The sequence below is a fragment of the Olivibacter sp. 47 genome, assembly GCF_030372825.1.
In the GTDB taxonomy this organism is placed as follows: Bacteria; Bacteroidota; Bacteroidia; order Sphingobacteriales; family Sphingobacteriaceae; genus Olivibacter; species Olivibacter oleidegradans.
The window spans coordinates 5,763,341-5,878,683 of sequence record NZ_JAUCNR010000001.1; the positions used below are offsets into that span (position 1 = coordinate 5,763,341).

General features: G+C 41.2%; 95 protein-coding genes, 2 tRNA genes and 1 pseudogene (2 of these 98 running past the window's edge). 49 read left to right on the plus strand and 49 right to left on the minus strand.

Annotated features, from left to right (window positions below):
- The 6 genes from QT327_RS24970 to QT327_RS24995 form a co-directional block, all read left to right on the plus strand.
- Positions 1 to 643: the final stretch of a SusC/RagA family TonB-linked outer membrane protein gene (locus tag QT327_RS24970; RefSeq protein ID WP_289554225.1), read on the plus strand. It extends 2,348 nt beyond the left edge of the window; 643 of the gene's 2,991 nt are visible here — the last part of the coding sequence; its start codon lies off the left edge, out of view; the stop codon is at positions 641 to 643.
- Positions 644 to 647: 4 nt separating this feature from the next.
- The gene (locus QT327_RS24975; RefSeq protein WP_130854567.1) at positions 648 to 2,174 is read left to right on the plus strand and encodes a RagB/SusD family nutrient uptake outer membrane protein; all 1,527 of its coding nucleotides are present in this window, start codon (positions 648 to 650) and stop codon (positions 2,172 to 2,174) included.
- Positions 2,175 to 2,315: 141 nt separating this feature from the next.
- Positions 2,316 to 3,683 (plus strand): glucoamylase family protein, encoded by a 1,368-nt coding sequence (locus QT327_RS24980; protein WP_130854566.1) that lies wholly within the window; start codon positions 2,316 to 2,318, stop codon positions 3,681 to 3,683.
- A 2-nt stretch (positions 3,684 to 3,685) separates the two neighbouring features.
- Positions 3,686 to 5,446 carry a family 43 glycosylhydrolase gene (locus QT327_RS24985; protein WP_130854565.1) on the plus strand — a complete coding sequence of 587 codons (1,761 nt, stop codon included), beginning with the start codon at positions 3,686 to 3,688 and terminating at the stop codon, positions 5,444 to 5,446.
- 61 nt (positions 5,447 to 5,507) lie between these two features.
- On the plus strand, positions 5,508 to 7,835 hold the full coding sequence (gene bglX / locus QT327_RS24990) for a beta-glucosidase BglX (RefSeq protein WP_278045495.1): 2,328 nt from the start codon (positions 5,508 to 5,510) through the stop codon (positions 7,833 to 7,835).
- 318 nt (positions 7,836 to 8,153) lie between these two features.
- Positions 8,154 to 8,870: a DUF4397 domain-containing protein gene (locus QT327_RS24995; RefSeq protein ID WP_130854564.1), complete on the plus strand. Its 717-nt coding sequence runs from the start codon at positions 8,154 to 8,156 to the stop codon at positions 8,868 to 8,870.
- Positions 8,871 to 9,044: 174 nt separating this feature from the next.
- Here QT327_RS24995 and QT327_RS25000 read toward each other — a convergent pair whose 3' ends face one another.
- Positions 9,045 to 9,449 (minus strand): DoxX family protein, encoded by a 405-nt coding sequence (locus QT327_RS25000; RefSeq protein WP_130854563.1) that lies wholly within the window; start codon positions 9,447 to 9,449, stop codon positions 9,045 to 9,047.
- Between the two features lie 123 nt (positions 9,450 to 9,572).
- The gene (locus QT327_RS25005) at positions 9,573 to 10,481 is read right to left on the minus strand and encodes a S66 peptidase family protein (RefSeq protein ID WP_130854562.1); all 909 of its coding nucleotides are present in this window, start codon (positions 10,479 to 10,481) and stop codon (positions 9,573 to 9,575) included.
- Between the two features lie 156 nt (positions 10,482 to 10,637).
- Between QT327_RS25005 and metG the strand changes: the two genes are divergently transcribed.
- On the plus strand, positions 10,638 to 12,704 hold the full coding sequence (gene metG / locus QT327_RS25010; protein WP_130854561.1) for a methionine--tRNA ligase: 2,067 nt from the start codon (positions 10,638 to 10,640) through the stop codon (positions 12,702 to 12,704).
- Positions 12,705 to 12,766: 62 nt separating this feature from the next.
- Here the strand turns inward: metG and thrC are convergent, their stop codons facing one another.
- The 3 genes from thrC to thrA form a co-directional block, all read right to left on the minus strand.
- Positions 12,767 to 14,080, minus strand: coding sequence for a threonine synthase (gene thrC / locus QT327_RS25015; RefSeq protein WP_130854560.1), 1,314 nt, complete (start codon positions 14,078 to 14,080; stop codon positions 12,767 to 12,769).
- A 109-nt stretch (positions 14,081 to 14,189) separates the two neighbouring features.
- Positions 14,190 to 15,167 carry a homoserine kinase gene (locus QT327_RS25020; protein WP_130854559.1) on the minus strand — a complete coding sequence of 326 codons (978 nt, stop codon included), beginning with the start codon at positions 15,165 to 15,167 and terminating at the stop codon, positions 14,190 to 14,192.
- A 181-nt stretch (positions 15,168 to 15,348) separates the two neighbouring features.
- Positions 15,349 to 17,796, minus strand: a complete 2,448-nt coding sequence (thrA, locus tag QT327_RS25025) for a bifunctional aspartate kinase/homoserine dehydrogenase I (protein WP_130854558.1) — start codon at positions 17,794 to 17,796, stop codon at positions 15,349 to 15,351.
- 894 nt (positions 17,797 to 18,690) lie between these two features.
- On the opposite strand from thrA, the gene frr reads away from it, so the two are divergent.
- The 4 genes from frr to QT327_RS25045 all read left to right on the plus strand — a co-directional run bounded on the left by frr (position 18,691) and on the right by QT327_RS25045 (position 25,225).
- Positions 18,691 to 19,254 (plus strand): ribosome recycling factor, encoded by a 564-nt coding sequence (frr, locus tag QT327_RS25030; protein WP_013664722.1) that lies wholly within the window; start codon positions 18,691 to 18,693, stop codon positions 19,252 to 19,254.
- Between the two features lie 171 nt (positions 19,255 to 19,425).
- Positions 19,426 to 21,798 (plus strand): S9 family peptidase, encoded by a 2,373-nt coding sequence (locus QT327_RS25035; RefSeq protein ID WP_130854557.1) that lies wholly within the window; start codon positions 19,426 to 19,428, stop codon positions 21,796 to 21,798.
- A 15-nt stretch (positions 21,799 to 21,813) separates the two neighbouring features.
- On the plus strand, positions 21,814 to 22,830 hold the full coding sequence (locus tag QT327_RS25040) for a hypothetical protein (protein WP_130854556.1): 1,017 nt from the start codon (positions 21,814 to 21,816) through the stop codon (positions 22,828 to 22,830).
- Entirely contained in the window at positions 22,796 to 25,225 is a 2,430-nt protein-coding gene (locus tag QT327_RS25045) for a hypothetical protein (protein WP_130854555.1), read from the plus strand. The genes QT327_RS25040 and QT327_RS25045 overlap by 35 nt, the downstream gene beginning before the upstream one ends.
- A 17-nt stretch (positions 25,226 to 25,242) precedes the next feature.
- On the opposite strand, the gene rsgA is transcribed toward QT327_RS25045, so the two are convergent.
- Together rsgA and gltX are read right to left on the minus strand one after the other, a co-directional pair.
- Entirely contained in the window at positions 25,243 to 26,160 is a 918-nt protein-coding gene (gene rsgA, locus QT327_RS25050; protein WP_130854554.1) for a ribosome small subunit-dependent GTPase A, read from the minus strand.
- The gene (gene gltX, locus QT327_RS25055; protein WP_130854553.1) at positions 26,161 to 27,684 is read right to left on the minus strand and encodes a glutamate--tRNA ligase; all 1,524 of its coding nucleotides are present in this window, start codon (positions 27,682 to 27,684) and stop codon (positions 26,161 to 26,163) included.
- A 213-nt stretch (positions 27,685 to 27,897) separates the two neighbouring features.
- Here gltX and QT327_RS25060 point away from each other — a divergent pair.
- The 7 genes and pseudogenes from QT327_RS25060 to QT327_RS25090 all read left to right on the plus strand — a co-directional run bounded on the left by QT327_RS25060 (position 27,898) and on the right by QT327_RS25090 (position 37,144).
- A pseudogene (locus QT327_RS25060) lies at positions 27,898 to 29,126 on the plus strand (sensor histidine kinase).
- A complete protein-coding gene (locus QT327_RS25065; protein WP_013664728.1) occupies positions 29,107 to 29,625 on the plus strand; it encodes a DinB family protein in 519 nt (172 codons plus the stop codon). Before QT327_RS25060 ends, QT327_RS25065 begins: the two are co-directional and overlap by 20 nt.
- 323 nt (positions 29,626 to 29,948) lie before the next feature.
- Complete coding sequence (locus tag QT327_RS25070) at positions 29,949 to 31,220, plus strand: sugar MFS transporter (RefSeq protein WP_013664729.1); 1,272 nt, start codon at positions 29,949 to 29,951, stop codon at positions 31,218 to 31,220.
- A 63-nt stretch (positions 31,221 to 31,283) separates the two neighbouring features.
- Positions 31,284 to 33,026 (plus strand): glycoside hydrolase domain-containing protein, encoded by a 1,743-nt coding sequence (locus QT327_RS25075; protein WP_130854552.1) that lies wholly within the window; start codon positions 31,284 to 31,286, stop codon positions 33,024 to 33,026.
- 152 nt (positions 33,027 to 33,178) lie between these two features.
- Complete coding sequence (locus tag QT327_RS25080) at positions 33,179 to 34,030, plus strand: DUF2911 domain-containing protein (RefSeq protein WP_198140322.1); 852 nt, start codon at positions 33,179 to 33,181, stop codon at positions 34,028 to 34,030.
- A gap of 136 nt (positions 34,031 to 34,166) precedes the next feature.
- The gene (gene ffh / locus QT327_RS25085) at positions 34,167 to 35,507 is read left to right on the plus strand and encodes a signal recognition particle protein (RefSeq protein WP_130854551.1); all 1,341 of its coding nucleotides are present in this window, start codon (positions 34,167 to 34,169) and stop codon (positions 35,505 to 35,507) included.
- A gap of 98 nt (positions 35,508 to 35,605) precedes the next feature.
- A complete protein-coding gene (locus tag QT327_RS25090; RefSeq protein ID WP_130854550.1) occupies positions 35,606 to 37,144 on the plus strand; it encodes a YifB family Mg chelatase-like AAA ATPase in 1,539 nt (512 codons plus the stop codon).
- 174 nt (positions 37,145 to 37,318) lie between these two features.
- Here the strand turns inward: QT327_RS25090 and tsf are convergent, their stop codons facing one another.
- The 7 genes from tsf to prfA all read right to left on the minus strand — a co-directional run bounded on the left by tsf (position 37,319) and on the right by prfA (position 42,827).
- On the minus strand, positions 37,319 to 38,158 hold the full coding sequence (gene tsf / locus QT327_RS25095; protein WP_013664734.1) for a translation elongation factor Ts: 840 nt from the start codon (positions 38,156 to 38,158) through the stop codon (positions 37,319 to 37,321).
- Positions 38,159 to 38,274: 116 nt separating this feature from the next.
- Positions 38,275 to 39,099 carry a 30S ribosomal protein S2 gene (gene rpsB, locus QT327_RS25100; protein ID WP_013664735.1) on the minus strand — a complete coding sequence of 275 codons (825 nt, stop codon included), beginning with the start codon at positions 39,097 to 39,099 and terminating at the stop codon, positions 38,275 to 38,277.
- Between the two features lie 18 nt (positions 39,100 to 39,117).
- On the minus strand, positions 39,118 to 39,504 hold the full coding sequence (gene rpsI / locus QT327_RS25105) for a 30S ribosomal protein S9 (protein WP_013664736.1): 387 nt from the start codon (positions 39,502 to 39,504) through the stop codon (positions 39,118 to 39,120).
- A gap of 11 nt (positions 39,505 to 39,515) precedes the next feature.
- Positions 39,516 to 39,959 carry a 50S ribosomal protein L13 gene (rplM, locus tag QT327_RS25110; RefSeq protein WP_013664737.1) on the minus strand — a complete coding sequence of 148 codons (444 nt, stop codon included), beginning with the start codon at positions 39,957 to 39,959 and terminating at the stop codon, positions 39,516 to 39,518.
- A 94-nt stretch (positions 39,960 to 40,053) separates the two neighbouring features.
- Positions 40,054 to 41,454 (minus strand): MATE family efflux transporter, encoded by a 1,401-nt coding sequence (locus tag QT327_RS25115; RefSeq protein ID WP_289554226.1) that lies wholly within the window; start codon positions 41,452 to 41,454, stop codon positions 40,054 to 40,056.
- Positions 41,455 to 41,609: 155 nt separating this feature from the next.
- Positions 41,610 to 41,683, minus strand: a tRNA-Asp gene (locus tag QT327_RS25120).
- Between the two features lie 70 nt (positions 41,684 to 41,753).
- Positions 41,754 to 42,827, minus strand: coding sequence for a peptide chain release factor 1 (prfA, locus tag QT327_RS25125; RefSeq protein WP_013664739.1), 1,074 nt, complete (start codon positions 42,825 to 42,827; stop codon positions 41,754 to 41,756).
- A 133-nt stretch (positions 42,828 to 42,960) separates the two neighbouring features.
- Between prfA and QT327_RS25130 the strand changes: the two genes are divergently transcribed.
- Positions 42,961 to 44,247 (plus strand): MFS transporter, encoded by a 1,287-nt coding sequence (locus QT327_RS25130; RefSeq protein ID WP_130854548.1) that lies wholly within the window; start codon positions 42,961 to 42,963, stop codon positions 44,245 to 44,247.
- Between the two features lie 117 nt (positions 44,248 to 44,364).
- Here QT327_RS25130 and QT327_RS25135 read toward each other — a convergent pair whose 3' ends face one another.
- Positions 44,365 to 45,114, minus strand: a complete 750-nt coding sequence (locus QT327_RS25135) for a UDP-2,3-diacylglucosamine diphosphatase (protein ID WP_130854547.1) — start codon at positions 45,112 to 45,114, stop codon at positions 44,365 to 44,367.
- A gap of 190 nt (positions 45,115 to 45,304) precedes the next feature.
- Positions 45,305 to 47,980: a glycoside hydrolase family 2 protein gene (locus QT327_RS25140; RefSeq protein ID WP_130854546.1), complete on the minus strand. Its 2,676-nt coding sequence runs from the start codon at positions 47,978 to 47,980 to the stop codon at positions 45,305 to 45,307.
- A 160-nt stretch (positions 47,981 to 48,140) separates the two neighbouring features.
- Here QT327_RS25140 and QT327_RS25145 point away from each other — a divergent pair, with 160 nt between their 5' ends.
- A complete protein-coding gene (locus QT327_RS25145) occupies positions 48,141 to 50,285 on the plus strand; it encodes a prolyl oligopeptidase family serine peptidase (protein WP_130854545.1) in 2,145 nt (714 codons plus the stop codon).
- A 67-nt stretch (positions 50,286 to 50,352) separates the two neighbouring features.
- Here QT327_RS25145 and QT327_RS25150 read toward each other — a convergent pair whose 3' ends face one another.
- The 5 genes from QT327_RS25150 to QT327_RS25170 form a co-directional block, all read right to left on the minus strand.
- Entirely contained in the window at positions 50,353 to 51,213 is an 861-nt protein-coding gene (locus tag QT327_RS25150) for a TraB/GumN family protein (protein WP_130854544.1), read from the minus strand.
- A 93-nt stretch (positions 51,214 to 51,306) separates the two neighbouring features.
- A complete protein-coding gene (xseB, locus tag QT327_RS25155; protein WP_289554227.1) occupies positions 51,307 to 51,453 on the minus strand; it encodes an exodeoxyribonuclease VII small subunit in 147 nt (48 codons plus the stop codon).
- A 1-nt stretch (position 51,454) separates the two neighbouring features.
- Positions 51,455 to 52,987, minus strand: coding sequence for an exodeoxyribonuclease VII large subunit (gene xseA, locus QT327_RS25160; protein WP_130854543.1), 1,533 nt, complete (start codon positions 52,985 to 52,987; stop codon positions 51,455 to 51,457).
- A 147-nt stretch (positions 52,988 to 53,134) separates the two neighbouring features.
- On the minus strand, positions 53,135 to 55,594 hold the full coding sequence (locus tag QT327_RS25165) for a DUF5686 and carboxypeptidase regulatory-like domain-containing protein (protein ID WP_165446900.1): 2,460 nt from the start codon (positions 55,592 to 55,594) through the stop codon (positions 53,135 to 53,137).
- 128 nt (positions 55,595 to 55,722) lie between these two features.
- The gene (locus tag QT327_RS25170; RefSeq protein ID WP_130854541.1) at positions 55,723 to 56,208 is read right to left on the minus strand and encodes a DinB family protein; all 486 of its coding nucleotides are present in this window, start codon (positions 56,206 to 56,208) and stop codon (positions 55,723 to 55,725) included.
- A 181-nt stretch (positions 56,209 to 56,389) separates the two neighbouring features.
- On the opposite strand from QT327_RS25170, the gene kbl reads away from it, so the two are divergent.
- From kbl to QT327_RS25190, 4 genes are all read left to right on the plus strand, one after another.
- Positions 56,390 to 57,580 carry a glycine C-acetyltransferase gene (gene kbl, locus QT327_RS25175; protein WP_130854540.1) on the plus strand — a complete coding sequence of 397 codons (1,191 nt, stop codon included), beginning with the start codon at positions 56,390 to 56,392 and terminating at the stop codon, positions 57,578 to 57,580.
- Positions 57,581 to 57,732: 152 nt separating this feature from the next.
- The gene (pheS, locus tag QT327_RS25180; protein WP_041387171.1) at positions 57,733 to 58,776 is read left to right on the plus strand and encodes a phenylalanine--tRNA ligase subunit alpha; all 1,044 of its coding nucleotides are present in this window, start codon (positions 57,733 to 57,735) and stop codon (positions 58,774 to 58,776) included.
- Positions 58,757 to 59,188 carry a Rieske (2Fe-2S) protein gene (locus QT327_RS25185; protein ID WP_013664751.1) on the plus strand — a complete coding sequence of 144 codons (432 nt, stop codon included), beginning with the start codon at positions 58,757 to 58,759 and terminating at the stop codon, positions 59,186 to 59,188. The genes pheS and QT327_RS25185 overlap by 20 nt, the downstream gene beginning before the upstream one ends.
- Complete coding sequence (locus QT327_RS25190; RefSeq protein WP_013664752.1) at positions 59,189 to 59,764, plus strand: TetR/AcrR family transcriptional regulator; 576 nt, start codon at positions 59,189 to 59,191, stop codon at positions 59,762 to 59,764.
- 45 nt (positions 59,765 to 59,809) lie between these two features.
- Here QT327_RS25190 and QT327_RS25195 read toward each other — a convergent pair whose 3' ends face one another.
- From QT327_RS25195 to QT327_RS25220, 6 genes are all read right to left on the minus strand, one after another.
- Positions 59,810 to 61,504: a sodium:solute symporter family protein gene (locus tag QT327_RS25195; protein ID WP_130854539.1), complete on the minus strand. Its 1,695-nt coding sequence runs from the start codon at positions 61,502 to 61,504 to the stop codon at positions 59,810 to 59,812.
- 111 nt (positions 61,505 to 61,615) lie between these two features.
- The gene (locus tag QT327_RS25200; RefSeq protein WP_013664754.1) at positions 61,616 to 61,810 is read right to left on the minus strand and encodes a hypothetical protein; all 195 of its coding nucleotides are present in this window, start codon (positions 61,808 to 61,810) and stop codon (positions 61,616 to 61,618) included.
- A 2-nt stretch (positions 61,811 to 61,812) separates the two neighbouring features.
- Complete coding sequence (locus QT327_RS25205) at positions 61,813 to 64,305, minus strand: PIG-L family deacetylase (protein ID WP_130854538.1); 2,493 nt, start codon at positions 64,303 to 64,305, stop codon at positions 61,813 to 61,815.
- A 10-nt stretch (positions 64,306 to 64,315) separates the two neighbouring features.
- Positions 64,316 to 64,891: a non-canonical purine NTP diphosphatase gene (locus QT327_RS25210; protein WP_013664756.1), complete on the minus strand. Its 576-nt coding sequence runs from the start codon at positions 64,889 to 64,891 to the stop codon at positions 64,316 to 64,318.
- Positions 64,892 to 64,919: 28 nt separating this feature from the next.
- On the minus strand, positions 64,920 to 65,420 hold the full coding sequence (locus QT327_RS25215) for a hypothetical protein (RefSeq protein WP_130854537.1): 501 nt from the start codon (positions 65,418 to 65,420) through the stop codon (positions 64,920 to 64,922).
- A 74-nt stretch (positions 65,421 to 65,494) separates the two neighbouring features.
- Entirely contained in the window at positions 65,495 to 66,193 is a 699-nt protein-coding gene (locus QT327_RS25220) for a phosphatase PAP2 family protein (protein WP_013664758.1), read from the minus strand.
- Positions 66,194 to 66,846: 653 nt separating this feature from the next.
- Between QT327_RS25220 and QT327_RS25225 the strand changes: the two genes are divergently transcribed.
- Positions 66,847 to 68,241, plus strand: coding sequence for a peptidylprolyl isomerase (locus tag QT327_RS25225; RefSeq protein WP_013664759.1), 1,395 nt, complete (start codon positions 66,847 to 66,849; stop codon positions 68,239 to 68,241).
- A 70-nt stretch (positions 68,242 to 68,311) separates the two neighbouring features.
- Here the strand turns inward: QT327_RS25225 and QT327_RS25230 are convergent, their stop codons facing one another.
- The 10 genes from QT327_RS25230 to QT327_RS25275 form a co-directional block, all read right to left on the minus strand.
- On the minus strand, positions 68,312 to 69,178 hold the full coding sequence (locus tag QT327_RS25230) for a hypothetical protein (RefSeq protein WP_130854536.1): 867 nt from the start codon (positions 69,176 to 69,178) through the stop codon (positions 68,312 to 68,314).
- A gap of 64 nt (positions 69,179 to 69,242) precedes the next feature.
- Complete coding sequence (gene cysS, locus QT327_RS25235; RefSeq protein WP_013664761.1) at positions 69,243 to 70,706, minus strand: cysteine--tRNA ligase; 1,464 nt, start codon at positions 70,704 to 70,706, stop codon at positions 69,243 to 69,245.
- A 147-nt stretch (positions 70,707 to 70,853) separates the two neighbouring features.
- Positions 70,854 to 71,990 (minus strand): endonuclease/exonuclease/phosphatase family protein, encoded by a 1,137-nt coding sequence (locus QT327_RS25240; RefSeq protein WP_130854535.1) that lies wholly within the window; start codon positions 71,988 to 71,990, stop codon positions 70,854 to 70,856.
- 9 nt (positions 71,991 to 71,999) lie between these two features.
- Positions 72,000 to 72,851: a rhomboid family intramembrane serine protease gene (locus tag QT327_RS25245; RefSeq protein ID WP_013664763.1), complete on the minus strand. Its 852-nt coding sequence runs from the start codon at positions 72,849 to 72,851 to the stop codon at positions 72,000 to 72,002.
- Positions 72,852 to 72,883: 32 nt separating this feature from the next.
- Positions 72,884 to 73,639: a rhomboid family intramembrane serine protease gene (locus tag QT327_RS25250; protein ID WP_130854534.1), complete on the minus strand. Its 756-nt coding sequence runs from the start codon at positions 73,637 to 73,639 to the stop codon at positions 72,884 to 72,886.
- 8 nt (positions 73,640 to 73,647) lie between these two features.
- Positions 73,648 to 75,510: a DNA mismatch repair endonuclease MutL gene (mutL, locus tag QT327_RS25255; RefSeq protein WP_130854533.1), complete on the minus strand. Its 1,863-nt coding sequence runs from the start codon at positions 75,508 to 75,510 to the stop codon at positions 73,648 to 73,650.
- Between the two features lie 30 nt (positions 75,511 to 75,540).
- The gene (locus QT327_RS25260) at positions 75,541 to 76,563 is read right to left on the minus strand and encodes a threonine aldolase family protein (protein ID WP_013664766.1); all 1,023 of its coding nucleotides are present in this window, start codon (positions 76,561 to 76,563) and stop codon (positions 75,541 to 75,543) included.
- Between the two features lie 406 nt (positions 76,564 to 76,969).
- A complete protein-coding gene (locus QT327_RS25265; protein WP_013664768.1) occupies positions 76,970 to 77,230 on the minus strand; it encodes a DUF6952 family protein in 261 nt (86 codons plus the stop codon).
- Positions 77,211 to 77,525: a thioredoxin family protein gene (locus QT327_RS25270; RefSeq protein WP_013664769.1), complete on the minus strand. Its 315-nt coding sequence runs from the start codon at positions 77,523 to 77,525 to the stop codon at positions 77,211 to 77,213. The genes QT327_RS25265 and QT327_RS25270 overlap by 20 nt, the downstream gene beginning before the upstream one ends.
- Before the next feature lie 6 nt (positions 77,526 to 77,531).
- Positions 77,532 to 78,170, minus strand: coding sequence for a peroxiredoxin (locus QT327_RS25275; protein WP_013664770.1), 639 nt, complete (start codon positions 78,168 to 78,170; stop codon positions 77,532 to 77,534).
- A 268-nt stretch (positions 78,171 to 78,438) separates the two neighbouring features.
- Here QT327_RS25275 and QT327_RS25280 point away from each other — a divergent pair.
- The 3 genes from QT327_RS25280 to QT327_RS25290 all read left to right on the plus strand — a co-directional run bounded on the left by QT327_RS25280 (position 78,439) and on the right by QT327_RS25290 (position 80,461).
- Positions 78,439 to 78,510, plus strand: a tRNA-Arg gene (locus QT327_RS25280).
- A 168-nt stretch (positions 78,511 to 78,678) separates the two neighbouring features.
- Positions 78,679 to 79,569, plus strand: a complete 891-nt coding sequence (locus tag QT327_RS25285; protein WP_130854532.1) for an oxidoreductase — start codon at positions 78,679 to 78,681, stop codon at positions 79,567 to 79,569.
- Positions 79,570 to 79,645: 76 nt separating this feature from the next.
- Positions 79,646 to 80,461: a helix-turn-helix domain-containing protein gene (locus tag QT327_RS25290; RefSeq protein ID WP_165446899.1), complete on the plus strand. Its 816-nt coding sequence runs from the start codon at positions 79,646 to 79,648 to the stop codon at positions 80,459 to 80,461.
- A gap of 22 nt (positions 80,462 to 80,483) precedes the next feature.
- Here the strand turns inward: QT327_RS25290 and QT327_RS25295 are convergent, their stop codons facing one another.
- A complete protein-coding gene (locus QT327_RS25295; RefSeq protein ID WP_130854530.1) occupies positions 80,484 to 81,215 on the minus strand; it encodes an AAA family ATPase in 732 nt (243 codons plus the stop codon).
- 715 nt (positions 81,216 to 81,930) lie between these two features.
- On the opposite strand from QT327_RS25295, the gene QT327_RS25300 reads away from it, so the two are divergent.
- The 5 genes from QT327_RS25300 to QT327_RS25320 all read left to right on the plus strand — a co-directional run bounded on the left by QT327_RS25300 (position 81,931) and on the right by QT327_RS25320 (position 89,019).
- The gene (locus QT327_RS25300) at positions 81,931 to 82,293 is read left to right on the plus strand and encodes a hypothetical protein (protein WP_289554228.1); all 363 of its coding nucleotides are present in this window, start codon (positions 81,931 to 81,933) and stop codon (positions 82,291 to 82,293) included.
- A gap of 164 nt (positions 82,294 to 82,457) precedes the next feature.
- On the plus strand, positions 82,458 to 83,540 hold the full coding sequence (locus QT327_RS25305) for an efflux RND transporter periplasmic adaptor subunit (protein ID WP_013664775.1): 1,083 nt from the start codon (positions 82,458 to 82,460) through the stop codon (positions 83,538 to 83,540).
- 23 nt (positions 83,541 to 83,563) lie between these two features.
- Positions 83,564 to 86,758, plus strand: coding sequence for an efflux RND transporter permease subunit (locus tag QT327_RS25310; RefSeq protein WP_013664776.1), 3,195 nt, complete (start codon positions 83,564 to 83,566; stop codon positions 86,756 to 86,758).
- A 1-nt stretch (position 86,759) separates the two neighbouring features.
- On the plus strand, positions 86,760 to 88,196 hold the full coding sequence (locus tag QT327_RS25315) for a TolC family protein (RefSeq protein WP_242627110.1): 1,437 nt from the start codon (positions 86,760 to 86,762) through the stop codon (positions 88,194 to 88,196).
- A gap of 133 nt (positions 88,197 to 88,329) precedes the next feature.
- Positions 88,330 to 89,019, plus strand: a complete 690-nt coding sequence (locus QT327_RS25320) for a protein-L-isoaspartate(D-aspartate) O-methyltransferase (protein ID WP_130854528.1) — start codon at positions 88,330 to 88,332, stop codon at positions 89,017 to 89,019.
- 10 nt (positions 89,020 to 89,029) lie between these two features.
- Here the strand turns inward: QT327_RS25320 and QT327_RS25325 are convergent, their stop codons facing one another.
- Entirely contained in the window at positions 89,030 to 90,448 is a 1,419-nt protein-coding gene (locus QT327_RS25325) for an aminotransferase-like domain-containing protein (protein WP_013664779.1), read from the minus strand.
- An 88-nt stretch (positions 90,449 to 90,536) separates the two neighbouring features.
- On the opposite strand from QT327_RS25325, the gene QT327_RS25330 reads away from it, so the two are divergent.
- Genes QT327_RS25330 through QT327_RS25345 form a run of 4 tightly spaced genes read left to right on the plus strand, consistent with a single transcriptional unit; the run spans position 90,537 to position 92,380 of the window.
- Positions 90,537 to 90,995: a GNAT family N-acetyltransferase gene (locus tag QT327_RS25330; protein WP_013664780.1), complete on the plus strand. Its 459-nt coding sequence runs from the start codon at positions 90,537 to 90,539 to the stop codon at positions 90,993 to 90,995.
- A 12-nt stretch (positions 90,996 to 91,007) separates the two neighbouring features.
- The gene (locus QT327_RS25335; RefSeq protein ID WP_130854527.1) at positions 91,008 to 91,436 is read left to right on the plus strand and encodes a GNAT family N-acetyltransferase; all 429 of its coding nucleotides are present in this window, start codon (positions 91,008 to 91,010) and stop codon (positions 91,434 to 91,436) included.
- Positions 91,433 to 91,792: a nuclear transport factor 2 family protein gene (locus tag QT327_RS25340; protein ID WP_130854526.1), complete on the plus strand. Its 360-nt coding sequence runs from the start codon at positions 91,433 to 91,435 to the stop codon at positions 91,790 to 91,792. Before QT327_RS25335 ends, QT327_RS25340 begins: the two co-directional genes overlap by 4 nt.
- A gap of 18 nt (positions 91,793 to 91,810) precedes the next feature.
- Complete coding sequence (locus QT327_RS25345; RefSeq protein WP_013664783.1) at positions 91,811 to 92,380, plus strand: DUF1572 family protein; 570 nt, start codon at positions 91,811 to 91,813, stop codon at positions 92,378 to 92,380.
- A 6-nt stretch (positions 92,381 to 92,386) separates the two neighbouring features.
- Here the strand turns inward: QT327_RS25345 and QT327_RS25350 are convergent, their stop codons facing one another.
- Positions 92,387 to 92,941, minus strand: a complete 555-nt coding sequence (locus tag QT327_RS25350) for a DNA-3-methyladenine glycosylase I (protein ID WP_013664784.1) — start codon at positions 92,939 to 92,941, stop codon at positions 92,387 to 92,389.
- Positions 92,942 to 92,960: 19 nt separating this feature from the next.
- Positions 92,961 to 93,290, minus strand: coding sequence for an MGMT family protein (locus QT327_RS25355; RefSeq protein WP_013664785.1), 330 nt, complete (start codon positions 93,288 to 93,290; stop codon positions 92,961 to 92,963).
- Positions 93,291 to 93,353: 63 nt separating this feature from the next.
- On the opposite strand from QT327_RS25355, the gene QT327_RS25360 reads away from it, so the two are divergent.
- Complete coding sequence (locus QT327_RS25360; RefSeq protein ID WP_013664786.1) at positions 93,354 to 94,061, plus strand: SAM-dependent methyltransferase; 708 nt, start codon at positions 93,354 to 93,356, stop codon at positions 94,059 to 94,061.
- 93 nt (positions 94,062 to 94,154) lie between these two features.
- Here the strand turns inward: QT327_RS25360 and QT327_RS25365 are convergent, their stop codons facing one another.
- Positions 94,155 to 95,684 (minus strand): hypothetical protein, encoded by a 1,530-nt coding sequence (locus tag QT327_RS25365; RefSeq protein WP_289554229.1) that lies wholly within the window; start codon positions 95,682 to 95,684, stop codon positions 94,155 to 94,157.
- A 238-nt stretch (positions 95,685 to 95,922) separates the two neighbouring features.
- On the minus strand, positions 95,923 to 97,203 hold the full coding sequence (gene purD, locus QT327_RS25370; protein WP_130854523.1) for a phosphoribosylamine--glycine ligase: 1,281 nt from the start codon (positions 97,201 to 97,203) through the stop codon (positions 95,923 to 95,925).
- Between the two features lie 444 nt (positions 97,204 to 97,647).
- On the opposite strand from purD, the gene QT327_RS25375 reads away from it, so the two are divergent.
- The 3 genes from QT327_RS25375 to QT327_RS25385 all read left to right on the plus strand — a co-directional run bounded on the left by QT327_RS25375 (position 97,648) and on the right by QT327_RS25385 (position 99,794).
- Positions 97,648 to 98,409: an enoyl-CoA hydratase/isomerase family protein gene (locus tag QT327_RS25375; RefSeq protein WP_013664789.1), complete on the plus strand. Its 762-nt coding sequence runs from the start codon at positions 97,648 to 97,650 to the stop codon at positions 98,407 to 98,409.
- A gap of 60 nt (positions 98,410 to 98,469) precedes the next feature.
- The gene (locus QT327_RS25380; protein ID WP_013664790.1) at positions 98,470 to 99,348 is read left to right on the plus strand and encodes an SDR family oxidoreductase; all 879 of its coding nucleotides are present in this window, start codon (positions 98,470 to 98,472) and stop codon (positions 99,346 to 99,348) included.
- A gap of 155 nt (positions 99,349 to 99,503) precedes the next feature.
- Positions 99,504 to 99,794: an ATP-dependent Clp protease adaptor ClpS gene (locus QT327_RS25385; RefSeq protein WP_013664791.1), complete on the plus strand. Its 291-nt coding sequence runs from the start codon at positions 99,504 to 99,506 to the stop codon at positions 99,792 to 99,794.
- Between the two features lie 8 nt (positions 99,795 to 99,802).
- On the opposite strand, the gene QT327_RS25390 is transcribed toward QT327_RS25385, so the two are convergent.
- Positions 99,803 to 100,399, minus strand: a complete 597-nt coding sequence (locus QT327_RS25390) for a thioredoxin family protein (RefSeq protein ID WP_130854521.1) — start codon at positions 100,397 to 100,399, stop codon at positions 99,803 to 99,805.
- Between the two features lie 125 nt (positions 100,400 to 100,524).
- On the opposite strand from QT327_RS25390, the gene QT327_RS25395 reads away from it, so the two are divergent.
- The 6 genes from QT327_RS25395 to nagB all read left to right on the plus strand — a co-directional run bounded on the left by QT327_RS25395 (position 100,525) and on the right by nagB (position 108,783).
- A complete protein-coding gene (locus tag QT327_RS25395) occupies positions 100,525 to 103,005 on the plus strand; it encodes a TonB-dependent receptor (RefSeq protein WP_013664793.1) in 2,481 nt (826 codons plus the stop codon).
- Positions 103,006 to 103,112: 107 nt separating this feature from the next.
- The gene (locus QT327_RS25400) at positions 103,113 to 103,565 is read left to right on the plus strand and encodes a cytochrome B (protein ID WP_130854520.1); all 453 of its coding nucleotides are present in this window, start codon (positions 103,113 to 103,115) and stop codon (positions 103,563 to 103,565) included.
- 244 nt (positions 103,566 to 103,809) lie between these two features.
- On the plus strand, positions 103,810 to 105,219 hold the full coding sequence (locus QT327_RS25405; protein WP_130854519.1) for an anthranilate synthase component I family protein: 1,410 nt from the start codon (positions 103,810 to 103,812) through the stop codon (positions 105,217 to 105,219).
- A 134-nt stretch (positions 105,220 to 105,353) separates the two neighbouring features.
- The gene (locus QT327_RS25410; RefSeq protein ID WP_013664796.1) at positions 105,354 to 105,947 is read left to right on the plus strand and encodes an anthranilate synthase component II; all 594 of its coding nucleotides are present in this window, start codon (positions 105,354 to 105,356) and stop codon (positions 105,945 to 105,947) included.
- Positions 105,948 to 105,957: 10 nt separating this feature from the next.
- Positions 105,958 to 106,740 carry an indole-3-glycerol phosphate synthase TrpC gene (gene trpC / locus QT327_RS25415; protein WP_130854518.1) on the plus strand — a complete coding sequence of 261 codons (783 nt, stop codon included), beginning with the start codon at positions 105,958 to 105,960 and terminating at the stop codon, positions 106,738 to 106,740.
- Positions 106,741 to 106,863: 123 nt separating this feature from the next.
- Complete coding sequence (gene nagB / locus QT327_RS25420) at positions 106,864 to 108,783, plus strand: glucosamine-6-phosphate deaminase (RefSeq protein WP_130854517.1); 1,920 nt, start codon at positions 106,864 to 106,866, stop codon at positions 108,781 to 108,783.
- A 56-nt stretch (positions 108,784 to 108,839) separates the two neighbouring features.
- Here the strand turns inward: nagB and QT327_RS25425 are convergent, their stop codons facing one another.
- A complete protein-coding gene (locus QT327_RS25425) occupies positions 108,840 to 110,150 on the minus strand; it encodes an FAD-dependent oxidoreductase (RefSeq protein ID WP_130854516.1) in 1,311 nt (436 codons plus the stop codon).
- A gap of 800 nt (positions 110,151 to 110,950) precedes the next feature.
- Between QT327_RS25425 and QT327_RS25430 the strand changes: the two genes are divergently transcribed.
- Positions 110,951 to 111,301, plus strand: a complete 351-nt coding sequence (locus QT327_RS25430) for a hypothetical protein (RefSeq protein WP_130854514.1) — start codon at positions 110,951 to 110,953, stop codon at positions 111,299 to 111,301.
- Between the two features lie 59 nt (positions 111,302 to 111,360).
- On the opposite strand, the gene nadD is transcribed toward QT327_RS25430, so the two are convergent.
- Genes nadD through QT327_RS25445 form a run of 3 tightly spaced genes read right to left on the minus strand, consistent with a single transcriptional unit; the run spans position 111,361 to position 113,412 of the window.
- The gene (nadD, locus tag QT327_RS25435; RefSeq protein WP_130854513.1) at positions 111,361 to 111,936 is read right to left on the minus strand and encodes a nicotinate (nicotinamide) nucleotide adenylyltransferase; all 576 of its coding nucleotides are present in this window, start codon (positions 111,934 to 111,936) and stop codon (positions 111,361 to 111,363) included.
- Positions 111,937 to 111,949: 13 nt separating this feature from the next.
- Complete coding sequence (gene gmk, locus QT327_RS25440) at positions 111,950 to 112,516, minus strand: guanylate kinase (protein WP_013664802.1); 567 nt, start codon at positions 112,514 to 112,516, stop codon at positions 111,950 to 111,952.
- Positions 112,517 to 112,536: 20 nt separating this feature from the next.
- Positions 112,537 to 113,412, minus strand: a complete 876-nt coding sequence (locus QT327_RS25445; protein WP_289554230.1) for a YicC/YloC family endoribonuclease — start codon at positions 113,410 to 113,412, stop codon at positions 112,537 to 112,539.
- A 186-nt stretch (positions 113,413 to 113,598) separates the two neighbouring features.
- On the opposite strand from QT327_RS25445, the gene QT327_RS25450 reads away from it, so the two are divergent.
- On the plus strand, positions 113,599 to 114,375 hold the full coding sequence (locus QT327_RS25450) for a hypothetical protein (protein WP_013664804.1): 777 nt from the start codon (positions 113,599 to 113,601) through the stop codon (positions 114,373 to 114,375).
- Between the two features lie 54 nt (positions 114,376 to 114,429).
- On the opposite strand, the gene QT327_RS25455 is transcribed toward QT327_RS25450, so the two are convergent.
- Positions 114,430 to 115,343, minus strand: partial view of a M16 family metallopeptidase gene (locus QT327_RS25455; RefSeq protein WP_289554231.1) — the end only. It continues 1,114 nt past the right edge of the window; the window shows 914 of its 2,028 coding nt (coding positions 1,115-2,028); its start codon lies beyond the right edge, outside the window — the gene reads right to left on this strand; its stop codon occupies positions 114,430 to 114,432.

Below are 115,343 nucleotides of genomic sequence, written 5' to 3' on the forward strand. Positions count from 1 at the left end.
CGTGGGCAGCTTTTGGGTTTATGAAGTGACTGGCCATGATGATCAGGGGAACTTTACTTACCGAGACGTAAATGGAGACGGTACGATCGACGACAACGATCGTGTGTTTGTCGGGTCTTATCAACCAAAAGCTTATTTCGGATTCAATGCGGGTGTGAATTATAAACAGTTTGATCTGTCGTTTGATCTCTACGGAAACTTAGGAAACAAAATTTTCAATGGTAAACGCGCTGTACGATTTGGCAATGATGCGGTAGAACAAGAAGTCTTTGCTAATCGCTGGACACCGGAAAATCAGAACGCTTCTGGGCCTGCTGCATCCAATACTATTCCTCGGCCCTCTACATATTATGTCGAATCCGGTAATTTCTTGCGAGTAAACAACATTACATTAGGCTATACGTTTGACAATCAAAAATGGACATTCTTAAAAGATAGTAAGTTACGTGTGTTTGCAACTGCACAAAACCCGTTTGTATTCAAATCTTATAGCGGATTTACTCCCGAAATTGGAGGTGCAACCTCAGGAAATATTTCCGATGCTGATCGGCGTAATGCGGGCTCGGCAATTAATTCAGGTATCGAATTGGATGTATATCCAATTTATTCAACCTATATGTTTGGTTTAAATTTGACATTTTAAGATCATGAAGAAATTCATCCATCATATCAGTATACTAACTGTCCTTATTTTAGGTATAGTTGTATCCTCATGCAGTAAAGACTGGTTAAATCCCGCTCCCGAAAATCAGGTTTCAGGCGACGATTCAACATTTACTAATCCCCAGAATGCTCAACGCTTCGTCAATTCAGCTTATACCAACCTCCTTACTTGGGATCAAAGTTCCTTTGCTTGGATCGGCGTGACAAGTATTACTTCTGATGATGCAGACAAAGGAAGCTCGCCGGGTGATACCGGATCCGATAAAGACCAATTGGATAACTTCACTTTTAGCGCGTCAACTCCATCCTTTTATAGTATGTGGAGCAGCAACTATTTAGGTGTAAATTATTGTAACCGGGCTCTGGAAAATGTTCCACAATTTTCTATAGAGGAGGCTTTGAAAACTCGATATGCTGCAGAAGTACGTTTTCTGAGAGCATACTATTATTTTAACTTGGTTAGAATGTTTGGAAACGTCCCAAAAATAGACCGTGTTATAGATTACGAAAATGTCGAAGAACGTGAAACAGCATATACACAGTTACCAGCTGATTCAATTTATGCATTTATTAAGAGCGATTTAGAATTTGCGTTAAACAACTTGCCGAAGAACACCGAATATGCTGCGCAGGATTTGGGACGAGCTACCATGGGTGCGGCTGCAGGTCTGTTGGCAAAGGTGTCTATGTACAGAAAGGAATGGAATCGTGCTTATTCCTTGACGGATAGTATTATCAATGGGGCCGTGGGAGCTTATGGATTAGTAAACGATTATACTACTATTTGGAGAGAGTCGGGAGAAAACTCTTCCGAATCCTTATTCGAAATCCAAAGCAGTGGATTGAGAAATAGCAGTGTTCAACAATTTAGTCAAGTGCAAGGCATCAAAGAGGGAGCCTTTAATGTGCCTTCTTCACAAGTATTTCAAGGATGGGGGTTCAATACGCCTAGCGCTGATCTGTATAACGCTTATAGTGAAGGTGATGTGAGACGGGATGCGACAATCATCAGTGTAGGGAATACACTTTTTGACGGAGTGCGCGTAATATCGGCATTTAATCCAAGATATAACTACAAAGCTTATCAAAGCATTTTAAAGGAAACGTATGGAGGGAGTACCGACTACTCGAATGTGAACATTCGGATTCTCCGTATGGGCGAAATATACCTTATCCGGGCCGAAGCGGCTAATGAGTTAGGCAATACTTCTGTAGCGTTATCTTCGGTAAACGCGATTAGAGCGAGAGCAAGAGGAAACAACCCAAATGCAGTACCTGATATCCAAGCCGCAGGTCAAGATGAACTTCGTCGGTTAATCTGGAATGAAAGACGGCTCGAAATGGCGATGGAATTTGACCGTTTTTTCGACTTGGTTCGCACCGGTCAAGCAGGAGCTATTTTGAGGGCGCAAGGTAAGCAGTTTGTGGATGGCAAGCATGAGCTATTTCCAATTCCTCAAAACGAGATCATTGCTAGTGAAAATAGATTGCGGCAAAATCCAGGCTATTAATTCGACAACTTGCAAATCTGGAAGTCTTACCTTCCAGATTTGTTGATACCTTCCTTCAGATACAAACGAACCTGTCTGAGTTACTACACCAAAAAAATGTGTAATAGCTTGGGCGGGCTTCATCACCAAAAACAAACATCAATGAAAGTTTCTTCTTACGTATTATTATTAGCAATTCTGTCTCTTTCCTTTTCCTGTTCTCAGTCGCCCTCTAATAAAGAAGCGCAACAATCAGAAGAAAAGACGGATACGCTTTCCAACGATTCCTTACTGACGCTTGTACAACAGCAAACCTTTCAATATTTCTGGGAAGGAGCTGAAAAGACGTCTGGCTTAGCACGTGAACGAATTCATCTAGACGGTGTGTATCCGGAGAATGATCAAGATGTGGTAACCATTGGTGGGGGTGGTTTCGGTGTTATGAATATTTTGGTCGGAATGGAACGTGGTTTTATTACGCGTCAAGCCGGAGTACAAAGACTAGAGCAAATTGTTAATTATCTGGAGAAGGCAGATCGTTTTCATGGTGCATGGCCTCATTGGTTGCATGGCCCTACCGGTAAAGTAAAGCCCTTTGGCCAAAAAGATAATGGCGGCGATTTGGTAGAGACAGCCTTTATGGCGCAAAGCCTCCTATGCGTACGACAGTATTTGGCGGGGGGCAATGAGCAGGAGAAAGCGGTTGCGGACAAAGCGGATCAATTGTGGAAGGAAATCGATTGGAGTTGGTATCGTAAAGGTGGGCAGAATGTATTATACTGGCATTGGAGCCCTGAATATGGCTGGGAAATGAATTTTCCGGTAACGGGCTATAACGAATGCCTGATTATGTATGTGTTAGCGGCTGCGTCTCCTACGCATGGCGTACCTGCCGCGGTATACCACGAAGGTTGGGCAAAGAGTGGAAAAATTAAAACCGATGCGGAACAGTACGGACATAAAATCGTTTTGGACTTTAATGGACATAAAGGAACTGTTGGACCTATGTTCTGGGCTCATTATTCCTATCTAGGGTTAGATCCGAGAGGCTTGAAAGACCAATACGCCGATTATTGGGAACTCAATAAGAATCAAACCCTCATTCAACGCCAATACTGCATCGAGAACCCCAAACATTTTAAAGGCTACGGTGCCAATGCTTGGGGTTTAACTGCAAGTTATTCAGTGAAAGGATATGCGGGGCATAGCCCCAAAGAGGATTTAGGTGTAATCAGTCCGACAGCAGCCTTGTCTTCTTATCCTTATACGCCTGAATATAGTATGGAAGTCATCCGTTATCTTTATGATCAACTAGGCAATAAAGTATGGGGAAAATATGGATTTTATGATGCTTATAGTGAAACGGACAATTGGTTTCCTCAACGTTATTTAGCGATTGATCAAGGACCGATACCTGTCATGATCGAAAATGAACGGAGTGGGTTGCTTTGGAATTTATTTATGAGTGCTCCGGAAGTAAAGGAGGGATTAAAGAAATTAGGTTTTTCAAGTAGTCAACATACTTTATAGTTATGAATTATCAGTTGTTAGCCACCAGAGGTGTTACCCATTGGCCGATTATTAGAAGGGCAGTTTTCGTTTTTTTAGTATTCGGATTACACCTCCAGGTACATGCGCAACATCAGCAGACTTATTGTAATCCGCTCAATCTGGATTATACTTATATGATCTACAATGCCCATAACGATATTTCTTACCGTTCGGGCGCTGATCCCGCTGTTGTAAAATTCCGGGGAGAATATTATATGTTCGTTACACGGTCAATGGGTTATTGGCATTCTACCGACTTAACAAACTGGAATTTTATTACACCGGAAAAATGGTACTTCCAAGGCTCTAACGCTCCGGCAGCACACAATTATAAAGATTCTGTACTTTACGTGACCGGGGATCCTTCGGGCTCTATGAGCATTCTTTATACAGATAATCCAAAAAAAGGAGATTGGAAAGCGGTTCCTGCTATTCTAAATGATTTGCAAGATCCGGATCTTTTTATAGATGATGACGGCCAGGCTTACATGTTTTGGGGATCTTCTAATAAATTTCCGATCAGAGCGAAAACGCTGGATCGGTATAAGCGGTTCAGGCCTTCAGAGAAAACTTATGAGCTATTTAATTTAGATCCGGACAGACACGGATGGGAGCGCTTTGGCGAAAATCATCAAGATACGGTTCTCGGAGGCTATATCGAAGGGCCATGGCTAACCAAATATGGTAACAGGTATTATATGCAGTATGCTGCACCGGGTACGGAGTTTAATGTCTATGGTGATGGCGTTTATGTCAGTGATCACCCGCTCGGCCCCTATCGTTACGCGCCAAATAACCCCATCGCCTATAAACCGGGAGGCTTTGCCAATGGCGCCGGGCATGGTAGTACGGTATTAGGATCAGAAAATCAATATTGGCATTTCGGATCGATGGCCGTTTCAGTCAATGTGGGATGGGAAAGGCGCATCTGTATGTTTCCGACCTATTTTGATGATGATGGCTTAATGTATACTAACACCCGTTTCGGCGATTATCCGCACTATGCTTCGGGAAGCCCGAAGCAAGGTGAATTCACGGAATGGATGTTATTATCCTATCATAAACCTGTTTCCGTTTCATCAACTGCGGGGGAGTTCAATGCCCAACATATCGTAGATGAAAGTATAAAAACTTTCTGGCTGGCGGCAGCGAATGATGATAAACAATGGGTGCAGATCGACCTCTTGAAGCCGGCAGCGGTACATGCTATACAAATCAACTATCATGATTATAAATCGGATATGTATGGACGGATTCCGGGCCTTAAGCATCAATATATCCTAGAAGGGTCATTGGATGGAAAGAATTGGAAAGTGATTGTTGACAAACGGAATAGCCTACAGGATGTGCCGAATGAATATGTTTCTTTAGCTTCTCCGGAACGTATTCGATATGTCCGTTATAAAAATATACACGTGCCGACTCCTCACCTCGCTATTTCCGGAATACGTGTTTTTGGCAGAGGTGAAGGGAAAAAACCTGCTAGGGTCAACAACTTCCAAGTAAAGAGGCATCAAGATAAAAGGGATGTTACCATAACATGGAATCAACAGAAAACCGCGCAAGGCTATAATGTCTTATGGGGTATTGCACCAGATAAACTATATAGCGCATGGATGGTATATGATAACAATAAACTGGATATGAAGAGCTTGACGACTGATCAAACTTATTATTTTGCCATCGAAGCTTTTAATGAAAACGGTGTATCTGAAAGAACGAAGGTACAGGAAGTGAAATAAAGCGATTAGCTTTTAGGTATTAGCTATTAGTTAACGCCTAAGACCTAACAACTAGTAAAACATGAACAAACTAATCATACCAAGCATGGCAATTGCGCTGATGATGGCAGTACCATGTACGACACAAGCACAGCGAAAGGTAGATAAGAAACCCACATTGGCGATCAAGCCGACAGATAAAAGCAAGATGAAGGCTTTTATTGATGAATTGATGGCCAAGATGACCGTTGACGAAAAGATCGGCCAGTTAAATTTGCCCACCGGAGGAGAAGCAACTACGGGATCAGCTGTAAGTACTGATCTGGAAAGCAAAATCAAAGCTGGTCAAGTGGGAGGTGTATTTAGCTTAACTACGCCTGATCGCGTAAGGAAAACACAGGAATTGGCTGTCAATCACAGTAGACTGAAGATCCCCTTAATATTCGGACAGGATGTGATACATGGTTATAAAACACTTTTTCCAATCCCCTTGGGGCTTTCGGCGACTTGGGATTTGGCCTTAATTGAAAAGACAGCACGCATTGCCGCAACGGAAGCGAGCGCCGATGGCTTAAATTGGGCTTATTCCCCGATGGTTGATATTTCACGTGATCCGCGGTGGGGGCGTATTTCCGAAGGAAGCGGCGAGGACACGTATCTAGGTTCGCAAATCGCTGCCGCCATGGTGCGTGGCTTACAGGGCAACGATCTGGCAGCGAATAATACCCTGATGGCCTGTGTAAAACACTTTGCCCTATACGGTGCCGCTGAAGCTGGGCGCGACTATAATACAACGGATATGAGTTTGCATCGTATGTATAACGATTATCTTCCACCCTATAAGGCTGCAGTGGACGCAGGGGCGGGCAGCATTATGACGTCTTTTAATGATATCAACGGCGTACCTGCTACCGCTAACCACTGGTTATTAACCGATGTGCTACGGAAACAATGGGGATTTAAAGGGATGGTCGCTACCGACTACACTGCGATCAATGAATTGATTGATCATGGTTTGGGCGATCTGCAACAGGTTTCCGCTTTATCCCTTAAGGCCGGTGTTGATATGGATATGGTAGGAGAAGGCTTCCTAACAACCTTGAAGAAGTCGTTACAAGAAGGAAAAGTCAGCGAGGCCGATATTGATCGTGCTTGTAGAAATGTATTGGAAGCCAAGTATAAACTAGGGCTTTTTGATGATCCGTATAAATATTGCAGTGAGGAACGTGCAAAGAAAGAGATCCTAGCAAAGGAACATTTAGATTTTGCACGTGAAGTAGCGGCACAATCTTTTGTGTTGTTAAAAAACGAAAATAATGTCTTGCCATTGAAAAAATCCGGGACTGTAGCTTTAATCGGTCCACTGGCCAATACCGGAAGCAATATGCCCGGAACGTGGAGCGTCAATGCGGATTTAAAGAATACACAGTCATTACTGGAAGGTATGCAGGAAGTGCTAGGGTCGAACGTGAAAATACTGCATAGCTTGGGATCAAACTTATTGGAAGATGCCGCTTATCAAGAACGGGCTACGATGTTCGGTCGGGAAATTCCCCGAGATAATCGCTCGGAAGAAGCTTTGATACAAGAGGCGGTAAAGACAGCGCAACAGGCGGATGTGGTGGTGGCCGCATTGGGAGAAAGTTCGGAAATGAGCGGAGAAAGTTCGAGTCGTACGGACCTGAATATCCCTGCCGTGCAACAGCGCTTACTCGCCGCTTTATTGAAAACAGGAAAGCCGGTGGTATTGGTGGTTTTTGCCGGTCGACCGCTTACACTCACTTGGGAGCAGGCCCATGTACCCGCTATTTTGAATGTATGGTTCGGTGGTACGCAAGCTGCTAAAGCCATTACCGACGTGTTGTTTGGTGATGTCAACCCTTCCGGTAAGATCACAGCCACTTTTCCTAAAAATGTAGGACAAATACCAATTTATTATAGCCATAAAAACACCGGTAGACCGCTAGCGGAGGGAAAATGGTTCCAAAAGTTCCGCTCCAATTACTTAGACGTGGATAATGAACCGCTCTACCCCTTTGGTTACGGTTTAAGTTATACCTCATTTGCTTATAGCGATATCAAATTAAGCAAGAACGCGTTCAGTGCGGGAGATTCTTTAGCGGTATCGGTTACGGTGACCAATACAGGGAAGATGGCCGGTAAAGAAGTGGTGCAATTATATACGCAGGACTTGGTTGGCAGTATAACCCGTCCGGTTAAAGAACTTAAAGCGTTTCAAAAAATTGAACTAAAGGCAGGCGAGAGCAAACAGGTGGTTTTCCATCTTTCTGCAGAAGATCTGAAGTTTTATAATGCCGACTTGCAGTATGTAGCAGAACCGGGTGATTTCAAAGCTTTTGTGGGAGGCAATTCGCGCGATGTGAAAGAGGCTCAGTTTAAGTTGCAGTAAAGTCAGTTTATTATTAGCTAATTAGCCAATGTGATCATTAGCCGATTAGCTAATACTATCGATTAGGTATGCTGGCGAGCGAATTGATCGCACGAACTTAGCATTACCTGGCTCATGCAAAGTTACTGCTACTTGCAATCGTCGTATATATAGCATTGATAATTCATCCTTCATAATTCCTGCCTACCGGCAGGTAGGCATCACTACAAAACACCGTTCATCACCAACAAACTACAACTTATAAGACCTGTAGCTTTTTCAAATCCTATTCCGTTATGTAGGTTGTGTAATGAAAGATAAACTAAACAAAAAAGGAATATGAAAACGAAAAATTACTTTGTCCTCTTGATGATGTTGTTTGTGGGAGGATTAACTTTTAGCGCATGTAATGACGATGATGATTATGTTTACATCCCAACCGCCTACGTGAATTATGTGAATGCCTATGCTGGAGTAGATCGTTTGGATATTGTCTTGGATAACAATTTGGTAAACAATAGCTTTGTTCCTTATGGGAAGTACATTCCATATGGATTAGGGAGAACGATTCCAGGAACGAGAAAGTTTAGAGCAATAGTAACAGGGACAAATGATGTACTGGTAGATTCTACTATAAACGTAAGAGACAGTGCTACTTACACGTCTGTTATTTACGGCTATCAAGATACCGTATCAAGTATCTTTGTAGAAGACAGAGATGCAACTAATTTCGATGCGAGTAAAGCATATATCCGATTCTTCAATTTATCAGAAAACACACCATCCGTAAAGGTTAATTTGATTCAAAACGGCACCCCTACTAATGTATTTAATGACCGTCCGGTTGATAATCAGACCTCCGCTACAGCCAATGCCGGATTCATTGCAACCAATCAGGGTTCATATACAATTCAAGTAACGGATATGAATGGCACGCAATTAGCCCTACGAGATGAAGCTGCAACATTAAGCGCTGGTCGATATTATACAATATTAACAAGAGGAATCAACGGAAATGCACAAAAGCCAATGGTAGTTGGGATATTCCAACATTAATGGTTAATGAAACAAAGCATACAACCATTCGCCGAGCAAATAACCAAAGCGAAGCGATAGGGCAATGATTAATAAAATAAAAGCCAATCCAAATGCATATTTGTAGATTGGCTTTTTTAGTTCTTCTTTTAATCTGTCTGTGAATTGATTGGCCATCGCCGCTCTCCCATAATCTTAACGTTTATCCACACTATATTTTCCGGGTCCTACTAAGGCCAAACCTATAAAGACAAATAAGAGCTCTATTGGATGCCCGGCCGACATAAAGCCTTCGGTCTTGTAATGATGCAGCGCAGCCACCAGCATGACGAAAGCCAGTAACAAAGCAGCTGGTCTAAAAGCTAGACCTATGATTAATAGAAAACCGCCTAAGGTTTCCGTAACCGCTGCAAGAAAACCCCAAAACATATAACCAAAAGTAATGCCAACATGGTTCATCGAAGTGCCTACACCCCTCCACATTTCGGGGCCACCCATAATTTTTGGATATCCATAGGTAATAAACATGGCGCCTAGCGCCAAGCGGATAATCAATAATCCCGTGTTTTTGTAATTTCCAAGAGTCGAAAGTATTGCCATTTTTTTAAGTAAAAATTTAAAATTCAAAATTCAAAAAGCTGGCAACTCGCAACTAGCAACTATACCTCCAAGCCTTACACCTTATCCCCTTACACCTATTGCCTATTGCCTACTGCCTATAGCCTACTGCTCATCTATATAAGCCAAACATACATGGTGCTCATTGACACTTAAACTAGCTTGCGCACCAAAAATTAAGGTGTAGTTATTATCAATGTGTCCTGCCGGAAAGTCAAAGGCAACCGGATAACCGTATTCGCCTACGATTTCCAAAATCAGCTCTTCTAGCGTGATTCCAAAGGGTACTTTATTATCTTTTAAGTTGGTGAAGCCACCTACCAAAAGACCTTTCAAATTTTTTAGTTTTCCTGCTCGTTTCAAAGTCCACAACATTCGGTCGATGGAATAATAGAACTCTCCCACATCTTCAATAAACAAAATTTTTCCATCATAGTCCATGTCGGAAACCGAGCCCAGTACGTTAACCAGTAGAGCCAAGTTACCTCCAATCACGACGCCTTCACCTTCACCCGGGATATTCGTATGTTCACTTTGATATTCGTATGACGGCATTTCACCAAAAAGCGTATCCTTTAAGCTGAGCAATGATTCCTTGGTAGCATCAGGAATGGTAATAGGCATTTGCCCATGTATGGTTGGGATTCCAAAATTTCTGTGAATATGGCTATGAATAACAGTCACATCACTGAATCCGATAATCCATTTGGGCTTTGCAACAAAATGTGAGAAATTCACTAAATCAATCATCCGCACACAGCCATAGCCACCTCTCGCTGCAAAGACAGCTTTTATTTCGTCGTTATCGAGCATGGATTGGAAGTCCTGTGCCCGCAGTTCATCGCTGCCCGCATACTGCCGGTAGCTGCTGTGAACGGTTTTACCGACCACAACGTCAAGATCCCACGATTTTAAGAGCGCTATAGCGTCTTCCAAATCATTATCTACCTTCCATGCCGGGCATACAATACCCACCTTGTCACCTTTTTTTAAATAAGGAGGTGTTTTCTTCATATCTGTTTATTATGAAGTGCAAATTGATGTATCTTTGCCGAATTAACAAATCATTTTTGAAAAAAGCGCTCGCGTTATAAGTGATAAGTTGTAAGTAATAAGTACTATCTACTGCTTAAAACGTACAACTTAACACGTACAACTTGTTACAACAAAATGAAAGATTTTAAACGTTATACCATCACTTCTGCCCTGCCGTATGCCAATGGGCCTTTACATATCGGTCACCTCGCCGGAGCCTATATTCCTGCCGATATCTTCGTGCGCTTTTTGCGGATGAACAACAAAGAGGTGGCTTTTGTCTGTGGTTCGGATGAGCATGGGGCTGCAATTACTATAAAAGCCAAAAAAGAAGGGATTACGCCTCAAGAAATAATCGACAAGTATAATGCACAGATAAAAGAGAGTTTTGAACAGTTCGGCATTTCTTTCGATATCTATCATCGTACCTCTTCCAAAATTCATCACGAGCTTTCGCAAGAATTCTTCCTCAACCTCTATGATAAAGGGGAGTTTGTGGAGAAATACTCAGAGCAGTATTACGACGAAGAATATCATCAATTTTTGGCCGATCGCTACATTGTAGGGACCTGTCCGAATTGCCATAACGAAGGAGCTTATGGTGACCAATGCGAAAAATGCGGAACCTCCTTGAGCCCAACGGATTTAATCAATCCAAAATCGACCTTAAGTGGTAAAACACCTGTACTTCGTGAAACCAAACACTGGTATTTGCCTTTAGATAAATATCAAGCTTGGCTGGAAAAATGGTTATTGGAAGGTAAAAAGGATATTTTAAAATCAAATGTATATGGTCAATGCAGCTCTTGGTTAAAATCCGGTCTGCAAGCACGATCCATGACCCGTGATTTGGATTGGGGAGTGGATGTTCCTTTAGAAGAAGCAAAGGGAAAAAAGTTATACGTTTGGTTAGATGCGCCTATAGGCTATATATCAGCTACGAAGCAATGGGCCTTAGATACCGGGAAAGACTGGGAAAAATACTGGAAGAAGCAGGAAAATCCAGCGGATGACGCCTGCTTGATACATTTTATTGGGAAGGATAATATTGTCTTCCACTGCATTATATTTCCTTCTATTTTGCATGCACATGGTGAATATGTTTTGCCGGAAAATATTCCTGCAAACGAATTTTTGAATTTAGAAGGAGATAAGTTGTCAACTTCTAGAAACCATGCGGTATGGTTGCACGAGTACTTGGCTGATTTTCCGGGTAAGCAAGACGAGCTACGTTATGTTTTGACCTCTATTTTGCCGGAAACATCGGATAGTGAGTTTACCTGGAAGGATTTTCAAGCACGTGTGAATAATGAATTAGTAGCCATATTCGGTAATTTTATCAACCGTGTACTGGTCTTATCTCATAAATACTTTGATGGTAAAGTGAAGGCTGGGGGCGAGCTTAGCGATAAAGATAAATTAGTGCTCTCCGAGTTGGAGCGTTATCCTAAAACCATTAGTTCTTCGCTAAGTCAATATCGGTTTCGAGAAGCCCTGGCGCATTTTATGAATGTGGCGCGTTTAGGGAATAAATATTTAGCCGATGAGGAGCCTTGGAAATTAATCAAGACGGATGAAGACCGCGTGAAAACAGTGCTTAATATCGGTTTGCAGATTGCCGCTAATTTGGCGGTATTGGCGCAGCCTTTTTTACCGCATACGGCAGAAAAGCTATTCCAGATGTTAAATTTTCAGGATCGGGATTGGACGGCTGCCGGTAATCCTAATTTGTTGGAAAACGATCATCAATTGGGCGAGGTACAATTGCTTTTTGAAAAAATAGCGGACGAACAAATCGATGCGCAGCTAGCCAAATTAGCACAGGCTAAGGTCGACAACGCAAAAACGCAAACAAGCACCGCGGAGCCGGCGAAGGCGAACATTGCCTTTGATCAATTTACACTCCTCGACATTCGCGTCGGCAAAATCTTAACAGCCGAAAAGGTGGCGAAGACAAAGAAGTTGCTGAAGTTGACAATTGATACAGGAATTGATCAACGCACGGTAGTATCAGGCATTGCGGAATTCTTTAATCCTGAAGATATTATTGGAAGACAAGTTTCTATATTAGTCAATTTAGAACCGCGGGAAATCAAAGGCATTCTCTCACAAGGGATGATCTTGATGGCCGAGGATGCCGATGGACGCCTTGATTTCGTGGCGCCGCAATCAAATATCCAACCAGGAAGCGTTGTTAGGTAGTTTTATGTTATAAGTTATACGTTATAAGGCTAACCCTAAACTTACAACGTATAACTTATCACTTATAACTCTTCCTGCAGCCACTGCTTAAAAGCTTCGTAATCAGCTCCAAGTTCCTCTTTTTGGCTGGGTTTACTTTCCAATTCTTTTACTTGTTCAGGTATGAAGATGGCTTTCTGTTTTTCTTCAGAAAATACATCGGGAAACTTGCATGGGTGTGCAGTTGATAAAAATATAGTTGTATAGTTTCCACCTTGCTCTTTTTTATAAGCTTGCCCTGCTAAGTAAGCGATGGCGGTGTGTGGGCAGGCAAGATATTGATAGCTGCTATAAAGCTCGTCAATAGCACTGCGGGTCTCCTCGTCGCTATACGCGTAAGCCGTTACCGTTTCTTTCAATAACGCGCGATCGTCTTCAAAAAGATCCATAATGCGAACCCAGTTGCTTGGATTGCCTACATCCATTGCGTTAGATAGGGTGGCTATTGAGGGGCGCGGTTCATAGTAGCCGTCTGATAGGAAACGTGGAACCGTATCATTCACGTTAGTAGCAGCTAAAAACTGCCTAACAGGTAAACCCATTTTATAGGCTAATAAGCCAGCGCCAATATTACCGAAGTTTCCGCTGGGAACAGAAAAAACGATATCAGTTATTCCTTTTCTCTTCATTTGCGCATAGGCATTGAAGTAATAAAAGGTCTGTGGAATCAAACGGGCTATATTAATCGAGTTGGCAGATGTTAATCGGAACCGTTGATTAAGTTCAGCATCATTGAACGCCTCTTTTACCAAAGCCTGGCAGTCGTCAAAGGAGCCATCGACCTCAATGGCTCGAATATTCTGGCCGTTACGGGTCAGCTGTTGCTCTTGAATAGGGCTTACTTTACCCTTAGGATATAAAATGGTTACCCGAGTGCCTTCTACACCTAGAAAACCTAAAGCCACGGCTCCTCCCGTGTCTCCCGAAGTGGCTACCAATACATCTAAAAGCTTGCTGTTTTCCTCGGTTTTAGAAAAATAACCCATAACGCGACTCATAAATCGGGCACCGAAATCTTTAAAGGCAAGGGATGGTCCGTGAAAAAGCTCTAGTACTGCCGTACGGTCGTCAAGTGATACTACAGGTGCTTCAAAATTGATAGCATCATCCACTAATAATCGGAGATCATTGGCCGGAATGCTGTCGCCAATTAAGTGGTGAGCCACTTCAAAAGCGATATCGGGTAAAGTAAACTGCTCAAGATTATTAATAAAATCCGCAGAAAGCGAAGGGATCTCGGTAGGCATATAAAGCCCCTTATCTGAAGGCAAACTGTTAAATACGGCTTCTTTAAAAGAAACTCTTAGCTTTTTATTATTAGTACTGTATAGTTTCATGATGGTTGTTTGTTGTTAGTTATTGGTTGTTTGTTGTTAATTATCTGGTTGTTAGTTATTGGTAGTATAGTTAAATCCAATAACTATTAACGAGTAACTAATAACGAAACTATAACTCCCTCGGCCCCTGTTGATTTACTGCCGAAACGTAGCCGTTGCTATCAATACCTTTCGATTGCAGATGCTGTACAATTTGCCGGGTGATGTCCGATGCGGTTGGATGGTTATCGGCAAAGGCAAAGACAGAGGGTCCAGAGCCGGAGATGCCAAACCCAAGTGCTCCTGCTGCCATGGCAGTTTGTCGCATTTCATAAAATTCAGGAATCAGAATAGCACGAACAGGTTCAATCAGGACATCCTGCATACTGCGACCGATTAAGCCATAATCGCTCATAAACAGACCACTTACCAAGCCCGCAATATTGCCCCATTGAACCACCGCATCTTTCAGCTCGATTTTAGAACGAATCATCTGCCGAGCAGCACGCGTTGGCACATCTACGTGGGGAAACACTACGGAGCAGTATAAGCTTTTTGGAACAGGTATTGACACGACTTCCAGTGGCTCGTAACTTTTAATCAAGGTAATACCACCAAATAAAGAAGGGGCTACATTATCCGCGTGCCCGTGCCCACAGGCCAATTCTTCGCCTTTCATCGCAAAAGGAAGCAATTCTTGTTTCGTTAAAGGTTGTCCAAGCAGCTGATTAATAGCGAATAAACCAGCTACCGTACTCGCAGCACTGGATCCTAATCCACTTCCGATAGGCATGTGTTTATGCAACTCTATTTCCACTCCCACATCTTCACGGTTTAAATGCTTTAGTAACATCTGAACACAAGCGCTAACCGTATTCTTTGCCGGATCGAGCGGTAATCGGCCGTCATCGCCCGTAATCTTTAACAGTTTAACGCCAGGCCGGTCCGAGCGTTCCATAATCACCTCATCTCCCGGTTCGTCCAGGGCTAGTCCCAAGATATCAAAGCCGCATACCAGGTTAGCCACGGTAGCCGGTGCAAACACATGCACGCGGTCTTTTTCTTTTCGGGCCTTACCAGCGGGTTCTTTTTCTGTTGTTAATTCCATTTATTAGATAAGTAAAAATTCAAAAGTAAACCTGCCTACCGCAGGCAGGAAGTAAAAAGACCTACCGTCGTTAGACGCAAATCTTGTCTCAGTGGTCGATTTCGCATTACGTACATTGAGTGTAATTTGGCTATAACCTTTCATAGGCTCATTTTCACATTAGCTAATTATCACATGTAATTTATGCTCCCGCGTTCATCAAATCAGCAAATACACCGCCCGCCGTGACTTCACTACCGGCACCCGGTCCTTTTACTACTAACGGTCGTTCTTTATAACGTTCAGTAGTGAATGAAATGACGTTATCGCTACCCGAGAGGTTGAAGAAGGGATGCTTTTCATCCACCAGCTCCAAGGCAATGGATACCTTTCCATCCTCCAATTTTCCGATATAACGAATCGCTCGGTTCTCCCGTTGAGCTTTTTCTTTAAGCGTATCGAAGTAAGCCGCTTCCTTTTGCAGTTCTAAGTAAAAGTCCTCAACACTCGCTGCATCTAAACAGGTTTTGGGTAGAATCGCTCCTAGATCGACGTCCTTGGCTTCGATGGCTAAACCGCTATCCCGTGCCAAAATGAGCATCTTACGCATAAAATCAGTACCTCGTAAATCATCCCTAGGATCGGGTTCCGTATAGCCTAAGGCCTGGGCTTTCTTCACTACATCGTGAAATGAAGCATCGCCAATGAAATTATTAAAAATATAAGAGATAGTACCCGAAAGTATAGCCTCAATACGGATAATACGATCACCACTGGTCATCAGGTCTTTCAGCGTGCGGACAATCGGAAGACCTGCGCCCACATTCGTCTCATAGAAAAAGTCGACGCCGTGCCTTCTGGCCGTATCGCGTAATTGTTTATACTGTGCGTAGCTCGAGGAATTAGCAATTTTGTTGCAGGTCACTACCGATATATTCGATTCAAAGATTTTAAGATAGTGCTTGGTAGGTTCCTCGCTTGCGGTATTGTCCACAAATATACAATTAGGTAGATTTAATTGTTGCATTCTGCTAATAAAGGTCTCCAAGCAAGCAGTTTCTCCTTTGCTGTCCAATTCCGTCTGCCAGGAGGTCAATGAGATGCCTTCCACATCAAATAACATTTTGCGGGAATTACTCATGCCGACAACCTTTACCTGGATATCATTGTTGTCGCGCAGAAAAGCTTCCTGTTCTAATAATTGCCTAAACAAAGTAGATCCGATATTGCCGGTTCCAAGATTAAAAACATGTAAGGTTTTCTTTAATGCTGTAAAGAAAGCATCATGTACCGCATTCAGCGCTTTGGACAGATCTGCTTGGCTAATAATAACCGAAATGTTGTATTCCGATGAGCCTTGCGCAATAGCCCGTACATTAATACCATTGCGTCCCAAAGCATGGAATAACCTGCCTGACATGCCGGGGGTTTGTTTCATGTTTTCACCCACGATAGCAAGTACCGATAATTCATTTTCTATGACGGGGGGCTCTAATTTTTTTGCAAGCAGCTCCAGTTCAAATTCAGTTTCAATAAGATGTTTGGCTCTTAAGGCATCTGCGGGATGAACAGCAAACGTGATGCTATGTTCGGACGATGACTGGGTGATCAGCACAATGTTTATTTGTTCATGCGCTAGCAAGGAGAATAAGCGACCGCTAAAGCCGGCCTTGCCGATCATGCCACTGCCGCTTACATTGATAACGCTAATGGCATTAATCGAGGAGATACCTTTAATAGGATAAGATGTTCTGCCGCTATCATATTGGATAATAGTACCTGGAAAGCTTGGATTAAATGTATTGCGGATCACAATAGGCACCTTTTTCATGAAGGCGGGGATCATGGTTGGTGGGTAGATCACCTTCGCTCCAAAATAAGATAGCTCCATTGCCTCGGTATACGATAAAATCGGTAAAGGAAACGCTTTTTTTACCATGCGTGGATCTGCCGTTAACATACCATCCACATCGGTCCATATTTCGATAGCTTCCGCCTGTAATGCGGCACCGAAAATAGCAGCTGTATAGTCACTACCTCCTCTTCCCAGGGTAGTAATCCGACCATTGACATTAGAAGCGATAAAGCCGGTTACAAATAAAAATTTGCCTGGATTTTCTTGCACGAACTGACGGATGAGTAATTCGCTTTGTTGTAAATCTACCCGTGCGTTACCAAAATTGCTATCGGTTTTTATAAGGGAGCTGGCTTCGACGAATAAACTCTCCGGGAAGTACTGAGCCGCAATCTTAGAGACCAAAAATGCGGAACAACGCTCACCGTAACTCACAATGAGATCCTTGCTTTGTGAACTCAGCTCCCGCAGATTTAATACACCTTGTAAAAGATCCTCAAGTTCATTTAAGTAAATTTTAAGTTGCGTAAAAACAGGATTCTGATTCTTAATTTGAATGAGTTGCTTAACAACTGTGAAGTGTCTCGATTCCAATTCCTTTAAAGCAGGGCCGAAGCTGATTCCTTGTTCTGCTTCTTCAGCCATTTTGGTAAGGAGGTTTGTAATTCCGCTCATGGCCGATAAGACAACAATTGGCTTTTCGCCCTGTTCATACCCTTGTTTTAGGATGTCCAATAATGCATTAATGCTTTCGGCCGATCCGACTGAGGTACCTCCAAACTTAAGTATCTTCATTTTTTCTATTTATCCTTAAAGTCATTAAATAAGAAAGGCGCTTTCTCATCGAGAGAAGCGCCTTTTATGTTTTATCGCTGTTATTACAACATAAAGATTACTTCCCTCGGTGTTTTGCTATCCCGGTGGTAATCGTTGTGGATGTTGTAATAGATATAATTGCTTTCATTTTTGTAATTGGCAGTAAAGTAAATGGTTTATTTTTAATTTATCAAGAGAATTTTAATATTTTTTAGATTTTAGCAATTCGCATACGAATGCGTATTATTAGTTGGACGTTTTAAGTAACTTTTAATGATGAATTAGGCCTGCCTACCAGTAGGCTGAAGCGCCGAATGATTAATAACGGTGGCGGTAGCACAGGCTCATCTCAAAGCTTCAAGCTTATTGCTAACAACTTATCCGATTGTTTCTCGTGGAACAAAACAAGTAAAACCTTATGAGGCAGCCGTATTTAACCGGCCGTATGTATTGACTGCTGCCTGCTTGGCTTGCAAGAGGGCACTTAACATGCAGTAAGGTAGTTGTTGCCGCTATATTCGCACTATATCCGCTCTATAGAAAAGCAGGAAAACATAAATAGGTAGCGAATGTATACAGAAGAATAGGTGGATCTGACGTGGAATAAAGGTGGACTTCACGTGGACTTGACGTAGATTCAAAAATTGAAAAAATCTGAAAGGGAAGGATTAGTGTATTGAAATGAGGTCGTGATACCTTTCAAAGGTAAAAAAAGTTATTTTAAAATGGATCAGGTACTTCAGCCCCTTTTCTGTGGTGTTTTGCCATTGAATAAAAAATCTTATTTTTGGGCAAATCTTTGCAATAGCATGAAATATTCATCGTTATAAGCATTTAATTATTTCTTATAGCCTTAGAAAATATTGTATTCATATGAATGACCTAATAAAGTTACAGTTAGAAGACGCTAATGATTCCATGCAGAAAGCTATTTCGCATACCGAATCAGAATTGACAAAAATTCGCGCAGGTAAAGCAATGCCTTCCATGTTGGACGGGATCAATGTAGATTACTACGGAACACCTACTCCATTATCTCAAGTGGGAAACATTAATACGCCCGACCCTCGTAGCTTGGTTATTCAACCATGGGAAAAGAATTTATTAAGTGCAATTGAAAGGGCTATTATTGATTCCAATATCGGATTAAACCCACAAAATGACGGTAATATTATCCGTTTAGCGGTTCCTCCTTTGACCGAAGAGCGCCGTAGGGAATTGGTTAGAAAAGTAAAGGAGGAGGCAGAAAAAGGAAAGGTCGCTATTCGCAACATCAGAAAGGACGCTAATGACGGAATTAAAAAGCTTAAAAATGATGGTGTCTCGGAAGATGAAATAAAGGTGGGAGAAGGTGAAGTTCAAAAATTAACCGATAACTTTATCGCGAAAGTTGACAAATTAGCCGAAGCCAAAGAAAAAGATATTATGACCGTTTAAGGAAATTGAAATTATTAGTGAAAAAACCACGGATCGCACCGTGGTTTTTTTGTTCGTAGCTGCCGTTAACCACTCGACGATTCGACAACTTTACTAACCCACTAAATTGTTGCGCAAATAGCGCATTTCCATCACAAATTGCTTGTATTTTTAGACCAAAGTTTACATCGTATGAAGAGAATATTACTTTTTATCATCTTAACCTATTTCAATCCCGTATGGGCACAACAAAAGACTAACTTAACAGTTGAAAAAATAATGCGCGACCCTAAGTGGATGGGCGTGTCGCCCGAAAATATTAGGTGGGGAGAATTTGATGGGCACATCTATTTTAGATGGAATCCGGAAAATCTGGATTATTCACCCTTATACAGTATAACGGTGCGTGATCAAGAGCCTAAAAGACAAGAGGAGGATGTGACGCGAAGTTTTACACAACAAACGCAATACAATCGAAGTGGAAATCGAGCGGTATATGTAAAGGGTGGTGATATTTTTATATATGATTTAAAAACACGCAGCGAAAAACAATTGACGGCGACGATCGAGGAAGAGTCTAAGCCTCAATTTAATGTGCGTGAAGACGTTGTTTTCTTTAAACGTGAAAATAATTTATACAGCCTCTCCTTGATAAATGGCGAATTAAAACAGCTTACCAATTTTGTTAAGGGAAGCAAAAAGAAGGGTGACGCCCCTAAACTCTCCGATCAAAATCAATGGCTTAAAGAAAATCAATTGACTTTATTCGACGTGCTCAACGATCGTAAACAGAAAAAACACCGAGCTGATTCGTTAGAAGAACTGCAAAGGATAAAACTGCTGAGAGAGCTGCCTATAGCAGAAAATGAAATTGTTAGAACAATTGCTGCTAGCCCTAATTTGCAATATATTGCCTATATAAAATATAGTCCTGCGAAAGATAATCGGAATACGATCGTACCAAACTATGTAACTGAATCCGGTTATACGGAAGACATACAGACTAGAAACAAGGTTGGAGAAGAACAGGGTGCTACAGCTGCCTACCTTTATAAGGTGAAGGAGGATACGGTTGTGCGTATTACAACCGCTAATTTAGAAGGGATAAAAGATATACCTGCATTCTATAACGATTATCCTGAGAAGAAAGATTCACTAATTAAGTTAGATAAAGATCGGGCGGTTAATATAGCCGGCATTTATTGGAATCCTGTCGGAAACAAGGCTCTTATCACGGTTTATGCACAGGATCATAAAGATCGTTGGTTAACGCTTTTAGATCTGTCCACGGGAGCCTTACAAATGATCGATAGACAGCATGATGATGCATGGATTGCAGGTCCTGGCATTGGTGGAAGCTGGGGAGGAGAAAATGTCGGATGGATTGACGACCATCAGATTTATTTTCAAAGCGAGCAAACGGGATATTCGCATCTTTACAGCATGTCAGTAGACTCCCGTGTGAAAAAGCAATTAACAAAAGGGCGATTTGAAGTGCAAGACCTCGTTCTTTCAAAGGATAAAAAAACGTTTTATTTGACAGCTAATAAAGAGCATCCCGGAATAACACATTTTTACAGCATGCCGGTTAGTGGAGGAACGTTGCAGCAAATAACCTCTATGAAGGGAGGTAACGAAGTGAGCCTTTCGCCTGACGAAAAATGGCTAGCGATACGCTATTCAAGTAGTAACAGGCCCTGGGAGCTTTATCTGCAAGAAAACAGGCCGGGTGCAAAAGCGAAGCAGATCACCGAATCGCGAAGCGCCGAGTTTAAAGCCTACCCTTGGCGCTCGCCTGAAGTCATTAGTTTCACCAACCGTCATCAAGATAGTGTTTACGCTCGCTTGTACCGACCGGAAACGCCTAAGAAAAATAGTCCGGCAGTCATTTTTGTTCATGGTGCCGGCTACTTGCAGAATGTTCACTACTGGTGGAGTTCTTATTTTAGAGAATATATGTTTCATAATCTGTTAACAGATCTTGGCTATACCGTCCTTGACATCGACTACACAGCAAGTGCCGGTTATGGACGAAACCATCGCACCGGAATATACCGACACATGGGAGGAAAAGATTTATCCGACCAAGTAGATGGGGCTAAGCTGCTAGTGGAAAAATATCAAGTTAATCCTAAAAACATCGGTATATATGGCGGCTCCTACGGCGGTTTTATTACCTTGATGGCGCTCTTTACGCAACCGGAGGTGTTTACAGCAGGTGGAGCCTTACGTTCGGTAACCGATTGGGCGCATTATAACCACGGCTATACTTCCAATATTTTAAATGAACCGATTAATGACCCCAAAGCCTACCAACAATCTTCTCCTATTAATTTCGCCGAGGGCTTGAGGGGACATTTATTGATGTGTCATGGTATGGTGGATGTTAATGTTCATTTTCAGGATATTGTACGCCTTAGCCAGCGCTTGATTGAACTTGGAAAGAATAATTGGGAACTGGCTGTATATCCCGTGGAAGATCATGGTTTTGTAGAACCTAGCAGCTGGACCGACGAATACAAACGTATTTTAAAGCTTTTTGAGGAAAAACTTATAAACGAATAGCTCCTTCAATGCGTTATGTGGAAATATCGGATCTTTTGTTTGCTGCTGCTCACTTCTTGCCGGTATGAGAGAAGAGCACAGCCTGCATTTTACTTCTGGAAAACACAATACCAACAGCGGGAACAAGAGCACACGGCCCTTCGTAAGTTAGGCGTTAATCAGCTGTTTGTACGGATAATGGACGTCGATTTGGACGAAACCGGAAAGGCTGTTCCTGTTTCGCCGATTACTTTCAGAAACAACCTACCTGACTCCATCGATATTGTGCCTGTTGTTTACATCGTGAACAATGTCTTACGACAACAATCGGAACAGACATTAACCATACTCGCCAATCGAATTTTAGCATTTACCGAGGCGAAAGTAAAACAAAGCGGTAAAGATAAATTTACAGAACTGCAAATTGACTGTGATTGGACGCAAACGACACGTGAAACCTATTTTTTGCTGTTAAGAAAAATGAAAGCCCTGCTGGTAGATAAGGCTGTTACCTTGAGTGCAACGCTACGCTTACACCAAATAAAAAATAGACACGCGAGCGGTATACCACCGGTGGATAAAGTACTGCTAATGTGCTATAATATGGGAAACTTGCGTAAATATGGTATGCAAAACTCCATTCTGGACATGAAAGAGATGACCACCTATTTAAAAGATTTCCTGGGAAGTTACCCTTTGCCGATCGACGTTGCTTTACCTTTGTTCAGCTGGTCGGTGGTTTTTAGAGATAAACAATATGTGGGTATCTCTAAGCATCTCGACAGTTGGTCTTTGGCTGATACGAGCCTGTTTTATCGGCAAGAGGGCACACCCTTGTACCACTTAAAGCGAAATCTTCCAAAAGCTGGATTGCGGGTAAACGATGTGATTAGAAAAGAAGAAGTGAGTGTGCAGGATTTATTTGCTGCTTCTGATTTTTTATCTCGATATTTGCCTCGAAAGGATCTGAAGGTGCTTTTTTACCACCTAGATGCCGACCTATTAAATCGCTTTTCGGATGAACAACTACAAGAAATTATCGATCGCTTTTAGTTTTTTTATACTTCTGTTTTATGGCGAAATTGCAATCAATATTGCTTGCGGTCCGGAACCCGATCCTTATGATTATTACGTTTCCTATTTTCACAATGACATACAGGGAGATACCTATGCCGCATTTTCTTTTACCGATTTAAGTTTTTTGTACAGTGAGGATGAGCCGCAAAAGGAGAGCCAGATAAATTGTGATGAGTGGGCTCAATATTTGGGCGGAGATGTAAAGGCAACGGATGTATTTTCCGTAATGTATCGAGCAGATAACAAGACAGACTCGTTGATCAGTGCTTGGAGGACGAAAAAAAGCATAACCCTGCCAGATACGTTGAAAGATAATACTTTTTTACAAGCTATTGCGAAGCATAAGAGCGCATTCGATTATTATTTATTTGCCAAAGACTGTGAGGAGGCTTCTGCCTATGCATATGATATGTGGGATCCGGCACCTCGAGATACAACATCGATGGATTCGTTGGCTGAAAAGGCCATAAAGCGATTGAAGAAGGTTAAGCGCGACGAATTTTTACGTTTACGATATGCTTACCAAGCGGCAAGAATGTACCATTATTCAGCACGCTATGAAAAATGTTTGGCGGTCTATGAAGACTATATCGAACCGCTGTCTTATCGGAGCGCGGTACGGGGGTGGGCCTTGGCCTTAAAAGCCGGAGCCCTAAGGTGGTTGGGCGACAAAGAACAAGCGGCTTTTCTTTTTTCGAAGGTTTTTGAAAGTAATCCGGAAAGAAGAATCCAGGCTTATAAGAATTATCACTACATTGACGTGAGCACGCCATCGGTTCTTGCCTTGGCAAAATCAAAAGAAGAACAGGCAGTAATTTGGAGCATAGAGGGTTTTAACAATCCGAGTTTGAATCTCCATACGCTTGATACGGTATATAAGCTGGCTCCCACCAGTGTTTTAAACGGGGTGTTATTAATAAGGGAAATGAATAAGCTGGAAGGGTACCTAAATGAGTCACCCCTCAGCAATGATGTTTATGGATATCGGAATTATTATTACGGAAGCGATTCGTTGCAGCTGAAAGCTAAAAGTTATGCCGATAGTTTATTTCGCTTCTCGCTTCACTTAGCAAGTGACAAAAAATACCGAGAACCAGCCTTCGCGACGATTGCGGCAGCGTACATCAGTTGGATGCAAGGAGAAAATAAGAGAGCTTTTGATCTTTTACAACAATTAAATCCGGAACATCTATCACCCAAGTTACAGGATCAATACCGCATTACAGAATTATTGGTACAAGCCAGTAATATAAAAAAGGGAGATAATTTTAACCCAAATGCGCTGGTACCGGCTTTAAAATGGCTGGATGAGAAATGCATAGTTGAGCGGAAGGATAAGGTTGATAGCTTTTATGGGCAAAAAGATTTACGCTTTAGTCGAACAACGAGGCATTTTTATCAAAGTTTATTAGCTCCAAAATATCTAGCACTGCAGGATACGGCTATGGCCGCTATTTTGATGGTAAAAGGCGATTTAGAATGGAATCATAGCCATACGCGTGATTCGCTTTTTAAATACAGCTCTAGTGAAACGATTAATTTTTGGCGGCAACAATTAACGCCTACATCATTGTTGCGTATAAAGACATTAAAAGAAAATACCCCGAAAGATGGGTTGACGGAGTATTTAGTGAAAGTACTGCCTGCTCTTCCAAATGATGATTATTATGAGCTTTTGGGAACCGGTTATCTCCGAACACATGAATACGATAAGGCAGTCGCTGCTTTCGACAAGCTAAGTCCAAACTATAAATTCTGGGTGGCATCTGATTGGTATGGCTCGAGTGAGGACGCTGCATTACACGCTGACCCATTTTTAACCACGATTAACGATTACCCGAAGGCCTATGCAGACAGGGGATTAAATAAGAAGGAATTTGCTGAGCAGATGGCTATGTGGCAACGGAAAATAAAATCAAATCCGAAAAATGCAGCTAAATACTACTTTGCGATGGCTAATGGTGTTTATCAAACGGGAATCTTTGGTAATTCTTGGTATCTTATCAGCTATAGCTGGAGCCATTTGGATGCTTATGTATCAGGTACGAATTACTATGATGACGACTATAAGCATGCAAAACAAGCGATCATTTGGTATGAAAAGGCACGATCCTTAAGTAAGGATGTAAATTTTAAAGCAACATGTACCTTTATGCTGGCTAAATGCGAGCAAAAGAAATATGGTTATCGTTCAGTGAATGATTACTATTCGAGCCATAATTATGGCGAACCTGATCCCTTGTGGTTATTTAGCATGAAAAATAAATATTTTGTTGAGTTAGAAAAATACTATAAAGGGACTGTGTTTTATAATCAAGCACTGGGTGAATGCAGCTATTTGAGCGACTTTATAAGCGCTAGATCCAAATAGCTATTCTTTATCGGCTATTAGGCTCTGCTATCATTCCCATGGTATATACTTAGGTAACTCTCGTAGCGGCTTGTTTCGATTTCTCCTTCTTCCAGTGCTCCTAATACGGCGCAGCCGGGTTCGTTGATATGCCTGCAATTATTAAATCTACACTGGTTCATCAGTGCACGCATTTCAGGAAAAAAATGACTGAGCTCTTGTTGCTCGATATCGATTACGCCAAATTCCTGAATACCGGGAGTGTCAATGATATAACCGCCTTGTATTAAAGGCAGCATTTCGGCAAAGGTTGTTGTATGTTTTCCCTTATCTGACCAATCGGATATTTTTCCGGTACGGAGAGAAGCTTCCGGTATGAGTCGATTAATGAGTGTTGACTTTCCAACGCCGCTATGTCCCGAAATCAGCGTTACTTTATGCGTCAAAGACGCCTCTATAGCATCTATATTAATGCCTTTTAAAGCCGAAATTTCAAAGCAAGGATAACCGAGATGTTCATAAATTGATCGATAGTCGGCTAGTATTTCCAAACCTTCTTCGCTAAAAAGGTCAAGCTTATTAAACAATATACCGGCTGGGATATCATAGGCTTCCGCTGTCACTAAAAATCGATCAATAAAACCCAGCGAAGTTGGCGGTGAAGCTAAAGTAACTACTAAGTAAGCTTGGTCTAAATTGGCTGCAATAATTTGCGCCTGTTTCGATAAATTGACCGATTTACGAATCATATAATTCTTTCGGTCGTATAATTGGATAATAACAGCAGTTTCTTGCTCGGGTTCAGGTTCAATTTCAACCCAATCACCTACAGCGATCGGGTTGGTCGTTTTAATGTCCTTTGTGCGGAATTTGCCCTTTATGCGACATTCATAGCTTGTTCCTCCCGCTGAAACGGTATACCAACTGCCGGTAGATTTTGTAACAAGCCCTTTCATTTATCCTAAAATAGCGGCGAATCCCTTTTTCATCCGTTCGATCGTCTCATCTCGGCCGAGCAATTTTGCTATATCGAATACATGAGGTCCGAATTTACCGCCAACCAGCATAATGCGTAGTGGGAGCATTAGCTCTCCCAATTTTAACCCACTGGATAGGATCGCATCTTTATAATATTGTTCCAGCGCTTCTGTTTTCCATGGTTCAAAGGTAGTGAGTGCAGGAATAATGGTGTTAAAAAAGTTTGTCTTTTCATCACTCCATTTTTTTTGTATAGCTTCTATATCGTAGGTGGTAGGTGGTATAAAGAAGAAAGAAGCTTGTTCCCAAAAATCCTCAATAAAAGTGAGGCGGTCTTTTACTAATGCTAATACCTCTATCAGATAATCATCTGCCACATCCCTTATGCCGTGTGTCTCCAAGACAGCTTTAACCATCGGAAGAAGCTTTTCATTTCCGCTACGCTTGATCCATTCATGATTGAACCATTTCGCTTTCTCGAAATCAAACTTCGCTCCTGCTTTACTGATTCGCTCAATTGAAAACTTGTCGATGAGTTCGTCAAGCGTAAAAATCTCCTGATCGGTGCCATCATTCCAACCGAGTAACGCCAGCATATTAATAAAAGCTTCCGGAAGAAAACCAAGCTCGCGAAAGCCTTTGGTGAGATCGCCCGTTTTTGGATCGGTCCAATTCATGGCATAAACGGGGAATCCCAACCGATCTCCGTCGCGCTTGCTAAGCTTTCCATTTCCATCCGGTTTTAAAATTAATGGAAAATGAGCCCATTGCGGCATTTGTTGCTTCCAGCCAAGATATTCCCATAGTAATAAATGAACCGGGGCTGAAGGTAACCATTCTTCGCCTCTGAAAGCATGTGTGATTTTCATTTGATAGTCGTCTACTACCACAGCTAAGTGATAAGTAGGCATGCCATCTGCTTTCAAGAGTACTTTGTCGTCTACTAAAGAAGTATCAAAATTGACCGCCCCTCTAATCATATCATGGAAGCCGATCGTTTCTCCTACAGGCATCTTTATACGAATGACATGCGGCGTGCCGGTGGCCAAAAGTTCTTCTACTTCCTTTGCATCCAAACTGAGTGAGTTACGTAACTGCAGTCGATTCTCATGGCTATATTTAAAATTCGGAATAAGTTGGCGTTGGGCATCCAGCTCCTCCGGTGTATCGAACGCATAATAAGCATGACCGCTTGCTACCAATTGTTCTGCAAAGGTGCGGTATCGATCTTTCCGTTCACTTTGCCTATAGGGAGCATAGGGCCCGCCATGTACAGGACTTTCATCGGGTGTCAAGCCGCACCAAGCTAAGCAAGACAGAATATATTCTTCAGCGCCAGGTACATATCGCGTTTGATCGGTATCCTCGATTCTTAATACAAACTCACCGCCCTGGCTTTTAGCAAAAAGATAGTTAAACAAAACAGTGCGTACACCGCCAAGATGTAGGCCACCCGTCGGACTGGGTGCAAACCGTACCCTAACTTTATTCTCTATAGACATAAGCGCAAACTTAGATAAAAGGCTTTGGATATGCAATCTTCACAGTGTCATATCCATTTTTTAATCATTTTGCATAAAATTTGTACTTTGCACCTTTCTAGTTATTAGTTGGTCGTTGTTGTTTATTGATTTTAGGTTTATAGGGTTAACCTTGTATTAAATCACTTAAACCGAGGGCGGACAACCAATAACAAAGAACTAATAACGAATTAAATGAATCCATATCAGCATAGTCAACGGTGGAAATTTTTATTACTCATATTCGCTGCAATTATTGCAACGGCATCCCTTTGGTATACAAATTTTCTGGTCCAAAACCTTTCGGAAGCAGAACGCACGAAGGCATCTGTTTGGGCAATTAGTACGCGAAATATGTACGCCATGCCGGATGTGAACGATGAGTACATAACCTATATCTATAGCGTTCGGGATAGCTTAAAGGTACCGGCGATCATTACCGATTCAAAAGACAGCATTATCTACTACCGCGGTCTCGACTCAACAAAGACCTTGTACAACGTGACCGGAGAAAATCAAGGAACAAACCTCCCGAAGTATGATCCTGAATATTTCGATTATCAACTGGCCATTATGAAAGAAAGGCACCCACCGATAGAAATTGAATTGTCCGGTGGAGAAAAATGGTATGTTTACTATAAAGACTCCCTGTTGCTCACCCAATTGCGTGTATTTCCCTATGTTCAATTAACGCTCATTGCTATATTTCTCGGTATCGCTTATACGGTATTTAACAGCATGCGAAAATCGGAGCAGAATCAAGTATGGGTGGGGTTGGCCAAAGAAACCGCACACCAACTGGGAACACCGATTTCGTCACTTATGGCATGGCTCGAGTTGATGAAGGCGAAATTTGATGCGGAAGAAGATCCTTGCTGATAGAGATGGAAAATGATGTGAAACGTCTGGAAATTGTAGCAGACCGATTTTCTAAAATCGGCTCTAAACCGGTGCTTGAGAATCATGCTGTCTACCCGGTAGTCAGTAATTTTGTGCGTTATTTTAAAGTTCGCACGAGTGATAAAATCAAATTTTCCGTATCAGGCGATAAAACTGTCGAGGCGCAATTGAGCGTTCCTTTATTTGACTGGGTGATCGAAAATATCTTAAAGAATGCAGCCAATGCCATCGAATCGGCAGGTGAAATTAATATAATTATCAGTGAAAATATTGCTAAAGAGCAGATATTTATTGATATTAGCGACACAGGAAAAGGTATCCCAAGAAATAAATTCGATGCAGTCTTTCAACCGGGATATACAACTCGAAAGCGGGGATGGGGCCTTGGTCTCTCCTTAACTAAGCGAATAATTGAAAATTACCATAAAGGACAAATTTTTGTTAAGGATTCGGAAGTAGGAAAAGGAACTACCTTTAGAATCGTATTAAAAAGCAGTTTAACCTATGAGCCAGCTAAAATCTGATGAATTCCCGGCCTTTTATGCTACTTACATTGATACCGTTTTTGGCGACGTCATGCACGTACTAAATGAGCAAATTACTAGTTTTCCTGCATTTTTAGAGGCCATTCCTGCGGGGCGGTCCGAATATGCCTATGCCGAAGGGAAGTGGACCATAAAGGAAGTGGTTGGGCATGTATTGGATACGGAGCGGATCATGGCCTATCGAGCGCTTCGTTTTGCTCGGAACGACACCAAAGCGCTCCCCGGCTTTGAGCAAGAAGACTTTGTTTTAAATGCTCGCTTTAATGAACGAAGTTTGGCTTCCTTAGCGGAGGAGTTTGTTTTATTACGGAAATCGAACATGGCCTTGTTCAATACCTTTAACGAAACCGAACTGAATCGAAGGGGTTTGGCCTCTGATCGTTTAATCAGCGTTCGGGCTTTTCTCTATATCGTTGCCGGACATCTCAATCACCATAAAAATATTATCAAAGAAAGGTATTTGGATACTATGGTGTAATGCCTGTTGGTGATTTTGCTATATATTCGACAACTTTTAAAGCTAATTTTAAAACTATTTAACACCTAAAGTGTTTTTATCATATCAATAAGGCCAGGTAATGGTTTTGTGATAAGGTTTAGGTTTTTGGAAACGCCCCGATGTGAAATTGAGGCGTTTCTTTTTTTGCCACTAATTTCATCGAAACTTCCAACTTAAGCAACCGTTTGCATGAATGTTTTTGTTTAAAATATGGAATTATTTTATTAGCCTTGTAAATACAATGTTAAATTTTTTCATATTCAATCTATATATTGAAACAAGATACTTAAACTCACTTTCACATGAACCAACATCCCAGCGCTAATGTCACGAAAAGCGGTGTAAACCCGATTGTTATTATCGGAGCATTATTCTTCATCTTTGGATTTGTTACCTGGCTTAACTCCGTTCTTATTCCATATCTCAAAATTGCTTGCGAACTCAATCATTTTCAATCCTACCTCGTAGCCTTTGCTTTTTATATAGCATATTTTGTAATGGCTCCTTTATCCACCAAAACATTGAAAATTTTTGGGTTTAAGAACGGTATGTCAGTGGGATTGATAATCGTAGCAATCGGTGCACTTATTTTTATTCCCGCTGCCATGACAAGGACGTATGCCCTGTTTTTATTGGGCTTATTTGTTCAGGGGAGTGGTCTTGCCATCTTACAAACAGCGTCAAATCCTTATATAACTATCCTTGGTCCTGCTGAAAGTGCGGCAAAAAGGATTAGTATTATGGGGATATGTAATAAGTTAGCCGGGGGGTTGGCTCCGGTTATTTTAGGTACGGTTATGCTCAAAGATGCAGATAAGCTGACCGCTAGAATAGAAACGATGCCGGAAGCGCAGAAGATAGCTGAACTTAATGAGTTGGCCTCACGCGTAATTTTTCCTTATATCGCTATAATAGCGGTCCTTGCGCTGCTTGCCCTTTTAATTTATCGTTCCGGTCTTCCAGAAATAGATACAGATGCGGAGGACGAAACGGTTGCAACTACGAATGAAGGTAAAAATAGTTTATTTGATTTTCCTCATTTGATCTTGGGTGTTTTTACTTTATTTCTTTATGTAGGGGTAGAAGTAATGGCAGGCGACACGATCATTAGCTATGGTTCATCTCAAGGAATCGCCTTGGAAACAGCTAAATATTTTACGTTGGGAACCATGATCAGTATGGTCATCGGATACATTATAGGTATCGTATGTATACCGAAGTATCTTAAGCAAGAAACCGCAATGAAATTATGCTCTTTGTTGGGATTATTCCTATCACTCGGCGCTATTTTTACCAGCGGATATGTATCAGTAGCTTGTGTGGCTTTACTGGGCTTGGCCAACTCCCTGGTTTGGCCCGCAATTTGGCCGTTGGCCTTGGCCGGTTTAGGACGTTTTACCAAGGCGGCTTCTTCTGTATTGGTGATGGGGATATGCGGTGGGGCCTTAATTCCACTTGGCTATGGTGCCTTAGCCGATGCATGGAATCCCCAACAAGCCTATTGGATTATGGTTCCTTGCTATCTGGTAATTTGGTATTACGCGATTGCCGGCCATAAGCTGGGTAAAAAATAACGAATACATACATACCAAGCCTTCAATGATACCCTCATTGAAGGCTTTTCATTAAACTAAATTATGAAGAAAATTTGCCTGTTTATTGCTATACTAAGTATAGCTTATGCGCAAGCACAAGAAGTAAATCGAGCTATTATTCAGGAACTTAAGGATCCCTATCCTACTCCGGCTAGTGACTGGCTTCAGGTTGAAAACGGATTAAACGCAAGTTTTGTTTCTGTAGACGATGCTTTTAAACATACAGCGCCACCCAAAAAAAGCCAATTGAAAGACCAATGGAAGGAAAGGGCTTGGCGAGGCGAAAAGGTGCATGCACAAGCTTTGGTATGGTCAAAAACGCCCATAGAGCAAATCTCCCTAACGGTTTCTGAATTAAAAGATGATCAGGGGAGCCGCATTGCCCCTGATAAAATAAAGATAGGATATGTTCGCTATGTACTAACGGATCATTTGGGAGATCTTAAGTCGGGATGCGGTATCCCCAAGGGTTTAGATACCTCCCTTGTAGCCGATTTAATAGATACGAGTACGGTCCTTCCGCTAGCGGAAAATACGACGCGGCCTATATGGCTTAGTATACAAGTTCCACAAGAGGCCAAATCTGGCAGTTATCGAGGACAGCTGATCATCAAGTCTGCGCAAGAAACGAAAATATTACCCTTTGAAATCAACGTATTGAATCGGATTCTTCCCGAAGCCAAAGATTGGTCATACCATTTAGATTTATGGCAAAATCCGTATTCCGTTGCCCGGGTTTATGGCGTGAAGCCCTGGACGAAAGCACATTTCGATGCGATGAGACCGTATATGGAAATGTTGGCGCAGGCAGGGCAAAAATCTATTACAGCAAGTATTATCTATGATCCATGGAACGGACAAACATACGATATATATGAGAGTATGATTAAATGGACGAAAAAGAAAAATGGGCAGTGGGAATACGATTATAGCATTTTTGATAAATGGGTCGAGTTTATGATGAGTTTGGGAATCAAGAAATTTATAAATTGTTATAGTATGATTCCCTGGAACCTGAAATTCTATTACTTTGATGAAGCGAGCGGAAAGAAGCAAGTGTTGGAAGCCAAGCCTGGAGAGACAGCGTATAAAAATCATTGGAAAGATATGCTCGTAGATTTTGCAAAGCATCTCAAGTCCAAGGGCTGGTTTGATAAGACAACCATTGCAATGGATGAGCGCGCGATGAAGGATATGTTAGAAGCAATTGCAGTCATCAAAGAAGCAGATCCAAACTTTAATATCTCACTTGCGGGAGCCGACCATCCGGAGTTGTACGATCAGTTGCTGGACTACTGTGTTGCTTTACGACATGAATTAAGTCCCGATTTAATTAATAAACGGCGGCGCAGCGGTTTTACAACCACGTTTTATACTTGTTGTACCGAACCTTTCCCTAATACGTTTACATCATCCTCTTATGCTGAATCCACCTGGCTGGCATGGTATGCGCTCAACAAGGATTTTGACGGCTACTTGCGCTGGGCCTTTAACTGCTGGGGGCCCCGTCCTTTGCAAGATACACGTTATGGTACATGGTTGGCGGGCGATGCCTGGCTGGTTTATCCGGGAGTTAGGAGTTCCATTCGGTTTGAAAGACTGGTGGAAGGAATACAAGATTACGAAAAGGCAAAGATAATACGGGCACAGTTGAAAAAGGAGGGGCGAAACGAAGAGCTTCAAAAGTTGGAAATGAAAATCAAAGCGTTTGAAACGGATGCGCTATCTGAAACACCGGCCTCTACTTTCGTCAACGAGGCGAAAGCTATATTGAATAGTTTTTAAATGAATTTATTGCTCGATCTTTTTTGGCCATTATTTACCAATGCTAAATGATGCATTACTGATAAATTTTCATGGCAGGAAGTAGGCAGAAATACTTATCTTCGGGACAAAATAGCATTATTGGTAACCATACTTTTTATCCTACACATTTTATGAAACGAAATTTTTTGAATATTGTCATGCTTATGCTGGCCTTGTCTACACTGACTATAGACAACGCTTTTTCTCAAGGATTAAAAATGCCTGCGGCAAGTAGCAAACAAACCATTACACAAGACTTAGGTATCAGTCAGATTACCATCAGCTATGCAAGGCCAAATGTAAAGGGGCGTAAGATTTTTGGTGGCTTAGAACCTTATGGTGCTGTTTGGCGTACAGGTGCAAACGGTGCTACCACGCTTACATTTAGCGGGGATGTAATAATTAACGGAAAAACGATACCTGCCGGCACCTATGGCTTGTTTACGATCCCTAATAAAAACGAGTGGACCATCATCTTGAATAAGGATAGCAAACAATGGGGTGCTTATGAATATAAGCAGGCGGACGATGTGTTGCGTTTTAATGTGAAGCCGGAGCAAACAAAAAGTAAAGTTGAAACTTTTACTATTAGTTTTCCGGAAGTTACAGCCACCGAAGCGACGTTAGCTATCGCATGGGAGAACACAAAAGTTACCTTTCCTATACAGGTAAATCAAGATGCCGAAATTATGGCTTCCATTGATGAGGCGATGAAGGGCGATAAAAAACCCTATTTAGCAGCTGCACAATACTATTTAAATAACAATAAGGATTTGGATAAAGCGCTTACTTGGGCGGACGAAGCGGTAAAAGCGAATCCGGCCTTGCCTTATCCGTACTATTGGAAGGCACAAATACAACTGAAAAAAGGAGATAAAGCCGGTGCTAAGGCGACTGCAGAATTGGGTAAGCAGGTTGCCGAGAAGGCTAAAAGCGACGAGTACATCCGTCTTAATAGTCAAATTATAGAGAAGGCAAAATAATTCTGTATCTTTGTGCCCCGTCACTATGTTAAGTAAGTGACAGGCACTTAGAAGTCTTTTTATCCACCTTACACAGGGTGGACCAATTGATCTGAGATAGAATTTTATTTTTTACTTTTGAATTTTTACTTAATCTATGTTTGATAGTTTACAGGATAAGTTAGACAGAGCCTTTAAAGTTCTAAAGGGGCAGGGAAATATTACCGAGATTAACGTAGCGGAGACCGTAAAGGAAATAAGAAAAGCCTTGCTGGATGCTGACGTTAACTATAAAACAGCTAAAGCTTTTACCGATGAAGTGAAGCAAAAGGCTTTAGGTGAAAATGTCCTCACGAGCATTTCTCCGGGTCAGTTGTTAACCAAGATCATGAATGATGAGCTTACCCAACTTATGGGTGGCACTGCGACAGATCTGGAGCTTGGTAAAAATCCAACGGTTATATTAATTGCGGGGTTAAATGGTGCGGGTAAAACAACTTTTACCGGGAAGTTGGCGAAATACCTAAAGGAGAAAAGAGGTAAAAAACCTTTGTTGGTTGCGGGTGATGTTTACCGTCCTGCGGCAATCGATCAGCTTGAGGTATTAGCCCAACAAGTGGATGTACCTGTATACACGAATCGGGAGTCTAAAGATCCTATCGCCATCGCCGAAGAGGGAGTTGCTGCGGCTAAACGTAATGGGCAGAACGTAGTTATTGTTGATACCGCGGGTCGCTTAGCCATTGACGAGGCACTCATGAACGAAATTTCAGCTGTTAAAGAAGCCACGAATCCGCATGAGATTTTGTTTGTTGTCGACTCCATGACCGGTCAAGATGCCGTTAATACAGCAAAAGTTTTTAATGACCGCTTGGATTTTACCGGTGTTGTGTTGACTAAATTAGATGGTGACACAAGGGGTGGTGCGGCGCTTTCGATCAAATCGGTTGTAAACAAGCCGATTAAGTTTATCGGTACCGGTGAAAAGATGGATGCTTTGGACGTGTTCCATCCTGACCGTATGGCGTCCCGTATCCTTGGGATGGGTGACGTAGTATCGTTGGTTGAACGTGCACAGCAACAGTTTGACGAAAAAGAGGCGGCCGCTTTACAGAAAAAGATCCGTAAGAATAAGTTTGATTTTAACGACTTTATTAGTCAGATCCAGCAAATCAAAAAGATGGGAAATATGAAGGATTTGATGGGAATGATACCGGGTGTTGGGAAGGCTATTAAAGATATTGATATTGACGATGATGCCTTTAAGCCGATCGAGGCTATTATTGGATCGATGACGCCATATGAACGGGAGAATCCGGACGCAATCGATCAGAAAAGACGTTTGCGAATCGCAAAGGGTTCGGGTACCGATATCAATGACGTTAATAAATTAATGAAGCAATTCAGTGATATGCGGAAAATGATGAAGCAATTCTCAAATCCTTCCTTAGCTGCTAAAATGATGCGAGGAATGCCCCGTACGCCTTTTGGAAAATAGGTCAGGCAGTATAAAATGGCTTAAATGGGCGGTATCTCTTTCGTGATACCGCCTTTTTTATTATCTTGGGGCTTCTTAACTGTACTAAACCTAAAAATATGTTGGTAAAAACTTTTAGCAGCGCAGTTTATGGAATTAAGGCCACAACAATTACTATTGAGGTCAATATATCCTCGGGGACACAATACTTCATCGTCGGACTGCCCGATAGTGCTATAAAAGAAAGTACATTTCGAGTAGAGAGCGCTCTACACAGCGCCGGTCTCCGAATGCCGAGGCAGAAAATCGTTATCAATATGGCACCCGCTGATATTAAGAAGGAGGGATCAGCCTATGACTTAGCGATGGCTATAGGTATCTTGGCAGCTTCTGGCCAAATTAATGCACATAAGCTTGATAAATATCTTTTACTGGGCGAATTATCACTGGACGGTAGCCTACAAGCCATTAAGGGAGCCTTATCGATTGCTATCCAAGCGCAAAAGGAGGGATTCAAAGGTATCGTGTTACCGGCGATCAATGCCCGAGAAGCAGCTGTAGTCGGAGATCTGGAGGTCTATGGCCTGGAAAATATCAGTGAAGTGATTGCTTTTGCAAATGAAGAGAAGACCTTTGACCGAATATTCGTTGATACGAAAGCTGAGTTTTTAAATAACGCCAATAATTACGACACCGATTTTGCTGATGTACAAGGGCAAGAGAATATCAAACGCGCATTGGAAATTGCGGCAGCAGGCGGGCATAATGTTATCCTGATTGGCCCGCCCGGTGCCGGTAAAACGATGCTAGCCAAAAGATTACCGTCTATCCTGCCGCCGTTAAGTTTATCAGAGTCGTTGGAAACGACTAAAATACATTCAGTGGCCGGGAAGATAGCCGCTTCTAGCTCGCTCATGACGATAAGGCCCTTTCGTGCCCCACATCATACGGTTAGCGATGTGGCATTGGTTGGTGGTGGAGGGAACCCCCAACCGGGCGAAATTTCATTAGCACATAACGGTGTGTTGTTTCTGGACGAGCTCCCCGAGTTTAAGCGTTCTGTTTTAGAGGTGTTAAGGCAACCTCTTGAAGAAAGACAAATCACTATTTCCCGCGCTAAGTTTACCGTAGATTATCCCGCTAGTTTTATGCTAATCGCTTCCATGAATCCCTGTCCTTGCGGGTATTATAACCATCCGGATAAAGACTGCGTATGTTCACCTATGCATGTTCAACGCTACTTAAGTAAAGTGTCGGGCCCCCTACTTGATCGGATCGATCTACATGTAGAAGTTACACCGGTAAACTTTCAGGAATTAACAGCGAAACAACGTGCAGAATCGAGTAAAACAATAAGGAGTCGCGTAATACAAGCAAGGGAGATGCAAGAGCAGCGATTCAAGAGGGAAGACAAAATGCATAATAATGCCCAAATGAATACAAAGAAAGTACGTGAGCTCTGTAAAGTCAATGCCGCCGGGCAAACACTGTTAAAAAATGCGATGGAAAAATTGGGGCTTTCAGCTCGAGCTTACGATCGTATTTTGAAGGTCGCCAGAACCATCGCCGATCTTGATGGAAATCCGGAAATCGAAGTGCATCATTTAGCTGAAGCAATCCATTATAGAAGCTTAGACAGAGAAGCTTGGGCAGGGTAGTAATCGTTATTTGTTATTAGTTGCTGGTTATCCGTAATTAACTTCTTAAATAAGTGACTAGGTCCATTGAAACAGAAAAAGCCTTCCTGAATTTAAAGAAAGGCTTTTCTGAAGAATGATTATTGCCGATTGGGTTACTAACAACTAATAACCAGCAACCAACAACTAAAATAACTAAGCGCCTAATTGCACGCGTTTAAATGCAGTGACTGTTAATCCCTTGGAAACACTATCAAGGAATTGAGCAACACTTTTTGAGTTATCTTTAACAAACTCTTGATTCAATAAAGTTGAATCTTTGTAGAATTTGTTCAATTTACCTTGAGCAATTTTTTCCACCATATTTTCAGGTTTTCCCTCAGCACGGATTTGCTCTTTTGCAATTTCTAATTCACGTTCAATTGTACGAGCATCAACGCCATCTTTATCAATAGCAACGGGATTCATCGCAGCAATTTGCATAGCCACATCTTTACCTGCATCTTCTGCACCTGCCACGTCTGCGCTTAAGCCTACTAATACACCTAAACGATAGTTACCATGAATATAAGGAACGACTTTATCTGCAGTCACCACCTCATATTTAGAAACCTCAATTTTTTCTCCGATTTTACCTGTTTGGTCTATCAATAAATCGGCAATTTTTGCTCCATTGATACTTAATGCTTTCAAATCCTCCAAAGTAGCCGGAGCAGCTTCGATAGCGGCATCGGCAACGCTTTCAGCAAAAGCAATGAAATCAGCATTTTTTGCAACAAAGTCTGTTTCGCAGTTTACTTCAACAACTACGCCACGTTTGCCATCAGCAGTTGTTTTTGCAATAACAACACCTTCGTTAGAGTCGCGATCCTGGCGGCTAGCGGCCACTTTAGCTCCCTTTTTACGTAAGTAATCAACTGCGGCCTCAAAATCGCCGTTGGCTTCCACTAAGGCTTTTTTGCAATCCATCATACCAGCACCTGTTTGTTGGCGCAATTTATTTACGTCTGATGCAGAAATTTGTACTGTAGACATTTTATTTTCCTTTTTTAATATGCTTTATAAATAAGTTATGGGTTACGAGTTCCGCACGGTAAGCATAACTTCAGCAAGCTTACCGGAGGTGACCCCTAACCCATACTTGGATTTAATTATTCTCCGTCTTTTGCTTCCGTAGCTTCTGCTTTACGTTCACGTTTAGGAGCAACTTCAGCTGCCGGCTCTTCCCCACTATCAACTTTCGCCTTTGCTGCTGCAGCTTCTTTCTCTGCTTCCTCTTCTTTATCACGTTTACGTTCTTCCAATCCTTCTATAATCGCTTGCTTGATTACGTTTGTAATCAACGTAATTGATTTCGTAGCATCGTCATTCGCCGGGATGGGGAAATCGATGTTGGTAGGATCGGAGTTTGTATCTACCATTGCGAAGGTAGGAATGTTCAATTTTAGCGCTTCGCTAACTGCAATGTGCTCTTTCTTTACATCAATAATGAAAAGCGCAGCAGGCAAGCGGTTTAAATCGGCAATACCACCTAATAGGTTTTCCAATTTAATACGCTCACGTTGAATCATTAACTTCTCCTTCTTTGATAATACGTCGTAAGTACCATCTTTAGTCATCTTATCGATGTTAGACATCTTTTTGATAGACTTACGAACAGTAGCAAAGTTAGTAAGCATACCACCCAACCAACGCTCAGTAACATAAGGCATGTTTACTGCTTTTGCTTGTTCAGCAACGATATCTTTAGCTTGCTTTTTTGTAGCTACAAATAATACTTTACGTCCTGATTTTACGATTTGCTTAATAGCTGAAGCGGCTTCTTCAAGCTTTGCTAAAGTTTTGTTCAAATCGATAATGTGGATGCCATTGCGCTCCATGAAAATGTACTTAGCCATTTTCGGATCCCATTTACGGGTAAGGTGACCAAAGTGTACACCTGCATCCAGTAATTCCTGATATGTTGTTCTTGCCATTGTTTGATCCTCCTTAAATTAACGTTTACTAAATTGAAATCTTCTACGTGCTTTACGACGTCCCGGTTTCTTACGCTCAACCATCCGGTCATCGCGAGTCATCAATCCTTTGGCACGTAATGCAGATTTCACCTCTGGGTTAAGCTCTACCAATGCTTTAGCAATTGCTAAACGCACGGCCTCTGCCTGTCCTTTTACGCCTCCTCCAGCTACGTTAACTTTTACATCAAAATTACCGGCAACTCCGGCAACTTCTGTACTTTGAGTAACAATATATTGCAATGGCAATGTAGGGAAATACTCTTTGTAATCTTTACCATTTACGGTAATGTTGCCGCTACCAGCAGATAAATAAATACGGGCAACAGCGGTTTTTCTTCTTCCTGAAGTGTTTGTTGTTGACATTTCTTCTCTCTTTAGAATTTAACTGTTTTAGGATTTTGTGCCGCGTGAGGGTGCTCAGGACCTGCATACACAAATAAATTTCTGTACAAAGCGCGACCTAAACGATTTTTAGGAAGCATGCCACGTACCGCCTTCTCAATCACACGGGTAGGGTGCTTTGCCAATAATTCTTTGGGAGAAATGAAACGCTGACCACCTGGGTAACCAGTGTAAGAAACATATTGCTTTTCGCCTAATTTGTTTCCTGTCAACTTAATCTTGTCTGCATTAATAACAATGACGTTATCTCCGCAGTCTACGTGTGGGGTGTACGTAGGCTTGTGCTTACCTCTGATTACCTTGGCAATCTGAGATGACAAGCGCCCCAAAATCTCACCTTCAGCGTCAACAACGATCCATTCTTTGTTAACGGTGTTTTTGTTGGCTGAGACAGTTTTGTAACTTAACGTATTCACTTGCTTGATTTTGAATTAATTAAACAATATACTTTTTTCCTTATTTTAAAGGACTGCAAAGGTAGACAGAAAAATTCGTATTTTAAAAATATTATTAAAAAATATATTGATACTGAGTAAGTTTTCTCTTTTTACAACGACATACCGTCCGTGATTGCAATATGTTTTTCAATCGTAAAAATCGTATTGATAAAAAAATGGACACTAAGCTGAGGCCAATAATTAAGCCTGTCCAGATACCTGGAGCTTTCATATCTAAATTAAAGGCCAGGAAGTAGCCTATGGGCAAACCCACTACCCAATATGCAATACCTACCAGGAAGGTCGGAATTTTCACATCTTTCGCTCCCCTCAATAGTCCAACGGAGATCGCCTGCGTGGCGTCGGATATTTGGAAAATAGCAGCAAAGATCAGTAAGTAGGAAGCTAATTTTACCACTTCTACATTATCATTAAAAAGCATTGGTAAAAAGTCGTTAAAGGATATGAAAATTACAAAACAGAGAACGCCGTAACAAAGCGCCGTCAGGATACTGCTCTTGCCAATAGTCAGAATATGGTTCCAATCGTTTCGACCGTAAGCATTGCTTACGCGGATCGAACCTCCTTGAGCCAATCCCATGGATACCATAAAGGTAAAAGCGGCACAGTTCATGGCTATCTGATGCGCTGCTTGTTCGACAGCGCCAATGGTACCAACCAATATAGCGGAAACAGCAAAAACCCCAACCTCCATACCGGCTTGTAAACTGCTGGGTATACCGATCCTCAGCAATTCTTTGATCGTATGCCAACTGAATTTCCAGTGTGTACGACCAGCGGCCATGTAACGTTTAAAAGTTTTATGTTTAAGGATTGTAAAGGTTAATGCTAAAAATATAAGCGTTCTGGTAATTAAGGTTCCCCATGCCGCTCCTACCAATTCTAGCCTTGGCAGCCCCCAATTTCCAAAAATCAGTAGCCAGTTAAGAAATGCATTGAGAGGCAAAGCAATAAGGGATAGCGTCATGGCTGTTCGTGTATATTCCAAGCCGTCGGTGAACTGTTTTAAGGTCATGAACAGCATCATGGGAATAATGGATATTCCGATAATTCTTAAAAAAGGGACGGCCATTTCGGCTACTTCCGGATCCTGCTTTAAGTGGAACAAGATATCTTTGCTGCATTCTAATCCGAGTGAAATGATGATGGCCGTAAATGAGCAAAGGATAAACCCATTGTATAAATAATGAGAGACCTTTTGGGCGTCATTTCGCCCGTGGGCCATGGCTACCATTTGAGAAACGGACATCGTCATGCCTATCCCTAAGACAAAAGGGATGTTCACGACACTCATTACCAATGCCGCAGCTGCAAGTTGCTTATAGCTAACAGAGCCGACCATGGCAGTATCGATAAGGCTTAATGCCATTTGTGCCAATTCACCTAAAATTATAGGGCCTGCAAGTTTCAAAGTCTTGCCCGCCTCATTACGAAGCAATCCTAATCCGTGCATATTGATAGAAAAAGAAAAAGCTTGTTGTAACAACAAGCGTATTATATGACCTCAGTTTTATTGTAAGATGACGTTTCTCCTATCCATTATCTTTATACTCGGGAGAAAAATAGGAGAAAAAAAAATCCCTGCATAAAATAAGCAGAGATTGAAAGCGGTCCGGACGGGACTCGAACCCGCGACCCCATGCGTGACAGGCATGTATTCTAACCAGCTGAACTACCGGACCTACTTCCCCTCTTTTGAGGACTGCAAATATAGCGCGTTTTTTTAAAATTAAAATCTTTTTGTTAAAAAAATTATTCGAGACCGCCTTCTTTCATTTTTTCAGCATTTTCAGCAAATTGAAGCGCATCGATAATTTCCTGAATGTCACCATCCATAATAGCCGGAAGGTTATACATGGTCAAACCAATACGATGCTCGGTTACCCGCCCTTGGGGATAGTTATAGGTGCGTATTTTGGCCGAGCGATCGCCGGTAGATACCATCGTTTTCCGTTTGGCCGCAATATCCCCGTGTTTCTTTTGTACTTCCAGTTCGTATAATTTAGTCCGTAACATCTCCATCGCTAGCTCACGATTCGCTAGCTGCGAGCGCTCTACTTGACATACAACTACAATCCCCGAAGGTTTGTGCGTTAATTGCACCTTCGTTTCTACTTTATTAACGTTCTGACCACCGGCACCTCCCGAGCGGGATGTTTGCATTTCAATATCAGCAGGATTGATTTCCACATCCACCTCCTCTGCTTCGGGTAGTACTGCGACAGAAGCGGCTGAAGTATGTACTCGGCCTTGAGTCTCCGTATCCGGTACGCGCTGTACGCGGTGTACGCCTGATTCATATTTTAATTGGCCATAAACGTCTTCACCACTTACTTTTAAGATAACTTCTTTATATCCTCCTGCAGTACCTTCCGTAACATCCATTACTTCGACCCGCCACCCTTTCTGGTCAAAATACCTAGTATACATACGATATAAATCACCTGCGAATAAAGCAGCCTCGTCCCCACCGGTCCCCCCTCTGATCTCGAAAATGGCATTTTTGGCATCCTCCGGATCTTTGGGAATCATCATAAGTCTTACTTTTTCTTCTTTTTCTTCTTTCTGAACAAGTAAGGCATCTAAATCTTCTTTGGCCATCTCCCTCAGTTCCTGATCCTTCTCATTGGCTAGTATATCCTTATTGGTTTCTATATTGCTGATGATATTTTTGTAGATATAATATTCATCAACGATTTTACCTAAGTCTTTATATTCTTTGTTAAGCTTTGCAAAACGCTTCATGTCGTTTACCGTATCCGGATTGCTCAATTCACGTTCTACTTCTTCCCAACGTAATTTTATCGCTTCTAACTTCTCTAACATACTAGTATGATTTGCTTTTTCACCCCGTTGGGCAAAAAGTTTACAAACTTAGATAAAATGCTTTTCATATGCAATTGCGATAGTTAGCCAAAAAAACTTACTTTTGGGTAATTATAAACTTAAAAGCCTTATTATGCAAGCGATTGAACGCAACAAACTTTTTGTAGCAAGCTGTTTAGCTTTGCTGGTAACCTCTCTTTCTTTTGGTATAAGGGCAGGTATCATGAATCAGCTAGTTATCGATTTTCATTTGAGCACAGCGGAACTAGGTGTCATTACGGCGTCTGCATTTTGGGGTTTCCCCCTGGCGATTATTATCGGCGGTTTTGTGGTGGATGCTATCGGAATGAAAAAGCTACTAGTGGTAGCCTTTATACTGCATTTGTCAGGAATATTATTAACGGTATTTGCAGCCGGTTATTGGACACTGTTTATTTCAACACTACTGATAGGTATTGCTAATGGTACGGTTGAAGCGGCATGTAATCCCTTGGTTGCTTCACTGTATACTGATAATAAAACAGTTAAATTGAACCATTTTCACTTGTGGTTCCCTGGTGGGATCGTTATTGGTACCCTCATCGTTTTATTGTTGAATACGCTGGAAATTGGCTGGCAGTGGCAGGTGGCGATTATGATCATTCCTACCCTAGTCTATGGTTATCTGTTTTCCTCTTTAAAATTTCCGGTTACAGAGCGTGTGGCTTCCGGATATTCTACAACCGATATGTACAAAGCGGTACTATCTCCTCTATTTATCGTTATGTTGATCTGTATGTTTGGTACGGCAGTAACTGAGTTGTTTACCGGGCAATGGATAGACGTGCTGTTGAAGAATTTAACAAATAATGCCATCCTCATATTAACACTTACTACCGGTGTAATGGTAGTGGGGAGAGGTTTGGCAGGACCTATCGTACATCGCTTGTCGCCACAGGGTGTGTTGCTTTTATCAGCAATGGTTTCGGCAATAGGCCTATACCTTCTCAGTACCTTAACCGGTAATGCTATATTTTTTGCGGCTATTGTTTTTGGTATAGGGGTTTGTTATTTCTGGCCAACGATGATCGGCTTCGTCGCAGAACATATTCCTCAATCCGGCGCATTAGGATTAAATCTAATGGGAGGCGCCGGAATGTTCGCCGTATCTATTTATAGTATTTTTATGGGGAACTTTTACGATGGGTTGGTACTAAATTACCTTCCTGCCGGTGCTGATCTTGCTACCTATTTGAGTGCAGCGGAAGGGACATCGATGAATCAGGCACTCAATCAGGCTAAAAGTTTAGCAGGACCGGAGGTAATTAGAATTACACTCGTTATCCCCATTGTATTGACCATTATTTTTGCCGGATTGGTTTTATATCTGCGGTCGAGAAAAAAGATAAAAACACCACCCGCCTTGCAAGCGGATATATAGCGAATAATGTGTTAACGTATGAAAATGATAAGGAGGCGTCACTATCTGCTAATAGGCTGGTAGTGGCGCCGGATATTCGGTTAAGGCCGTAACCATGTAAAGCTATCGTGTTACCTATCACCCTTCAAATGTTTTTAGTTCCAAATTATGCCCATCAAAAACAGCATATGTGTTGTAGTTTACCCATTCGCCAAGGTTAATGTATCGACTGTTGTTCCCCAGATCGATGTCTAAGGGTAGATGCCGGTGACCAAAAACCAAATAATCGAAATGTTCTTTTTGTAATACTTCTTTGGAATATACAATCAGCCATTCTTGTTCAGCTTCCTTGCGCCATTCTTTCTTATTATTGGCGATTCGACTGTTTTGCGACCACCGCAGCGCGATACCAATTCCTAGATTGGGGTGAATGCGGGCAAAGAGCCATTGGCAAAATTTACTTCTAAAGAATTTTTTAAGAAACTTGTATTTAGCGTCCCCTGGGCCCAGGCCATCTCCATGATGCAGATAAAAACGCTTTCCTTGCCGTTCAATAACCAATTCGTCTGCTATAATTTTAGCCCCAAGCTCCTTTTGAAGATAACTGAACATCCACATGTCGTGATTGCCCTTGAAGAACGTGATCTTGATTCCGCTGTCTGCTAATTCTGCGAGCTTGCCTAAAAAGCGAACAAATCCTTTCGGTACGGCTGTTGCATATTCGAACCAAAAATCAAAAATATCTCCCAAAAGGTAAAGCTCGGCGGCATCATGTTTAATGGATTCAAGCCAGCGAACCAGTCGGGCCTCCCGTTCACGGCTTTTCTCATAGGTTGGCACGCCTAGGTGAAAATCGGAGGCGAAATATATCTTTTTGTTTTCTACCATCGACGCGAAGGTAACCAAAAGCAAGCTTATTTAAAAAGCTTGCTTTTGGGATATGGCTTCTGCTTATCTGTATAATAGACTAAGATTATAGGAAGGCTTCCCTTAATCAAGTTTTTGGCAAGTGAGATGAAACTAAAAATTATCAAGCCAAAGCGAGAAAGAAATAAAACCTTCGTTTTACAGTGAGCTGTTATTCGGAAATCAGTACCGCTGTTTGTTTCACGTTCCAACCTGCGTTTGTCAAAACAACTTGTTTGCCTCGAGTTAGCGCAGGATCAACACTTATCATGACCGTCTTTTTTTCACCGGGGACTACCGATAAATAATTGTCACTATAAAAAGTTGGCAAGATCCGTTGATGTGTAAGATTGTCGACCAAAGCAAGCCGGTTGAAAAAGGCAATATTATCGTGTTCATTATTGGCCAGTGTGACCGCATATTCTCCAGGTGTGATTTGTTTGACTTTAATATCGAGCTTACAGTTGGCCATATCTGTTAAACCGCTATAATAACCTTTCGCATCAGGCAACCAATAGAAATTGTCGCTTAATAGGTGTTGCCCTGCATCCATTAACTGTAGACGCAAAAAAGCCCCTTTGTCTTTTGCCAATTCGTCGATTTGCTTTTTGATGGACATGATTTTTTTAACAGACGAAGGTTCCATAAATGCAAATACCTTTGTTATTGGATAAGCTTTCCCTTGCATGTCGTATGCATGAATAACAAGCATTATATTGTTACGTTTTTCAAAATGGTTATTGACAATGGAAACAAAACCGTCTACTGGATTATACATAGCATGTAATGGTTCGCTGCCACTCCTTAAGCCATAAAGACCAGCATTTGGATCGAGGTAATAGTCGTACATTTGACCGCGCAAGGAAGTCCAGGGGTTCTGCGTCTTCCAGATGATTGTACCCGTATACCAATCCCACATATGGGCACTGAAGCCCTCCATCAGGCCCCTGTATTGATTATAATTGACTAGTTGCGCCTTGTTTGCGAAATCTTCCAAATTGTTTGTTTTTCCATAAGGCGCTATATGTTCACCATAGCCAATATAGGTGTGATATTGCCAAACCGAGTCTACGGTTTCCTGTACTCGACCCTCGGCGTTAAAGCCCGTGAATAAGGGTGCAATTTGATTTTCTTCCGGTAAAAATCGCTTCAATGATTCCAGGTCGCCCACACCAACGGAGCCAACTTCCGAATTAAAGGGCCAGGTTTTATCAGCCCAAAATGTTTTGATGTCCTGTATTCCGTATGGGCCATCGCCGTTCCCACCAATGTCGTTTTGCGACATAGCATCTGAATTGGAATAATCAACAAACCATCTGGTGCCATCCAATTTCGGCAAGATGGAATCCCGGAGTGGAACTAAAATATCATCAGGAGGTGTGATTTCGTTACCACCGCAATAAAATGCTAAAGAGGGATGGTTTCGAATCATTTTGATCATATCGGCAGCAGATTCAAGAAATAATTGATGGTCATCCGGGTATTGTCGCCTTGTCCATTGATCGTCTTTCTTCAATGGATCTTCCCATCGTCCGTTACAATCGCCGGACATCCAAAAATCCTGAAAGACAAGTAGCCCATAACGATCGCAAGCTTCGTAAAATTCCGGTCGCTCCACCAACGCACCACCCCAAATTCGAATAAGATTTAGATTCATATCCCGGTGAAAGCGAATTTCGGCGTCATAACGTTCTTTTGAGAAGCGAAGCATCGCATCTGAAATGATCCAATTGCCACCTTTGATGAATATTTTTTGACCGTTAACCGCTACCTCCCGGCTACGTGTATGTGGATTCCAGTAGGTTTGAATCTCCCGGATACCTATTTTCAGATCTTTTTTATCACTAGTGGTTTTGGCTGCATTGGGTACAAAACTTAGCTCCATGGGATACAAATAGGGTTGTCCATAATTCGATGGCCACCATAACTTTGGGTTCTTTAAGATTAAATCCGGGAGTTTTATTTCCTTTTCTTCCTGAGGACGAAGAGTAACACTTTGCTTAACTAATTGTCCATCTAAGCGATACTGCAGCGCGCCACTTATAGGTCTATTGGCCGCGTTGCGCAAAGTTGTGGAAACTTTAATAATGGCAGGTTGCTGGATGCCACTGGTTTCCCTTTTTCCGGGAACTTCCGTAATGATATGGGGATCGATAATGGAAATAGCACCCGTTTTTTCAATCGTTACTTTATCCCATATGCCGGTATTTCTATCCCGTATAGGTTTAATCCAATCCCAACCAGCAGTGTATTGTAACCCAACATTTTTGGCGATGGTGCCATCTCCGCCTTGTCCGCCATTTGGATTGCCTACAACGTCAGGTGGGTACACAATGACGGCTAACCTGTTTTTGCCATTTGAAGCAAGGAGCTTTGTAATATTGAATCGCTTGCGGATATACATCCCTTTGAAGGGTTTAGTATTCACTTTTTTACCGTTGAGAAAGATTTCACAACTATAGTTGATTCCTCTAAAATGCAACCATACCTGTTTATCGCCGGTTGGAATGCCTTCTTCAAAATCATTCACGAACCAATAGGTGTAATAATCCCTGCCAACTGTATAAATATCCGGGATCTTGTTGTTATTCATGCCAAAAAAAGGATCCGGAATCTCCTGATTGTTCAGCATACCGGTCAATACTGTTCCCGGTACAGTGGCCGGCTTCCAGCCTTGAATGACTGAAGAAGGATCAGAAAGTTTCTCACCCGACAAGGATACTTCTTTGTAGTTCCTGAATATCCAACCTTTGTTCAATTCGTATGATTGTGCAAAGGAAAATAAGGAGAAAAGCGTGAGAAGAGTTAGTAAATAAATCGTTTTAGTCGACGGTATAGCGGTATTCATTTGTAAGTTTTATTAAAACAGTTTGGCGGAAGCTTTTTCCTTGGCAAACCTAAGGATTTATTGTAAAAATAAGGAAAGGAATCGATTCCGTATTCAAAAGAGGCTTTTTTATTTGTAATATTGAACAAATAATTCACAATGTAAATTTTATTTATTCAACATGGTAAAAACGTACTCAGGATTGTTGCTGCTAGCATCTTTTTTGATGGCATGCAACAATAATCAAAAAACCATCGAACCAGCTACAGCTATGAAATTAAAGCCTTATCCAAAAACAAAAAAGATTGATCTTGTTGACGATCATTTTGGCACGAAAGTTCCTGATCCATACCGTTGGTTGGAGAACGATACAGCGGTGGATACCAAAGAATGGGTGTTAGCCCAAAACGAAGTGACAAATGACTACCTTTCTCAGATTCCCTTCCGAGACGCCATCAAGCAACGTTTGGAGAAATTGTGGAATTACGAGAAAATATCGGCTCCCTTCAAAGAAGGCAATTATACATACTACTTTAAGAATGACGGACTCCAAAATCAATCGGTTATATACCGAGAAGAAAAAGAGGGTAAGAGTGAGGTGTTTTTGGATCCCAATAAATTTTCGGCCGACGGAACCACATCTTTGGCAGATATCAATTTCAGTAAAGATGGAAGTTTAGTAGCCTATCAGGTTTCAGAAGGCGGTTCCGACTGGCGCAAAGTAATTGTTTGGAAAGCAGAAGATAAATCAGTCGTAGGTGATACATTGATCGATGTTAAATTTTCAGGCTTGGCTTGGAAAGGCAATGAAGGATTCTATTACAGTAGCTATGACAAACCGAAAGAGGGGAGCGCGCTGTCGGGTTTGACACAATATCATAAATTGTATTTCCATAAACTAGGCACTCCCCAAAGTTCAGATGAACTGATTTTTGGTGGCGAAAGTACGCCGAGGCGATATATCGGGGCTTATTTAACTGAGGATGAAAGGTTTTTGGTTATCACGGCAGCAAATACCACAAGTGGCAATGAATTGTATATCCAGGATCTAAGCAAGCCGGATTCTAAAATCGTTCAGGTAGTAGATAATTTTGACAAAGAACACAGCATAATCGATAACGAAGGAGACTCGCTATTTATCTTAACAAACTTGGGGGCACCAAACTATAAAGTGGTAACAGTTGATATTAACGATCCAAAACCCGCCAACTGGAAAGATTTGATCTCGGAAACCGAAAATGTGCTGAACATAAAGAAAGGCGGCGGCAAATTGTTCGCCATTTACTTAAAAGATGCTACGTCTTTAGTAAAACAATTTGATAGGCGTGGCAAAGAAGAGCGAATCGTAGAATTACCTGGACTTGGTACGGCCAATGGCTTTGAGGCAAAACAGACCGAAAAGGAGCTTTACTATTCATTTACATCGTATGTATATCCACCCACCATTTTCAAATATGATATAGCTTCCGGTAAGTCGACAATATACAAAAAGCCCGATGTGTTGTTCAACCCTGAGGATTACGAATCCAAACAGGTGTTTTATGCCTCTAAAGATGGCACGAAGGTTCCGATGATTATAACCTATAAAAAAGGGATCGTACTTGATGGTAGCAATCCAACGATGTTATATGGATATGGCGGCTTCAATATCAGTCTAACGCCTTCCTTTAGTGTATCAACAGTTTTATTGTTGGAACAAGGAGGTGTTTATGCAGTAGCCAATTTGCGTGGCGGCGGCGAATATGGAGAAAAATGGCACTTAGCAGGAACTAAATTGAAGAAACAGAACGTGTTTGATGACTTTATAGCCGCCGCCGAATACCTCATTAAAGAAAACTATACATCAAAAGAGCGTCTGGCAATTTCCGGTGGATCCAATGGTGGTTTACTTGTCGGCGCCGCTATGACGCAACGACCGGATTTATATAAAGTCGCCTTCCCTGCGGTGGGTGTTCTGGATATGTTACGTTATCACAAATTTACGGCCGGCGCTGGTTGGGCCTACGATTACGGAACCGCGGATGATAATAAAGAAATGTTTGATTATTTGTATAAATATTCGCCCTATCATGCATTAAAAGAAGGGATTGAATACCCGGCAACGATGGTAACAACAGCCGATCATGACGACCGAGTTGTGCCTGCTCATAGTTTCAAATTTGCGGCGCGCTTGCAGGAATACAATAAGGGAACCAATCCGGTATTGATTCGAATCGAAACGAAGGCCGGACACGGTGCAGGTAAACCAACAGCTATGATTATTCAGGAACAAGCCGATAAATGGGCTTTTATGTTTCAGAATATGGGGGTTGGGTATAGCGAATAAATGTGAAATATAGAACTAATAAAAGAGGGGAGCTAAAAATTCGTTTTTAGCTCCCCTCTTTTGTTTATCAATACACGGGTTTTACTGTGTACCCTCTTTTTCTCAAAAGATTAATAACACCTTTATCCCCAGCCAAATGACCAGCCCCAAAAGCAAAGAAGGTGGCTTGAGATTTTGCACTTTCTTCTATAATGGAAATCCAATTGGCGTTTCTATTGTACAGCATTAGGTCTAAATAATCCTGCATGAGCGGATCAGTTATCGTTCGACTGTGCAAGGTGTGGATATCCTGGCTTTTATAAAGGTTGATAAGCTCGTTTATTTCCGTAGCCGTGCTGTCCAAATTAAATACCATTTCTTTTAGTTGTTCTGCTTGAACTTTATAAGGAATCGTATCAAAAAGCGCAGCCTGGCTCTCTACCGTTTCTAAGCCGGCGATATTCATACCTTTGGCTTTTGCTAAATCCACCAATTGCAATTCCCAGCTAGCGGGCTGACATTGTAATGCACCCATTAAAACAATGGAATATAGGCCAAAGGGCTTCATGTTATTTAGCGTTTCCAGACGAATATGCGCTATTTTTTCCAGGCTGTCACTTACCTGGCGATAGGTTAGGCTATCATATAAATCATGGTATGTCTTGCCTCGCATGCGCATATTTTCCATCATTTTCATACCGATCTGAGGATCCGAAAAATCCAGCTCAAGGTATAATTGTTGACTTGCTTCGAGCTTTTGCTTGAGGGCCTCTGTAAAAATTAAATCATCCGGACATAAAAGATGGAAAGTGCCAAACAGGTAAGAGGGGGTCGAAAGGCCATTTCCCGTGAATTCCCAAAGCGTCGTCCGATCTGTTGATGTTTGTGCTTTCGATGTAATAACGAAAGAAAACCATAGGAGCCCGATTAATAGAACAAATCGTTTCATAACATTTTATTCTTGATGCATTCTATTCATCTTCCTTCAAATTTTCATTGTCCAGATCCTCCAAAATCTTATTGACGTCTGCTTCGGTTTCAGTTAGTTTACTTTGCAGATTTTGATTAACAATGCCGCACGCTTCACTTTGTTTGAAAGCTCGTCTACCGTAATTTCTCCATCTTCGATTTCTTCCACGATTGTCTGAAGTTCTTCAAATGCTGATGTATAGCTTAATTGCTTATCCATTTTATTTCTTTATTTCGTTTACAAAAGTAACCTGACTATCTGTTTCGCCAAATGCTAAAATCGTCTTTACCTTATCGCCCACCTTCAAGACCTGCGCATCAGTTACAGCTTTTCCCTGAAAAAGCATGATGCTATACCCTCTTTTCAGTACATGTTGTGGGTCGAGTATAGATAGGTGGCGCTCTTGATTGTCCAGTGATTTAGTCGCTTCCACTAATAATCTCTTGGTGCCAGGTGCTAGATTTTTATGTAATGTTGTGAGAGCTGCATGGTGCTTTTTTGCGATCTGATGGCTTTGGCGGATTAGTTGATCTCTGATTTGCCGAATTACCTGTCTTGAACGCTTGCTTAAATGGAGGTTCTCACGTTTCAATCGTTGTCCTAGAAAAGTGATGGCCTGTTTTTCTTCCATTAAAGTGCGCTTTGACTGCGTGGATAATTGGCTTTTAAGGCGTTGAAACGATCCTTTCTCCTGGGCCAGTTGATATTTGCTTTGTTGAAGTGTACGGTTACGTAAATTCGCTAATTGATGCTTGTTTTCATGTAACATATTCAAGCTCGCCATTCTAAAATAGCGGATGTTGTTATTTAGCAATTGTTGCTGATTATCGAAGAGCTGCTGCGTTTTCAATCGAAGTACCTGTTCCGCATAGGTTACCGGGCGAGCAAAGTTGTGAAAATGTTGTAAAAGATAATCAGCCAACGCGCTGGGCGTGATGGCATTTTTATAGGCAACTAGCTCTGAAACGGTCTCATTGGTCGCATGGCCAATTCCGGTTATTACAGGGATAGGAAAAGTGGCAATGGCTTTCGCTAATAACACATTGTTGTAAGAGCTTAAACCAACCTCTCCTCCACCTCCTCTTATGATCGCAACGACATCAAAACGTTGCAGTTGTAAACGGATCTTGGCTAGCTGATCGATGATGGAGATCACGGATTTTTCACCCTGCAAAAGAGCCGGGAACAACTCGTACTCGAAACGATAACCGAAAGAATTATGATCGATAATCTTTAAAAAATCGGCTAAGCCTTTACTCGTTTCTACCGAAACGATGGCGATACGTTTAGGCAGTAAAGGAAAAGGCAACAGTTTGTTTGCCTCAAAAAGGCCCTCTTCTTTCAGCAAAGCAATACTGGCCTGTTTTTCTCGTTCCAATTCTCCTAACGAGTACGAAGGGTCGATATCGACAATATGTAGGCTCAATCCATGTACAGGATCGTAGCTAATTGATGCTTGTAAAAGTATATTGATCCCATTCTTTAATGGCTCTTTAATGATTTCGACAAAACGCTGATTAATACGCTCATAGTCGCTTTTCCATAATGTTGCCCGAATTTCTGCAATGACCTTTCCCTCTAGCTTCTCCAACAGCTCGGGATAACAATGACCTGAATGAGAATAGTGATTTAGTTTGTTCATTTCAGCCTTTATCCAATACAAGCTTTTATAGCGGTCTGCTATTGTCTTTTGGATGCTGCGAGCTACCTCCGCCAATGAAAAGATAGTTTTATCTGCAATTATTTCGGGCATACTCAAACTTAGATAAAATGCACGACATTCGCGAAGAGGAGTTGATTTTTTACACTACGCTATAGTGTAGATTCTTAAATAGCTTGCAGAAATACCAGTCTAAAAGCGTCGATTGTATGAAGTACGCTTCGACTAACGACCTCCCCACTAAAATAGTTTTAAGGCTATCCTTAATGTATTTGTTTGATTGAGGGGCTGGGCAGCACTTCTTGAATGCGCATACATTAGTCGGATCATTTTCCATTGTAAACCAACATGCAATTCACTGTAATTACTTAATTCAGACGTGTGTAGGTAATGCAATCCAATAAGCTCTTCAAGCTTCAGCTTTCGTAATAGGGGCACCTTACTGACGAACATACCGCCGAGATTATACTCCATATGGGCTTCCACGAAATTGGAAGGGGTGCTGTACTGATAATAATCTAAGGCTAAAAAGGAACTTAGCTGCTGGTCAACGAGTAAGATTCTATTTCCATTAAAGTGTTTGTAATCCGGATAAAAAAGTTGCTTATTGTTAAAAAAGCTTCCAGCGCTAACTGAAAAGGACACCTTGCCGTATAGACCTAGGCCCATATTGTTTTTTTGAACACTTGTGGTAAGCAAATCGTAATCGACATCTGAGCCTAAGACATTCTTAATGCCTTTAGTATATTGGATACCAAAGGTTGGATATTTAGAAACCAGATAACGTTTGCCCGTTGGGTACATGGCATAACGATTTGAAAAGTCATAACTTAAACCGACCCGGACTTTTGTGGATTTATTGTCTGTGAAAAGCGGAACGTCGGCGTCCGGTTGTAAGGGATTGTTGGAGGTAAGCTTATTTGAATTACGATCCCGGAACGTAAATCCGCTAGCATTGGGTAGCCAATGGCGGTTTGACCATTCCGCTTGCAGGCTGATTTTAATATTGCCCGGCAAGGTATTGCTCCACGCTATGGAAGCAAAGGTTTTTTCGTAGAGTTTTTGATAATTTTCCCCGACAAATAAGGTGTACAGGCTATTTAATAAAGTGGGAAGTGAACCCTGGTTGTTTAGATCGAGGACATCCCTACCGCCAGATAGTACGAAGGTTTGATTCTTAACAGGAAGATCCGTGCTCACGATACCATTGAGGTGTTTGTTTGCAAATCCATATCGAATGCGTCCATTTATACGAAAATATCGATTTAGCCCGCTGTCGAGTTGTCGATTGTAATTTATACCGTAATTAATCGCCAAACCTTCAACGCTATTAAAGAGCATTGATGTTAAGAGGCCGTTAAAGCGAATGGATTCTTTCTTATAACGATTGCGGTAGTTATACCCACTCGTTAGAAATGTCAGTGGTTTGAAGCGATTATTCTTTCTGTCGATGGAGTCCAAATACGCTTTCGATTGATGAAAACGATATAAACTATCTTTTGCTATATAGTCTTTTTGTTCTTCCGGACTTAATGGAACTGGCCTGTTCTTCGCCCAATACAGGCTGTCTTTCTTATTCACGTCTCCACTTATAGATAATACCTCCCGAAAAAGTCTCTTATCGGGCGCATCGATAAAGGTATAGTTTTGATAAATAGCCGTAAAATAACCACCAACTTGAAAGCCAAGTAGACCAGCCTTAAAATCCAATTGGATATTAGAAGGCATCCATTTGTTTTCCGTTACTTCTGTATAAAGCTGTTTGAGATTCAACGAATCGACAAAGTTGATGCTCGACTCCTTATCAAGTAGAAAATTCACACTATGAATACGCCATTCACCTTCAATAATATATATATTGCCTTTATAAAGTGGCTCTGCCTTTCTTTTAGGAATTACTTTAATTTTGATAATCGTCTTCCCTTTCTCTTCTGCGGTGCCTAGATATTGATATCGATAATATGCTAAAGCATTATCGGCAATGGGAGAAATAAAGGGCCTGTTACTCAAACCTTCAACAATATGTTGGTAGTTCTCGTAAAAATTAAGTTGAAGCTCAGAGGCCCTATTGAAACTAAAGGCTTTATTATCGCCTGAAATTTTGGAACTGATCATCTCTTCCTTGAAATCCTTGGGCGGATTGACGGTAATCTTGGACTCCGATTCAGATAAATAAATGATGCCTTTTCTTGCAGAATCCAGGCCAATTTCTTCTCCAATCTCGTTCATATCAACACCAAAGAATTTCTTTGGTGCTTTAATTAAACGTTGCAAGCCTTTTATATATACATGTGCGTGATAGGGGCCTGTTTCTTTTAAATAATAGGGCCTTTTCTTTATTGCCTTTCTAATGATGGAATAAGCGGGGTCTTCCCGGTTTCCGATAACTACCTCCTGTAATGTGTAAATCTCCCCATCTAAGTGAATGATAAGACTGTCGTGTTGAGGCGGTTTCACGGTGATTGTTTTTTGCTTGTAGCCCACTGCCGAAATACTTAATTGGTGCCGGCCTTCCGGTAGCGATAGGTTAAAATGTCCCTCTTTATTTGCCGAGGTGCCAATCGAAGAGCCTTCTTTAACAATAGTCGCAAATGGTATCGGAAAGCCATCGGCATCGCGTATCGATCCTTTTAAAGTTAGTTGTTGAGCTACGGCAATATTTGTAAACAGAAAGAAAATAAGGGTAACGATTCGATTCATCAGCATATGAGATATGCTCTTAAGATGGTCTGCAAGCCTGAAAGGTTACATTTATTTTTGTTAAAGTATGTTAATAAGGGTTTACGTGCTAAACCCGATATAACGAGATGAGCAGGTTAGACCGGGTTTTATTTTAAAAGGCCGTTAACTTTTAGTAGTTTAATGGAAATTCCTATTTGGCCTAAATGGTAAAGGTCGTGATGTATCATCCCTTCCAACAGCGCTTGAAAGGTGTATGTGCCGCATTCCTGAGCGAGAAAGGCATCATCCCGTATTTCAATCAAGCGTATCAAGTGGTATTGAGAAGCATAAAAATCATCTTTCAGTTTTTTCCATCCTATCTGCTTTAACTCATTGTTCGAACGCCAGTTTTCGTTGCTTTCTATGGTCAATGTGCTTTTTTGGCCTTGCAACTTACGGATACAATCCCTTCTCCATTCCAACAGATGTGAAACGATTTCGGCAACACTGTGTATATCGGGAATGGGCCGAGTGAGCGCCTGCTCCGGTGTTAATGTATCAATTTTTTTTATGAAGTTTTCATCTAACCATAGGTCACCGTCTTGAACATCCTGTAATTGCTTTACTAGATTTTGTATTAACAGATTACTCATAAAATAAGGCTTAAAATATAATGGTTTACAGTATTCCAAAGATAAAAAATCCGGCACAGATTTAACATATAGCTAATCGGAGTCGCTATATGTTTAGATCGATTACCGAAAGATAATCATTTCTATCATCTTTTCAGCTTTTATCATTAAATCTGTATTTTTACCGCAAATCACTGAATTTATGTATAAAACACTTCAACCTGTATTGCAAAAAGAATTGGCCGAAATAGAAGAGGCAGGCTTATATAAGCGGGAACGTATTATCACGACTCCTCAAGGCGCGGATATAAAAGTAAGTGGAGGCAAGGAAGTTGTGAATTTTTGCGCGAATAATTACTTAGGGCTTTCGTCTCATCCAAAAGTTATTGATGCTGCAAAAAGAGCAATAGACACACATGGTTACGGCATGTCTTCCGTACGATTCATTTGCGGGACACAGGATATACATAAAGAGCTGGAGGCAAAAATAGCTAAGTTTCTTGGGACGGAGGATACCATTCTGTATGCGGCAGCCTTTGACGCGAATGGGGGTGTTTTTGAACCGTTATTTGGAGCAGAAGACGCCATCATTTCTGATGAATTGAATCATGCGTCTATTATAGACGGCGTTCGCCTATGTAAAGCACAACGTTTCCGATACAAGAATGCGGATATGGAGGATTTGGAAAAGCAATTAATTGCTGCAAAAGGCGCTAGACATCGTATTATTGTTACCGATGGTGCTTTCTCGATGGATGGGGTGGTCGCTCCGCTGGATAAGATCTGTAATTTGGCGGATAAATACGAAGCCTTGGTTATGATTGACGAATCGCATTGCACGGGCTTTATCGGTAAAACAGGAAGAGGTACACACGAGCATTTTGGTGTTATGAGCCGCATTGATATTATTACAGGGACCTTGGGAAAAGCCTTGGGTGGTGCTTCCGGCGGATTTACTTCGGGGAAAAAGGAAATCATCGATATGCTTCGTCAACGTTCAAGACCCTATTTGTTTTCCAATACACTGGCACCGGCCATTGCTGGCGCTTCTATCGCAGTTCTGGATATGTTAAGCGAAACGACGGCATTACGGGATAAACTAGAATACAATACCAAGTACTTTAGAGAGAAGATGGCGGAAGCGGGATTTGATATTAAGCCTGGATTCCATCCCATTGTTCCGGTGATGCTTTACGATGCTAAATTAGCACAAGAGTTTGCCGCTAAAATGCTGGAAGAAGGGATCTATGTAATCGGATTCTATTATCCTGTTGTTCCTAAAGAAAAGGCCAGGATCCGCGTGCAATTATCTGCTGCTCATGAACAGGAACATCTAGACAAAGCAATCACCGCTTTTACCAAGGTAGGAAAGCAATTGGGTGTAATTAACTAGTTAAGATAAATTGATAATTGTATGGAATTAATTAATGCAAACAGGAAGGCCGGTGCTTCGCTGCTGTTCGTGAATTTCGAGCATTTTATCTAAGTTTGCAAAAAATAAACGGCCCATTGGCTGGGCTTTGTTTATTTTATAAAGAGTTAAAAATGAGTATACAGGAAAAAATTAATCAATATACAGAAGAGATAAACAATTGGACTCCTCATTCACAACAAGAAGTCGAAAACTATCGACTGAAATTTTTGGTAGCGAAAGGGATCGTCAAAGGATTGTTTGAAGAGTTCAAAAATGTTTCGAGTGAAGAAAAGCGGCTTTTGGGCAAAGTGTTGAATGAATTTAAACAATTGGCAGAAGCAAGATATGCCGAAACAAAGGATTTATTCGAGGTTTCTGCCGACTCTTCAAAGGATTCGAAAGAACAGGATTTGACCCTGCCCGGACCTGGTTTTGAAATTGGTACTCGCCATCCTTTGTCCCTTGTACGAAAAGAGATTGTGGAAATCTTCAAAAAACTTGGTTTCATTGTGGCCGAGGGTCCGGAAATTGAAGATGATTGGCATAATTTTACGGCGCTTAACTTTCCGGAAGAACATCCCGCAAGAGACATGCAGGATACCTTCTTTATCAGGAAACAAGAAGGTAATGATATTGCACTCCGTACGCACACTTCATCGGTGCAAGTACGAATGATGGAAAGTGGGACTCCTCCTTTCCGTGCTATTATGCCGGGACGTGTCTATAGAAATGAGGCAATATCCGCTCGAGCACATTGTTTTTTCCATCAGATAGAGGGTTTATATATCGATGAAGGTGTTTCTTTCGCTGATTTAAAACAGACCTTATACCATTTTGTTCAGGAACTTTTTGGTGAAGGAACCAAAGTTCGTTTCCGTCCATCTTATTTTCCTTTTACGGAACCGTCTGCTGAAATGGACATTTCTTGCACCATTTGCAAAGGAGCGGGATGTAATATGTGTAAATACACTGGTTGGGTTGAAATCCTAGGATGTGGTATGGTGGATCCGAATGTGTTAACAAACAGTAAGATTGACGCAAAGAAATATACAGGCTTTGCCTTTGGAATGGGCATTGAGCGCATAACTAACTTGAAGTATGAAATCAAAGACTTGCGTTTGTTTTCTGAAAATGATATACGTTTTTTAAGACAATTTGAAACCGAGACAATTTAAGACAAAGAGCTTCCTCTGGAAGATATGTCCGTTGCTGATCTTTATCGTCTGCGGCTGTGGAAAAGACTATTATGGGATTCCTGAGGTGGTTGTTAACCAAACGTTTTCTACCACCCAATACCACGAACTGGAGGTGGCGGGAGGCTACGCCGTGTCGGAAACCGGTGGTGTTGCCGGTATAATTGTTTATAATACAGGAAGCGGTTATGTAGCCTACGATCGTTGCAGTACAGTTAATCCGGAAAAAAAGTGTGCTGTAAATGTGGATGACACCGGTATTATTTTGGTAGATCCATGCAGCGGTGCGAAATATGATATCAGAAGCGGTATGCCTTCAAAGGCTCCGGCTGAGCGACCGTTAAAACCTTACCAGGTGAGGAGAGATGGGAATCTTATAAGAGTTATTAATTAAATGGAAGCAGATAAAATTAAAGAAAGTATCAAACGGTCGGCAAAGGATCTCTTCCGACGCTATGGTTATAACAAAACCAGCGTCAATGAGATCGCGAAAAAGGCTAAAATAGCCAAAGCTACCATTTATAAATACTTCGATAGCAAGGAAATGGTTTTACATGCCATCCTAATGGATTATATTCAGGTCGGCGTAGACGAACTCATACATAACCCAAGTACGGCTACCGATCAAGGCACGTATTTAAGTAATCTTATTTTGAAGGTCAGTCGTTTAACCTATACCATCTGTAATGAATTTATTGGCTGGGATTTCATTCGAGAGTCGGCCAATGCACAAGAGTATTTAAAAACGCTTTCTGACGATTTGGAGAATTTACTGATCAGTTCTTTTAACGAGAGCCATATTATTGATCCCGGTATACCTAAAGAAAACTTAGTATTTTTAATTAAGTCGAGCAAAAGTATTGTGTTTTCGTTCGCTTTTACGGCCGTAAGTGTGGCCGATGTTCGAAAGTATTTTGTTTCCTTTCAAAAAGAGATACTACCTTATTTAGTGAAAGCAACCGTCAGTTAACCCTTACTCGGTACTTTTAGGACTTAGATTCTTCGTTTTAAGGCATCAATTTTTTGATATGCGAGGTATTATAGCCTGGATTAAGGTGGCAAAGAACATGACCGAGACACAACCGACTAAATTAAGCCATAAAAAGGCCATCATATCTGCGCGCCAACAAATAATGACTAAAATTTCGGCAAAAATAGCAGCAATGAAGGTCGCAGTTCCCTTCGCGCGTTTCATATAAAAGGCAACAATAAATATGCCCAAGATGGTGCCGTAAAATAAGGACCCCAGAATATTGACCGCTTCAAGGAGATTACCAAGACGATTGGCATATAGTGCAATGATAATCGTAAATATACCCCAAAATAAGGTCATAAGCCTCGACACGTTTAGATAATTACTGGCACTGCCATCCCGATGAATAAATCGTTTGTAGATGTCAATAACAGATGTTGATGCCAGCGAATTGAGCGCACTCGCGGTTGATCCCATCGAAGCTAAAAAAACAATGGCTATTAAGATGCCTACGAGCCCTTTGGGAAGCTTTTCCGTGACGAAATTAAGAAAGATATAATTGTTATCATTCGTATCTGCTTTCGGGTCATTCTTTTGCATGAGGCGGGTTAGTTCTTCCCTGATTTCGGTCGTTTTTTGGTTGGCGCTATGTAAATCTTTTCTGATGTCGGCAATTTCAGCATCAGAATGCGTGTCCAACGCGTTGCTCAATTTATTGATTAAACGATGTTTCTCTTGAAAAACCGTATTGAATTGCTCTTTGATCTGCTGTAATTCAGATTGATAGGGACTTTTTTCAATTTTGTTTAATTCCAGTTTATTAAAGAAAATAGGGGGCTGATTGTACTGATAGTAGGCAAAAACGAGGACGCCGATCATTAATATCAGAAATTGAAGCGGAACTTTAACAAGGCCATTCATTAGTAGACCCAGTCGACTATCGCGTATCGAGGAGCCGGTCAGGTAGCGTCCAACCTGACTTTGATCGGTGCCAAAATAAGACAATTGTAAAAAAAAACCGCCTATTAAACCGCTCCACAAAGTATATTGGTTATTCCAGTCGAAAGAGAAATCAATCGCATTGGCTCTCCCGGATTTTCCCGCTATATGCAGGGCTTTTACCAAACCGATATCGGATGGTAATAGGTGGACAACCATTACACCCGCTGAAAGCAAGCCGATAAAGATGATACCCATCTGCAGCAGTTGGGTATAAGAGACGGCCTTCGTTCCTCCCCATACCGTATACATCACCACCAAGCAGCCAATGAACAAGGTCGTATAAGTAGCATCTATCTGCAAAATGCTCGAAAGGATAACAGAAGGAGCATAAATGGTAATGCCGGTGGATACACCGCGCTGTATAAGGAACAGAAATGCAGTGAAGACACGTGTTTTTACGTCGAATCTTTTTTCCAGGTATTCATAGGCGGTAAAGACCCGCATTCGGTGAAAAATAGGGACAAAAGTGATGCTCAGTACGATCATCGCCAAGGGTACGCCGAAGTAGAACTGTGCAAAGCTCATACCCGAGGAATAAGCAAGTCCGGGAGCTGAAAGGAACGTAATGGCACTGGCTTGTGTAGCCATTACGGAGAAGCCTATATGATACCAAGGAAGTGTTTTATTCCCTAATAGATAGCCATCAATATTGCTGCTGCCACGGCTCTTATATACGCCGTAGACAACAATCAGCAACAGCGTGCTGAAAAGTACGATCCAATCGATTAAACTCATTCAAAAGTTATTTTGAATAAGTAAAACAATAGAATCAGCGCAAATAGCCAAATCAACACTATCCAGTAGAATTGATGCCAGCTATTTACAAAAGGGGGGAGGCCTTTATCTTTAGGCAGGTTCTTCCTCACTTCTGCGCTTTACTAAAGCATTCAAGAAAAACATAGCGATAAACAGACCAATAACCAATCCGCCTACTACACCCCAAAAAGATTCGGCGCAATAGCCTCCGGTTAAAGCGCCAAAAAAAGCACCGATAAGATAGAATAAAGAGTCTGTGTTGATTTTCTTTTCTTGATTTTCCATGTTTAATTGTTTTCTTTTGCGAGCAAATTTACAAATAATCTATAAGCACCGGGCACTCCTGCCGGTAATTCTCTGAAAAAAGAAAGAGATGTGTAAACATATTTACCTTTTCCATACTTTGCTACTAAAAGTGACCCTTTGCTCTCTGCTTCACCCGAGTCATTCATAGCCAAAGGTAATTGGTAATGACTATCGGTATTGGATGCAAAGTATAACCCCCGTTCTTGTATCCAGCCTTCGAAGTCGTCCGCCGTTATTTTGTTGGGATATTGAAGAATGGGATGTTGCGGTTCGATGAGGCGAACCGGTGCATTTTCGTTAGTAACACGCTCTCTGGTGATAGTAAAGGGGTATGGACCAATTTGGGTGGTTTTCAGTCCGCCACTTACATTATATTGTTCTACAAGCGTACCGCCATTTTTTACATAATCCAGTAGTTTGGGTTGTATATAACGGATACGATCATTCACGTTATAGATTCTAATCCCTGTAATAATGGCATCGTATTGTTGAAGATCTTGATGCATAATATCGTTTTCGGATAAAACATCCATCTGTAACCCTATCTCACGCAATGATGCGGCAACGAGGTCACCGGCTCCAGGTAAATAGCCAATGCGCTTGGCAGATACCCCGGTCTCAATTTTACTTAAACGAGCACTTGCCGGCGGAAACCAGTTGATTCGTGGAATGTGGTCGTAGCGAATGGTCCGTATCGATTTCGCTATTTCATTTTGGCCATTTCTATAACGAACCTCGAAAGAGAGAGAGTCGTTCATGGAAGCGTTAGATGATGGATAAATGGTTGCTAGTTTAACCAATTCGTCGTCTTTTTCTTCCAAATCGACCGAAAAGGATGCCGGTTCCATCCGCCAGCCTTGCGGAAGCACGGGCGTAATATCCGCTTGGCTGTGATGACCGTTAGACGTAAAAGAGACCTCGATTTGCTTTGGTTCATTTCCATTAAAAATGATCGCTTTTTGATTGAGATTGACGGTCAGGGGGGGTGCTATAACAATCGGATTATTTACCTCACCACGTACGGGATCATTATATGAATAGGTGACGGGAAAAATATAGTCTATTTCTTTTCCTTCGATAGACAAGGTGGCAATTACCTGTGGAAGAAGATTGCCGGCTTCCGGTTTCCCAATGAGCTTTTGATCTTTTACCGTAAATGAACCTAGTTGATGCGGAAAGGCTAACCAGTAGGGTTGCGTAATTGTTTTTGCTTCAAAGGTGGTTTTTATTTGTTGCGGCTGATTATACGATAAATTGGTTGTACTGCTTAAAAAAGACTCGGTTTGATCACCGTTTTTTAGTGCCAAAAGCGAAACAGATAACCCGGGTTTTTGTACCACCAAATGAGTGCTCGCGTGAACAGTTTCACCGAGCGCGTATTTTTCGTCATCGGCTAAGCAGGCGCCCCAGATCCCTGCACAATCCAAAATAAGCCCTTTTACTTCTTTTATTTTTTGAAGAGCCCAATAATTATTTCCCAAGCCCTCTAGCTCGGTAAGAAGTTCCGTAAGCTTTTTAATAGAATATTCGGGATGCGCTAAATTGTAATGCTCTTGTAACTGCTGCACCAATTCTTGTACTTTTCTCGAAGCGGGAACTCTCGACCAGCTGGTATTGATGTCGTCGAATAAACTTTTCCGGGGAGGGGTGCCTCCTAAACTTTCAAAATATTCATACATTTCGCCTCTTTGAGCGGTGGTGCCAAAGCCCTGACTTTTGTGGTTGGTTCGACTGATAGCGGCAATCTCACCGTAGGTTCTGCCAATAAAGGAATTGTATTGTCCTAAATCTTCTCGAAATTGTCCTTCCTTAATTGTATTCGCGCTGCCAAAATTATAGGTGTTCCAGAGAATTCGAGTGGTCTTCCAAGGTTTTACATATTTTAGCTGCTCCGGAAAACGAGATGGATCTGCGGCAGCTTTAAAGGCCTCCTGTGCTAAGAGAGACGAGGCTTGGTGATGTCCATGTCCCGCTCTTGGGTCGCCCGGAAATCGAGTTATAATAACATCAGGTTGAAAGTTCCGGATTACCCAAACAGCATCTGCCAAAATTTTTTCTTTATTCCATATTTGAAAAGTCTCGTCAAAAGTTTTGGAAAAACCGAAATCGTTGGCTGTCGAGAAAAATTGTTCTCCGCCATCGTCCCTTCTCGCCGCTAATAGCTCTTGAGTCCGTACCAAACCAAGCTCTTCGGCTTGTTCGGTACCAATAAGGTTTTGTCCGCCGTCGCCGCGTGTTAACGACAAGTAACCGGTTCGATAAAGCCGTTCATTTGCTAGCCAGCCGATCAGCCGTGTATTTTCATCATCAGGATGTGCTGCAAAGTAAAGCACACTGCCCAGCGTGTTTAATTTTTGGATTCGCAATCTGATAGATGCAGCGTTATTAGTGGATGCGTTCTGTGCCAACAAGGGTTGGACAAATAGCGTAATCAAACTAATAATAAGCAGGGGAAGCAATTGTCTACGAGGCATACGGCAATGTTTAACGATTCTTGAGAAAGGTAACTAATTTCTGTATGGCGACCGCCCGATGGCTGATCTGATTTTTTTCGTCGGCCGACATTTCCGCAAAAGTTTTTATGTAGCCATCCGGAATAAAAATTGGGTCGTATCCAAATCCTCTTAATCCAATACGTTCCTGTGTAATCGAGCCCTTAACAATACCTTCAAAGAAATGGTGCTCTCCTCCCAATCGCAAGGAAATAACGGTTCTGAACTGCGCTTTCCGATTGGTTTTGTCAGCTAATTTGGATAATAGCAAGTCGATGTTTTTTTCCATGTCTCTCGAACCACTATAGCGAGCGGAGTAAACACCCGGTTCTCCGTTTAGCGCTTCCACCTCCAGCCCGGAATCGTCCGCAAAGCAATCGCGGGCATAATTACTTAGGATGTATTCACTTTTAAGCGAAGCATTGCCTTCAAAGGTGTCGGCGGTTTCCGGGATATCGACCTCACACTGTATTTCTGATAAGGATTGAATGGAGAATAGACCTTTCACCATTGCTTGAACTTCTTCCAGTTTATGTTTATTGTTCGTTGCAAAAACCAGTTGTTGCATATCTTCCATGTGTTAAAATTGCTTGTGTTTAAAAGGCTTTTACGGCTTGCCAAAAGAGCTTCTTCTTATTTGTATCTGTTAACATTTCCTCAAAAGAATAGGTGTAAAGTAATTCGATGGATTGTTGAGAAGACGCTATATTAAGAGATAAGCCATCTATGCCTACTTTAGCGGGTGATGGTCCGGCGAATATAATCCGTTGAGGATCAAAATAACTACATAGGTCTTCAAAATTTACGCCCGCTTCTATTTGAGCAAGATTCAGAACCGCCACATCATCCAGTGCAAGACCTAAAGCGTGTAATGTTTTGGTAAAGGCATCCAAGGCCGCCGGTGAGAAATGCCCTTCGGTCATATTTTCTACCAAATAGAGAATACGGCTTTTATTGGCTCCAAGAACGTTGAAAGTTGGGCGATCAATATTTGGTGATTGCTCGGTTGCTGCAGGAAAGTCAGCTTCGAAATCGAAGAGCAAATCATCCAGTAGGTAACGTAAAGCGAAAGGATTGGTAGTATTCAACTGCGTCATAGTACGATTGTGGTAAACCCAAACGAAAATAGAAGAATCTACACCGAGATGCAAACTTAGCGAGCGAATTCTAGTTATGAAACGGGTTTTTTACCTTTCTTTAAGAATTCCAGTAGATTACTGTTCGTGTTTTTTTTATGAAACCACTCGGATCGCTCAAATAGCCAAATAAGATGCAACGCGAAAAAAGTGCCAATCAGCGATCCTGCTAACAGGTCTTTGAAAAAGTGCTGAGATAGATATACACGTGATAGGGCTACCAAGAGAGCAATCAAAAAGAACCAGGGTTGGCGTCTTTGGCTGACAAAGATGTAAGATAAAGTGATGGTAAGTGAAAATATACAGGTGGTATGGCCGGAAGGGAAACTAAGTGAGTTTTGTAAGACATAATCTTTAATGGTATAAATCGCTTCTCCGTGCTCAAAAAAAACAGCTGGTCGTGGGTGCTTAACAATCATCTTTATTACCTGCGTAAAGAAACCGGTATAGAGCATAGTAGATACCAATAAAAATGAGTGACGCCAATTAATGAAAAGGAAAATAAAAGCTATAGCCACTGTAACGGGCCAGTCACCCAAATGCGTAATGAGCATAAAAATCTGATCGGCCATGGGGTCATGTAGACGATTGACCCATAAGAATAGCTCGGCTTGCGAATAAATAAGCGAGCACGTGATACCAATTAGCTGAAAGCAAACTAGTAATAAAATAAATACGGGGAATTGCTTTAAAAATGTTAGATAACTGTATTCGTAAGAGGCCGATGTATTCATTTTTTTATGCTTAACATTTCAAACATAATGAAAATGTTTATGTTTTTGCAAGCAGCAACTTGTTACTTAGGCAGCCATTTTTAACGTACAATAGCTTGTAATATTAAAGGAACGATTATTTTAATCAACTTTTCTTGATAAAAGTTGAGCAAAATCAAGGCTCGTGTAGGCTACCTTGCACCTGATGGCAAAGCATCAACGGCGCGTATTGGAGCCGTTTCACTTCCTCAATCCGCTTGGATAGTGCAACATGAACAGAGGTGCAAATGCTTTGCTGCTCGTTGCATCGGTATCCTCCAAGGCCGTTTTATCCCCCACCCGAGGCCTTGTCGGCTGCCCGCAAAAGCCCTCCGTTCTATTAAAATATCACCTAGGAAATTTGCGGTTTGCACGTTGAGGCACTACCTTTTATAGCAAAGTTCCAAGTGATGAGTTTTTGGTTACTTTTTGCGGAAAAAAGTGACAAAAATAATCGTTCTTTTATACGATCAAATTAGAGCATTACGCACTGCGAATTGTTGTCATCTGAAATAAAGGGTCAGCAATGAACCATTTTCTTGTTAAATTTCGTTAAATATGGAATAGAGTGTAATGGATTTGTGTAACTTAGCAAGCTATTAAAACTGCTTAGTATAAAAAATAGAATTTAACAAATGAAGAAGTTTGCTGGTTTGTTGACACTTATCTTCCTCGCGTGTGCGGGAGCACTGAGAGCTCAAGATGTACAGGTAATAGATAAAGTGGCGGCCGTTGTTGGTGGAAATATTATTCTCCAATCGGATATAGAGATGCAGTACGCGCAATATCTTTCCGAGGGTAACCGTGCTGATCCAGGGGTCAAATGTATGATTTTAGAGCAGCTGTTAACAAACAAGCTTTTAACACAGCAGGCAGCAATTGACTCGATCGAGGTAACCGAAGATGAGGTGGATGATAATATCAATAACCGTTTACGATATATGACACGTCAAGCCGGTGGTCAGGAGCAATTGGAAAAATTCTTGAACCGATCGTTGCTTCAATACAAGGAAGAAATGAGGCCCGCTGTCAAGGAGCAATTGATTGCACAGAAAATGCAGGCGAAAATTACAGAGAAAACCGGGATTACCCCATTGGAGGTGAAAAGGTATTTCGAGAAAATTCCTAAAGACAGTTTGCCTAATTACAATACGGAAGTTGAGGTCGGAGAGATCGTCGTATTTCCAAAATTGACGAAAGAAGAAAAACAGCCCTTTTATGATCGTGCAGAATCTCTTCGGATGGGGATTAAAGCCGGAGACGACTTTGGAACAATGGCAAGGTTATATTCTCAGGATCCGGGGTCAGCTTCTTCAGGCGGTGATCTAGGTTTTTTTGATAGAAGTAGTATGGTAAAAGAATTTACCTCGGTTGCTTTTAGACTAAAACCAGGTGAGATCTCCAATGTATTTGAATCGGAATATGGCTTTCACTTTTTACAAGTACTTGAACGTAGAGGCGAACAGGTTAGGGCACGGCACATATTGATTGGCGTAAAACCAAACGAGCAAAGCATGGAGCGGGCTAAAAAGCAGATTGATAGCATTTACACACAAGTTAAAGACAATAAAATACCATTCTCTACGGCCGCAGCCCTATATTCCGGCGATGAGATGACTAAATACAATGGTGGGATGATGCTTAATGCGATGAATCAGCAAACGCGTACTACATACATCCCTGTAGACCAGCTGGATGCAGCAGATTTCTCCGCTATTGACACCTTGAAAGCCGGCGAATACTCGAAGCCCTTTGCTTTTTCCGACCCGCAGACTAAAAAAGAGGGCTACAGATTCTTGTACCTTAAGTCGCGCACCGAACCGCATAGAGCTTCTTTAGAAAAGGATTATGCGAAAATTAAAGAGTTGGCGGAAGCGGATAAACTGAATCGTGTAGTCAGTGAGTGGTTCGAAGAACGTAGAAAGACTACCTATATAAGAATTGATGATGAATTCAATACCTGCGCAGAATTGAAAGATTGGGTTCGAGAGAGTGAAATAAATAACGCGCAAGCACAAGTCAAAGAATAAAATTGATTAAAAAAGTAACGGGGCGCATATCTATATGCGCCCCGTTATTTTTATACCCATTTTGTGTAGACTATTTCTCAAAATACATATCAACGCTCACTTTCCACATGGAATCTTCCTGTAGTTCCCAAATGCGAATATAATAGCATTTTGTGACTTTATTTCCCTGGCGGATAATGGCATCGCCCTGACTATATGCTAACTCACCACTATAAGTACGGTCTACTTTGTGTTCTGTACTTTCGATATTGATGTCCGCTTTCTTTAAAAAGGCACGAATGTCGTCTATGCCGATAACCGGAGTATACCCAGGGATATAAATCCGGGCATAATCTGTTAAGAACTCCTTGAAAGCGGTTTGGTTATCAGCTTTCAAAATAGTTGAAAAAAGCTGATCAGTACTTAATATGATATCTTCCCGTTGTTTTAGTCGAGCCTTCGATCTAGACTTTCGATACTTATTGTCTACCGGGCTCTCTAGAATGGCAGGTACATGCTCTGTTGGTGCGCCATGTTCGCTGATTGCACGATAAGCAATTTTCCACTCACCCTTGCGATCCAATTTCCATAGACAGAAATATTCGCCATATTTCTTCTTGTATCCTACGTTTTGCCATGAAATAGGGCCCGTTGTAAAACCCCATTCATTACTTTTTGATACTTTGGCGTAAACCGGCTTCCATGTCATCACATCCGGTACACGAGCTTTGCTTTTAAAATAAATTTCGGCTTGGGTCGGTGCGGGGGTGAAGAACACCGTACTTTCATCGCTATAGTTCTTATAAGCTGCTAAAACACCTCTATTGGTGGCTAAAACGCCCATGTTATACTCGGCGGATACTAGTTGATTTATTTGATCGGAGGATTCTTGCTGAGCCCACACTGTGTTGCCTAAAAAGGCGATCATACTTAGGGCAACTAAAATAAATCTAAACATTCTTTTTATAAATATTTTTAAGGCTTCTCCCCTGCCAAATTAATGCCAAATTTTTTTTGTGGATTTACGACTTGCTCCAAACGGTACCTTCCTTACTGTCTTTCAGTTGGAATCCCATTTCCTGTAAACTATTGCGAATCAAATCAGATGTCGCGTAATCTTTGGAAGCTTTGGCTTCTTGTCTTAGTTTAATAATGAAGTCCATTAATTTTTCCAAATCCCCATTATTCTCCGTTTGATCATCTTTTAATCCAAGGATATTGAATACGAAATCGTTTACCAGTGTATTCAATTGCGCTAAGCCCTTTGCATCAATCTTGGTTTTATTGTCGTACACACTGTTGATAATACGTACAACTTCAAACAGCTCGGCAATCAGCACCGGACTATTGAAGTCATCATTCATGGCAGCTATAAAACGTTGCTTTATTTCTTCAAAGTCAACTTCCGAAGACGCTGAAGCCTTTAATTTGGGTAGTAAAGCAATGGCGTTCATTAACCGACGGTAGCCTTTGTCAGATGCTTCCAGGGCCTCATTCGAAAAGTCTAGCGTGCTTCTATAATGGGCTTGCAGCATAAAGAAACGAACCGACATAGGCGAATATCCACGGGTTAATAAGGGATGATCTCCGGTGAACAATTCCCTTGGAAGAAATCCGTTTCCCGCAGATTTCGACATACGTGCGCCATTAACGGTTAACATGTTTGTATGCATCCAATATTTAGCAGGGTTGGTATGATTGCAAGCTTGCGATTGGGCAATTTCGTTCGTATGGTGAGTTGCTGCCAAGTCCATTCCCCCTCCATGAATATCGAACTGATGGCCTAAATATTTGTTGCTCATCGCTGAACATTCGATATGCCATCCCGGAAAGCCTACGCCCCATGGCGATGGCCACCGCATAATGTGCTCTGGTTTAGCTTTAATCCATAAAGCGAAGTCGAGTCTTCCCTTTTTTTCGTCCTGGCCGCCCAGTTCACGGGTATTATTTAGCATGTCTTCAAGCTGCCGATTGGTAAGAATTGTATAATCGTTATTTTTGCTGTACTTTTCGACATCAAAGTATACCGTGCCGTTTACTTCATAGGCATAACCGTTTGCGATGATTTGCTTTACCATCTCGATTTGCTCAGAAATGTGACCGGTAGCTGTAGGTTCAATGCTTGGAGGAAGCGTATTGAATAATCGTAGAACATCATGGAAGCCGATCGTATACTTCTGCACAATTTCCATTGGTTCCAATTGTTCCAGCTTCGCTTTTTTTGCAAATTTATCATCCCCCTCATCACGGTCTCCTTCTAAATGTCCGGCGTCAGTTATGTTTCTAACATAACGAACTTTATAGCCCGAATACAACAGATAACGATAAATCAGGTCAAAGGATACGAATGTACGGCAGTTGCCTAAATGCACGTCACTATAAACGGTAGGGCCACACACATATAAGCCTACCATGGGCGGGTTTATGGGTTCAAAAATTTCTTTCTTTCGGCTAAGCGTATTATAAATGACTAAATTGCTGCTCATTCGTTTTATTTTTAAGGAATATGTTTTATGGGTACAAGGTACACCGCTAAGTAGATTTTGCGAATTTAGTAATTTCCTTTCATTCCATGCTATTTTTAGAATCCTGTTGGCGAGAAAGGACAATAAGAAGACGTTGCCTCAAACTCGCTATAAGGCAAGATCACTCCAAACAGCATAATGATCGGATAACTTTTTCTTCAAAATCTGATAATGCTTAACCTCAAAGGTCTTAGATGAAAGTATATAATCTATTTGAAAGTTTGGAAATTCACCGTTGTAAGTAATCCCCCAACCCGCACCCTTCTTCTCGAAACTATTGTTCAAATCGCTAGATACGGTGTGCACGGCAAAAGATAGAGGGGTGTCATTGAAATCGCCGGTTATAATTACCGGTTTACGACAGCGATTAATCTCTTCCTTAATTCGCTTCGCTTGCTCACTCCGTTCAAAAAAAGCATGTTTTAAGCGAGAGCCAATACGTTTAGTAGATGCAACATTATCATTTTCAAAACTCCGACTTTTTACGTCTTTTACAAAAGCGTAATCCTGTGGTTGAAAACCGATAGATTGCAGGTGGATATTGTAAACGCGGAAAGCACGACCATTTTTTACGATATCGGCATATATAGCTCTATTTAATGTTCGTTTACCTTGATAATTAGGAATTGATCCGGCATTTTTTATCGGATAACGCGATAAAATAATGAGGCCGTAAGCTTCGTACTCATTTTCAACTACAGGATGGAAATAGCTGTAAGAAAGTCCTAAAGCAGGAGCCATGTTTTGCCGGCTGTTGTATTTTCCTTTTTTCCTTGTATAGAACTCCTGCATACATACAATATCCGGTGACACACTTTGGATAAGTTCGGTTACGGCTGTTTTCGTTTTTGGTTGCACGTCCTGATCTTCTTTCCGAAATAAATGTACATTATATGTTAATACTCTTATACTACTGCTGTCGGGCCGCTTAATCGATGCCTCGTCTGGTTTACTGCGAAAACCTATATGCTTTTTTAGTGGAACGTAGCCACAGAGAATACAAAGCAGTGATAAAATAAGGTATTTGGATTTTTTAAATGCCCAAAGAATGATGAATACCAAATTAGCTAATAAGAAAATAGGGTATCCTAAACCAAAAAAAGCGAGCGGCCAAAAACTTTGCGGGTCGATGTAAGGAGCTAGGTAACTTAGACATAACAACAAAACGCACAAAGCATTAATACCAAGCAGCACGAATTTTCCCAGGCTTCTTTTTCTTTTCCCTTTCCTTATTTTTGCGCCCATGGAATAAATTTAATCTTGATCTTGCTTCCCCGCATTAAATAAGGCTTCCTTTTCCGCTTTACTTAAGCTATTATATCCGGATCGGGATATCTTATCCAGAATGCTATCAATATATTCTTGATTGGTGAAGGTTTCCTTGCTCTTTCGAGGGGCATCATTTTTTATAATCCGAAGCTTCTTCTTTTTAGCCTGGATTAGCCTGCTCCAGTCATTGCCTTTACGAAGCTGTAAGATATAAACGAATCCCAAAAGCCCTCCACCTAAATGAGCGAGGTTTCCTCCTAAGTTTCCACCTCCAAGGCCTAATAAATTTAAGACGATAAAAGCTACTGCCAAATATTTTAAACGAACGTTTCCGAAAAACAACAGACGAATGGTATAATCAGGCACCAAGGTTGCGGTAGCAACGACGACCGCATATACAGCTCCGGAAGATCCTATTAGCACAGCAAAGCCGGCACCTAAAGAAGGAAACAGATTATAAAGGATTAAGAATAAAATGCCACCAACTAAACCACCCGCGAGATAGGTAAAAGTAAATTGTCTAGTATTTAGAAAATCAAGAAAGATAAGACCAATCCAATAAAGCCAAAGCATATTAAATAAGAAGTGAAAAAAATCCACTTGCGTAAACATATACGTGGCGATAGACCATGGCCGGTACAATAACCTGTTCAAATTGGCAGGCAAGGAGAGCTGTTCAACCAAAAAAGAACTTACGGGCGTTTTTGCGAAGAAATCTATTACCGAAAAAAGTCCCATCACAATGAAAACAATCGTGTTGATGGCTATAAAGAAGTTAAGCGTATTTCCCGATCGAAATGCCTTATAGTAAAGTTCGCCAAAAAATGATCTCTTCATAATTTTCTATCTCGTTGATCTTTATATTAAAGCTAACCCCATAATCCCGGACGTTTGATTCCCCAGATCTTAATGAGAATAAAGCCGAACAAGGCTCCTCCTAAATGTGCAAAATGGGCCACAGAATCGCCTGAGAATTTTGATACACCCAAAAATAATTCCAATACAATATAAATCGGAATAAATATTTTCGCTTTTATTGGGATAGGAATAAACATCAGGTATAATTCGGTATTTGGAAACAAATAGCCGAATGCAACCAATAAGCCGAATATAGCACCGGAAGCGCCTACCATAGGGGTAAAGTACACGGAAGCGAGGGTATCAAAGTTAGCTTTTGAAATACCGTCTATTTTACTTGCGACCATCCCCGTTTCAAAATTAAAATCCAACACGCTTTTAGCAGAAGGCGATCCGGTAATATTGAAGACCTCAAAAGCTTGTACGCCAAATTGAAGTGCAAGTGCCCCGAGTCCGGTAATAAGGTAAAAGTAAACAAATCGTTTAGAGCCCATGATCCGTTCCAATATGGGGCCGAACATGTATAAGGCGAACATGTTAAAAAAGATGTGCGCTAAACCTCCGGCATTGATATTCCCATGCATGAACATATAGGTGATTGGCTGCCACCAATGAAACATGGGCGAATCAAAATAATAGACGGGAAAGATTGTATATGCATATTTAAATACAAAATTTGCGCCAATGAAACAGATGATGTTTGCGATCAGTAAGTTCTTTACCACTGGCGGAATCCCACCAAATTGAGCGGATGAGTTATTAAACATGTTCTCGTTTATTTTTCAAATTTTTCTAACAGTTCCTTGAGGGTAAAGGTAATAATTATGGGTTTACCACTCAAAGAAACATTAGGTGTTGAACAGGCAAAGAGCTTATCGATAATGTCATTCATTTCATCAATGTTTAGGGCTGTACCGCTTTTAATAGCCGCATTGCGGGCCAGGCTCCTTGCCAGGTTCTCCCTTTTGGTTAACTTTAAAGTTGATTGATTATTTTTATAGGCTTCCAGTAATTGCTCAAGTACTTGTGATTCACTGAGTCCACTGCCTAAATCAGCCGGGATTCCTTCTACAATAAAGGTGTTCCGTCCAAAAGCCCTAATTTGAAATCCCAATGCATGGATATCAGGTAGTAAGTCGGTGATAAGTTCAAAATCCGCTACGCTCAAATCAACTGTTTGCGGAAAGAGGCTCTGCTGACTGGCCCCTTGGTGTGTCTCCAGTTGTTGTAAGAACCTTTCAAATAAAATTCGCTCATGAGCCGCTTGTTGGTCGATAAGGATAAAACCGGATCGGATCTGCGACAAAATAAAGCGGTTATGAATTTGAAAGATGAGCTTACCGGCTGGTTTCTCTTGGGTTTTTTCTATTGCCGATTCCTGCTGTTTATCTTCCGAATCAATACTTAACTGATGATGGTGGGCTTTCTGCGTAATCTCATAGAGTGTTTCCCAATTCTGCGGAATGCCACTCTTTTTCTCAAAAGAGCGAGAGTAATTGTCTTGTCGTTCCTTTTGCTGAGAGCCTGTGTCAAAGGGATTGAATTGCGGATTAAAACTAATGGTCGGCGGGACAATATCTTCCGTTTTCTTGTGCGAAATCATATGGCTGAAACCCGTTTCCTGGTTGAAATCCAAAGTTGGCGTAATGTTGTACTTCCCTAGGGATCGCTTAACGGCCGAACGGATAATGGCGTATATCGATCGTTCATCCTGATACTTGATTTCTGTTTTTGTGGGATGGACGTTAACATCAATTTGCGCCGGATCAATCTCGATGAACAATACATATAGCGGATAGCTTTCGGAAGGAAGGATCTCTTCGTAAGCATTGAGTACCGCATGATTCAGGTAAGGATCTTTTATAAAACGGTTATTGACAAAAAAATACTGTTCGCCCCGGGTTTTTTTCGCATATTCCGGCTTTCCGATAAAACCATTTAGATTAATGATCGTTGTGGACTCTTCAACAGGTACTAAACGCTGGTTGTAATTACTTCCGAAGATGTGTATGATGCGCTGTTTTAGACCTTCTGAAGGAAGGTGAAAGACCTCGTTTCCATCGCTGTGCAGGGTAAAGAAGATCTTAGGGTGAGCTAAGGCAATCCGTTGAAATTCTTCAATGATATGGCGCATTTCAACCGGATTACTTTTCAGGAAATTACGTCGTGCAGGCGTGTTGAAAAATAAATTTTTAACGCAAATACTTGTGCCGGCAGGCGTTGCTGTTGGTTCTTGATTTATTATTTCGGATCCCTCTATCATAATGCAGGTCCCCAGCTCGTCTTCATGTCGTCTTGTTTTAAGCTCAACGTGAGCGATGGCGGCGATAGAAGCCATGGCTTCACCCCGAAATCCCATGGTTCTGATAGCGAAGAGATCTTCAGCCTTTCTTAATTTTGAGGTCGCATGGCGCTCGAAACAAAGGCGTGCATCTGTAACACTCATGCCGCAACCGTTATCGATTACCTGGATAAGGGATTTACCTGCGTCTTTTACGATTAATTGAATTTTATCTGCACCTGCATCAATAGCATTTTCTATCAGCTCCTTTACTGCCGATGCCGGACGTTGTACTACCTCCCCTGCCGCAATCTGATTGGCTACTGCATCTGGTAGTAATTGAATGATATCTGACATACCCTGCGAATTTACAAATTAGATATGAGACTACCTTGTTAGCTCCGCAAGCTTTCTGTCAAACAAACTGATTTCTTCTTCGCTGGTGTCAAACGAACACATTAGCCGAACTTCATGCATATGCTCGTCCCAAAGGTAGAAAAAAAGCGTCTCTTGTAGAGGCTTGATCCAATTAGGGGGTATTTTGGCGAAAATGGCATTGACTTCCACCGGTTTGGTGATGATGATCTGGGGATATTTCCTTAAGACGGTAGCTAACTGTTGCGTTCGTTCCAAAACAATGTTGGCATACTTTCTATAGGTGTCGTGATTTAATAGGGCTAAAAACTGGGCAGAGATGAAGCGACTTTTAGACGCTAATTGCATACTGCGTTTATGAAAAAAAGGACTGTCGTGAATATGTTCATTAAAAACAAGCACGGCCTCGCCATAAAGCATGCCCGACTTTGTTCCGCCCAATGATAAAGCATCAACTCCACTAGCCTGTACAACATCTTGTAGCGTACAATTCAAAGCTGTGATGGCCGTAAATAGACGGGAGCCATCCATATGGATTAAAAGATCGTTTTCATTTGCTACGCGATGAATTCCTCTCAATTCGTCTAAGGTATAAAGCGTTCCGTATTCAGTAGGTTGTGTGATACTCAGTACTTTAATTTGCGGGTGATGTAAATCGCCACGACGCTTCACAGCCCGTTGTATGGTAGCGGGTGTTAACTTGCCTGTTTCATCGATAGGTAGCGGTATAAGCCGGCAACCGGTCAGGCCTTCGGGCGCCGTTGATTCATCGACATATATATGCGCGGTTTCTGCACAAAGAATCGCATCGTATGGTTTGGTCAATAGGCTTAAGGCCAATAGATTGGCTCCTGTTCCATTAAATACCAAGTGCAATTTGAACTGATAATTAATGAGTAGTCGTAATTCGTCTTTTAACCTTTCTGTCGTTTTGTCATTTCCATATGCTACAGCATGATCTTGATTTTCATGCAGGAGCGCCTGCATTACTTCCGTAATAGCTCCTGCATAATTGTCGCTTGCCAGTGATTTCATTTTCGAAATGCGTTTTTCAGGCCAAAGGTAATTAAATGTGTCGTAACACAAAGACCGCCGAGTGAACACTACTCGGCGGTCTTTGAAATTAACAATTAAAAAATCTTGTTCTTTAAGTTGGCTTAACTGAATGACACATCACTGCGTGAATCAAAAATACTATGAGGTGTATAAAAGCGACTTAAAGCATTAACCTTTAACACTAGTAAATTTACGAAAATTAAACCGTTCATGTAAATTAGTTTTCAACAGAAAAGCAGGTTTTCAACATATTTCTGTGGAAAAGTTTGATATCCTGAGACTTATTGCTGTTGGAGAAATCGGGAACGCGTTTGCGACCGCTTGTATCATAAAAAAAAGCGGTACTGTAGTAGCAGTACCGCTTTTTGCGTTAGCAGATGAAACGCTATTTATCGATAGAGCCCAACACACGTTTCATAAAAGTGTTCAGGGCCTCTTTTTTGTCCATGCCTTGCTCTTGAACTAGTTTATTCACTTCAATAGCACCATACATGTTGGATATTAGCTCACCGATAACGTCTAACTCTTCATCTTTCAATGAGGAGACTTCGGTAAGAGATTCAAGCGTTTCAATTGCTTCAATCACAAAATCCTCATCATTTTCCTCAATGAATTGAGTTAAATGCTTAATTACTGGTAACTTCATTTACTAATTGCGTTAAGGCATCCAGTTTATTTGTCTGCACTTGATTGAGCAGTTTGCCGCCTTTAAAAGCCGCGAATGTAGGTAAATTAGTCACATTAGCGAGCTTTCTTGATTCCGGCAACTTCTCGGCATCAACAATAACAAACGGTATATTTTCGTTTTCTGAAGCCAATTTTTTAAACTTTGGTTTCATAATTTTGCAGTTACCGCACCAAGTTGCAGCGTATTGAACCAATACGACATCATTTTGGTTAACGATATCTACCAAATTATCTTGTTCTAATTCTTGTAACATAATAAATTAATTTGCGGATAAGTAGCTAGCCACACCCTCACGATTAGCATTCATCGCTTGCTTTCCTTCTTCCCAGTTGGCAGGGCATACTTCTCCAAATTGTTGAACATGAGAATAAGCATCAATCAAACGTAAGTATTCTTTTACATTACGGCCAACAGGCATATCATTTACACTCTCGTGGAATACTTTACCATCCTCGTCTACCAGGTATGTGGCTCTGAACGTAACGTTCGATCCTTCAATAATCAACGAATCCAATTCTTCGTCATAAGCGGCTTTTTGAATATCTAAAATACCTAACACGTTGGCTAAATTACGTGTAGTGTCTGCTAAGATTGGGTAAGTTACTCCTTCGATACCGCCATTATCTTTTGCGGTGTTTAACCATGCGAAGTGTACTTCGTTGGTGTCGCAAGATGCGCCAATTACAATAGTATTTCTTTTTTCAAATTCAGGTAAAGCTTCCTGAAATGCATGCAATTCGGTAGGGCAAACGAAGGTGAAATCTTTTGGATACCAGAATAACAATACCTTCTTTCCTTTTTTAGTAGCCTCTTCTAATACGTTAATTCTTAAATCATCGCCCATGTGATCCATGGCGTCAACAGTAATGTTCGGGAATTTTTTACCTACTAAGCTCATATTAAATTTTTTTTCGTTTTTGATGCCACAAAGATAAGGCTTTCTGCTAGGTTAAAGTATCTTATTTTCTTATGGGGTTATAAATAAAAACTATACTTAGAGCGCGATGGTATTGTAAAATAAAATAGTCAAATCTTTTAAACGTTAATCAAAAAGCAATGTCAGAACCTCCGCCAAGAGCAGGCATGTCAAAGTGCAATCGTATTACTGCTAATTGTCTTGTAAATTGCATATAAGCGGAAATTTATCTAAGTTTGCGTTCCAAAATGGCCCTGTAGTTCAACGGATAGAATAGAAGTTTCCTAAACTTTAGATATGGGTTCGATTCCCGTCGGGGCTACGAAAAAAGCGGATTATTGCAAAATAAGCCGCTTTTTTGTTTGAAGCTGATGCCCGCTCATCAATAAATGCATGTTAATGAGCTTTTGAACAAAGCATATTGAACTTTTAAACAAAATCTACCGTCTACTAAGAACGTACTTTTGTATCGTATTAAATATATAAGACAATGGAAAAGGTATGGTTTATAACAGGAAGTTCCAGGGGATTGGGACGTAGCCTGACGGAAGCAGTGCTGGCTAGCGGCGATAAAGTAGTCGCAACGGCCCGTAATATTAATCAACTAAATGATTTGTTAAAGCAATATGCCGATCAGGTACTGCCAATAGCTTTAGATGTGACCGATTATAAGCAGGTTTCACAGTCGATGGCTGAGGCGGTAAAACATTTTGGTCGTATTGATGTGCTGGTTAACAATGCCGGTTTCGGTATCATTGGTGCGGCGGAAGCCTATACCGATGAACAGGTACGGAGTCAGCTAGAAACGAATCTATATGCTCCGATAGAAATCACTCGAGCCGTGTTACCCTATATGCGCAATCAAGGAGGAGGCCGTATTCTGCAAATTAGTTCCATCGGCGGCCGAGTAGGTAATGCCGGTTTAACGATGTACCAAGCGGCTAAATTTGGCTTAAGTGGCTTCACAGAGGCATTGGCAAAAGAGGTAGCCCCATTGGGCATTTACGTTACCAGCGTAGAACCAGGCGGCTTCCGCACGGATTGGGCCGGTGCTTCTATGACCTATGCGCGGGAGATCGAAGATTACCTAATGGTGAAGCAGCGGACAGATTTTTTTAAAAGTGGAAAATTCATTGCCGTGGGCGACCCTGTAAAGGCTGCCAAAGCTATGGTGGAATTGGCTTCTCATCCAACGCCGCCTATACATTTGGTATTGGGCAGTGAGGCTGTCGGCATGCTGAAAATTGCAAATGAGACCAGGCAGGCCGAAATGGAAGAATGGATGGAGGTTAGTTTATCTACCGATCATGACACTTCTGAGAACTTTCTTGATACACCTCAAGGTCAGTGGTATACCGGTAATCTGCAAAGAAAACATTAATATTGTATATATATAGGCGGCTAGTTTCATCGCTACGGCTATGTTGACGACTATCCGCCTATTTTACAAATTGCCTATGTCCGAACCAAAAACAAATGGAAGATCGTCACCAATTGCGTATTCATGCTACTTCAATCGTAACCGTGAGGGCGAACAGTTTGCACCGGAACACGTATTCAGTTATCAATTATCGGGTACACTGCTAATAAATACAGGAGACAGTGAACATGTTTTCAATGAAGGCGATTTTCGATTTATCAAAAGGAATCAACTTTTGAAGTTTGTTAAACAACCGCCAGTCGGAGGCGTTTTTAAATCGATCTCAATTTACCTTGATCAGCCGATGTTAAGGGACTTTAGTATAGTATATGGGTATAAAGCCATAGAAGAGCCGTTCAGAGGAGAAGCAGTGATGCGGTTAAACGGAGGAGCGTTATGTAAAAGTTTCATGGATTCATTGATGCCTTACACCGGAAGCGATCAAGCGATCCCTCAACAGCTTCAAGTTTTGAAACAACATGAGGCGGTTATGATTTTACTACAATCCAAACCTGAATTGCAGAATATATTATTTGATTTCACGGAACCGGGTAAAATCGATTTGGAGGCCTTCATGAATAAAAACTTTCATTTTAACGTACAGCTTAAACGCTTCGCCTACCTTACTGGTCGCAGTTTGGCTACCTTTAAGCGTGACTTTGAGCATATTTTTCATACCTCTCCAAGTAAGTGGTTACAACAAAGACGATTGCAGGAGGCTCATTATCTAATTAAAGAGAAGGGGCGTGCTCCTTCTGACGTATACTTGGAGATCGGATTCGAAGATCTTTCGCATTTTTCCTTCGCCTTTAAAAAAATGTATGGTATGCCGCCTTCTAAGCTGGTGGGTTAGTGCGTAATAAATGGAATAGGCGCTATTCCATTAAATGCCGTAAATACAGGTGCGGATTATCTAGAAAGTTCTTTGTCAGCGTAAAGTGCTCCGTTTCCTGATAACTTGTCTCCCGTATCCCTTGTTCGTCCATTTGATAGATCGTTGCTCCTGGATAGCAAATGAGCATCGGAGAGTGCGTAGCAATTAAAAACTGAGCACGATTGCTTTGTTCTAAGCTATGTATGATAGACATAAATGCGAGTATCCGAGCTGGCGATAAGGCGGCTTCCGGTTCGTCAAGTATATAAATGCCTGAGTCGAACTGGTTGTTAAACAAAGCTAAAAAAGATTCTCCATGAGATTGTGCGTGAAGCGATTGGCCCCCATAAGCTTGCAGAATCCGGGAATCCTCCTCAGCAAGCTCATCAATGTAAGAGGCAAAATTGAAAAAGCTTTCAGCCCGCATGAAAAAGCCGTTGTTAATTCGGATAGGGGTCCAACTTAACTTAAGATGGCGGGATAGCGCGGATTCGTATCCCTCAAATTGGTGTCCTTGATTAAGATTATGGTTTCTGTTGCCTCCCCTTAAACTAAAGCCGCACTTTTCAGCGACGCCTTCTAATAATGTTGACTTACCTGAGCCATTTTCACCCACAAAGAAGGTAATATTCGTCTTTAGTTTAAGTGTAAATCCGCTGCTTAGACTGGCAATATTTCCCAGATAAGTCGCGTCTCCCAATGGAGAAAGTGTGATTTGCGATAAGAAAGGCATAACTTAATGTTAATTGACCCTAAATTAAAAATTCCAGCGAGAAATCGCAATCAAAGCAATTGTTGAGAATTCTCAGCTAAAGATGTTGCTTGCTAAACCTTAATGGGTGAGCTGTTTAAAACACAGCAAGTTGTATCTAATGTACTGGGAAAGCTAGACAAGTAATGAAATATGGCTAGTTGAAATTGTGGATTCGAAAACTAAACCAGCTTGTTTTTTTCTTTTTTTGGCCTTTTAGGGTGATAATATTTATAATTTTTTTCTGTAAAATGATTTACTGAAGTTTAAGGCTTTATTTCTTGGTAGTTTAACAAAAAACTATGTTTTTCTGGAATATTTTTATAAAAATAGATGGAAAATCTTGTTGTTTTGTCTTTTTATGTGGGTTTATTTGTTTTATGTTGCTTATTTTTCATTTTATTGCTGGTCTTTTAATTTTTTTGTTTGTATCTCGCTTTGATGTTGTTATTTTTGTCTGTCATATGGCTTAAAGGGATAAAGTCGTAAACCTTTTGTTAAGTCATTTTGCTTTATAGATTGAAGATGACCGAGTGGCAATCTAACCCACAGTGATGGTGTAAGGATGTCCCTTTTGACTATTACATTTAACTAAGATTTAACAATTCACTGTTGTTCGTATGGACAACTTTACATACTTTTGACCCCGATCATGAAATGGCTCGTTAGATTTTTTCTATCGCTGTGTTTGCTCTTCTTGAGCAGATACAATCACCTACACGCTTACGCGCATCAAGACCATATACGTTATTCGTTGGTAAAAATTTTTGAACGGGTAGCTTATGAGCAGATAGGTGAGGCGAATGAATTGGTTTTTAAGCCAGCGCCGCTCAACGAAGAAAAAGTCACCGAAAAAATACGGGCTACAGACAAGGAGGAAGAAGATGACTCGGTTTCTTCCCGAAAATATTTAGAAATCAGTAATTATTTTACTGATTTTTTTTATGCCTTAAATGCGAGGTATTTTTGGCGACAGATGAAGCAAAGTTTGGCTTCCTCAGAACATGCTCCGTATACCTCGTCCCGAACCTACCTCCTGTTTCGGGTTATTCGAATTTGATTTTTCTCTGCTAACGGAAAAGGCCTAACCTTGCTATTCCGTTATTTCTACATTCCATAAATAATACATGCTAATGGTTTAAACGTGAGAATAAACCTGAGGTGTGCTTGTGTACAATTTTCAAAAAATATTAAGAATCATATTGCTTCGATAAGCGAATTATTATGAAGAGAATTTTCATGCTCATGGGCCTGGGGGCGATGTTGTGCCATGCCGGTTGCCAATCGAAAAAAGAAGAGAAAGAAGAGCAAACCAAATTTTTGGTAACAACGCCCGTCAAGATGGATACGTCGATCATCAAAGATTATGTATGCCAGATTCGTTCCGTACAACATATTGAGTTAAGGGCGCAGGAGCGCGGTTATTTACAGAAGATTTTTGTAGATGAGGGACAGTTTGTGAAGGCAGGACAGTTGCTGTTTCAAATTATGCCTAAACTGTACGAAGCTGAGCTTCAAAAAGCACAAGCAGAGGCAAACTTTGCCGAAATAGAATATAAAAATACCAAAAGCTTAGCTGATAGTAACATCGTAGCGCCGAATGAATTAGCAATGGCGAAGGCTAAGTTTGACAAAGCGAAGGCCGAACTCGCGCTAACAAAAGTGCATTTGCAATTTACCGAAATCCGGGCACCATTTGATGGAATCATCGATCGGTTCCATGTACGGCAGGGAAGTTTAGTAGAGGAAGGCGACTTACTAACGGAGCTTTCTGATAATAGTAAGATGTGGGTATATTACAATGTACCGGAAGCCGAGTATTTAGACTATAAAACGAATCTTAAAAAGGACAGTTTAACGAAGGTTGATTTACTGATGGCTAATAACAGGTTGTTCGACTATCCGGGTAGGGTGGAGACCATTGAGGCCGACTTTAACAATGAAACCGGTAATATAGCTTTCAGGGCAACCTTTCCTAATCCCAAAGGATTGTTGAGACACGGCGAAACGGGTAACATTCAAATGAAAACTCCCTATAAAAACGCAGTGATTATTCCGCAAAAGGCTACGTTCGAGGTGCTTGAAAAGAAATATGTGTATGTACTGGATAAAGATAATAAGATACAATCGAGGGAGATTAAAATAGCTGCAGAGTTGCCACATCTCTTCCTTATTGAATCAGGTTTGTCTGTAGATGATAAGGTTCTCCTAGAAGGTATTCGGCTAGTTAAAGAAAACGAGAAAATTGAATACAAGCTGGAAGACCCCAAAGATGTTATATCGCATTTGGAGTTATATGCAGAATAGTGGATTAACTTAAAAAAAATCAGATGTTCAATAAATTCATACAGAGGCCTGTATTTGCGATTGTAATATCTATTATGATTGTATTTGTAGGTTCCTTGGCAATCAAACAGTTGCCCATATCACAATTCCCCCAAATTGCGCCAACAACCGTTAATGTTTTTATAGCTTATCCGGGATCTAGCGCAGATGTATTAGTGCAGTCGACGCTGATTAACTTAGAGAACGCGATTAACGGTGTTCAGGGTATGCGTTATATAGCCACCGATGCAACCAGTGCGGGGGAAGCTACCTTAAGGGTTATTTTTGAACCCGGTACCGATCCTGACCAAGCGGTAGTCAGGGTGAAAACCAGGGTCGACCAGGTGATGCCCCTCTTGCCCGAACTGGTTCAGCGTGAAGGAGTAGTCGTCTCCCCCATCCAGCCGAGTATGTTGATGTATGTCAACCTGTACGCAAAGGGTAAGAACATGGACGAAAAATTCCTGTATAACTATGCCAGCGTAAAAATGATCCCTGAAATCAATAGGATTAAGGGGGTGGCAAGATCGCAGATATTAGGTAGTAGAACCTATGCTATGCGGGTTTGGCTAAATCCCGACCGTATGCGAGCTTACCATATATCGGTAGACGAAGTGATGGACGCGATGGCTGAACAAAGTATTGTTGGTCGTCCGGGACGTATCGGACAGAGCTCAGGTATCAAAGCGCAGTCGTTAGAGTACGTATTAACCTATAAGGGCAGGTATAGTGAACCTGCTGAGTATGAAAATATCATTATTCGCGCCAATGCGGATGGTGAGCGTATTCGTTTAGGAGATATAGGTAAAGTAGAGCTGGGAAGTGAGTTCTTCGATATTTACTCCAACCTTGACGGTCATCCTTCGGCTTCCATATTGTTAAACCAAAACTATGGTAGTAACGCGAGTGATGTAATCGCTGCTGTAAAAGACAAACTTGCGGAGATGAAGGAAACGTTCCCTCCCGGATTGGATTATAAAATCAGTTATGACGTTTCCCAGTTCCTTGATGCCTCTATCGAACAGGTTGTCCATACGTTAAGGGACGCCTTTATCTTGGTGGCAATCGTTGTGTTTGTTTTCCTGGGCGACTGGAGATCTACGCTTATTCCTATATTGGCGGTGCCGGTATCGCTTGTAGGAGCATTCTTTGTTATCCAATTTTTCGGATTATCTATTAACCTGGTAACTTTGTTTGCCCTTGTATTAGCGATCGGTATTGTGGTGGATGATGCCATTGTGGTGGTGGAAGCGGTCCACGCCAAATTTGATGAGTTTCCTAGCATGACGCCCTACCAGGCTGTAAAAAGGGTATTGGGAGAAATTAGTGGTGCGATTATAGCAATTACGGCAGTAATGGTATCGGTATTCTTACCTATCTCCTTCATGACGGGCCCTGTGGGTACCTTCTATCGGCAATTCTCTATTACGATGGCGAGCTCGATTGTGATTTCGGCCATTATAGCGCTTACCCTCACACCGGTACTATGTGCCATGTTGTTAAAAAACCATCACACACACCACGCAAAGCCGAATATATTTACCAAAGCACTTGATAGCTTTAACCGTGGTTTTGATAAGCTTACCGGTAAATATGTTGGCGTATTGAAGTCTATAGTAAGCAGAAGAGTACTAACATTTGCTGTCTTAGCGGCATTCTGTGCAGGTATCTTCTTCGAAAACCGGGTACTTCCTGCTGGTTTTATCCCCAGTGAAGACCAGGGTACTATTTACGGGATTATCCAAACACCTCCGGGATCTACGCTGGAAACGACCAATGAGGTATCGCGAAAGCTTCAGGGAATTTGTGAACATGTAGACGGGGTAGAGTCGGTATCCTCCCTTGCCGGCTATGAAATTATGACAGAAGGTCGGGGTTCTAATGCAGGTACCTGTATGATTAACCTTAAACCATGGCATGAAAGGGAACACTCCGTTACCGAGATCATGAAAGAATTAGAAGAGAAATCCAAAGGTTTGGGGGCAACCATCGAGTTCTTTGAGCCGCCGGCTATTCCCGGATTCGGATCATCAGGCGGTTTCTCCTTACGGTTGCTAGATAAAAATACAACCACGGATTACCAGGAATTTGATAAAGTGAACAAACAGTTCCTCGAAGATTTGCGTAAACGTAAGGAGCTCGCCGGATTATTTACCTTCTTTGCGGCAAATTATCCTCAATATGAGCTTGAAGTTGACAACAATTTAGCCATGCAAAAAGGTGTCTCTATTGGTAAAGCAATGGACAACCTGAATATTATGATTGGTAGTACCTATGAGCAAGGTTTCATCAAGTTTGGCCGCTTCTTTAAAGTATATGTTCAATCGGATCCTAAATTCAGAAGACTACCATCTGATATACTTAATCTTTTCGTCAAAAACGATCACGGTGAAATGGTGCCTTATTCGGCATTTATGAAGCTTAAAAAGTCGCAAGGGCCAAACGAGATTACCCGATACAATATGTACAATTCGGCAGCCATCAGGGGACTTCCGGCAGCTGGTTATACTACTGCAGATGCTATTCAGGCTATTCGCGAAGTAGCGAAAAAATCGCTTCCTAACGGGTATGATATTGCATGGGAAGGACTTTCTTATGACGAGGCTAACAGAGGGAATGAGTCGCTCTATATATTCCTAATCGTACTGGCGTTTGTGTACTTTGTTCTTGCAGCACAATATGAGAGCTTTATCATCCCACTTGCGGTGGTATTCTCCTTGCCCGTGGGGGTGTTCGGTTCGTTTTTACTCCTTAAGTTAATGGGACTTCAAAATGATATCTACGCTCAAATCGGTCTTATCATGCTTGTCGGACTGCTTGGTAAGAACGCTGTATTGATTGTTGAGTTTGCCGTACTCAAACATCGAGAAGGAGCCTCCATACTGGAAGCGGCTATTGAAGGGGCGAAGGTCCGTTTCCGTCCTATCCTGATGACATCGTTTGCCTTCATTGCGGGATTAATTCCGTTAATTATTGCAACAGGTGCCGGCGCGATTGGCAACAGGACCATTGGTGCATCCGCGATGGGCGGTATGGTATTCGGTACTGTCTTCGGTGTAATTATAGTTCCTGGACTATACTATATTTTCGGTTCCCTTGCTAGCGGAAGAAAACTGATTAAGGGTGAAGATGAAAACTCATTATCCGATGAGTTTGTACATCAAATAGATAAATTCGATAATGGTGATGAAAATGAGTAAGATGTCTAAAAAATATAAATATGTATACGTTATAATAGGCTGCTTGGTACTAATAACGTATACAGGATGTAAAACACCTGCATTAGTTCAGCGTGAAGCAAATACAAAGACTCCTGCGAGCTATAATGGTTCGCAGGATACCGTTAACACGGCAAAATTGACTTGGAAGGAGTACTTTACTGATCCTTATTTAGCGGCGTTGATTGATACAGCTTTGAAAAATAATCAGGAACTGAATATTACCTTACAGGAAATTGAAATTTCAAGGAACGAGATTCGGGAGAGAAAGGGGGAGTATCTCCCATTCGTGGGGATTAAAGGGGCAGCTGGTGTTGATAAAGTAGCTAGATATACTAATATCGGGGCATTAGAACATCACGTGGAAATAAAAGAAGGAAAGGAAAATCCCGAGCCACTCCCTGATTTTATGTTGGGACTTTCCGCTACTTGGGAAATAGATATTTGGAAGAAGCTGCATAATGCAAAGAAAGCGGCTGTAAGCCGGTATCTGTCGACCGTAGAAGGGAAAAATTTCGTTATTACCAATCTGGTTGCAGAAATCGCCAACTCATATTATGAGTTATTGGCACTGGATAACCAGTTGGATATTGTTAAAAAGAATATCGAAATTCAAAGTAATGCCTTAAGAATAGTAAAAATGCAGAAAGAGGCCGCACAGGTTACGGAGCTGGCGGTGCGCAGATTTGAGGCAGAGGTGTTGAACACCAAAAGCCTTCAGTATGCTATTCAGCAACGTGTTACAGAAACGGAGAACCGAATTAACTTTTTATTGGGAAGGTATCCGCAGCCTATTCAACGGACTAGTGATAATTTCGAGCATTTGATACCCGAGGCTGTACATACGGGTTTACCTGCGCAATTGTTGGCAAATCGCCCGGATATCAAGCAGGCTGAATTGGAATTAGCAGCGGCGAAACTGGATATTAAGGTAGCAAAAGCCAGGTTTTATCCTTCTTTAGGAATTTCAGCGGCCATCGGTTACCAAGCTTTTGATCCTACTTATCTCGTGAAGACCCCAAAGTCCTTGCTTTATTCCCTGGCGGGCGATATCACAGCTCCTTTAATTAATAGGAATGCCATAAAGGCTGCGTATTATAATGCCAATGCCAAGCAGATACAGGCTGTTTATAATTATGAGCGGACTGTTTTAAATGCTTATGTTGAAGTGGCTAATCAATTGGCGAAAATTAACAACCTGGAAAAAAGTTACGATTTAAAGTCAAAACAAGTGGATGCCCTTTCGCAGTCGATTGGTATTTCCAATAGCCTTTTCAAATCAGCTAGGGCAGATTATATGGAAGTGTTATTGACGCAGCGTGATGCCTTGGAATCCAAATTTGAATTGGTTGAAACAAAAATGCAACAGATGAATGCCATGGTAAATATTTACAGGGCATTGGGTGGTGGATGGAACTAGCTGAATTTTTTGGATTGATTGAGGCCCTCGAAACGGTTGTTTTGAGGGCCTTTTTGATGCCGTTGATCTAATAAAAGGGTAAACTTTTTAACGAGCATCTTGTTCCCCTTTATGAGAGCTAATGAAAGGAAAAATGATGATACTTGTGTTGTTATGTACTTATACGCTTCTTCAATCCAATGCACCGCAGGATTATAAGCAGCTCCGCGAAAAAATGGTTATTGAACAGCTAGAAGCTCGTGGAATACACCACGATGCCACCTTGCAAGCGATGAGGCAAGTAGAACGACATTTGTTTGTACCCTCTCCTTACCAATCCTATGCTTACGAAGATCGTCCGCTTCCAATTGGTTTTAGACAAACAATTTCCCAACCCTTTATAGTGGCAAGCATGACACAAATGCTTGACTTAAGTAAAGACGATCGCGTACTTGAGATTGGAACCGGATCGGGTTATCAGGCAGCGGTGTTAGCAGAGATTGTAGCGCAGGTTTATACGATTGAGATTGTGAAGGAACTGGCTGAATGTACCAAAAAGTTATTGCATCAGCTGAATTATAACAATATAGAAGTTGTCATTGGTGATGGCTATCAGGGCTTAAGATCAGCCGCGCCTTTTGACGCCATCATTGTTACTGCAGCGCCGGAAAAAATACCGGAACCACTCGTCGAGCAGTTGAAAGACGGCGGAAAAATGATCATACCGATTGGACCTACCAAAGGCATGCAAACCTTAAAGCTCTTAAAGAAAAAGAAAGGGAAGCTTGTCGTTCAAGATCTTATGCATGTTCGTTTTGTCCCATTTACAAGGAAAAATAGATGAGATGGCTTGTTTACCGGATCATTTTTTTAGCGATCGAGCCTAACATTGCAAGTTTCTTCTCAAGTTCATCCGACCATTGTAAGCCGTAGCTCAAACGCATACAATTGTTAAATTGATTTTGAAGGGTAAACATACGACCGGGTGCAATGCTTATTTTTTGGCGCATAGCCTGATCGTATAGCAACGGAACATTTAAATTTGGATTCAGTTCTACCCAGAGTACAAATCCTCCCTGAGGTCTGCTGACCCGTGTTTCTTCTGGAAAGTAGTCGTGAATAGCTCGCGTAAAGTGTAGGCTGTTTGCTTGCAATGTACGACGCATTTTTCGAAGGTGGGCCTCATATCGTCCATTTTCTAAAAAATCGCCAATAACTTCCTGGGTGAGTGTGGTGGATGAAACGGCATGTAGTAGCTTAAGGCGGATAACTTGCTCCTTAAACTTCCCGGGCGCAACCCAACCTACCCGATAGCCGGGAGCCAAGGTTTTAGATACTGACCCACACCATAGAACCAAGCCCTTTTTGTCGAAGGCTTTGCAGGGTTTAGGTCGGTTTTCTCCAAAGTAAACATCACCATATAAATCATCTTCTATAAGCGGTATTTCGTGTTCCGATAACATGTTTACCAATGCCTTTTTATTCTCTTCGGGCATACAACTTCCAAGGGGATTGTTGAAGTTACTTACCACTAAGCAAAGTTTTATGCTAGGTAACACCTTTCGTAATGCATCGAGTTCCATACCGGTTATGGGATGGGTTGGTATTTCCAGCACTTCAAGCCCTAAGCTTTTCGCCAATTGCAATATACCAAAGTAAACAGGACTTTCCACCGCAATGGTATCGCCCTTTTTAGCAAGGGCCATCATACAATACGACAGTGCATTCATGGCACCGGCAGTAGTAACTAAATCATCCGCAGTGAGCATACCTCCCCAGGTGAAAGACCATCGCGCAATATTGCGACGCAATTTAAAATTTCCTTGAATTTCTTCGTAGGCAGTGCCACTTCCGTCAAGCGTACGGGTAGCTTGTAATAAGCTTTTATTCAGCTTGGCTATTGGTAAAAGTTCATTGGCTGGAACACCTATGGAAAACCGAGTAATAGAGGTGTCGTTTAACGACCGGTAAACCTTATCGATCAGGTTTTCCGCTTGTTCCTGATGCGATAAGACAGAAGGATTACTGGTGGTGGGAACAGGTAGTCTGCTTCTCGAATGCCTGGAGACATAGAAGCCCGATTGGGGGCGTGATTCGATGAGTGCTTTTCTTTCCAGTTCGAAAAAAGCACGTGTCGCTGTATTCATGCTTACGCCATATTCTCTTTTTACCGTACGAATAGAGGGTAACTTATCTCCTATTTTTAATACATTATTGCGTATTTGCTGCTCAATTGCCTTAGCTATGACAATATATAATGCTTCTTCTTTCATAATATAAACTGTATCCTTCAAATATAAAAAAATTGTATCTGTACTTCTTTTCTTTTTTTTCTCTTCTTTGTATAAGAAAAAAATAATCATGGAAATATTAATAAGTTATTACCAACCGGATAAGCAAACCTTTTTTGAGAAATTCAACAAAGCGTGGTTAAATAAATATTTTACCGTTGAACCTATTGACAAATATGTGTTAGAGCATCCGGAAGAGGCTATTCTTCGAGACGGGGGCGAAATTTTATTTGCAGCATATGATGGTGTAATTGTGGGCACGGTAGCGCTAAAAAGAGTTAGTGAGGAGGTTATGGAGTTAACTAAAATGGCTGTTGACGAATCTTATCATGGACTTGGGATCGGTAAGGCTCTGTGTGCACATGCCATCGAAAAGGCGCGCGAATTGGGAGTAAAAAAGCTGGTGTTGTATTCCCAAAGCATCTTGCAGTCTGCTTTAGCAATTTATAGAAAGTATGGTTTTTATAACGTGCCCGTGGATAACCCCAAGTACAAAAGGGCGGATGTAATGATGGAGTTAGTTTTATAATCCTTTTTAGATATGCAGCATACATTTCAAATAAAAATAGGTGTTGACGAAATGGATATGAAACTTATTCATACCTTTTTATCAAAAGAAAGTTATTGGGCTAAAGATATTCCGCTCGAACTGGTAAAGGAATCCTTAAATAACTCTTATTGTATCGGGGTGTTTGACAATAATAAACAAATTGCATTTGCCAGATTAATTACGGACAGGGCAACATTCGCTTATTTGGCCGATGTTTTTGTAATAAAAAGTTATAGGAAACAAGGGGTCTCAAAAATAATGCTTAATCATATTATGCGTTTACCCTGGGTCAAAACTTTGCGACGGATGATGTTGGTTACTGCGGATGCGCATTCGCTTTATGCCGAATATGGTTTTGGACCACTCGCTGATATAACACGACATATGGAAATATATACACCAAACCTTTACAAGAAATGAAAGCAGAAAAATTCAACCGGTTTACAAGCGACTGGATTAGGGCTTGGAATAATCACGATTTAGAAGAAATCATGACCCACTATGCGGATGATATTGATTTTCGTTCGCCAATCATTCAGCAGCTTGGAGTAAGCGAAGAAGGACAAGTACGAGGTAAGCAACAATTAAAGGACTATTTTGAAAGAGGCTTGAAGAAGTATCCGGATTTGGCCTTTGAACTGTACCATGAGCTCCACGGTATAAATTCGGTTGTTTTAGTATATCGGAGTGTTAATAACTCCATCTCTGCCGAATATATGGAACTAAACGACGAAGGTAAAATTCAACGGGTTCGGGCGCATTATCATTGGCATTAAAATTGACTTTGAAAGCGTATGAATACATTGGAAGGATGTAAAACATATTTGGAGAGTGTAATAAAGCAGTTCCTGTACTATAAAAAGTTGGGCGAACAGGCGATTGCCCAATTGGACGATACAAGTCTTCATTGGCAATATAATCAAGAAAGTAATAGCATCACTATTATCGTGCAACATTTAACAGGAAATATGTTGTCGAGATTTACAGATTTTCTAACTACTGATGGTGAGAAGACCTGGCGCAAGCGGGATGAGGAGTTCGAAGACCAACCAATTGATAGAAAGGAGTTGATGATTGTTTGGAATAAAGGTTGGACCTGTTTGCTCGATACCATGTATAATCTGCGCCCATCCGACCTTGATTCTATTATATATATAAGGAACGAGGGGCATACCGTCGTGGAAGCAATAAACAGACAACTGGCACATTACGCTTATCACGTAGGTCAAATTGTTTATTTAGCAAAAATGATCAAAGACGATACTTGGGAAACCTTATCGATTCCACGTAACGGCTCTGCACAATATAATCGAAAAAAATTTGGCCAAAAGAAAAGTAAACGTCATTTTACAGACAAGCCCTAATGATAACTATTTAAAAGAACAATCCACCTCGTGGTCATTTACCATGCCAACTGCTTGCATATAGGCATAGCAAATGGTACTTCCAAAAAATTTCATTCCTCGTTTTTTTAAGTCTTTCGCAATGGCATCGGATTCAGCGGATGTTGTCATAAATGACCTGTAGTTATCAACTTTATTGTTGATTATTTGCTGATTGGGCATAAAAGAATATAAATAGCTATAAAATGATCCGAATTCTTTCTGAATGCTTAGAAATATAATTGCGTTGGATATGGCTGCTTTCACTTTTCCTCTGTTACGTATTACTTCAGGGTCTTGAAGGATACGATCTACATCTTCGTCCGTAAATTGAGCGACCTTTTGAGCATCGAAATCGGCAAAATTCCGTCGATAGCCTTCTCTTTTTCGTAATATGGTGATCCAGCTAAGACCGGCCTGTGCCGACTCCAAAATCAAAAATTCAAATAAAGTTTTATCATCGGTTACCGCTTTGCCCCATTCCTCATCATGGTAAGCCATGTAAAGCGGGTCATTGCCGCACCATCCGCATCTTTTTATCATATATACGTCTCTGTTATTGTTATAATTCGTTCAGTGGGTCCCAGTAAATGGTCTTGAAGTTAACTACTCGATCGTTTTCTACTGTGATTCCTTCGTTTTCTAAGAGCTGCTGCATCAAGGTGGGATGACCGAAAGCTGCTTTAGCACTTAACTGGCCTTTGCTGTTTAGTACGCGGTGTGCGGGAACCGGTGGATCAGCTTTTCCGGCATTTCCCATTGCGTAACCTACCATTCGTGCAGCACCGTCCCTTCCAAGTGCCCGTGCGATAGCTCCATAAGAAGTAACCCTTCCTTCCGGAATCTGTCTAACCAACGCATAAACACACTCGTAAAAATTTAGTTCTTCCACCGTGTAACTTGCTTAAATTGCTAAATTAGTTATTTTCCCTATTAAAAACTGCATCTTTGTGTCATGTCTAAAGGAACGTTATATTTATTGCCGGTACCGTTATCTGATCAGGCAGCATCGGCGTCTTATACCACTTATTTTTCTGAGGTCATCAATGCGATTGATGAGTATATCGTCGAAAACGAAAAAACGGCCCGTAAATTTTTAAAGCAAGCAGGATTGAAAATGCCGCAGCAACAATTGGTCCTTCATGATTATGGGAAACATGCAAGAGATGAATACGATAAAGATCGCTTTTTTAAGGCCTTGCTGGAAGGTAAGGACGTCGGTTTAATGAGCGAGGCGGGTTGTCCGGGAATTGCGGATCCAGGCGCAGATATTGTTGCCCGAGCCCATCAACTGGGTATTAAAGTGAGACCGCTTGTGGGGCCTAACTCGATGATATTGGCGTTGATGGCTTCAGGATTCAATGGGCAAACTTTTGCGTTCCATGGATATTTGCCTATTGATAAAGCGGCCCGTGCAAAGAAAATAAAAGAATTAGAACAGGTTGCTCAGAAAGCTAAGCAAACCCAGTTATTTATGGAAACTCCTTTTCGAAATAATCAATTGTTGGAAGAAGTGTTGAAGGTATGCTCCCCTAAAACCCGTTTATGCATTGCGTGCAATATTACCGATCCGGATGAATGGATCAGTAGTGATAGCATTGAGAACTGGAAAAAGAAAAAGGTGGATCTGCATAAAAAACCAGCGATTTTTTTACTGCTTTAAGGATTATCTTAAATAAGTAATGCTGTTATTCCAAACAGCGCGTACCTTAAGATTTAATCTTTTAGTACACGCTGTTAATTTGTACAATGGGAATCAAAACGTTTCCGTTCGATTATCATCCCATGCTTGGTTCCATTCAATCTGAAATTGATTCTGTTTGTCTGCATCCACTAGTAGTTTACCTTTAAACAGTAACTGTACATTGTTTTTTATGGAGCTGCTGACTGTAAAGGTCCTCAATAATGTATCGTCCTCATCATAAACATTTACGATATAACCTAATTCAACAGGGTTGCTTACATCCCCAATGAATTGATTAAAACTTAAGCTTTTATGATCGCTATTGAATAGTGGATAAAATACAATGTTTGTTGCTTCATCTTCTACGGAACTTGGAGAGGTGCTAAATGGGGTGTAAACAAGTGGGGCATGTTCGCTATGGATGCTAATTTTCCGTACATGAGCCAAGTCTTCTTCGTCCGTAAATTCAAATTTCACCTGACTAAAATACCGTTTCAGGCTAACGTCGATTTGTGTATTGCTGTTAACCTCCAAATGGGGGATGTGCGCCCCGAAGATATGTGCATCGTGGTTGCTGAAATGATTAGAAAGGTATAGATCAGAGGCCGTTGTTAGGACTTGTGGCAATAATAACTCCGCTTTTGAAACATTGGAGGTAATGAAGGCGTAATAGCTTCCCGAAGATAATTTAAAGGATAAATCAACTCCTTCGTCCGAAGGATTGAACGTCGTACTGCCTTGCAATGCTAGTAAATGGTCGTCCGCATTAAAGATAAAATAATGGATTTTGCTAATGTTGTCTGTCGACTCTTCCGGCCTGTCTTGATTATAAATACCGGAAAGGCGGAAGTTATCGAGTTTAAAAGTACCACGATTTGGATCGAAATCGTTCGCATCTCCCCTTTCGCCTTCAAAAGGCTCTATCTTGATCGTTAAACGTTGCGCTTGTATAATCGTACGCAGATCCGATAAATTAAACTCATAACTATTTCTAGCATTGTCTTTCGTGTTGGCAAACTGATTGTCGGCTGATAAAAGCGTGTAGGAGTTGCCATTGTCTGTTGAGAAATACAGGCTAAAGTTCTTCGGACCGGTTCCCGAGCTTCCTACATCAAAGGCCAGTTTGCTTATCTCAGAAACGCCCGTCAACGGCATAGTAATCACCAAAGATTGTAAGCCTTTTAAACTTAAGCTTCTACCAGCTGGATAAGGACTCAATCCGTAACCAGCTGTAAAACCAGGTGATGTGTCAGCTGCTTGAAAGGATATAGATGCTGATGAAGTGTTGATTGCTATATCCGGTAATAAATTTTCCTCATTAAAAGACCAAAAGTATACATATTGTTCCTGAGGACTCGGCTCTAATGGCATCGCAGACACTAAGCTAGGGGCTCCGTGGCTAGACAATCGCGACAAACTCAAGGAATGAGGGCTTGCAAGTGGTGTAATACTTGTTGAAAAGCCCTTAAGCTTAAAACGAACAGTGTGTAAGGTCTCTTCCTGCGGTTTGGTTGGAAGCTGAGGTGCCGGTTTCTCACAACTTAAAAACAGAAAAGGGAAAAGGAGAAACAAGAAGCAAGATTTGTAAAGTAACGTTTTCATAATCCGTTTAGTTTTTTAGGTTATAGGTAGGTTTTCCTTATAAAGCGATAAGAAAACCATGAATGAGACGGATAATGTCAATTATCGGTGACTCTCTTTGCAATAATAGCTAATTCTGCCTTAACTGTCTAAGACAGAGCTAAGAATGAACAAAGTGAACAGGATGATAAATTGCGTGTGGGATAGGTTAAGCGTGCCTAAAGCCATTTCGGTTTTAGGCATGCTACTAAAGAGGAGGCTAGTAGTTTATAAGGTCAAAGCCAATATCTCTCCTAAAATTTTTACCCTCAAAGTAAATCCGCCCAGCATCAGCTGTGGCTTGCTGTAGGGCTTCCAGCAGATTGTCTTTAAGAGCAGTTACAGCAATAACACGGCCTCCGGCCGTTTTGACTTCTTCGTTAACAAGCGTTGTACCGGCATGGAATAGCAAAGATTCTTTGACATTTTCCAATCCGCTGATTATTTTGCCATTCTCATATTTCCCTGGGTATCCGCCGGATACCAACATGACAGTAGCTGCAGTTTTTTCTGACACTTTAAATGATTTTGTCGCTAGATTTTCTTCGGCTACTCCCATTAATAAATCGACGAAATCACTTTCGATACGAATGAGTACGCTCTCCGTTTCCGGATCCCCCATTCGTACATTGTATTCTACGACATAAGGATTACCGTCGTCATTCATTAAACCTATAAAGATAAAGCCTTTATAGGGAATATTATCCTTTCTTAGGCCTTCGATGGTGGGCTTAATGATGTCCTTTTCGACTTTAAGCAAAAAAGCTTCGTCCGCAAAAGGTACAGGTGAAACGGAACCCATCCCACCGGTGTTTAAACCTGTATCGCCTTCTCCTATACGTTTATAGTCTTTTGCTGCTGGTAAAACCTTATAGTCTTTTCCGTCTGTCAAGACAAAAACAGATAATTCTATGCCTTTTAAAAAGTCCTCAACAACAACCTTGTTGCTTGCTTCGCCGAATTTAGCATCGGCCAACATGGCGCGAAGTTCCGTTTTTGCCTCTATCAAATCAGCGCAGATCAGCACTCCCTTTCCGGCGGCTAAACCATCTGCTTTTAAAACGATGGGTAATTTTCTGGTCTCGAGGTATTGTAAACCTTCTTCCAAGGTTTCTTTTGTAAACGAACGGGAGGCTGCTGTTGGAATTGCATGGCGTTGCATGAATTGTTTAGAAAAGTCTTTACTCCCCTCTAATTGGGCTCCGTCTGCCGTCGGTCCAATCACAGGAATATTGCTCAACTGTGCATCTTGCAAAAAATAATCATGAATACCCTTTACTAACGGCTCTTCCGGGCCAACTACTACAAGGTGGATATCGTTCTCTAGTGCAAAGGTACCTAACGAAGCAAAATCAGTAACCTTGATATCTACGTTTTTTCCGTAAGCGCCGGTGCCCGCATTCCCGGGAGCAATAAATAATTGTGAGGTTAATGGACTTTGAGCAATCTTATAAGCAAAAGCACTCTCCCTTCCCCCGGAACCAATCAATAAAATATTCATATGTAAATAATTATTCATTCGTGTTTGCATTCAATTGTATTCATGAATGCTTCGCATTTGTTCTTTAATGGTCATACCCGCCTACCGGTAGGCAGGTGGAATATCCAGATTATTTTATTCGTAACCTGTTTGTTTTTTATACACTCATGCTACTTCGTGGTCATTGAGTTTATGTTTGGCAATCATGGATATTTCATTTCTTAAATTTTGAGGATATTCCTACCAATACCGCAAAGTTATTTTTTTTCATGAATTATTGAGCTGCTTTATGAAAGCTTTTTCCTTTTATCAATCATCACCGGAAAAAGTGTATCTTGTGGAATCGTTAAGTAGTTGAATAGCGAAGTGGTTGAGTAGTTGAGTAGTACCTTTCTATCAAAGTTGCAACAATTACTCACACCGAATAACCAATAACGGATAACAAATAACTAACAGCCAAAGAACATGGAATATTTAAAATTGGAGATAAGAGAGCATATTGCTCATATCATGCTAAACAGAGGAAGTTCCAATGCATTACATGCCGAAATGGTTGCGGAATTAAAAGATACGCTTGAGATCGTAGGGAATGATGAACGCATCGGCGGAATTATACTTTATGGGAAGGAGGGCTTTTTTAGTGCCGGATTGGATTTAATCAGTTTGTACAATTATGATGAGAAGCAAATAAAAGCTTTTTGGTATCAATTTCTAGATCTTGTAAAAACGTTTGTTTCCTTTCCCAAGCCGGCTGTTGCTGCTATTGGTGGGCATAGCCCGGCAGGCGGATGTGTGCTGGCTCTTTGTTGTGACTACCGAATAATGGCAGAAGGTGACTTTATTATCGGACTAAACGAGGTGCCTGTCGGTATTATTGTACCCGAGAGCATTTTTGAGCTATACAGCTTTTGGATAGGAAAGGCCAAAGCTTATCGGTATTTGCTGACGGGCGAATTGTTACAGCCGCAACGCGCTTTAGAAGAAGGGTTGATTGATGAGCTGGTACCAATAAATCAACTACACACGAAGGCCGATAAGCAAATGAAAAGGTATTTGAATTTTAATTGGAATACCTGGCAACAAAGTAAGAGAGAATTACGCAAGGAGCTTGTTCATCGATTCAATCAAGATGCTACAGAAGTAGTTGATAAATTGCTTGCACAGTGGTGGGAACCTTCCACAAGAGGCATACTCAAGACAATCATTGGTAATTTAACAAAGAAGTGATGTTCAGATGAAAGAATTTCTAAGGTAAGTTTTTAAATAGCCACAAAAGTCTGCATAATTATGGAAAAAATACAAGGCGCGCTACGCGATGATGCGCTTAAAGGAAAAACAATAGTTGTAACAGGAGGTGGTACCGGTTTAGGGAAAGCCATGAGTACCTACTTTTCGGCACTTGGCGCCAATTTGATCATTGCGAGTAGAAGGCAGGAAGTGTTGGATAATACGGCAAAAGAAATCATGGATAGCACAAAAGGCCAGGTATTGGCGATTGCCTGTGACGTTCGCAAAACAGAGGATATAGAAACCGTTTTGGTTAAGGGAGTGGAAAGCTTTGGTAAAATAGATGCGCTCGTAAATAATGCAGCGGGGAACTTTATATCGCCTACAGAGAAGTTATCCGCTAATGCCTTTTCAGCCGTGATCGATATTGTCTTAAAGGGGACGGTTAATGCGACGCTTGCCTTTGGAAAATATTGGATAGAAAATAAAATAAAAGCTTCGGTTTTAAATATAGTCACAACTTACGCGTTTACGGGCTCTGCTTATGTTGCACCTTCGGCAGCAGCAAAAGGAGGCGTGCTGGCTTTAACACGATCGCTCGCAGTAGAGTGGGGAAAATATGGTATTCGGCATAATGCCATTGCCCCTGGTCCTTTCCCAACTAAAGGAGCATGGGAGCGCTTATTGCCGGGAGCGCTTGCTGAAAAGTTTGATTTTCGAACTAGGGTTCCGCTTAAACGGGTTGGCGACCATCAGGAGTTAGCCAATTTAGCAGCCTTTTTGCTCTCTGATTACGCGCTCTTTGTGAACGGTGAAGTGGTTACGATAGATGGAGGTGAATGGTTGCAAGGTGCCGGACAGTTTAGTGCGATGGAAGCTATTCCGGAAGAGATGTGGGAACAGCTCATACAGCAGGGAAAAAAAACGAAGGGAAGCTAGCACAAAAAAAATAAACATTTGTGAAAAAAAGTAACTTTATCTAAGTTTGCTAAACTTATCCGGATATTAATTTGACGTATTCATTAGCTCGACTGCCTCGCTTTTAATGGGGATTTCCAGTGAGTAATAATGAAATTTAGATAGCGCTTTGAACAATGAAGATGGCTGAAACACAAGTACAGGAAGAGACCTTTACACTGGAAGAAATTCTCTCGGTTACTAAAGAGTATCATCGGTTAATCTTGTGGAACGATGACATAAATACATTCGACCATGTAATTCACTGCCTAATGAAGTATTTAGACTATAGCGAAAGTCAGGCTGAGAAAATTGCATGGAAGGTGCATAACGAAGGGAAATGTGCGGTACTGGAGGGCACATACACTGAAGTGGATGTTTATAGGAAAATTCTGAAAGAAGAGGGCTTAACCGTTAGCATTGAGTAGTTCCTTCGTTATTGAAGTGTACCGATCGCCTCTTCCAACTCGTCTTGTGTGGTTTTCGTTTTATCTTTCGTATACCATAACATCACTTTTTCAATCCATTCCTCTTTACTTAAACCCATAACTTTTAGCGATTCGATGTATAGCTGCAGTTCTTTAGGCCGTGGCCCCCAGTTAAGTATCTCTTTATTTTCGGCCACGTCATAGATAATCAATTTCGGAATCCCACGTGCCCCATTGGTTAAATATTGGTCCATATAATCTGTATTGCTGTCTCTCAAAACGATAAATAAATCAATCTGGCTAGGATTGGCTTCCGCTATTTTGGCTATAACCGGTAATATCTGAGCAGCATCCCCACACCAAGCTTCTGTAATGACGGTAAAAACATATTGTCGTTTCAATTGTGAAAGCTTCGTAAGCAAAGACTTTTTCAGAGTGATCATTTTACCAATGCGCTGCATTCTTACCAGATTTAATGCCGTAAAATTGGCTAAAAACGAGGATTGGTCAGGACCTGTAGTCTGTCTTTTTTCTACAAGCTGTTTCACCAGTTCTATATAAGCATCGTAGCTAAATCTTTCTTGCGGTATATGGTTTAAAGACATGCCGCGAAGATACTGTAATAATGGTGTTACGGGTTAATCTTATTGTCAAAAAAGGAGTCCTAGACTAATTGATAATGTTAATTTTGACGGCGTCAGATAAAGCTAAAATTAAATAGATTCATACAATGAAGTTACAAGTGGTAAGAAATATTACATTATTCTTAACCTTATGCCTAGGACCTTTCCTTTTGCAGGCGCAAGACCTTGCGAAGATAAGCGGCATTGTTGTCGATTCCGTCAGTAGTCGACCCATAGACTTTGCTAGCGTAACCTTAATGAACCAACAGACGAACCAAGTAATAAAAGGCGGGCAAACCGATGATGACGGTAAGTTTATTTTTTCCGGCATACCGGCTGGGACTTACCTATTACGCGCCAGCTTTGTTGGCTATGATGCTTATGAAAAGCGATCTCTACGTGTAACCGGTACACAAACACTGGCATTAGGGAACCTAAAGCTAAGCCCTTCGGCAAGTACCATGTTAAAGGAAGTGGTAATAGAAGGGACACCGCCTGCTATGCAAATGGGGATTGATCGAAAGATTTTTAATCCTGAACAAAGTATCGTGAGTGCAGGAGGAAGCGCTTCTGAACTATTGGCTAATGTACCTTCCCTGTCGGTGGATATGGATGGAAATGTGGGGTTGAGAGGTTCTACAAATGTTAAAATCTTAATCGACGGAAAACAATCGGCATTAGCCGGCAGCAATATTAACAGTCTATTGGAATCATTACCTGCCAATTCTATACAACGAATCGAAGTGATGACAAATCCGTCCGCTAAATACGACCCGGAAGGACAAGGGGGCATTGTCAATATTATTTTGAAAAAAAACATCCGTACAGGCTTTAACGGCATGGCTCGTGCAGGAGGTGGTTCTTTTAACAATTACAATGCAGGGATCGACCTAAACTATCGCGATACGAAATTTAACTATTTTGGAGGCTACGATTTCAGACGAAGAAATAATCCAGGGAGCGGCTTTAATAATAATATTTACAATGATGGAAGTAGGGTATACAATATAAGCGATAACCAACGGAAGGGGAATAGTCACACCGTTCGTTTAGGAGCTGATTTTTTTGCAACAGAAAAAACTACCTTAGGATTATCGGCTAATCTTAATTTACGTGATAATATTCGGCGAGAGGACCTATTTTATACTTATTACGATGCAACAGGCTCCGTCATCGGTACGAGTCCACGCTACACTAACCAGAATGAGGACGATACAGGTTACGAGTTCAATTTCGATTTCAAACGGGAATTTAAACGCGAAGGGGAAGAATTAACTGCCAATGTATCATACGGTAGAAGTAAAGAGGACGGCATCCAGACCTTTGAGCAAACGGCAACGGATCCTTCCATTGTAATTGATCCCGGTCGGATTAATGATACGTATGAAGATGGTGAAAACGTTAATATACAAGTCGATTATGTGCTTCCCTTTAGCAAGGAACAAAAGCTTGAGACAGGATACAGAACAACTTTACGTTACAGCGATGAACAGCAATTGTCCGACGCATTTTCTCCATCCACGGGGCAATATGAACGAGATTATAACCTAACAAATGACTTCAATATGGATGATATTGTCCATGCTCTTTATGCTAATTACCAGAACAAGCTAAGCGACAAATTCGGTTATCAGGTTGGTCTACGTGCTGAACAGGCTTATTTAAATACCGAGTACCTTTCTTATGATCCGAATTTAGCCCCTGAAGACCGGTCGACTAAAGGGCGACTGGATTATTTCCGTGTTTATCCAAGCATCTACCTGACACAGGAACTCTCAGAAGGTTCATCCTTACAACTGAGTTACACACGTCGAGTTAACCGTCCTCGCGGATGGCAAGTGAATCCTTTTTTGGATATCTCTGATCCCGTAAATTATAGACAAGGAAATCCAAACCTTAAGCCGGAAGATATTCACTCCCTGGAATTAGCGTATAGTAAAAAGCTGGGAAAAATGAACCTAACCTCTTCGGTATACCATCGCATTACGAACGATGTAGTGGAAATGATCGTCGATTCGGCAGCGTCAGGCACTAATGTTACCTATTCAACCTTCCGTAACATTAGTCAAAATCGCGCAACGGGGATTGAACTTATTTCGCAGTTCACACTGAACCAAAATTTTGATTTTATGGCCAACTTCAATGGAAACTACCAGTCATTCAGTGGGAGTGAAGAATACGGCGTTGACGCAAACAGCGGTTTTAACTGGGATGCTAACTTAACGGCCAATGGCAGGATTGCTAAGGGCCTGACCGCTCAACTTAGAGGGAATTATATGGCTCCACGTGTCATGGCACAAGGGACATCGACCAGCATGTTTTTTGCGGATGCCGGACTCAAGTGGTCTGTTTTGGAAGATAAGGGAAGTATCATGTTGAATGTTCAAAATATCTTCAACAAGGCCCGGTTTGGAGGAACAAGAACAACTGCGCAGTTTTACAGCGAATTCCAACGTAATTTCATGAAAGGTCCGCGTGCTATGTTGACACTTTCTTATCGCTTTGGCAAACGTAACCCCGATCAAGAACGCAAGCGTAGAAGAGAAGAAAATACGGAAGATTTCCAAAGTGGTGGCGAAATGCAGTAAAATATTTCGCCGCTATAAATTACTTCTTTATGGCAGCTAAGCTAACCGATAAACTTTCATATAAAGGAAAGTTTGGCTAAGTTTGCTAACGATAAAAACTAGACAACATGTATACAGGACTTAAACATTTACATTCGGGGCTGCGCTATGTGGTTCTTTTATTGTTAATATTAGCGATTATTTCAGCGATAAGCGGATTGGCTGGAAAGAAACCCTACACAGAAGGAAATCGTAAATTGAATTTATTTACCTTAATTTCGGGCCACATCCAGTTATTGATAGGTTTAGCACTGTATGCAATGAGCTCGATGGTTACGTTTAACGATATGAGCAACGTCATGAAAACTGCGAACCTGCGTTATTGGACAGTGGAACATATTAGTATGATGGTATTGGCCATTATATTAATAACCGTAGGGCATTCCAAATCAAAAAAGGCGATGGATGCCTCCGCTAAACACAAGTCTATTGCTGTATTTTACACGATTGCTTTGGTTATTATACTGGCCGCTATTATGATGGCTGTTGGAAAAGGCTTTATAACCTTCTGGGGATTCTAAAGGCTTGAGCCTTTTTATGTTAACTTTAGTCAAAAAAATTTGAAATATTAAAATTTTATAGTAGGTTTGCTTTATCATGACAATCGATACTACAATACGCAACTGGTGGTGGCCTGTTAAAGAACAGCGCCGGGAGCATATATAATGGCATAGATTGATCAACCAAAGCCGAAACTTATAAACCCGACGCATATACGTCGGGTTTTTTTGTGCTTATGATTACAGCAATGTTAACAATTTAAGAATGGAGACATATCAATTAAAGACGAGATTTAAAAAGTTATTAGCGGACACGACCACACCGGTGAGTATATATTTACGATTGCGGGACGTTTTTCCCAATAGTCTACTGTTGGAAAGTTCAGATTACCACAGTCGCGAAAATAGCATGAGTTATGTTTGTTGCAGTCCAATAGCTGGTATCAGCCTCAATGAAAAGCAGTTAAATATGTATTTTCCCGATGGCCAAAAACGCAGCAAGCCAGCAGATGCCGTTAATTTAAGAGAAGAAGTTTCCAATTTTCGCCGGTCTTTCGCGGCTGATAACCTTGATGATTTCAAATTTATTACGAACGGGTTATTTGGATATTTCACCTTTGATACCGTTGCTCATTTCGAAGATATCACTTTAAAGACACCTATTGATGAAGCACGAAATATTCCTTTTCTGCAGTATCACGTCTATCGTTATGTGATTGCCATCGACCATTTCCGTAATGAGCTCTATGTGTTTGAGCATTATTTGGGTGAACCTGAGGAAGACGGTTTGAGCAAAATCCAGTACTTGATTCAAAATAAAAATTTTCCTGAATACAAATTTGAGCTTAATGGCGAGGAGCGTTCCAATAAAACGGATGAGGAATACAAATCATTGGTTGAAAAAACGAAAGAGCATATCTTCCGAGGAGATGTGTTTCAGATTGTTCCGTCGCGAGCTTTTAGTAGGCCGTTTTTAGGAGACGAGTTTAACGTTTACAGAAGCTTACGTTCCGTGAACCCATCTCCGTATTTATTTTATTTTGACTATGGTAACTTTAAATTATTCGGCTCTTCGCCGGAAGCCCAACTGACAATTAAGGGGAATGAGGCGTCCATTTATCCTATTGCAGGAACTTTCAAAAGAACGGGAAATACTATAGAGGATCTTCGAGTTGCGGAAGCTTTGAAGAACGACCCTAAGGAAAGTGCAGAGCATGTTATGTTGGTTGATTTAGCACGGAACGACTTAAGTAGGCACTGCATCGATGTGGAAGTTAGATCCTTCAAGGAGGCGCAATTCTATTCGCATGTCATTCACCTCGTTTCGAAAGTGAGTGGAACCTTACAGGACGGGGCTAATCCTTTTGATGTGGTAGGCGATACCTTTCCGGCCGGAACCTTGAGCGGTGCACCCAAACATATGGCCATGCAGTTGATCGATCGCTACGAGAAACAACAACGTGGATTTTATAGTGGCGCCATCGGCTTTATGGGTTTCAATGGAGATTTCAATCATGCGATCATGATCCGAACTTTTTTGAGCAAGAATAATAGATTGCACTACCAAGCTGGGGGTGGTGTGGTAGCAGACTCGTCGGCAGAAGGCGAATTAAATGAAGTTAATAATAAAATAGCCGCTCTCAGAAAAGCGTTAACTTTAGCCGAAGAGCTCTAGGCTGTTGATAAGAAATAGTTAAGTAGTGAAATGGCGAGGTAGCTGAGGCTGATTGCTGATAGCTAAAAGCCGATAGAAATGAATAAATAAGCTGACAGCAGATTGCTGAAGGCTAAACGCTGATAAAAACAACAATGACGCAGAAAAAACTTGCTACTGAACCAAAGATACTGGTGGTAGATAATTACGATTCTTTTACCTTTAATTTAGTGCATCTGCTGCAAGAATGTGGCTTGGATTGCACAGTGGTTAGAAATGACAAATTTCGCATCGAAGAGGTGGCGGCTTATGATAAAATTTTGCTTTCGCCCGGGCCCGGGATTCCGGAAGAAGCCGGGCTCCTCATGGACGTTATTCGTACTTATGGTGCATCTAAAAGTATTCTCGGTATCTGTTTGGGACAGCAAGCAATCGCTGAAGTATATGGAGGGAAACTATTTAATCTTAAAAGGCCTGTGCATGGTACCGCAACTCCCTTAAAGATTCTAAAATCAACGGAACCGTTATTTAAAGGCTTGCCCGAACGCTTTAACATTGGTCGTTATCATTCTTGGGCCGTAGCACAGGAACAATTTCCCGAAGAGCTTGAGATAACCGCTGTCGATGATGAGGGGGTGATTATGGCCTTGTCTCATCGCTATTATGATGTAAAGGGTTTACAGTTCCATCCTGAATCTGTTTTAAGTGAGCACGGAAAACAAATGATCGCCAACTGGTTGAATAATTAATCGGCATACAATGAATATACTGGATAAGATTATAAGCAGAAAAAGAGAAGAACTATTAATTGCTAAACAGCAAGTAACAATAGATGACCTGATGCGTCGGCCACTTTTCGATCGTACTTGTTACAATCTCAGAGACTCGGTACTTGATCCGCAGAGAACCGGCATTATTGCAGAATATAAGAGAGCCTCTCCATCAAAAGGCGTAATCAATGATCAGGTTACCGTTGAAGAAGTTACCAGGGGATATGCAGAGGCAGGTGCCTCCGCTATTTCAGTTTTAACTGATCGTGATTTCTTTAAGGGCAGTTTACAAGATTTAATAAAAGCTCGGGAAACGGTGAATGTACCTTTGTTACGAAAAGATTTTATCATTGACGAATATCAGATAGCCGAAGCAAAAGCATATGGTGCCGATATCATATTGTTAATAGCCGCTGTTTTAAATAATGAAGAGGTGGAATCGCTGGCCAAATATGCTAAAAACTTAGGTTTGAATGTGCTTTTAGAAGTACATAACCAGCAGGAGCTGGAAACGAATTTATTCGACACGGTAGATGCTATTGGCGTAAACAACCGAAACCTTAAAGATTTTACAGTATCAATTGATCACTCGTTAGCGCTGGTGAACCGCATTCCGGAATCCTTTGTTAAAGTTTCGGAAAGCGGCATAAGCGATCCTCTTGTTATTAAGCAATTGAAAAAGGCGGGTTTTCAGGCGTTCTTGATCGGTGAAAACTTCATGAAAACAACGGACCCTTCAGCATCGATTAAACAGTTCGTGAACGAATTATAATTTACGCAGTCGATTGCTTTACACAAAAAGATGAACATCTGCCAAAAAGCTAGTCAATTTATTATGAGGTATATAATATTTCGTTATTTTTGCGTCTCACCTTAAATGAAACTATCCTCAAAAATGGCTAGATTAAATCTATTGGAAGAAACGCGTTTCGAGAAACTCCCCGTAACCGTTTACAAAAATTCAAAGGCAGCCTCATTAGCTGTCGCTGCTCGTATTGCAACCCTAATTAAAGAAAAGCAAGAAAAAGGTGAGCAGGCCGTATTAGGTCTCGCTACAGGTGCAACTCCTGTTCAAGTTTATGCAGAGCTTGTACGACTTCACCGCGAAGAAGGACTAAGCTTTCAAAACGTTACTACTTTTAATTTGGATGAATATTATCCCATGCAACCCGACTCTGCCCAGAGTTATGTTACCTTTATGAACAAAAACTTATTTGATCATATCGATATTAAGCGGGAAAATATTAACATCCCTGATGGAACACTCGATCTATCGGACATACCGACCTATTGTATGGAGTATGAGCGTAAGATCAGTGAACTGGGTGGTTTGGATTTTCAACTTTTAGGAATCGGTAGAACCGGCCACATAGGTTTCAATGAGCCTGGTTCGGCCCCGAATTCAGGTACCCGTTTGGTTACTTTGGACGACCTTACCCGTCGAGATGCGTCTCGCGATTTTGGGGGGAAGGAGAACGTGCCAACGAAGGCTATTACTATGGGTATCGGTACCATTTTTAAGGCTCGCGAAATCATTTTGATGGCTTGGAGTCCTGTTAAGGCCGAAATTGTTAAAAAGGCAGTGGAGGGGGAAATGTCTTCGGATGTGCCCGCAACCTTCCTTCAGCTTTCTGATAATGTTGAATTCGTTTTGGATGAGGGAGCCGCAAGTGAATTGACCCGTTTCAACACGCCTTGGTTGGTCAAAGACTGTGTTTGGAACTCTAAAACCATAAAAAAGGCAGTAATTTGGTTGGCCCAAACGGTTAAAAAGCCAATTCTCAAATTAACCGAAGAAGATTACAACAACCATGGCATGGCGCAATTGGCCACGGAAAAAGGGCCGGTTTATAACATTAATATAGATATTTTTAATCAGCTTCAACATACGATTACCGGTTGGCCGGGAGGGAAACCTAACGCGGATGATAGTCAGCGTCCTGAACGTGCAGTGCCTGCGAGGAAAAATGCGATTATCTTTTCACCACACCCGGATGATGACGTAATTTCTATGGGTGGTACTTTTATACGTTTGGCTGATCAGGGACATAATGTACACGTTGCTTATCAGACTTCCGGGAACACAGCTGTTTGGGATGATGATGTCTTACGGTATATAGAATTTGCTACTGACTTTACAAAGTCGCTGAATTTAGGGACCCAAAAATTAGAAGCATTATATAACGAAACCCGAAGATTTATAGCAGCCAAAAAACCGAACCAAATTGATACAGAAGAAATCCGTACCATTAAGGGGCTAATTCGTAAAGGAGAAGCAATAGCGGGTGCCCGATTTGCGGGTCTGCCTGACGAAAATATCCATTTTCAGGATTTACCTTTTTACGATAGGGGCAAATTTTCAAAGGTTGTATCTTATGAGGACGATATCGTAAAGACGATGGAGTTATTGCAGCAAATCAAACCGCATCAGGTTTTTGCAGCCGGTGATTTTGCCGATCCGCATGGAACGCATAAAGTTTGTTTCGACATTATTTTGGAAGCGTTGACCCGATTAAGTAAAACGGAGGAGTGGACAAAAGATTGCTGGTTGTGGCTATATAGAGGGGCATGGCACGAGTTTGAGATTCATGAAATAGAAATGGCCGTTCCCTTGTCACCACAAGAAGTGATTCGGAAACGCCACGCTATTTTTAAACATCAATCACAAAAAGATCTGCCTGTGTTTCCGGGAGATGATGCTCGTGAGTTCTGGGTACGTGCCGAGGATAGAACCAGTGAAACGGCGAGAAAATACGATGAACTAGGTTTAGCGGATTATGAAGCCATTGAGGCTTTTGTTCGCTGGAAATTTTAATGAATACAGATTGGGTTTGTTTAAGTATCTATTGAGATGCTTGAACAAACCTCAATCTAATATTGTAATTCGCCTTTCAAATTAACGCGAACATGAAAGGGCTGTAAATACGTGTCAACTAAAACTGCAAATTCTCTACGACTTAGTTTTCGTTCCGGATCGTAAGAACCTTTAAATTTAAAGCGTTTTATCCAACCTTTCTCAACTTCAGCATTTAACTCCTCTCCCCTATTGGCAACATACTTTATTAAATCCAATAAGTCACTTAACTTAAATACAGGGATATCTTTGTCTTTAAACCATATCTGACTTCTGGTATATAACTGTTTGATGGGAAATTCGACTTCTTTTGAAGACACCAAACTGTCGGGAGAAAACTGAAAAGAGTTTTCGTTATTTTTATAGACACCCCGCAGGATACCAGTGGCTCCAACTCGTTGGATCTGCGGGTGATGTACATCGGATAAACGGATGTCCTGAAAAGGCATCATAAAACTCTTAAAGGCTAAAAGCTCGCCCTGTAATGTCCTGACATTAATTTTGTCAGAGGTAGTATTAAAAAAAGCACAGTAAGCTGCTGCAGCACCGCAGGCTTGTGCGCGCAACATCAATAGCGGTATCCGCTCTATATTATCGGGGGATAATAGCTTCTCATTCGGTTTTGTTGAGAAATAGTTTCTTAGTGAACTGTCGGGCAACAGATTACTTAGCGGTATATTGAAAATCTGTTTTCCTATTTGTCCGACAGCAACCCCCGTTCTGTATAAAGATGAATCATAGTTGATTTGCTTAACCAGTTCAGAAGGAAAATATTCCTTATCTTTAATATCCTTTTCCTTTAATAAACTTAATAGCGAAGCTTTATCGGTAGCATCTACTATTGCCCTTACTTTTATTTTTTTCCTGTTGCTTAGTGTGATCTGCCATCCTTTACCCGATTTCTCTATAGCAGAAATCGTAAGATTTTTTTTATAAGATAATCGCTTAATCGTGTCTGCGCTGTTTTCAAAAACGTTTTGCGCTATTCTAGGTGCTATATGTTTTTTTGCAGCAAATAATGCAGAATCCGAGATTTCTTTAACATTAGCAATTCCCTTTAAAAAAAATGCCCAGGTCCCAACATCGAGCAAGTGATTGGATGAAATGCTTTTCGTTTCACCTTGTATTAGTGTCCCTCCTATATTGGTTGAATCTACTATCCAATAAGTTTCAACACCGGATTGTGCAGACTGCATGGCTGCAGAAAAAGCATCGGCTCCATGTCCGTATACCAGTACTTGTGGCTTAGGGGGCTTTTTACTTTTTTGTGCCGTTCCCTGAAAGGGTATTGAACAGCATAAAATCAAGAAGAAGAGTCTATTTACCATCTTGCATAGAATGAATTGCTGTTAGGTCTGTTCCGTTTGCCTGCAAGTTACGCAGATGATGAATAATTTCCAATTCTAAATGACTATCGGGAATAATACCTAAAGATAAGTGGGATTGCTTTGGGAGCTTCCTTGGTCGGTTTTACTTAAAAATAGAACTATTATTTTAATCAACTTTTCTTGATAAAAGTTGAGCAAACCGAAGAACGTAGTGATGAGTTCATGAACACCTTTAAAAATAAACAAGAGTGAATAAATCAAGGCTCATGTAGGCTACCTTGCAACCGATGGCAAAGCATCGCTGGCGCGTATTGGAGCCGTTTCACTTCCTCAATCCGCTTGGATATTGCCGTATGAACAGACATGCAAATGCTTTGCGGCTCGTTACGTCGGTATCCTCCAAGGCCATTCTTCCAGCGCACAGGGCTAATATTTAGGGCTGAAGAAATAATACGTCCGGTTAAAAGTAAAAGCCCAACGTTCTGCTAAAATATCACCTAGGAAATTTGCGGTTTGCACGTTGAGGCACTACCTTTTATAGCAAAGTTCCAAGTGATGAGTTTTTGGTTACTTTTTGCGGAAAAAAGTGACAAAAAAACGTTCCTTTAATATAAACAATTCATCTATGTGTTAAATCGATCCCTGTTTTAGGTCAAAAAGCCGATAGTCATATTCTTCTAATACTAACACCAAACATACATGAAAAGCGAAATCTCTAAATAATTCATTTAAGCGATAAGCAAACTATTTATTAACAATAACTGTTATATACTTAGTTTGAAATATCATATCAGGAAATTATGAGTACATCTGCATCTATGACGCCACTTTCACAGGTTATGAATAAATTAGCCGCTAAAGGATATGGCGAAGAAATCACGATAAAAAAAGAAGGGGCTTATTTAGGTAACCTGAAATCACCCGTTTACCAACCACAAGACTTAACCATTGTTCGAAATTACCGTTTTGAAGGGGAAAGTGATCCTGCCGATATGTCTGTTTTATATGCCATAGAAACGAAAGATGGTAAAAAAGGATTTCTTTTAAATGCCTATGGTACCTATTCAGATCAAGATGCTGCCGATTACGATGCATTCATACTCGATGTGCCTATTGACGAGAAAGCAGAGCTGGAAGAATTGGGAAATTAGTTCATAATTGATCGGGGGATAACGAATAAGTAACAACTGGGTGCTGATAGCCGATGCAACTACAAATAAACGCCTTTTTTATCAATAAAGTCCAATACTTTATCCGGTAAAAAATACTTTACGCTTTTATGATCTTTTATGGCATTTCGAATAAAGGTGGATGATATTTCCATTAACGGCGTTTCGGTAAAAGTAATTCGGGGATGTTCCGCCCATTCGCCCGCATCATAACCAGGTCTTGGATACACATAAACGAAAAAATCACGTAAAATGATTTCGTAGTTTTTCCACTTCTTCAATGTAACTAGGTTGTCGGAACCCATAATTAAAACGAAATCTTTGGTAGGGTAACGTTCCTTGAGGTGGACTAAGGTGTCAATGGTATAGGAAGGTTGCGTAAGACGGAATTCAATATCACTTGCTCGTATGCGGTCTGTATTGTCAATGGCCAAGTTTACCATTTCCAATCGATCATACATATTCAGAAGGCTATCCTTCCTTTTTAGTGGGTTATGCGGTGAAACCACCAGCCACACCTCCGAAAGGTCGGTATAATTGGCCATGTAATTAGCAATAATTAAATGGCCAATATGAATAGGATTAAATGAACCAAAAAAAAGTCCTATTTTCTGCATTCCGTTAATCGCCTTATTTCAAAAAATCAAGCAATAATTCAGACGCCTCTTGGCACGCTTTGTCAAGATCGTCATTTTTTAGGATAACATCAAACTTCTCTGCATAAGCCAATTCTTTCCCGGCCTTTTCAATGCGCTCCTTAAGTTTCTCTTCTGTATCCGTTCCTCTTCCACGTAATCTTTCTACCAACACATCCAATGAAGGCGGCTGTACAAAAATTGCAAGCGCATTTTCGCCGAATTTTTTCTTTAAATGCAAGCCTCCAATGACGTCAATATCGAAGATAACCGCTTTTCCTTCCATCCAAATGCGTTCTATTTCAGCACGTAGTGTACCATAAAAAGTGCCGGAATATACCTCCTCGAATTCTACAAACTCCTTTTTTGCAATGCGGTGTAAGAACTCTTCTTTAGTGATGAAGTAATAATCCTTTCCATTCACTTCGCCATCACGGGGCTCTCTTGTGCTAGCAGAGATTGAAAAGGCAATCTTGTCATTAAATTTTTCCAGTAACCACTTTACTATTGTTGTTTTTCCAGCGCCTGAGGGTGCGGAGAAGATAATTAGCTTTCCTTCCATCCGGTAATGACAAGTTTATTCTATAAAATATTTAGTAATTGTTCCTTGATTTTTTCCAGCTCTTCCTTCATTTGAACAACCGTCTGCTGAATCTGTGCATTGTTTGCCTTCGATCCAAGCGTATTGATTTCACGTCCCATCTCCTGGGAGATAAAACCTAATTTTTTTCCATTTGCATCCGGTGCAGTCAGGATCTTACCAAAGTACTCGCAATGGCTTCGCAATCTGACCTTTTCCTCTGTTATATCTAACTTATCAATATAATAAATCAACTCTTGTTCGAAACGATTTTTATCAACATTTTCGCCGCCTACGGCCTCTTCCATATAATTACTGATACGTTCTCTGATTAATGGAATCCGAGCTACTTCTTGGCTTTCTACGGTTAATAGAAGCTCCAAAATGATTTGGTTTCGTTTAAAAAGATCATCTTTGAGAACTTTTCCTTCATCCGACCGGAATTGTTGGAATTTCTCCAATGCTAAATAAAATGTATCCAGCAAATCTTGCCATTCTTCTTCATCGGCAGCCTCTTCGGCGTAGCTTATGACCTCCGGCAAATTCAGTGCTAATTCGAATATATTTTCCGTAGGATCGCCAAGATCTGTTGCAATGGCTTTTAGTTGGTGATAGTAATTTTTCAACAAACCGCCATCAATGGTGGCCGCCTTCGCTGCGGCATCGGCATATTCGACGTTGACCGTTATATTGACCTTCCCCCGTTCAATCAGTTTAGTACACTCGTTACGAAGGAATAACTCTTTTTCAGAGAAAGTTTTAGGTAACTTCAGACTAAGTTCTAAATATTTTGAGTTTAGCGACTTAATTTCTACCGTATATTTCGCTTTGGCACTTTCTTTGGTCCCTAAACCAAATCCGGTCATTGATTTTATCATATGCAAACTTAGATAAAATGCTTGACATTTGCGAACATCAGGTAATGATATCGTTGTTCATCGTAGGTAATTAGCTAATGGGATCATAATGACGGGACAACTGTCGGCAACTGATAGTCACTAGCTAATTTAACATTTTTTAGCACTATTAATGCAAATGATTTGTTATGTTTACCGAGGAGAAGTATGGAGCGCAAAAAACACTTTAAAAGCATATATAACACCGTTCTGACACTATTTTTACTTAGTTTGGGCTCCTTGGTACACGCGCAGGAGACACTTGAGGGAATAGTTCTGGAGAAAGGCACCCCAAAGAGAGTCGCGGAAGCTACAATTACCAATAGAAGGACCTTGGAGAAAGCGATTTCAAACAGTGAGGGCGGTTTTGTCATTCCTGCTAAGGCTGGGGATACGCTTATAGTTACTAAGTATGCCTATTCATCAGAGTATTATCGTATTACCGATCCCAAAAATATTGTGGTAAGTTTAAATCCCACCATTGAATTGGAAACGGTCACTGTTACGGGCAAAACCAGAAAAGAAGAGCTTCAGGATATATTGGAGGATTACGAAAAGCAGACACCCTATGGGGCTCGCAAGCCTAAGGCATTGGCCTACTTCTTTAATCCATTAAGCGCTTTGTATGGTACTTTCAGTCGGTCAGCAAAGAATGCCAGAAGATTCAACAATTATGCGCAGAATGAAATAAAAGAGACTGAGGTCGATAAAAAATTCAATAAATATAATGTTGGCGAGATTACCGGTTTGCAGGGAGATGATCTCATGAATTTTATGTCGCTCTACCGTCCGAGTTACGAGCAGTGTAGGTACTGGAATGAGTACGATATTCGGGATTATCTAAAGGCGTCTCTGGAAAAATTTGAACGCGATGGTAGACCAAAGGCAGAAACCTTGCCGAAGATTCCAATTCCTGAACAACAACTCAATAAAAAGGAATACTAGTTCGTTTGCGAGAGCTGTTTGATTTGTCATTTTCAAACAGCTCTTCTCAGAGATTTAGTAGCCAAAAAGCGTTTTCAGATCAAGCTCTTGCACCGTCCCATATGCTGCGAGATCCGTGTTTTTCACACGTTCTCTGCTTCCTACGATGCAATATGAATAGGCCTTTCCCTTAAACTCACTACGATGAAAATACTGCAGGTCCGAAAAATTCATGTCTTTCACTTCATTATATACTTTCTTACGCATATCATAATCGACACCTAATCGCCGCGCATTTAAGAAAGAATAAATAATGCCATCTTCTGTAATACGGCTGGTTTCGAGCGACCTGAGTAACCCTTCTTTGCTGGTATTGAAGACTTTTTCAGAGGCAGGCAAATCGTGAAGCAGCTCGTTCATTCCTGATATAGCCTCCTTCAGTTTATCCGCCTGTGTGCCTACGTAAGCCAGAATACTGTAACGATCATCCTTCTTACTTGGAGAAGAGTAAACCGCATAGGTAGAATAGGCAAGTGCTTTAGATTCCCGAATCGTTTGAAAAACAATACCGCTCATCCCGCCACCAAAATAGTTATTAAAAAGTTGAATAACCGCCGTTTTATCCGGATCATACACATCAGAATTTCTGAACCAATCGATTTCAGCTTGCACCATATCATAATGTGCAAAATATACTTTTGATTCATTCTGCGTCGTCTTTTCGAACTTTACCGGAGCTGGATAAGCCTTTAGGGGACTGGCTGTAACATGCAAAGCGCTTAATTCACTGCTTAGCGATGCCGTACTCTTAGGGCCATAGTAGATAACCTGATGTTCGTAGTTTATCAGATCGTGCAAAATATCCGTTAATTCACTGGCTTGAACTGCTTCCAGTTCTTCATCTGTTAACACGTAATTAAATGGATTTTTTGCACCATACTGGGCGTAACTCACCAAGCCTTTTAAGATAGCACTTTTATCCAGTTTAG

Coding starts and splice junctions, on each gene's coding strand:
- QT327_RS24975 (WP_130854567.1), top strand. CDS start 648: ATGAAGAAATTCATCCATCATATCAGTATACTAACTGTCCTTATTTTA.
- QT327_RS24980 (WP_130854566.1), top strand. CDS start 2,316: ATGAAAGTTTCTTCTTACGTATTATTATTAGCAATTCTGTCTCTTTCC.
- QT327_RS24985 (WP_130854565.1), top strand. CDS start 3,686: ATGAATTATCAGTTGTTAGCCACCAGAGGTGTTACCCATTGGCCGATT.
- bglX (WP_278045495.1), top strand. CDS start 5,508: ATGAACAAACTAATCATACCAAGCATGGCAATTGCGCTGATGATGGCA.
- QT327_RS24995 (WP_130854564.1), top strand. CDS start 8,154: ATGAAAACGAAAAATTACTTTGTCCTCTTGATGATGTTGTTTGTGGGA.
- QT327_RS25000 (WP_130854563.1), bottom strand. CDS start 9,449: ATGGCAATACTTTCGACTCTTGGAAATTACAAAAACACGGGATTATTG.
- QT327_RS25005 (WP_130854562.1), bottom strand. CDS start 10,481: ATGAAGAAAACACCTCCTTATTTAAAAAAAGGTGACAAGGTGGGTATT.
- metG (WP_130854561.1), top strand. CDS start 10,638: ATGAAAGATTTTAAACGTTATACCATCACTTCTGCCCTGCCGTATGCC.
- thrC (WP_130854560.1), bottom strand. CDS start 14,080: ATGAAACTATACAGTACTAATAATAAAAAGCTAAGAGTTTCTTTTAAA.
- QT327_RS25020 (WP_130854559.1), bottom strand. CDS start 15,167: ATGGAATTAACAACAGAAAAAGAACCCGCTGGTAAGGCCCGAAAAGAA.
- thrA (WP_130854558.1), bottom strand. CDS start 17,796: ATGAAGATACTTAAGTTTGGAGGTACCTCAGTCGGATCGGCCGAAAGC.
- frr (WP_013664722.1), top strand. CDS start 18,691: ATGAATGACCTAATAAAGTTACAGTTAGAAGACGCTAATGATTCCATG.
- QT327_RS25035 (WP_130854557.1), top strand. CDS start 19,426: ATGAAGAGAATATTACTTTTTATCATCTTAACCTATTTCAATCCCGTA.
- QT327_RS25040 (WP_130854556.1), top strand. CDS start 21,814: ATGTGGAAATATCGGATCTTTTGTTTGCTGCTGCTCACTTCTTGCCGG.
- QT327_RS25045 (WP_130854555.1), top strand. CDS start 22,796: ATGAACAACTACAAGAAATTATCGATCGCTTTTAGTTTTTTTATACTT.
- rsgA (WP_130854554.1), bottom strand. CDS start 26,160: ATGAAAGGGCTTGTTACAAAATCTACCGGCAGTTGGTATACCGTTTCA.
- gltX (WP_130854553.1), bottom strand. CDS start 27,684: ATGTCTATAGAGAATAAAGTTAGGGTACGGTTTGCACCCAGTCCGACG.
- QT327_RS25065 (WP_013664728.1), top strand. CDS start 29,107: ATGAGCCAGCTAAAATCTGATGAATTCCCGGCCTTTTATGCTACTTAC.
- QT327_RS25070 (WP_013664729.1), top strand. CDS start 29,949: ATGAACCAACATCCCAGCGCTAATGTCACGAAAAGCGGTGTAAACCCG.
- QT327_RS25075 (WP_130854552.1), top strand. CDS start 31,284: ATGAAGAAAATTTGCCTGTTTATTGCTATACTAAGTATAGCTTATGCG.
- QT327_RS25080 (WP_198140322.1), top strand. CDS start 33,179: ATGAAACGAAATTTTTTGAATATTGTCATGCTTATGCTGGCCTTGTCT.
- ffh (WP_130854551.1), top strand. CDS start 34,167: ATGTTTGATAGTTTACAGGATAAGTTAGACAGAGCCTTTAAAGTTCTA.
- QT327_RS25090 (WP_130854550.1), top strand. CDS start 35,606: ATGTTGGTAAAAACTTTTAGCAGCGCAGTTTATGGAATTAAGGCCACA.
- tsf (WP_013664734.1), bottom strand. CDS start 38,158: ATGTCTACAGTACAAATTTCTGCATCAGACGTAAATAAATTGCGCCAA.
- rpsB (WP_013664735.1), bottom strand. CDS start 39,099: ATGGCAAGAACAACATATCAGGAATTACTGGATGCAGGTGTACACTTT.
- rpsI (WP_013664736.1), bottom strand. CDS start 39,504: ATGTCAACAACAAACACTTCAGGAAGAAGAAAAACCGCTGTTGCCCGT.
- QT327_RS25115 (WP_289554226.1), bottom strand. CDS start 41,454: ATGCACGGATTAGGATTGCTTCGTAATGAGGCGGGCAAGACTTTGAAA.
- prfA (WP_013664739.1), bottom strand. CDS start 42,827: ATGTTAGAGAAGTTAGAAGCGATAAAATTACGTTGGGAAGAAGTAGAA.
- QT327_RS25130 (WP_130854548.1), top strand. CDS start 42,961: ATGCAAGCGATTGAACGCAACAAACTTTTTGTAGCAAGCTGTTTAGCT.
- QT327_RS25135 (WP_130854547.1), bottom strand. CDS start 45,114: ATGGTAGAAAACAAAAAGATATATTTCGCCTCCGATTTTCACCTAGGC.
- QT327_RS25140 (WP_130854546.1), bottom strand. CDS start 47,980: ATGAATACCGCTATACCGTCGACTAAAACGATTTATTTACTAACTCTT.
- QT327_RS25145 (WP_130854545.1), top strand. CDS start 48,141: ATGGTAAAAACGTACTCAGGATTGTTGCTGCTAGCATCTTTTTTGATG.
- QT327_RS25150 (WP_130854544.1), bottom strand. CDS start 51,213: ATGAAACGATTTGTTCTATTAATCGGGCTCCTATGGTTTTCTTTCGTT.
- xseB (WP_289554227.1), bottom strand. CDS start 51,453: ATGGATAAGCAATTAAGCTATACATCAGCATTTGAAGAACTTCAGACA.
- xseA (WP_130854543.1), bottom strand. CDS start 52,987: ATGCCCGAAATAATTGCAGATAAAACTATCTTTTCATTGGCGGAGGTA.
- QT327_RS25165 (WP_165446900.1), bottom strand. CDS start 55,594: ATGAATCGAATCGTTACCCTTATTTTCTTTCTGTTTACAAATATTGCC.
- QT327_RS25170 (WP_130854541.1), bottom strand. CDS start 56,208: ATGAGTAATCTGTTAATACAAAATCTAGTAAAGCAATTACAGGATGTT.
- kbl (WP_130854540.1), top strand. CDS start 56,390: ATGTATAAAACACTTCAACCTGTATTGCAAAAAGAATTGGCCGAAATA.
- pheS (WP_041387171.1), top strand. CDS start 57,733: ATGAGTATACAGGAAAAAATTAATCAATATACAGAAGAGATAAACAAT.
- QT327_RS25190 (WP_013664752.1), top strand. CDS start 59,189: ATGGAAGCAGATAAAATTAAAGAAAGTATCAAACGGTCGGCAAAGGAT.
- QT327_RS25195 (WP_130854539.1), bottom strand. CDS start 61,504: ATGAGTTTAATCGATTGGATCGTACTTTTCAGCACGCTGTTGCTGATT.
- QT327_RS25200 (WP_013664754.1), bottom strand. CDS start 61,810: ATGGAAAATCAAGAAAAGAAAATCAACACAGACTCTTTATTCTATCTT.
- QT327_RS25205 (WP_130854538.1), bottom strand. CDS start 64,305: ATGCCTCGTAGACAATTGCTTCCCCTGCTTATTATTAGTTTGATTACG.
- QT327_RS25210 (WP_013664756.1), bottom strand. CDS start 64,891: ATGCAACAACTGGTTTTTGCAACGAACAATAAACATAAACTGGAAGAA.
- QT327_RS25215 (WP_130854537.1), bottom strand. CDS start 65,420: ATGACGCAGTTGAATACTACCAATCCTTTCGCTTTACGTTACCTACTG.
- QT327_RS25220 (WP_013664758.1), bottom strand. CDS start 66,193: ATGAATACATCGGCCTCTTACGAATACAGTTATCTAACATTTTTAAAG.
- QT327_RS25225 (WP_013664759.1), top strand. CDS start 66,847: ATGAAGAAGTTTGCTGGTTTGTTGACACTTATCTTCCTCGCGTGTGCG.
- QT327_RS25230 (WP_130854536.1), bottom strand. CDS start 69,178: ATGTTTAGATTTATTTTAGTTGCCCTAAGTATGATCGCCTTTTTAGGC.
- cysS (WP_013664761.1), bottom strand. CDS start 70,706: ATGAGCAGCAATTTAGTCATTTATAATACGCTTAGCCGAAAGAAAGAA.
- QT327_RS25240 (WP_130854535.1), bottom strand. CDS start 71,990: ATGGGCGCAAAAATAAGGAAAGGGAAAAGAAAAAGAAGCCTGGGAAAA.
- QT327_RS25245 (WP_013664763.1), bottom strand. CDS start 72,851: ATGAAGAGATCATTTTTTGGCGAACTTTACTATAAGGCATTTCGATCG.
- QT327_RS25250 (WP_130854534.1), bottom strand. CDS start 73,639: ATGTTTAATAACTCATCCGCTCAATTTGGTGGGATTCCGCCAGTGGTA.
- mutL (WP_130854533.1), bottom strand. CDS start 75,510: ATGTCAGATATCATTCAATTACTACCAGATGCAGTAGCCAATCAGATT.
- QT327_RS25260 (WP_013664766.1), bottom strand. CDS start 76,563: ATGAAATCACTGGCAAGCGACAATTATGCAGGAGCTATTACGGAAGTA.
- QT327_RS25265 (WP_013664768.1), bottom strand. CDS start 77,230: ATGAAGTTACCAGTAATTAAGCATTTAACTCAATTCATTGAGGAAAAT.
- QT327_RS25270 (WP_013664769.1), bottom strand. CDS start 77,525: ATGTTACAAGAATTAGAACAAGATAATTTGGTAGATATCGTTAACCAA.
- QT327_RS25275 (WP_013664770.1), bottom strand. CDS start 78,170: ATGAGCTTAGTAGGTAAAAAATTCCCGAACATTACTGTTGACGCCATG.
- QT327_RS25285 (WP_130854532.1), top strand. CDS start 78,679: ATGGAAAAGGTATGGTTTATAACAGGAAGTTCCAGGGGATTGGGACGT.
- QT327_RS25290 (WP_165446899.1), top strand. CDS start 79,646: ATGTCCGAACCAAAAACAAATGGAAGATCGTCACCAATTGCGTATTCA.
- QT327_RS25295 (WP_130854530.1), bottom strand. CDS start 81,215: ATGCCTTTCTTATCGCAAATCACACTTTCTCCATTGGGAGACGCGACT.
- QT327_RS25305 (WP_013664775.1), top strand. CDS start 82,458: ATGAAGAGAATTTTCATGCTCATGGGCCTGGGGGCGATGTTGTGCCAT.
- QT327_RS25310 (WP_013664776.1), top strand. CDS start 83,564: ATGTTCAATAAATTCATACAGAGGCCTGTATTTGCGATTGTAATATCT.
- QT327_RS25315 (WP_242627110.1), top strand. CDS start 86,760: ATGTCTAAAAAATATAAATATGTATACGTTATAATAGGCTGCTTGGTA.
- QT327_RS25320 (WP_130854528.1), top strand. CDS start 88,330: ATGATGATACTTGTGTTGTTATGTACTTATACGCTTCTTCAATCCAAT.
- QT327_RS25325 (WP_013664779.1), bottom strand. CDS start 90,448: ATGAAAGAAGAAGCATTATATATTGTCATAGCTAAGGCAATTGAGCAG.
- QT327_RS25330 (WP_013664780.1), top strand. CDS start 90,537: ATGGAAATATTAATAAGTTATTACCAACCGGATAAGCAAACCTTTTTT.
- QT327_RS25335 (WP_130854527.1), top strand. CDS start 91,008: ATGCAGCATACATTTCAAATAAAAATAGGTGTTGACGAAATGGATATG.
- QT327_RS25340 (WP_130854526.1), top strand. CDS start 91,433: ATGAAAGCAGAAAAATTCAACCGGTTTACAAGCGACTGGATTAGGGCT.
- QT327_RS25345 (WP_013664783.1), top strand. CDS start 91,811: ATGAATACATTGGAAGGATGTAAAACATATTTGGAGAGTGTAATAAAG.
- QT327_RS25350 (WP_013664784.1), bottom strand. CDS start 92,941: ATGATAAAAAGATGCGGATGGTGCGGCAATGACCCGCTTTACATGGCT.
- QT327_RS25360 (WP_013664786.1), top strand. CDS start 93,354: ATGTCTAAAGGAACGTTATATTTATTGCCGGTACCGTTATCTGATCAG.
- QT327_RS25365 (WP_289554229.1), bottom strand. CDS start 95,684: ATGAAAACGTTACTTTACAAATCTTGCTTCTTGTTTCTCCTTTTCCCT.
- purD (WP_130854523.1), bottom strand. CDS start 97,203: ATGAATATTTTATTGATTGGTTCCGGGGGAAGGGAGAGTGCTTTTGCT.
- QT327_RS25375 (WP_013664789.1), top strand. CDS start 97,648: ATGGAATATTTAAAATTGGAGATAAGAGAGCATATTGCTCATATCATG.
- QT327_RS25380 (WP_013664790.1), top strand. CDS start 98,470: ATGGAAAAAATACAAGGCGCGCTACGCGATGATGCGCTTAAAGGAAAA.
- QT327_RS25385 (WP_013664791.1), top strand. CDS start 99,504: ATGAAGATGGCTGAAACACAAGTACAGGAAGAGACCTTTACACTGGAA.
- QT327_RS25390 (WP_130854521.1), bottom strand. CDS start 100,399: ATGTCTTTAAACCATATACCGCAAGAAAGATTTAGCTACGATGCTTAT.
- QT327_RS25395 (WP_013664793.1), top strand. CDS start 100,525: ATGAAGTTACAAGTGGTAAGAAATATTACATTATTCTTAACCTTATGC.
- QT327_RS25400 (WP_130854520.1), top strand. CDS start 103,113: ATGTATACAGGACTTAAACATTTACATTCGGGGCTGCGCTATGTGGTT.
- QT327_RS25405 (WP_130854519.1), top strand. CDS start 103,810: ATGGAGACATATCAATTAAAGACGAGATTTAAAAAGTTATTAGCGGAC.
- QT327_RS25410 (WP_013664796.1), top strand. CDS start 105,354: ATGACGCAGAAAAAACTTGCTACTGAACCAAAGATACTGGTGGTAGAT.
- trpC (WP_130854518.1), top strand. CDS start 105,958: ATGAATATACTGGATAAGATTATAAGCAGAAAAAGAGAAGAACTATTA.
- nagB (WP_130854517.1), top strand. CDS start 106,864: ATGGCTAGATTAAATCTATTGGAAGAAACGCGTTTCGAGAAACTCCCC.
- QT327_RS25425 (WP_130854516.1), bottom strand. CDS start 110,150: ATGGTAAATAGACTCTTCTTCTTGATTTTATGCTGTTCAATACCCTTT.
- QT327_RS25430 (WP_130854514.1), top strand. CDS start 110,951: ATGAGTACATCTGCATCTATGACGCCACTTTCACAGGTTATGAATAAA.
- nadD (WP_130854513.1), bottom strand. CDS start 111,936: ATGCAGAAAATAGGACTTTTTTTTGGTTCATTTAATCCTATTCATATT.
- gmk (WP_013664802.1), bottom strand. CDS start 112,516: ATGGAAGGAAAGCTAATTATCTTCTCCGCACCCTCAGGCGCTGGAAAA.
- QT327_RS25445 (WP_289554230.1), bottom strand. CDS start 113,412: ATGATAAAATCAATGACCGGATTTGGTTTAGGGACCAAAGAAAGTGCC.
- QT327_RS25450 (WP_013664804.1), top strand. CDS start 113,599: ATGGAGCGCAAAAAACACTTTAAAAGCATATATAACACCGTTCTGACA.